This is a genomic window from Achromobacter sp. 77 (assembly GCF_020541125.1).
Lineage (GTDB): Bacteria > Pseudomonadota > Gammaproteobacteria > Burkholderiales > Burkholderiaceae_B > Achromobacter > Achromobacter mucicolens.
Genome location: NZ_CP059848.1, coordinates 4,016,725 through 4,126,362 on the forward strand (window position 1 = coordinate 4,016,725; position 109,638 = coordinate 4,126,362).

The 109,638-nt window shown below is 63.8% G+C and carries 122 protein-coding genes and 1 tRNA gene (2 of these 123 cut by a window edge); 54 read left to right on the forward strand and 69 right to left on the reverse strand.

Going from position 1 to position 109,638, the window contains the following annotated elements; genetic code table 11:
• Positions 1-355: the 3' portion of a hypothetical protein gene (locus H4P35_RS18520; protein ID WP_226846469.1), read on the forward strand. It extends 50 nt beyond the left edge of the window; only the last 355 of its 405 coding nucleotides appear in the window; its start codon lies off the left edge, out of view; its stop codon occupies positions 353-355.
• A gap of 1,807 nt (positions 356-2,162) precedes the next feature.
• Here H4P35_RS18520 and H4P35_RS18525 read toward each other — a convergent pair.
• A complete protein-coding gene (locus H4P35_RS18525; protein WP_226846470.1) occupies positions 2,163-2,438 on the reverse strand; it encodes a hypothetical protein in 276 nt (91 codons plus the stop codon).
• Between the two features lie 148 nt (positions 2,439-2,586).
• Here H4P35_RS18525 and H4P35_RS18530 point away from each other — a divergent pair, with 148 nt between their 5' ends.
• A complete protein-coding gene (locus tag H4P35_RS18530) occupies positions 2,587-2,748 on the forward strand; it encodes a hypothetical protein (protein ID WP_226846471.1) in 162 nt (53 codons plus the stop codon).
• Positions 2,749-3,019: 271 nt separating this feature from the next.
• On the opposite strand, the gene H4P35_RS18535 is transcribed toward H4P35_RS18530, so the two are convergent.
• The 27 genes from H4P35_RS18535 to H4P35_RS18665 all read right to left on the reverse strand — a co-directional run bounded on the left by H4P35_RS18535 (position 3,020) and on the right by H4P35_RS18665 (position 24,990).
• Positions 3,020-3,286 carry a hypothetical protein gene (locus H4P35_RS18535; RefSeq protein WP_226846472.1) on the reverse strand — a complete coding sequence of 89 codons (267 nt, stop codon included), beginning with the start codon at positions 3,284-3,286 and terminating at the stop codon, positions 3,020-3,022.
• Positions 3,270-3,812, reverse strand: coding sequence for a hypothetical protein (locus H4P35_RS18540; RefSeq protein WP_226846473.1), 543 nt, complete (start codon positions 3,810-3,812; stop codon positions 3,270-3,272). The genes H4P35_RS18535 and H4P35_RS18540 overlap by 17 nt, the downstream gene beginning before the upstream one ends.
• Positions 3,809-4,087, reverse strand: coding sequence for a hypothetical protein (locus H4P35_RS18545; RefSeq protein ID WP_226846474.1), 279 nt, complete (start codon positions 4,085-4,087; stop codon positions 3,809-3,811). The genes H4P35_RS18540 and H4P35_RS18545 overlap by 4 nt, the downstream gene beginning before the upstream one ends.
• 1 nt (position 4,088) lies before the next feature.
• Entirely contained in the window at positions 4,089-4,397 is a 309-nt protein-coding gene (locus tag H4P35_RS18550) for a hypothetical protein (protein ID WP_226846475.1), read from the reverse strand.
• A gap of 66 nt (positions 4,398-4,463) precedes the next feature.
• The gene (locus H4P35_RS18555) at positions 4,464-5,132 is read right to left on the reverse strand and encodes a hypothetical protein (RefSeq protein ID WP_226846476.1); all 669 of its coding nucleotides are present in this window, start codon (positions 5,130-5,132) and stop codon (positions 4,464-4,466) included.
• A 288-nt stretch (positions 5,133-5,420) separates the two neighbouring features.
• Positions 5,421-8,612, reverse strand: a complete 3,192-nt coding sequence (locus tag H4P35_RS18560; protein ID WP_226846477.1) for a host specificity protein J — start codon at positions 8,610-8,612, stop codon at positions 5,421-5,423.
• A gap of 5 nt (positions 8,613-8,617) precedes the next feature.
• A complete protein-coding gene (locus H4P35_RS18565) occupies positions 8,618-9,220 on the reverse strand; it encodes a tail assembly protein (protein WP_226846478.1) in 603 nt (200 codons plus the stop codon).
• On the reverse strand, positions 9,213-10,016 hold the full coding sequence (locus H4P35_RS18570; RefSeq protein WP_226846479.1) for a C40 family peptidase: 804 nt from the start codon (positions 10,014-10,016) through the stop codon (positions 9,213-9,215). Before H4P35_RS18570 ends, H4P35_RS18565 begins: the two co-directional genes overlap by 8 nt.
• Before the next feature lies 1 nt (position 10,017).
• Positions 10,018-10,764 (reverse strand): phage minor tail protein L, encoded by a 747-nt coding sequence (locus H4P35_RS18575; RefSeq protein ID WP_226846480.1) that lies wholly within the window; start codon positions 10,762-10,764, stop codon positions 10,018-10,020.
• A gap of 14 nt (positions 10,765-10,778) precedes the next feature.
• A complete protein-coding gene (locus H4P35_RS18580; RefSeq protein WP_226846481.1) occupies positions 10,779-12,227 on the reverse strand; it encodes a pyocin knob domain-containing protein in 1,449 nt (482 codons plus the stop codon).
• A 7-nt stretch (positions 12,228-12,234) separates the two neighbouring features.
• The gene (locus H4P35_RS18585; RefSeq protein WP_226846482.1) at positions 12,235-12,570 is read right to left on the reverse strand and encodes a phage tail protein; all 336 of its coding nucleotides are present in this window, start codon (positions 12,568-12,570) and stop codon (positions 12,235-12,237) included.
• Positions 12,570-15,353, reverse strand: a complete 2,784-nt coding sequence (locus H4P35_RS18590) for a phage tail tape measure protein (protein ID WP_226846483.1) — start codon at positions 15,351-15,353, stop codon at positions 12,570-12,572. Before H4P35_RS18590 ends, H4P35_RS18585 begins: the two co-directional genes overlap by 1 nt.
• Before the next feature lie 2 nt (positions 15,354-15,355).
• Positions 15,356-15,601, reverse strand: coding sequence for a DUF1799 domain-containing protein (locus H4P35_RS18595; RefSeq protein WP_255616075.1), 246 nt, complete (start codon positions 15,599-15,601; stop codon positions 15,356-15,358).
• Between the two features lie 62 nt (positions 15,602-15,663).
• Positions 15,664-15,975: a phage tail assembly chaperone gene (locus H4P35_RS18600; protein ID WP_226846485.1), complete on the reverse strand. Its 312-nt coding sequence runs from the start codon at positions 15,973-15,975 to the stop codon at positions 15,664-15,666.
• A complete protein-coding gene (locus H4P35_RS18605; protein ID WP_226846486.1) occupies positions 15,975-16,628 on the reverse strand; it encodes a phage tail protein in 654 nt (217 codons plus the stop codon). The genes H4P35_RS18600 and H4P35_RS18605 overlap by 1 nt, the downstream gene beginning before the upstream one ends.
• Positions 16,629-16,690: 62 nt before the next feature.
• Complete coding sequence (locus H4P35_RS18610) at positions 16,691-17,050, reverse strand: DUF3168 domain-containing protein (protein ID WP_226846487.1); 360 nt, start codon at positions 17,048-17,050, stop codon at positions 16,691-16,693.
• On the reverse strand, positions 17,040-17,441 hold the full coding sequence (locus H4P35_RS18615; RefSeq protein WP_255616076.1) for an HK97 gp10 family phage protein: 402 nt from the start codon (positions 17,439-17,441) through the stop codon (positions 17,040-17,042). The genes H4P35_RS18610 and H4P35_RS18615 overlap by 11 nt, the downstream gene beginning before the upstream one ends.
• A gap of 88 nt (positions 17,442-17,529) precedes the next feature.
• The gene (locus tag H4P35_RS18620; RefSeq protein ID WP_226846489.1) at positions 17,530-17,883 is read right to left on the reverse strand and encodes a head-tail adaptor protein; all 354 of its coding nucleotides are present in this window, start codon (positions 17,881-17,883) and stop codon (positions 17,530-17,532) included.
• The gene (locus H4P35_RS18625; protein WP_226846490.1) at positions 17,880-18,356 is read right to left on the reverse strand and encodes a hypothetical protein; all 477 of its coding nucleotides are present in this window, start codon (positions 18,354-18,356) and stop codon (positions 17,880-17,882) included. The genes H4P35_RS18620 and H4P35_RS18625 overlap by 4 nt, the downstream gene beginning before the upstream one ends.
• Before the next feature lie 2 nt (positions 18,357-18,358).
• Positions 18,359-18,613 carry a hypothetical protein gene (locus H4P35_RS18630; protein WP_226846491.1) on the reverse strand — a complete coding sequence of 85 codons (255 nt, stop codon included), beginning with the start codon at positions 18,611-18,613 and terminating at the stop codon, positions 18,359-18,361.
• A 54-nt stretch (positions 18,614-18,667) separates the two neighbouring features.
• A complete protein-coding gene (locus tag H4P35_RS18635) occupies positions 18,668-19,915 on the reverse strand; it encodes a phage major capsid protein (RefSeq protein ID WP_226846492.1) in 1,248 nt (415 codons plus the stop codon).
• Between the two features lie 2 nt (positions 19,916-19,917).
• Positions 19,918-20,757 carry a head maturation protease, ClpP-related gene (locus H4P35_RS18640; protein WP_226846493.1) on the reverse strand — a complete coding sequence of 280 codons (840 nt, stop codon included), beginning with the start codon at positions 20,755-20,757 and terminating at the stop codon, positions 19,918-19,920.
• On the reverse strand, positions 20,735-22,021 hold the full coding sequence (locus H4P35_RS18645; RefSeq protein WP_226846494.1) for a phage portal protein: 1,287 nt from the start codon (positions 22,019-22,021) through the stop codon (positions 20,735-20,737). Before H4P35_RS18645 ends, H4P35_RS18640 begins: the two co-directional genes overlap by 23 nt.
• 8 nt (positions 22,022-22,029) lie before the next feature.
• Positions 22,030-23,718: a terminase large subunit gene (locus H4P35_RS18650; protein WP_226846495.1), complete on the reverse strand. Its 1,689-nt coding sequence runs from the start codon at positions 23,716-23,718 to the stop codon at positions 22,030-22,032.
• A 3-nt stretch (positions 23,719-23,721) separates the two neighbouring features.
• Entirely contained in the window at positions 23,722-24,252 is a 531-nt protein-coding gene (locus tag H4P35_RS18655) for a terminase small subunit (protein ID WP_226846496.1), read from the reverse strand.
• A gap of 238 nt (positions 24,253-24,490) precedes the next feature.
• On the reverse strand, positions 24,491-24,658 hold the full coding sequence (locus H4P35_RS18660) for a hypothetical protein (protein WP_226846497.1): 168 nt from the start codon (positions 24,656-24,658) through the stop codon (positions 24,491-24,493).
• Positions 24,658-24,990: an HNH endonuclease signature motif containing protein gene (locus H4P35_RS18665; protein ID WP_226846498.1), complete on the reverse strand. Its 333-nt coding sequence runs from the start codon at positions 24,988-24,990 to the stop codon at positions 24,658-24,660. Before H4P35_RS18665 ends, H4P35_RS18660 begins: the two co-directional genes overlap by 1 nt.
• A gap of 201 nt (positions 24,991-25,191) precedes the next feature.
• Here H4P35_RS18665 and H4P35_RS18670 point away from each other — a divergent pair, with 201 nt between their 5' ends.
• Positions 25,192-25,575: a response regulator gene (locus H4P35_RS18670; RefSeq protein WP_226846499.1), complete on the forward strand. Its 384-nt coding sequence runs from the start codon at positions 25,192-25,194 to the stop codon at positions 25,573-25,575.
• 846 nt (positions 25,576-26,421) lie between these two features.
• The gene (locus H4P35_RS18675; RefSeq protein ID WP_226846500.1) at positions 26,422-26,655 is read left to right on the forward strand and encodes a hypothetical protein; all 234 of its coding nucleotides are present in this window, start codon (positions 26,422-26,424) and stop codon (positions 26,653-26,655) included.
• 525 nt (positions 26,656-27,180) lie between these two features.
• Here H4P35_RS18675 and H4P35_RS18680 read toward each other — a convergent pair.
• Genes H4P35_RS18680 through H4P35_RS18715 form a run of 8 tightly spaced genes read right to left on the reverse strand, consistent with a single transcriptional unit; the run spans position 27,181 to position 31,335 of the window.
• The gene (locus H4P35_RS18680) at positions 27,181-27,828 is read right to left on the reverse strand and encodes a hypothetical protein (protein WP_226846501.1); all 648 of its coding nucleotides are present in this window, start codon (positions 27,826-27,828) and stop codon (positions 27,181-27,183) included.
• Positions 27,828-28,250, reverse strand: a complete 423-nt coding sequence (locus tag H4P35_RS18685; protein ID WP_226846502.1) for a hypothetical protein — start codon at positions 28,248-28,250, stop codon at positions 27,828-27,830. Before H4P35_RS18685 ends, H4P35_RS18680 begins: the two co-directional genes overlap by 1 nt.
• On the reverse strand, positions 28,247-29,005 hold the full coding sequence (locus H4P35_RS18690) for a replication protein P (protein ID WP_226846503.1): 759 nt from the start codon (positions 29,003-29,005) through the stop codon (positions 28,247-28,249). The genes H4P35_RS18685 and H4P35_RS18690 overlap by 4 nt, the downstream gene beginning before the upstream one ends.
• A complete protein-coding gene (locus H4P35_RS18695) occupies positions 28,977-29,828 on the reverse strand; it encodes a helix-turn-helix domain-containing protein (protein WP_226846504.1) in 852 nt (283 codons plus the stop codon). The genes H4P35_RS18690 and H4P35_RS18695 overlap by 29 nt, the downstream gene beginning before the upstream one ends.
• A complete protein-coding gene (locus H4P35_RS18700; RefSeq protein ID WP_226846505.1) occupies positions 29,825-30,301 on the reverse strand; it encodes a nuclease domain-containing protein in 477 nt (158 codons plus the stop codon). The genes H4P35_RS18695 and H4P35_RS18700 overlap by 4 nt, the downstream gene beginning before the upstream one ends.
• On the reverse strand, positions 30,292-30,597 hold the full coding sequence (locus H4P35_RS18705; RefSeq protein ID WP_226846506.1) for a hypothetical protein: 306 nt from the start codon (positions 30,595-30,597) through the stop codon (positions 30,292-30,294). The genes H4P35_RS18700 and H4P35_RS18705 overlap by 10 nt, the downstream gene beginning before the upstream one ends.
• On the reverse strand, positions 30,590-30,895 hold the full coding sequence (locus H4P35_RS18710) for a hypothetical protein (RefSeq protein WP_226846507.1): 306 nt from the start codon (positions 30,893-30,895) through the stop codon (positions 30,590-30,592). The genes H4P35_RS18705 and H4P35_RS18710 overlap by 8 nt, the downstream gene beginning before the upstream one ends.
• Positions 30,892-31,335: a phage regulatory CII family protein gene (locus H4P35_RS18715; RefSeq protein WP_226846508.1), complete on the reverse strand. Its 444-nt coding sequence runs from the start codon at positions 31,333-31,335 to the stop codon at positions 30,892-30,894. The genes H4P35_RS18710 and H4P35_RS18715 overlap by 4 nt, the downstream gene beginning before the upstream one ends.
• 54 nt (positions 31,336-31,389) lie before the next feature.
• On the opposite strand from H4P35_RS18715, the gene H4P35_RS18720 reads away from it, so the two are divergent.
• On the forward strand, positions 31,390-31,548 hold the full coding sequence (locus tag H4P35_RS18720; RefSeq protein WP_226846509.1) for a hypothetical protein: 159 nt from the start codon (positions 31,390-31,392) through the stop codon (positions 31,546-31,548).
• A gap of 2 nt (positions 31,549-31,550) precedes the next feature.
• On the opposite strand, the gene H4P35_RS18725 is transcribed toward H4P35_RS18720, so the two are convergent.
• Positions 31,551-31,790, reverse strand: coding sequence for a YdaS family helix-turn-helix protein (locus H4P35_RS18725; protein ID WP_226846510.1), 240 nt, complete (start codon positions 31,788-31,790; stop codon positions 31,551-31,553).
• Between the two features lie 71 nt (positions 31,791-31,861).
• On the opposite strand from H4P35_RS18725, the gene H4P35_RS18730 reads away from it, so the two are divergent.
• The 5 genes from H4P35_RS18730 to H4P35_RS18745 all read left to right on the forward strand — a co-directional run bounded on the left by H4P35_RS18730 (position 31,862) and on the right by H4P35_RS18745 (position 37,344).
• The gene (locus H4P35_RS18730) at positions 31,862-32,965 is read left to right on the forward strand and encodes a S24 family peptidase (RefSeq protein ID WP_226846511.1); all 1,104 of its coding nucleotides are present in this window, start codon (positions 31,862-31,864) and stop codon (positions 32,963-32,965) included.
• A gap of 69 nt (positions 32,966-33,034) precedes the next feature.
• Positions 33,035-33,349: an outer membrane protein assembly factor BamE gene (gene bamE, locus H4P35_RS18735; RefSeq protein ID WP_226846512.1), complete on the forward strand. Its 315-nt coding sequence runs from the start codon at positions 33,035-33,037 to the stop codon at positions 33,347-33,349.
• A gap of 591 nt (positions 33,350-33,940) precedes the next feature.
• The gene (locus H4P35_RS18740; protein ID WP_226846513.1) at positions 33,941-34,939 is read left to right on the forward strand and encodes a hypothetical protein; all 999 of its coding nucleotides are present in this window, start codon (positions 33,941-33,943) and stop codon (positions 34,937-34,939) included.
• A 719-nt stretch (positions 34,940-35,658) separates the two neighbouring features.
• The gene (locus H4P35_RS27230) at positions 35,659-35,916 is read left to right on the forward strand and encodes a CrpP-related protein (RefSeq protein WP_304518378.1); all 258 of its coding nucleotides are present in this window, start codon (positions 35,659-35,661) and stop codon (positions 35,914-35,916) included.
• A 252-nt stretch (positions 35,917-36,168) separates the two neighbouring features.
• On the forward strand, positions 36,169-37,344 hold the full coding sequence (locus H4P35_RS18745) for a nitrogen regulation protein NR(II) (protein WP_226846514.1): 1,176 nt from the start codon (positions 36,169-36,171) through the stop codon (positions 37,342-37,344).
• Between the two features lie 21 nt (positions 37,345-37,365).
• Here H4P35_RS18745 and H4P35_RS18750 read toward each other — a convergent pair whose 3' ends face one another.
• Positions 37,366-37,752: a response regulator gene (locus H4P35_RS18750; RefSeq protein ID WP_226846515.1), complete on the reverse strand. Its 387-nt coding sequence runs from the start codon at positions 37,750-37,752 to the stop codon at positions 37,366-37,368.
• Between the two features lie 353 nt (positions 37,753-38,105).
• A complete protein-coding gene (locus tag H4P35_RS18755; RefSeq protein WP_062842107.1) occupies positions 38,106-38,315 on the reverse strand; it encodes a cold-shock protein in 210 nt (69 codons plus the stop codon).
• 183 nt (positions 38,316-38,498) lie between these two features.
• On the opposite strand from H4P35_RS18755, the gene H4P35_RS27180 reads away from it, so the two are divergent.
• Positions 38,499-38,624 (forward strand): hypothetical protein, encoded by a 126-nt coding sequence (locus H4P35_RS27180; protein ID WP_255452413.1) that lies wholly within the window; start codon positions 38,499-38,501, stop codon positions 38,622-38,624.
• Positions 38,621-38,854 carry a hypothetical protein gene (locus H4P35_RS18760; RefSeq protein ID WP_226846516.1) on the forward strand — a complete coding sequence of 78 codons (234 nt, stop codon included), beginning with the start codon at positions 38,621-38,623 and terminating at the stop codon, positions 38,852-38,854. Before H4P35_RS27180 ends, H4P35_RS18760 begins: the two co-directional genes overlap by 4 nt.
• A gap of 26 nt (positions 38,855-38,880) precedes the next feature.
• On the opposite strand, the gene H4P35_RS18765 is transcribed toward H4P35_RS18760, so the two are convergent.
• Positions 38,881-39,168 carry a hypothetical protein gene (locus H4P35_RS18765; protein ID WP_226846517.1) on the reverse strand — a complete coding sequence of 96 codons (288 nt, stop codon included), beginning with the start codon at positions 39,166-39,168 and terminating at the stop codon, positions 38,881-38,883.
• A gap of 53 nt (positions 39,169-39,221) precedes the next feature.
• Here H4P35_RS18765 and H4P35_RS18770 point away from each other — a divergent pair, with 53 nt between their 5' ends.
• From H4P35_RS18770 to H4P35_RS18795, 6 genes are all read left to right on the forward strand, one after another.
• A complete protein-coding gene (locus H4P35_RS18770) occupies positions 39,222-40,175 on the forward strand; it encodes a hypothetical protein (protein ID WP_226846518.1) in 954 nt (317 codons plus the stop codon).
• Positions 40,172-40,822, forward strand: a complete 651-nt coding sequence (locus H4P35_RS18775; protein WP_226846519.1) for a hypothetical protein — start codon at positions 40,172-40,174, stop codon at positions 40,820-40,822. The genes H4P35_RS18770 and H4P35_RS18775 overlap by 4 nt, the downstream gene beginning before the upstream one ends.
• Entirely contained in the window at positions 40,822-41,397 is a 576-nt protein-coding gene (locus tag H4P35_RS18780) for a hypothetical protein (RefSeq protein ID WP_226846520.1), read from the forward strand. Before H4P35_RS18775 ends, H4P35_RS18780 begins: the two co-directional genes overlap by 1 nt.
• On the forward strand, positions 41,394-41,723 hold the full coding sequence (locus H4P35_RS18785; RefSeq protein WP_226846521.1) for a hypothetical protein: 330 nt from the start codon (positions 41,394-41,396) through the stop codon (positions 41,721-41,723). The genes H4P35_RS18780 and H4P35_RS18785 overlap by 4 nt, the downstream gene beginning before the upstream one ends.
• Positions 41,724-41,794: 71 nt before the next feature.
• Positions 41,795-42,079, forward strand: a complete 285-nt coding sequence (locus H4P35_RS27280) for a DUF4224 domain-containing protein (RefSeq protein ID WP_226846522.1) — start codon at positions 41,795-41,797, stop codon at positions 42,077-42,079.
• Positions 41,967-43,115 (forward strand): hypothetical protein, encoded by a 1,149-nt coding sequence (locus H4P35_RS18795; protein ID WP_226849546.1) that lies wholly within the window; start codon positions 41,967-41,969, stop codon positions 43,113-43,115. The genes H4P35_RS27280 and H4P35_RS18795 overlap by 113 nt, the downstream gene beginning before the upstream one ends.
• 86 nt (positions 43,116-43,201) lie before the next feature.
• On the opposite strand, the gene H4P35_RS18800 is transcribed toward H4P35_RS18795, so the two are convergent.
• From H4P35_RS18800 to H4P35_RS18830, 7 genes are all read right to left on the reverse strand, one after another.
• Positions 43,202-43,278 (reverse strand) — tRNA-Arg (locus H4P35_RS18800).
• Positions 43,279-43,380: 102 nt separating this feature from the next.
• On the reverse strand, positions 43,381-43,965 hold the full coding sequence (locus H4P35_RS18805; protein WP_056323144.1) for a helix-turn-helix domain-containing protein: 585 nt from the start codon (positions 43,963-43,965) through the stop codon (positions 43,381-43,383).
• 57 nt (positions 43,966-44,022) lie between these two features.
• Positions 44,023-45,315 carry an FAD-binding oxidoreductase gene (locus H4P35_RS18810; RefSeq protein WP_062842198.1) on the reverse strand — a complete coding sequence of 431 codons (1,293 nt, stop codon included), beginning with the start codon at positions 45,313-45,315 and terminating at the stop codon, positions 44,023-44,025.
• Positions 45,316-45,324: 9 nt separating this feature from the next.
• On the reverse strand, positions 45,325-46,014 hold the full coding sequence (locus H4P35_RS18815) for an amino acid ABC transporter permease (protein ID WP_056323142.1): 690 nt from the start codon (positions 46,012-46,014) through the stop codon (positions 45,325-45,327).
• 2 nt (positions 46,015-46,016) lie between these two features.
• On the reverse strand, positions 46,017-46,709 hold the full coding sequence (locus H4P35_RS18820; protein ID WP_056323141.1) for an amino acid ABC transporter permease: 693 nt from the start codon (positions 46,707-46,709) through the stop codon (positions 46,017-46,019).
• A gap of 18 nt (positions 46,710-46,727) precedes the next feature.
• Complete coding sequence (locus H4P35_RS18825; protein ID WP_062842199.1) at positions 46,728-47,519, reverse strand: ABC transporter substrate-binding protein; 792 nt, start codon at positions 47,517-47,519, stop codon at positions 46,728-46,730.
• An 86-nt stretch (positions 47,520-47,605) separates the two neighbouring features.
• Entirely contained in the window at positions 47,606-48,355 is a 750-nt protein-coding gene (locus H4P35_RS18830; RefSeq protein ID WP_056323137.1) for an amino acid ABC transporter ATP-binding protein, read from the reverse strand.
• Positions 48,356-48,500: 145 nt separating this feature from the next.
• Here H4P35_RS18830 and H4P35_RS18835 point away from each other — a divergent pair, with 145 nt between their 5' ends.
• The 8 genes from H4P35_RS18835 (at position 48,501) to cynS (ending at position 57,615) form a co-directional block, all read left to right on the forward strand.
• Positions 48,501-50,003 carry an aldehyde dehydrogenase family protein gene (locus H4P35_RS18835; RefSeq protein WP_062842201.1) on the forward strand — a complete coding sequence of 501 codons (1,503 nt, stop codon included), beginning with the start codon at positions 48,501-48,503 and terminating at the stop codon, positions 50,001-50,003.
• A gap of 202 nt (positions 50,004-50,205) precedes the next feature.
• On the forward strand, positions 50,206-51,492 hold the full coding sequence (locus H4P35_RS18840; RefSeq protein WP_226846523.1) for a phospholipase A: 1,287 nt from the start codon (positions 50,206-50,208) through the stop codon (positions 51,490-51,492).
• A gap of 738 nt (positions 51,493-52,230) precedes the next feature.
• On the forward strand, positions 52,231-53,373 hold the full coding sequence (locus H4P35_RS18845; protein ID WP_175156992.1) for a PAS domain-containing sensor histidine kinase: 1,143 nt from the start codon (positions 52,231-52,233) through the stop codon (positions 53,371-53,373).
• Positions 53,374-53,386: 13 nt separating this feature from the next.
• Positions 53,387-54,025, forward strand: a complete 639-nt coding sequence (locus H4P35_RS18850; RefSeq protein WP_062842204.1) for a response regulator transcription factor — start codon at positions 53,387-53,389, stop codon at positions 54,023-54,025.
• A 133-nt stretch (positions 54,026-54,158) separates the two neighbouring features.
• The gene (locus tag H4P35_RS18855) at positions 54,159-55,520 is read left to right on the forward strand and encodes a CmpA/NrtA family ABC transporter substrate-binding protein (RefSeq protein ID WP_056323124.1); all 1,362 of its coding nucleotides are present in this window, start codon (positions 54,159-54,161) and stop codon (positions 55,518-55,520) included.
• Entirely contained in the window at positions 55,520-56,362 is an 843-nt protein-coding gene (ntrB, locus tag H4P35_RS18860; RefSeq protein WP_056323123.1) for a nitrate ABC transporter permease, read from the forward strand. Before H4P35_RS18855 ends, ntrB begins: the two co-directional genes overlap by 1 nt.
• 5 nt (positions 56,363-56,367) lie before the next feature.
• Positions 56,368-57,162, forward strand: coding sequence for an ABC transporter ATP-binding protein (locus H4P35_RS18865; protein ID WP_226846524.1), 795 nt, complete (start codon positions 56,368-56,370; stop codon positions 57,160-57,162).
• A gap of 9 nt (positions 57,163-57,171) precedes the next feature.
• Complete coding sequence (gene cynS, locus H4P35_RS18870; protein WP_056324548.1) at positions 57,172-57,615, forward strand: cyanase; 444 nt, start codon at positions 57,172-57,174, stop codon at positions 57,613-57,615.
• A gap of 33 nt (positions 57,616-57,648) precedes the next feature.
• Here the strand turns inward: cynS and pdxK are convergent, their stop codons facing one another.
• The 6 genes from pdxK to H4P35_RS18900 all read right to left on the reverse strand — a co-directional run bounded on the left by pdxK (position 57,649) and on the right by H4P35_RS18900 (position 62,030).
• Positions 57,649-58,512 (reverse strand): pyridoxine/pyridoxal/pyridoxamine kinase, encoded by an 864-nt coding sequence (pdxK, locus tag H4P35_RS18875; protein ID WP_226846525.1) that lies wholly within the window; start codon positions 58,510-58,512, stop codon positions 57,649-57,651.
• 41 nt (positions 58,513-58,553) lie between these two features.
• On the reverse strand, positions 58,554-58,919 hold the full coding sequence (locus H4P35_RS18880) for a cupin domain-containing protein (RefSeq protein ID WP_056323113.1): 366 nt from the start codon (positions 58,917-58,919) through the stop codon (positions 58,554-58,556).
• 50 nt (positions 58,920-58,969) lie between these two features.
• Positions 58,970-59,524: a helix-turn-helix domain-containing protein gene (locus tag H4P35_RS18885; protein ID WP_056323110.1), complete on the reverse strand. Its 555-nt coding sequence runs from the start codon at positions 59,522-59,524 to the stop codon at positions 58,970-58,972.
• Between the two features lie 77 nt (positions 59,525-59,601).
• Positions 59,602-60,384 carry an aldolase gene (locus H4P35_RS18890; RefSeq protein WP_056324545.1) on the reverse strand — a complete coding sequence of 261 codons (783 nt, stop codon included), beginning with the start codon at positions 60,382-60,384 and terminating at the stop codon, positions 59,602-59,604.
• 10 nt (positions 60,385-60,394) lie between these two features.
• The gene (locus H4P35_RS18895; RefSeq protein WP_226846527.1) at positions 60,395-61,039 is read right to left on the reverse strand and encodes a glutathione S-transferase family protein; all 645 of its coding nucleotides are present in this window, start codon (positions 61,037-61,039) and stop codon (positions 60,395-60,397) included.
• Positions 61,040-61,067: 28 nt separating this feature from the next.
• Positions 61,068-62,030, reverse strand: coding sequence for a tripartite tricarboxylate transporter substrate binding protein (locus tag H4P35_RS18900; RefSeq protein WP_226846528.1), 963 nt, complete (start codon positions 62,028-62,030; stop codon positions 61,068-61,070).
• Positions 62,031-62,596: 566 nt separating this feature from the next.
• Here H4P35_RS18900 and H4P35_RS18905 point away from each other — a divergent pair.
• The 5 genes from H4P35_RS18905 to H4P35_RS18925 all read left to right on the forward strand — a co-directional run bounded on the left by H4P35_RS18905 (position 62,597) and on the right by H4P35_RS18925 (position 67,518).
• On the forward strand, positions 62,597-63,118 hold the full coding sequence (locus H4P35_RS18905; protein ID WP_226846529.1) for an SMI1/KNR4 family protein: 522 nt from the start codon (positions 62,597-62,599) through the stop codon (positions 63,116-63,118).
• Positions 63,119-63,331: 213 nt separating this feature from the next.
• Positions 63,332-64,480, forward strand: a complete 1,149-nt coding sequence (locus H4P35_RS18910) for a hypothetical protein (RefSeq protein ID WP_226846530.1) — start codon at positions 63,332-63,334, stop codon at positions 64,478-64,480.
• Positions 64,481-64,541: 61 nt separating this feature from the next.
• A complete protein-coding gene (locus tag H4P35_RS18915; RefSeq protein ID WP_226846531.1) occupies positions 64,542-65,162 on the forward strand; it encodes a hypothetical protein in 621 nt (206 codons plus the stop codon).
• A 412-nt stretch (positions 65,163-65,574) separates the two neighbouring features.
• Positions 65,575-66,852, forward strand: coding sequence for a S41 family peptidase (locus H4P35_RS18920; protein WP_226846532.1), 1,278 nt, complete (start codon positions 65,575-65,577; stop codon positions 66,850-66,852).
• A 39-nt stretch (positions 66,853-66,891) separates the two neighbouring features.
• Positions 66,892-67,518, forward strand: a complete 627-nt coding sequence (locus H4P35_RS18925; protein WP_226846533.1) for a hypothetical protein — start codon at positions 66,892-66,894, stop codon at positions 67,516-67,518.
• A gap of 78 nt (positions 67,519-67,596) precedes the next feature.
• On the opposite strand, the gene H4P35_RS18930 is transcribed toward H4P35_RS18925, so the two are convergent.
• On the reverse strand, positions 67,597-67,704 hold the full coding sequence (locus H4P35_RS18930; RefSeq protein ID WP_255616292.1) for a hypothetical protein: 108 nt from the start codon (positions 67,702-67,704) through the stop codon (positions 67,597-67,599).
• 155 nt (positions 67,705-67,859) lie between these two features.
• Positions 67,860-69,632, reverse strand: coding sequence for a tripartite tricarboxylate transporter substrate-binding protein (locus H4P35_RS18935; protein ID WP_226846535.1), 1,773 nt, complete (start codon positions 69,630-69,632; stop codon positions 67,860-67,862).
• A 103-nt stretch (positions 69,633-69,735) separates the two neighbouring features.
• Here H4P35_RS18935 and H4P35_RS18940 point away from each other — a divergent pair, with 103 nt between their 5' ends.
• From H4P35_RS18940 to H4P35_RS18955, 4 genes are all read left to right on the forward strand, one after another.
• Positions 69,736-70,800 (forward strand): ketopantoate reductase family protein, encoded by a 1,065-nt coding sequence (locus tag H4P35_RS18940; protein ID WP_226846536.1) that lies wholly within the window; start codon positions 69,736-69,738, stop codon positions 70,798-70,800.
• On the forward strand, positions 70,784-71,653 hold the full coding sequence (locus tag H4P35_RS18945; RefSeq protein ID WP_226846537.1) for a fumarate hydratase: 870 nt from the start codon (positions 70,784-70,786) through the stop codon (positions 71,651-71,653). The genes H4P35_RS18940 and H4P35_RS18945 overlap by 17 nt, the downstream gene beginning before the upstream one ends.
• Positions 71,650-72,279, forward strand: a complete 630-nt coding sequence (locus H4P35_RS18950) for a fumarate hydratase C-terminal domain-containing protein (protein WP_226846538.1) — start codon at positions 71,650-71,652, stop codon at positions 72,277-72,279. The genes H4P35_RS18945 and H4P35_RS18950 overlap by 4 nt, the downstream gene beginning before the upstream one ends.
• Positions 72,280-72,340: 61 nt before the next feature.
• Positions 72,341-73,348 carry a tripartite tricarboxylate transporter substrate binding protein gene (locus tag H4P35_RS18955; RefSeq protein WP_226846539.1) on the forward strand — a complete coding sequence of 336 codons (1,008 nt, stop codon included), beginning with the start codon at positions 72,341-72,343 and terminating at the stop codon, positions 73,346-73,348.
• 28 nt (positions 73,349-73,376) lie between these two features.
• Here H4P35_RS18955 and H4P35_RS18960 read toward each other — a convergent pair whose 3' ends face one another.
• From H4P35_RS18960 to H4P35_RS18980, 5 genes are read right to left on the reverse strand one after another with little or no spacing between them, the layout of a single operon-like run.
• Positions 73,377-74,579 carry a M20 aminoacylase family protein gene (locus H4P35_RS18960; protein WP_226846540.1) on the reverse strand — a complete coding sequence of 401 codons (1,203 nt, stop codon included), beginning with the start codon at positions 74,577-74,579 and terminating at the stop codon, positions 73,377-73,379.
• Positions 74,525-75,592 (reverse strand): tripartite tricarboxylate transporter substrate binding protein, encoded by a 1,068-nt coding sequence (locus tag H4P35_RS18965; protein WP_226846541.1) that lies wholly within the window; start codon positions 75,590-75,592, stop codon positions 74,525-74,527. The genes H4P35_RS18960 and H4P35_RS18965 overlap by 55 nt, the downstream gene beginning before the upstream one ends.
• 17 nt (positions 75,593-75,609) lie before the next feature.
• Positions 75,610-76,527, reverse strand: coding sequence for a polysaccharide deacetylase family protein (locus H4P35_RS18970; protein WP_226846542.1), 918 nt, complete (start codon positions 76,525-76,527; stop codon positions 75,610-75,612).
• A gap of 32 nt (positions 76,528-76,559) precedes the next feature.
• Complete coding sequence (locus H4P35_RS18975; protein ID WP_226846543.1) at positions 76,560-77,300, reverse strand: SDR family NAD(P)-dependent oxidoreductase; 741 nt, start codon at positions 77,298-77,300, stop codon at positions 76,560-76,562.
• Positions 77,297-78,325, reverse strand: a complete 1,029-nt coding sequence (locus H4P35_RS18980) for a ketopantoate reductase family protein (RefSeq protein ID WP_180100609.1) — start codon at positions 78,323-78,325, stop codon at positions 77,297-77,299. The genes H4P35_RS18975 and H4P35_RS18980 overlap by 4 nt, the downstream gene beginning before the upstream one ends.
• A gap of 142 nt (positions 78,326-78,467) precedes the next feature.
• Here H4P35_RS18980 and H4P35_RS18985 point away from each other — a divergent pair, with 142 nt between their 5' ends.
• The 7 genes from H4P35_RS18985 to H4P35_RS19015 all read left to right on the forward strand — a co-directional run bounded on the left by H4P35_RS18985 (position 78,468) and on the right by H4P35_RS19015 (position 86,746).
• The gene (locus H4P35_RS18985) at positions 78,468-79,385 is read left to right on the forward strand and encodes a LysR family transcriptional regulator (protein WP_226846544.1); all 918 of its coding nucleotides are present in this window, start codon (positions 78,468-78,470) and stop codon (positions 79,383-79,385) included.
• A gap of 140 nt (positions 79,386-79,525) precedes the next feature.
• Positions 79,526-80,032, forward strand: a complete 507-nt coding sequence (locus H4P35_RS18990) for a sigma-70 family RNA polymerase sigma factor (RefSeq protein WP_128827513.1) — start codon at positions 79,526-79,528, stop codon at positions 80,030-80,032.
• Positions 80,029-81,009, forward strand: a complete 981-nt coding sequence (locus H4P35_RS18995; RefSeq protein ID WP_226846545.1) for a FecR domain-containing protein — start codon at positions 80,029-80,031, stop codon at positions 81,007-81,009. The genes H4P35_RS18990 and H4P35_RS18995 overlap by 4 nt, the downstream gene beginning before the upstream one ends.
• Positions 81,010-81,130: 121 nt before the next feature.
• Entirely contained in the window at positions 81,131-83,608 is a 2,478-nt protein-coding gene (locus H4P35_RS19000; protein WP_226846546.1) for a TonB-dependent receptor, read from the forward strand.
• A gap of 2 nt (positions 83,609-83,610) precedes the next feature.
• Positions 83,611-85,491: a PepSY domain-containing protein gene (locus H4P35_RS19005; protein WP_226846547.1), complete on the forward strand. Its 1,881-nt coding sequence runs from the start codon at positions 83,611-83,613 to the stop codon at positions 85,489-85,491.
• A complete protein-coding gene (locus H4P35_RS19010; protein ID WP_226846548.1) occupies positions 85,488-85,829 on the forward strand; it encodes a DUF3325 domain-containing protein in 342 nt (113 codons plus the stop codon). The genes H4P35_RS19005 and H4P35_RS19010 overlap by 4 nt, the downstream gene beginning before the upstream one ends.
• Positions 85,830-85,912: 83 nt before the next feature.
• Positions 85,913-86,746, forward strand: coding sequence for a PhzF family phenazine biosynthesis protein (locus tag H4P35_RS19015; RefSeq protein ID WP_226846549.1), 834 nt, complete (start codon positions 85,913-85,915; stop codon positions 86,744-86,746).
• A 17-nt stretch (positions 86,747-86,763) separates the two neighbouring features.
• Here H4P35_RS19015 and H4P35_RS19020 read toward each other — a convergent pair whose 3' ends face one another.
• From H4P35_RS19020 to H4P35_RS19035, 4 genes are all read right to left on the reverse strand, one after another.
• Positions 86,764-88,218 (reverse strand): amidohydrolase family protein, encoded by a 1,455-nt coding sequence (locus tag H4P35_RS19020; protein WP_226846550.1) that lies wholly within the window; start codon positions 88,216-88,218, stop codon positions 86,764-86,766.
• A 5-nt stretch (positions 88,219-88,223) separates the two neighbouring features.
• Positions 88,224-89,210 (reverse strand): tripartite tricarboxylate transporter substrate binding protein, encoded by a 987-nt coding sequence (locus H4P35_RS19025; protein ID WP_226846551.1) that lies wholly within the window; start codon positions 89,208-89,210, stop codon positions 88,224-88,226.
• A gap of 137 nt (positions 89,211-89,347) precedes the next feature.
• Positions 89,348-90,376, reverse strand: a complete 1,029-nt coding sequence (locus H4P35_RS19030; RefSeq protein ID WP_226846552.1) for a threonine/serine dehydratase — start codon at positions 90,374-90,376, stop codon at positions 89,348-89,350.
• 35 nt (positions 90,377-90,411) lie between these two features.
• Entirely contained in the window at positions 90,412-91,401 is a 990-nt protein-coding gene (locus H4P35_RS19035; protein ID WP_226846553.1) for an N-carbamoyl-D-amino-acid hydrolase, read from the reverse strand.
• Between the two features lie 299 nt (positions 91,402-91,700).
• On the opposite strand from H4P35_RS19035, the gene H4P35_RS19040 reads away from it, so the two are divergent.
• Positions 91,701-92,639: a LysR family transcriptional regulator gene (locus H4P35_RS19040; protein ID WP_056323015.1), complete on the forward strand. Its 939-nt coding sequence runs from the start codon at positions 91,701-91,703 to the stop codon at positions 92,637-92,639.
• On the opposite strand, the gene H4P35_RS19045 is transcribed toward H4P35_RS19040, so the two are convergent.
• Positions 92,633-93,409: a LamB/YcsF family protein gene (locus H4P35_RS19045; RefSeq protein WP_226846554.1), complete on the reverse strand. Its 777-nt coding sequence runs from the start codon at positions 93,407-93,409 to the stop codon at positions 92,633-92,635. The two genes, H4P35_RS19040 and H4P35_RS19045, sit on opposite strands and share 7 nt — an antisense overlap.
• 143 nt (positions 93,410-93,552) lie before the next feature.
• Between H4P35_RS19045 and H4P35_RS19050 the strand changes: the two genes are divergently transcribed.
• From H4P35_RS19050 to H4P35_RS19080, 7 genes are read left to right on the forward strand one after another with little or no spacing between them, the layout of a single operon-like run.
• Positions 93,553-94,602 carry an ABC transporter substrate-binding protein gene (locus tag H4P35_RS19050; RefSeq protein ID WP_226846555.1) on the forward strand — a complete coding sequence of 350 codons (1,050 nt, stop codon included), beginning with the start codon at positions 93,553-93,555 and terminating at the stop codon, positions 94,600-94,602.
• A 52-nt stretch (positions 94,603-94,654) separates the two neighbouring features.
• Positions 94,655-96,361 (forward strand): ABC transporter permease subunit, encoded by a 1,707-nt coding sequence (locus H4P35_RS19055; RefSeq protein ID WP_179689722.1) that lies wholly within the window; start codon positions 94,655-94,657, stop codon positions 96,359-96,361.
• A 1-nt stretch (position 96,362) separates the two neighbouring features.
• Positions 96,363-97,394, forward strand: a complete 1,032-nt coding sequence (locus tag H4P35_RS19060) for an ABC transporter ATP-binding protein (protein ID WP_226846556.1) — start codon at positions 96,363-96,365, stop codon at positions 97,392-97,394.
• The gene (pxpB, locus tag H4P35_RS19065; protein WP_226846557.1) at positions 97,391-98,158 is read left to right on the forward strand and encodes a 5-oxoprolinase subunit PxpB; all 768 of its coding nucleotides are present in this window, start codon (positions 97,391-97,393) and stop codon (positions 98,156-98,158) included. The genes H4P35_RS19060 and pxpB overlap by 4 nt, the downstream gene beginning before the upstream one ends.
• The gene (locus tag H4P35_RS19070; protein ID WP_226846558.1) at positions 98,155-99,156 is read left to right on the forward strand and encodes a biotin-dependent carboxyltransferase family protein; all 1,002 of its coding nucleotides are present in this window, start codon (positions 98,155-98,157) and stop codon (positions 99,154-99,156) included. The genes pxpB and H4P35_RS19070 overlap by 4 nt, the downstream gene beginning before the upstream one ends.
• Positions 99,157-99,161: 5 nt before the next feature.
• A complete protein-coding gene (locus tag H4P35_RS19075; protein ID WP_226846559.1) occupies positions 99,162-99,860 on the forward strand; it encodes a GntR family transcriptional regulator in 699 nt (232 codons plus the stop codon).
• 17 nt (positions 99,861-99,877) lie between these two features.
• The gene (locus tag H4P35_RS19080) at positions 99,878-100,825 is read left to right on the forward strand and encodes a 2-hydroxyacid dehydrogenase (RefSeq protein ID WP_226846560.1); all 948 of its coding nucleotides are present in this window, start codon (positions 99,878-99,880) and stop codon (positions 100,823-100,825) included.
• Between the two features lie 110 nt (positions 100,826-100,935).
• Here the strand turns inward: H4P35_RS19080 and H4P35_RS19085 are convergent, their stop codons facing one another.
• The 4 genes from H4P35_RS19085 to acnA are packed head-to-tail and all read right to left on the reverse strand — an operon-like array spanning position 100,936 to position 106,807.
• A complete protein-coding gene (locus tag H4P35_RS19085) occupies positions 100,936-101,937 on the reverse strand; it encodes a GTP-binding protein (protein ID WP_226846561.1) in 1,002 nt (333 codons plus the stop codon).
• Positions 101,938-101,959: 22 nt separating this feature from the next.
• Positions 101,960-102,688, reverse strand: coding sequence for an isochorismatase family protein (locus H4P35_RS19090; RefSeq protein WP_056322987.1), 729 nt, complete (start codon positions 102,686-102,688; stop codon positions 101,960-101,962).
• 33 nt (positions 102,689-102,721) lie between these two features.
• A complete protein-coding gene (locus H4P35_RS19095; RefSeq protein ID WP_226846562.1) occupies positions 102,722-104,083 on the reverse strand; it encodes a dihydroorotase family protein in 1,362 nt (453 codons plus the stop codon).
• A gap of 30 nt (positions 104,084-104,113) precedes the next feature.
• The gene (gene acnA, locus H4P35_RS19100) at positions 104,114-106,807 is read right to left on the reverse strand and encodes an aconitate hydratase AcnA (protein ID WP_226846563.1); all 2,694 of its coding nucleotides are present in this window, start codon (positions 106,805-106,807) and stop codon (positions 104,114-104,116) included.
• Positions 106,808-107,103: 296 nt separating this feature from the next.
• On the opposite strand from acnA, the gene H4P35_RS19105 reads away from it, so the two are divergent.
• The 4 genes in view from H4P35_RS19105 to H4P35_RS19120 are tightly spaced (at most 21 nt apart) and all read left to right on the forward strand, a layout consistent with a single transcriptional unit that may run on beyond the window.
• Entirely contained in the window at positions 107,104-107,826 is a 723-nt protein-coding gene (locus H4P35_RS19105) for a GntR family transcriptional regulator (RefSeq protein WP_056322981.1), read from the forward strand.
• Between the two features lie 21 nt (positions 107,827-107,847).
• Entirely contained in the window at positions 107,848-108,744 is an 897-nt protein-coding gene (locus H4P35_RS19110) for an oxaloacetate decarboxylase (protein ID WP_226846564.1), read from the forward strand.
• Between the two features lie 12 nt (positions 108,745-108,756).
• A complete protein-coding gene (locus H4P35_RS19115) occupies positions 108,757-109,476 on the forward strand; it encodes an SDR family NAD(P)-dependent oxidoreductase (protein ID WP_226846565.1) in 720 nt (239 codons plus the stop codon).
• Positions 109,473-109,638, forward strand: partial view of an SDR family NAD(P)-dependent oxidoreductase gene (locus tag H4P35_RS19120; RefSeq protein ID WP_226846566.1) — the 5' end (the start) only. 608 nt of this gene lie beyond the right edge of the window; only the first 166 of its 774 coding nucleotides appear in the window; the start codon lies at positions 109,473-109,475; its stop codon lies off the right edge, out of view. The genes H4P35_RS19115 and H4P35_RS19120 overlap by 4 nt, the downstream gene beginning before the upstream one ends.

Below are 109,638 nucleotides of genomic sequence, written 5' to 3' on the forward strand. Positions count from 1 at the left end.
GTTCGGCGTGACCCGGCCGGGCGTGCTTGGCAAGTACGACATGTGGCCGCGCTACCAAGGCATCTTCATCCGCCAGCCGCCCGAGCATGACGCTGGCGACGAGGCGGTACCGAGCATGGAAGTCGTCACCGGCCGTCGGGGCCTGATCTCGGGATCTACCCGACCCGACGCATCGGCCGGCGCCGAGAAGCTGTGGACCTTCAACGCCCGCGACGTCCGCGTCGCAAACGTTTTCACCTTCCGCAACGCCCGGTGCCGTCACAACGCCAGGTTGCCGCCTCAAGCGAACAATCACCCTCTTGTCGCCTTCGCCGAGTGCATCTGCGTCCACCATATCAAGCAGCGAGGCGCGTAGGCGGTTGCGTGAAGTGAGTGTAAGGGGATCGCGACCTCAGACCTTACGCCTGTTTCAATATAGTCGTAGGTCCGTTCAATCATTAGGCGTACCGTGGACTTGTGGCATACAGCCACAACAACCTAAAAGGTATCCACATGTCTTCGACCATACGCATGAACTCTCCTCCTAACCAATCAGGCAGCCTGAACGAGAAAGACTTGCCGGGCAAGCAACCAGAAAAGCAAGCGGAACGACAAAAGGAAGACTCCGCGCACAAGACCGATCCGATAGAACGGAGCGAGAAAAAGGCACCCGAGGTCGGCGGGCATTCTGGACCCCGGAAGTCGTGATCGACCGTAGACTTGTTCTTCGGAGAATCCCTCGGCTTCTATAGGTCAATGCAATTAAAGACACCACCCATTGGAGGAGTGTCTAATATTACCGGAGCTCACCATGAAGAACCTAAGTAGCTCAGACTTCGACATTGATGGGCAGCCAATGCCGTCAAATACTCAGCCTCAAAGCAGCACGCCAGCTAGTGGAGAGAAAACCGCTGGCCAGCCTGGCCTAGTTGGGAACGGAAGCGCGGATAGTGTGCGCTCGGCTAAAAGTCTGCAAAAAAACTCCTCGCCGCCGATTCGTTGGTTTGGCGCCGAAAGCCCTTGGGTAACCGCCGGCTTGTCCGCGGCCACAGGGCTTATCCTGGGAGTCATGTTAGGCCGCAACCGGTAGAGTCTTGCCCCAGTTCGATTGACTTCGCTACGCAAAGCCGCTATCCGTTGAATGAACAACTCAGCCAAGTCTCAGCGCTGTGGTGTTACAGATTGCCGCAGCGTCATCCGGATGTCTGCGATGCCCCTACGTCAACCGAACGCCTGGGCCATCGTGCTAGTCCGCACTTACGCACTTATTTAGGCATCTATCATGAAACGTACACCTCCATCCCACTCTTCGCCCGAAATGCAACCCCAAGGGCAGAACAAGACAGAGAGCGCTGTGGCGCCTGCCCAGGCGCGGCCTACAAAAGAGGAAGGTTCCAACGTGGTGAAAAATGGCCGCGGGCACGGTCCGCGCGCACACACCGACTGGAAGAAATAGTCTGCGTCGAACCTCAATTAGCGGGCGGCGCTGCTCCCGGGAGTGCGGGATGCAATAACGACTTGGTTCTCCGAGAATCGGCAGCGCTTGCCGAATGGCCAAGGGCGTTGATAGCGCAGAGTAGACCGCCTTCCTAACATCGCAATCAGTCAGCAACTAAGCACAGTACTTGGGTGCCCCATAGTTGCGCGGCGGTGGGCTTCGAACTCTCAAGCGAATGGCACCTCCGCCTGACCCCGCTGCACTCCCCCTTCCAGTGTAAGTTACCTTCACCGTATGACGGACTCCCAGCGCGCATATTCGGTACCGACAGGGGCCTGTCGTCGCCAGTAAAAACGAACCAGATATCGACTTCATCCACGCAATCCGCCCAATATTAAAAAGGGGCGCGCGAGGTTGAGCACTTCTGCCCAGAAGTCTTCTTGGGACCTGCGTCACGCTGACTTTCCCTTCCCTCGCAAGAACGCTGCAACCCCTCCTTTCAACGACTTAGCATCGTAGGTCGAATTCCTGACGGCAGCCTGCAATACAACCCTTCGAGCGTCGGTCGACATAGACTGCCAAACGGTCACGACCGCAGCCCCCAGGCACGCAATGACGCGTCGTTCCTGCTCGTCAAGAACCCCAGGGGCCAGCATCTCAACAGCTACGGGCAGTTGCACGCCACCCTCGTTTAGCCACCGCTCAATGTCATGGTCATCTTGATGGTCGTGGTCCATGGCGAATCCTAAAAATGATCACCCTTGGCGAGGCGCGCAATCTTCGCCTTAAGTGCAGACTTAGTAAACGCTGCTTGAGCACTTTGACGATTTAGCACCTGTTGGCGCGCGTCAAGCGGAAGCTCATCCCAAAGGCTCAAAATGGACGCGCCAAGGAAGGCGAGAATTCGACGTTCAGACTCCTCGTACTCCTCCATAGCGAATGATTTGGCCAGCGAAGCTAGCTGCGAGCCCCCTTCATTGTCCCAACGATCCTGAGCGTTTACACCCGGTGACTGTGTCATGGCATCCTCCCGGCGGTTGCTTGAACCTAGTGTAGGCCAGGGACGGTCAGAGGCTTACGCTTGTTTCAAATCAGTCTTAGGACGTACATGCTATTGGGCGTACCGTGAACAGGTGGCATACGTCACGACAACTCAAGAGGTACACATCATGACTTTCCCTACTCGCTTCAGCGCCGCCGGTCCCCCTTCGCAACCCGGTCAGGACAACCAACCGAACAAGCAGCAAGAACAGCAAACCCAGGAGCAAAAAGAAGAAGCCGCGCGCAAACAGGCTCAGGGCGATCCGACCAAGCAGCGCACGCCCCAGTAACCTTGGGCAGCCGCCGCATTTATGTAATTAGACGCGGCACCTGTAGCTAGGCATCCACAGCAAGTTTATAAGCGCTGGCTCATCGCATGGACGCGAGAGCTGGCGAATGCCATTTTTACTAGGCCATGGCGCTTCTTCCTTTCTGCCCTAAGCATCGCAGAGACGTCGCCAGACCTTATTCCCTTCTAGCACCTGGCGCCGAACAGATGCCGGCGTCGCTCCGATTTGGGCCTTCGAGTCGAAGTAGACCGGCCGCGCATGTTCGCAATAATCAACGCCGACCCGCTCCGGAGTCGCGCACCCAGTCCCGCTCAAGCTCAGCAGCAATAGCGTCATCGCCCATACGGGCCGTTTCCAATTGCACATCACGCGCCTCCTTGTGGGCCTGCGCGGCCTGTTCCTTAAGTTCCGCGGCCCGTCGCTCACGTTCCGCCCCCTTGCCAGTGCTGCGCCCCCGTAGATATGCCCCGAGGGCGAGCGCTAAAGCGGCACCGAGCGCCACCAAAAATCCCTTGAATCGCTCAACAAGTTGCAGCATGGCCGACCTCCCTCATTACGGCGGCGTAGTTCCCTGTCCATTTTGAGCGCAGCGCTGCGCGCTCGTCGGCCGTCCCGCGGGTGTACGCCCCAGGCCGCCAACTGCGTAGGTAAAGCGCCCACGCACCTTCCTCGTCGCCCAAGGTGGGCAAAGGCCCCGGATCAGACCAGAGCAGCAATCGGGCGAGGCCGGCGGCCAGCACGTCGTCGAACTCGATTGCATTCCAGATCGCCACGTCGTTGGCCGCAACGCCACGGGCGCGATACAGCTCAGCGGCGGCGGCACGCGTCGCAGCATGAAGGCGCACTCCGCGGACCATGCCGCCCCCCTGCTCCGCTTGCCAGAAACTCTTCGCCGGACCTGTCGGTCGCGGCGGATTGCCGACCAACTGCCTGCGGTGGATGAACCGGCTTTCCTGCAGGCCGATGCCGAGCAGCTCGATGCGCGCGGCCGGCGTGTCCATCTTGCGAGGGAGCAGCGCCAGCGCGGGCTCAATAGCTGTCCTGATGATGTCTGAAAGGCTCATGGCTTGTGGCTCCGTATGTGCTTGGCCGTCACCGCGGCCACGTAGAAGGCAGCGGAAGCCGCGAGCGCCGCGTCTCCAGCGCTGGCCCACCCGGCCACGAAGATGCGGCAGGCCGCGCCCGTCGCCGTCAAGCAGATGGCCGACAGGCCGATCCGTTCCAGCGTGGTGTCCTTGATGGCTCGGGCAAACACGGCCAGGCCGGCGCCACCGGCAACCACCAGCCAGCAGACGAACGCGAGAACGGCCCACAGCGTCAGATAGATGGTGCCGTCCATGTCATGCCCCCTTGCCGCGCACGCGGTCGATGACTGCCTGCCAAAGTGCGGCGATAGGCGCGGCCTGCACCGCTTCCCAAGCGCGCGAGACGATGGCCATGCCGAACATGCCCATCAGGAAGCCCGCCAGACCTTCGGGAATCCCCAACGCGAGGGACAAGTACGGCGCAGCGTAATAGGCCACCAGCGAGCCGCTGACAGCCATGCTGATGCGCGCTGGCCAACTGCCCTGTAGGTAGCGCATGGACACAGCTGCGCCCAGGACGCCGGCGAACTTTGCCGCGAAGGCGTCGAAGTCTTGGATGTTCAATCGCGTCTCCTTGAGACGAAAAAAAGCCCGCTGGTTGCGGGCGACTTATGGAGATGACGGGACGAACTACTGCCAGCCCGTCACATCGATCACGGCAATATCGTTCTCTTCCGCATCGCTTACGAAGCGGGTGTTGCGAAGTGGGGCCCAGCCAAAAAGCGAGGCCACCTGATCCTGGATTTTTGAATAGACGCCGGTGCTGCGCGCGGCGTAGTTCTCGCCCCACCAGATAGAACTCCAGCCACCTCCGGCGACGGGGTAGCATTGGAAGCCACGCCGCTGGAACGAAGGACAGTAGGCCCATTTGCGCGCTGGAAGTCCGCCCACCTCCATCCCGTCTATGTAGCCGCTGCCGGTTCCATCTGAATTCCAGTACCGCGGGATACGCAGATTTCCGTAGACGTTCATCGGCCTGGCCGTACTCATGAAGATGTGCCGACCGTCCTGCGCCCATATATCCATCGGGCCGCCCGTCACCCATGGCCAATCAAAAATGTAGTATTCGACGGCCACACCAGTGAAAGTGACGGTATATGTCCCGTTCCCGTTGTTAACCAGGCTGCGCATGGCGGCAAAGCCGCCGCCGGTCGGTACGAAGAAAACCACGGGGCGGACAGCATTGAAAGTAAATACTCCGCTGGCCGTGCCCATGTATCTCAGGAACATGTTGACGTTGCGACTATCGCACAGCAGGTTTCCGGCCGTATCCCACAGCTCAAACGCTGCATCAGCCATTACTTAACCCCCCATAGAACAAGCATGTTTGCCCGAACCTGATTCGGAACATCGGTATAGGACCAGGAGAGAGTCGAACCATTGCGGCGAATGGTCGGAGCATTGGCTCCGCCGCCGGCGACAGTAGCCAAAAACCAGGAGTTTGCGGTGTCAGCGAGCTGCGGGATCACAACGGTGCCATTGGCCGAGTTGGTGTAGAACTCGGCCAGTTGGCGCGCTATCCGCATCCCTGGGCTGAATAGCAGGACGCCCTGGGGCGACCACAATTCAAGAGGCATCACCGCCATATCAGCCCCCGAATCGTGCGCCGAGTACGCCGTTTGGATAGTAGTAGCGCATTCCCGTGTTTGTGATCTCCGTTCTCGAACCGTCCGCCTGGGCGCCGTTGAACGACATCAGGCCAGACCGCATGTTCAGGTTGAACACCGGCAAGCCGTTTGGATTGATCGCGTCTGAGGTGAGGTTGTCTTTCAGGTTGGCGGAGCCGATGGTGGCGCGGCCTATGATGGCCTCGTTCATGAACACCTGCCCGCCCTGCACCACAAACGGCGCTTTCACGGATCCGGTGGACTCGTCCAGGATGGCCACGCGCCCGGCGGCCAGCAAGATTTGCGACGTAATGACGCCTTGATTGTTCTCGACCCCCACGCCGATCCCGGCCATGTACGGAACGCCGCCCACTGTAAGCTGGGTTTTGATCGTGTACATGGCCGCCAGGGCATTTACGATGGCGTCAATCTGCACCTGGGCGTCTCCGCCGTCGTTGATCTTGTCCAGCAGCGCCTTCGCAAGCTGCGTTTCAGTGATCTGGTTGGTGAGATACGCCAGGATCTCGTCGGCGCTATTGCTCGACGTGCCGATAACGCCAGGATTCCCAATCGGGAAAAAGTCCCCTGGGATGCCCGTGCGATCCACTAGCCTGGCCCAAAAATACAGGCGCTTGCCAGCGGACAACCCCATCATGTCGTGGGTGTTTTGCGGGAATGCGAACTCCCCAAGCTTGATGGCACTTTCCCGCGACTGCGATTCCGAATACCAGAGTTCCGTCCGCTCGATGATGTAGTTGCCGGCAGGGAAACCCCAATTCAGTCGGATCCCAAACACCATACCCTGCGCGGTCAAGTGCGTGACTTGCGGCGGCGGCAGGACACTGCCTTGCAACTCGGTGGACGCGGACAAGCCCCACGCCGACGGGATGTTCGCGGCGTTAATGGCGCGGACCCTCGCAAGGTAGCGCCCGGTGCTAATGCCCCGAATTTCGACGGATGCCGAGCCCGTCCGGCCCGCCTCAATCCAGTCGGAGTTGTTGCGTCGCCACTGGACTTGATACTCCACAGCGTCCTGCACTTTGTCCCAGGTAATGAGCGCGTTGTGGGTGGCTATCGTCTGGTCCAGTGTCGAATACGACGACAATGCCACGTTCTCAGGCGCGGACATCACCATGGGAGGGATAACCGTAATCGGAGGGTTTTCCAGGCGCGTGCCGTAGTCCACGGCGTTGAACTTGCCAGGAACGTGCTGCACGGCGCTGATGATGGCGGTCATCACGTCCTCGCGCACCACGCTGATTACGCGGAATAGCTGCGTCGACAACTCCTCAGATTCCAGCGTCCAGACGGCTTCCGGCTCTGGAAGGTCAGTGAATGGCTGGGTGACAGTGATCTCCAGGGTTCCCCCCTGGATCCCAATCATGTCCGCCGTGATCTCGGTGCTGTCGGCCGTCCAGATCGTCTGGTCGGCGGTGATCATGGTTCCCACCGCACCCTGCACAATGCGCGTTTGCGTCAGGCCGTTGGGCATGTTCAGGATCAAGCGGTCGCCAGCTCGCACCCCGATAGCCAAGTCCACTGTGACGGTTGTGGCGGTGGCAGAACGAATTCGGCCGCCAATACGGCGGCCGGTGCGGTTCTTGTCGGCAATCCGGATCACAGAACCCGGTTTCACCACCGCCTGTTCAAGGCCCACGCCGAAGGTGATCCCTTGTGTCTCCCGCTGAGAGGTGAGCAGCGCCCATTTTGCTACGCGCACGGCCTGCCCGCGCGACGTGCAGCCGAAGGCCGTCAGCTGGTGCATCCGCACGCCGTAGCGGGCGATCGCTTCCCGATCCTCGACCGCCTCCATCTTCGCGATGCCCTGGTTCGTGTTGTCGTTCCACGAAACTTGAACCACGGTATAACGAGTTCGCCGCGGGCTGCCGGTGTAGCCGAACTTTCCATCCAACACGTTCGCATTGGTGAAGTTGTAGACCGGCTCGCTCGGCATATCGGCCGACGCCGCAACGGCCCCATTCATCTCGTAGACGATGCCACGAAAGACGCTGGCAAGATCGGACATGACGCGATATGCGTCCGCTGCCTGCTGAATGTAGACGTTGCACGTAAACCGCGGCTCCATGCCCCCAAACCCGTCCGGGATCATTTCGTCGCAGTACTGCGCGATGGGATAAAGCTGCCACTTCGCCATCGCCAGCCGCGCCGGTTCCAGGAACGCGCCGGCGCCATACCGCTGACTCGTCACCATGTCGTACCAGATCCAAGCGGGATTGTTGGTCCACGCCTGCTTAAACGTCCCATCCCACAAGCCGGTATAGGTCCGCGTTTCGGGATCGTAATTGCTAGGCACTGCGATGATGCGGCCACGGAAACGGTACGCGCGGGTGGGGATGGCAGAAAACTGGCTGGCGTCTACCTGGATTCCCACCACGGCGGACATCGGCATGCGCAGCTTGGCATCCAGCACGTTGGTGATGGACTGGATCCAAGTGGCGTTGGTCAGGGTGTCGGTGGCGGAATCTATGGACAAACGGCGCACACGAACAACCCACCCCGTCTGCGCGCCTTGCGGAAGGTCGATGCGGTGGGTTCGCGCGTAAGTCTGCGTGGTCTTCCCGTCGAACGCTGATACCAGAACCTCCTGGAACGGCCCGCCGTCGGTCTGCAGATCAATGGCGTAATCCACGCGAGTGCCGTCGCGGTCTCCATTGCCGGTGTCGACCTGGATGAGCCCCCGAACCTCTAGCGTTATGCGAACCGCCGACAACGTGCGATCAGTGATCGTCTGGACCCAAGGAACGCCGTATTTCAGCTCGACGCCCAGGCCAATGGTGCTTTCTGCCGCCGGGAACCCCTGGATATAGTCTTGTGACTGCGTGCCGTTGCGGAAATCCACTCGGACGCCCTGAAAGTTGAGCGACCCGCCATCGTTCTCGATGGGCGTTCCGTCCAGGTAGATGCTGCGCAAGATGGAATTCAGCCCGGCCACAGGGCCGACGATAGGCCCCTCACTGATCAGGTCAAGCACCTTGGCATACGAAATGCTGTGCAGGCTATCAGGAGCCTCCACGGGCGAACGAGCACCGCCTCCGTCCTTGCCCCCCTTGCGACCCACAATCGTGATACCGCCTTGACGCGCGATGTTTCGCATGGGCCCATCAAAAGAAAACCCGCCGGCTTCGGCGGGTGAAAGTAGACGTTGCATCATTACCTCTATGCTTGATCTTCGGCATAAATGCCGGCCGACACCACGGCGCTGCCGGCCCAGCCCTCACCGTAATGAACCGGAACGCAATTGCCCTGCGCGGTCGTGTTCACGGCCCCGTTGAAGTTGTAAGACGCACCGTTATCCGGGCTGTCCTTCGTGGAGAGCCCAGTTTGCGTCGGGCTCGCCAACTGAATGACGCCGCCCAGCGCCACGACGGCGCCCATTTTCATAAGCGAAGTTCCGAACGCCGCCATAGAGCCCGCACTGAAGTAGTTGATCGCAGCGCCGACAGCCACCATTGCTGCGCCGAGGATCGTTTGAAATACGCCCCCCCGCTTGGCCCCCTGGATGACCGGCGCAAACCGGATCTCTTCCTCGTCCGAAGCGGCATGCTCAAGCCTGTCTTCTCCGATGTTGCTGCGGCCTAGGAAAACCGCGTAGCGCACGCCGCGATCCCCAGACGTGATCATTTCTCTTTCGAACCCGGGCAGGATGGCGCACAGCGCTTGGATGGCCTCTGCGGCACTTCGCACGGCTAGCCGGTGGACGCGACCAAACCGCGTTCCCAGCACCCCATACAGCCGGATGGTGCGTAACTGGTTATCCATTGGCCACTTCCTTATGTCGCAGCACGACGCGCGTGATCTCTTGCCAGTACCCGCCATACACCTCGCGGGTAGACAGTCGGCCGTACAGGTGATGGAGCATGGTGCCTTGCATGGGGAATAGGTCCGGTCGCTCCGACAGCGTGCCATCGCCGAGGTAGACGGCGCCATGGTTGGTGCGCTTCGCCAGGTGGTTCATGAGGATCACATCCCCGCGCTGGATAGTCTCGCCAGAGGCCAGCGACCGGAAGCCAGCAGCGGCGAAGTTGTCTAGGTAGACCTCTTGCTCGCCTTCCCACCAGCCATCCGCACGGGCAAAGTCGGGAAGGTGAATCCCCATCTCCCTCGCGTGGAAATCCCGGATCACGCTGTAGCAGTCGAGGACACCATGATGGAACGTGCGCCCCAGTAGCGGCGCTTGATACCCCGAGGGGGAAAACGCCTCGATGGCGAGAGCTTGAGGCGCCTCCTGACCAATGTCCTTGCGCACCTCCACGATGTACCAAGGCACCGCCCCTACCCTCTCGGCCATGGCCTCGCAGGCCACCAGATCCGCCTCCGATGGTGAGGCCGTGTTGTCCGGGTGCGAATGGACGAATGCGACCACCGCGCCCATATCCTCGGCCGCAGCCCAGTCCTCCGGACAAGTCACAAACCCGGCCTCCGGTGCATCGGCCACATTCCGGCCGCGCACGTAAATTTCGCGGCCCTCGGAATCGGACACCACGAAACCCACGCTTTCGGTCGGGTACACCTCCTCGGCATGCCGGCGCATGGCTGCAAGTGTTGCTTTCTTCATGCTATCGAACCCGATCAGCGGCAGGGAACCCACCAAAGTTGATGACAGCCGCCACCGGCTCCACGCCCTGCTCAGCACCGAACCGGAGCTGGCAGGAACGCACCAGACCGGCGCAGTTGTCCTGGTCCGGACTGGACACCGGCCGGTCCTGACCGTCGAAATATGCGGACCCTGTGTACTGGCAGTAAGGGCCGCGATAACCACCTATCCATTTCCACGGGCAGATCGTCGCCACGATCTGGCGCCCAGGTAGTTGGCGCCCATCGAACGCCAGTCCCGTTGCAAGCTCGAACTCAACCATCTCCGGTGTTTCGTTCAGCTTCTGTTCGACCAGCCACACCTCAAGCGGCAATTCCTGGTTGGGGTCATAGTTGGGGTTGCCGTCCGGGAAGTTCGCTGGGTCGAGATACTTGGCCAGCGTTTCGCGGACGGTCAACACACAGCCCACCAGATCATCCATGGCGATGCACAGCGAGGAGATCACGCCGGCAACCGGCTCGCCGTTCTCGTCTTTGCCGATGTTGCCCACAGCGAGGGTCGGCGATGGCTGGGACGCTTCGCCCGTGCGTTGGAAATCGCGGGCTTCCAACGCCCAGGGCGTGTACTCCTGGCCCTTCCAGAAGATCGGGCCGCTTTGGTTGTAATTGTGAAAGCGGAGGGTGGGCCCGCCCTGGTTGCTGGTGTCCAGCTCAAACAGGCGCACCGCATCCCCCGGCTCCAGTTTCTGGATGTCGGTGGTGATGCTCATGAGGGAATTTCCTTCTAATTGGCGGGCTCGCCAGCTGCTCGGTCGACAAGAGCGGAGGCCTTCAGGGCGTCAATCTCGGCGCGCAGCAGGTCGATGATTTGCTGCTGCCGCTGGGCCGTCAGAACCAGGTCCGGGACCAGTTTGGAGTAGTCCACGCTCTGCGGCAGGATCATGCCCTCAAACCCCGCCATCTCCATAACCGCGTCTTTCTCGCCGTTCACAGCGCGCGGGTGCGTGTAGGCGAGCTCGTGAGCCAAAACCCCGATATCGTCTTGATCGTTGGCTTTCCAGGCGAAATCTCGGATCTTCACGCCCATGATGCGAACGCGGCCGGCCTCCTTATCGGAATCCCCTTTCAGCCGCTTAAGCCGGTAATCCGAGGAGACGTTGAACGAAGTCCCGGTTGCAGATGTGGTGATCGACCCGACTAGACCGCCGGCCGTGTTTTGGAATGCGATAGCCGCGCCATCGTTCAGCGTTTTTGGGGCCATCAGCATGCCCCACAGGCTTGTCCCGCCCGCGTATGTGCAGGTTATGGCGGTGTTAGCTGCACGCACCGAAGGAGGCGCGCCCAATGTCCACTCTCCCAAACGGGAGACGCTGCCGCATTCTTGATCCGCGCTTTGGAAAATCAGCCGCGAAAGTAGCGACCCGGTTCCGTGACGGCTGAACAGAAGACGAGCCACGTTTGCCGTCGTGTCATTAGCGAGCGTCACAAAACTAGCATTCGTCGTTTCGTTCTCACGGGCAAGAAAGCCGGCGGATCCGCCGGCGGCAACGGGGACCGCCTGGACATACGTCGAAACCGCACCACCTGCCGAAAGGCCCTTGAACCTAACGGCCGTGGCGCTGTGCATGCCGGGGAAATCCCCGGTTATGATCGCTCCCGCACCCGTGCTGCTCAAGTTCAGCGTAGTGCCGTTCCATAGGGCCTGCGTCACCGCAGGAAGCTGCCCGACCGGCAGGCGCACATTCGCATCCAGCTGCGGGATACCATTGGCCACGCCGATGAGCGCGGTTGAAACCGACTCACCCCAGCCGGACCAGGTCCCGCTGGTCATGGCGCGGATAAAACGACGGTTGTTGTCGGCCCCCGGGGATGTGACGGTGTAACGCTGCACTGCAACGACGCCATTCGCGCTCCCCAGCACCTCAAGAATCCCGGGCAAAGCCGCCGGGTAATTTGCGCCCGCCTGCGCTCCAGCAGCCGTAGACTGCCGATAGCTCCCTGGCGAAACGTAATTGTTCAGGTCGTGGATCGTGGTGGGCAGCAAAACCGGTACAGGCAACTGCCCCATCAGGAGGCGTGCATCTGACCCCAGCGTGGCGAGCCCAAAGGCCGCGCCGATAGCGGCAGCGATGGCGTCAACGTTCTGGTTCAGCTTGATGAATGCGTTTCGCAAAGCATCGCCGGTTCCATCGTTTGGGCTGAACCCCACATTTACTTTTACGAGCGGGTCCATGGCTCCCCTATGGTTTGAAAATTTGGTTGAAGGTGGCGGAAACCGTGTAAACGTCCCCTCCAACAGGATTGAGGCTGTACGCCGGCGCCTCGTAGTAGCCCTCCACCCCCAATGGAGGCGTCCAGAGGAAAGACGCACTGCCTGCGTGTCTGTCCAAGAAAGACATGACCGCCTGCATTTCCTGCTTGCTGCCCGAGAAAGTGAGCGGCCAGGACTGCACTTTGTTGTTGATGCCGTCGCCGGCCACCTGGCGATACCCGTCTCCGAACTGCGCTGTCAGGCGCCGGAATGTGACGGTGCCCGTAGGCTGGCCAGAGGCCTTCCACATAAATCGTTCAGCCATCAGGCCCTCCCATTTCGCGCATTCCAGGCGGTTCCGCCCTGGCGATAGGAACGGTCGACAACGCGTTGCGCCACCGCCTCCATCTGCCTCAGCATCTCCCGCCCCATTTCGTCGTCTTGACCCGTCTGTCGGGTTTCGCGGCCCGAGTCGTTGAAAATCACCTGGTTGGTGATCTGGTAACTGGCCCCACTCCCCACGGCTCCACCCGTCACGCTGTTCTTCAGTGGGGTGACATAGCCGCCGTTCTCTCCGCTCATCAGATAGGTTTGGCCCCCCTCCGTGTACAACTCGGGACCCAACTCCCTGACGCGGTAGAGCGAATTTGCTGCCGTGGGACCGCCAGAGGCACGACCACCCGACAGGCTCCAGCCCGTCATGCCGTCTGTGTTGCCTAAGGCCGCCATCCCGGTGCCCTGGTAGCTTGCACCGGCAGATATGCCACTGGTCGCGGCACCAGCAAGCAATCCGGCAAAGTTGCCTACCATCCCGACCATCGCCTGGCGCGCCGCAATCCTGGTCAAGTCAGCAACTACGGAAGTGGCGAAGTCCTTGAACGAGAGTTTCCCGGTCGTCACGAAACGGACGATTGCGTCCTCCATGCCTTGGAATGCGTTGGAAAACAGCGACTTCGTCTGCGCGGCGACGTTGGCCGCCAGATCCTGGTAGTTCTCGAGTGCAGAAGTGGCGCCATTCTTCCAGTTGCCCTGCGCCTCACGCACCTGGTCGAAATACTGCTGCTGCATCGACAGGCGCAGATCCAAGTGTTCCTTGAGGAGTGCTGTCTCGCTCCGGTAGGTCTCCTGCGATACCTGGCCCGACGCCATCGAGCGGTCGAACTGCGCCTGCTGGCGCTGGTAGTCCCGCAAGATCGCCTGACGTGCGCGAAGCTCCTCCTGCGCGCGGTCACCCAGCCCCACGCCGGCCACCTGGTCTGCATACTGCTGCTGCTCCAGATCCCGCGTCGCGGCCAGGCTGGCGCGCAGGGCTTCGACCTTGGCGGTCTCCTGCTTGGTGCGTAGCTCCTTCTCAGCGGCCACATTCAGATCAAGTTGGCGGCGCAGCAGGTCCTGCTGAGCGAGCAGGCTCTTCTGATCCGCCGTCAGGACCTTCTTGTCCTTCAGGTCTGCGATCTGCTGCTCGAACTCGGCACGCTTCTGACCCCAGGTGGCGAGCTTTCCTTCGCTGGTGATCTGAGCCTGAAGAGAGGCCTCCGCCTCGCGATACTGCTGCAAGAGCTTGGTTGCCGCATCGTCGGTGTAGGCCTTTTTGGTGCTTCGGTCCTCGAACTGTCGATCGATGGCAGCGCGCGCCGCCTTGATGTCGGACGCGGCCAGCGTCGTCCCGTCTTTCTGCGCCTTGGCGATGCGGTCGTCTAGGTCTTTCAGTGCCTTGCCGCGCTTCTCCGCCTTTGACGCGCCCTCTTCAATCAGCTTGGAGATTTCCTGCCGTGCCTGGATCGCATCACGGTTGATCTTGAGCTGTTCCGCCTGCGCTTTCGCGGCGTCTTCGGCCTCCTTCTTCTGAGACTTCAGCGAATCAACGAGGGACTGGGCATTTCGCAGGCCCGCCTTCTCCTTGTCGCTGATCGATGCCCCTCCCTCAGCAGCGAGTCGGATGATCTCGGCCCGTTGACGAACCTCGCGTTCAGCGCTCCTGATCTTTTCATCGACCGACTCTTCCCGGCCGATGTCCAACATCTTGCCCCAAGCCCACGACGCAGCTGCGCCCAGCTTGTTCCAAGCCGATTCAAGCGATCCTAGGTTTTCCTTTTGCGCCGATGTACGCCCAGTGAGCTCCACCGCCGCCTGCCGGGCGACCAGTTCCACCGCCTCCTGCGCCCGCCCCTGCTCCTTCAAAGCCAGGACCTGCGCGTATACGGAGCCGGTCAAAATTCCGTAGCGCTCGTTCAGGTCAACAACCGCCGCCACGGGGTCCTTGCCGAGCTTTGCGAAAATCTCGACTGTGCTCTCAATCCCCGTGCCAACCGCGCGCTGCATTTCAGCAGCGATAAGTGCCACGTCCGACAGTGCGGTACCGGAAAGCTTCCCGGAGGCCGCCACGGCGTTCAGGGCTTGAACTGCTCGCGAATGGCTTCCGGTAATCTCGCCCAGGCCACGCGCCATCGCGACGAGATTGCCCGCCGTTACACCCGCGGCATTGCCGGTCAGGATTAAGGAATCGCGGAAGTTCTCCGCTTCGGAAGATCCTTTTACCCAAGCCACTGCCACCGCTGCTGCCGCCCCTGCCGCCAAGGTGTACGGATTGATGAGGCTCAACAGAGCGCCGCCCAACGCCCGCGCCGCCGGCACGATGCCGCCAAACATGTCTTTCAGCTGGCCGCCCTGCTGAAGCAGAACGGTCAGCGGCTGCTGCCCGCCTTGCAGCGAAACAACGATGTCAGTGATCTGGGCAGGCACCCCCCTCAGCGCGGCAGCCTGTTGCGCAGCGCTAATCCCGTACTGGTTAATCTGCTTGGTCGCACCAACCGCAGCGGTGCCGGTCGCGGCAAGCTTGGTCTTGATCTCATCCAGGATCGAGGTCGGAACGCCCCGCAGCGCCGCGTTATAAAGGATCTGCTCCTTGCGGGTCATGCCAATGGTGTTGGCCTGATGGATCAGCGAATCAACGCGCCGTCGCTCCGCAGCCGTCAACTTGGCATAGTCAGCTTGAGCCGACTGCGCCATGTCGGAGGTACTACGCTTGGCCGAAGCAACCGCAGTGTCAAACTGCGAGGTATCGACGACGATGTCTAGGCGCGCGGTGCCAATGCTTTCCTGTGCCATGTTCAACTCTTATGGAAAATTTCCAGGGCCGCCCGCTCGATGATCCGAACGTCGTCCATGATTTCCTGCTGTTCGGCCCTGGAAAGCTCTTGACGGTCCAGGTCGTGAAACAGGACCCCGTAGTCCAGGCCTATCGGCCCTCCCGTCCCTACGCGCCACTGCGTGTAGTTCCGGGTAAACAGGTTGAATGCAGGCACGTGCTCCTGCCACAGCTCGACCGTGGGCCTTTGGAAGTAGCGGGGCTTCAAACCGGCTTTTGCTAAGGTCGCGGCTGATGGCGGCTCCCACAGGAACGCCGCCACAGCCTCAGTCAGTTTTTTTTGCGCTCGACCCGAATCGCATCGTTGAAGGCGCTCGCGATGGCGAGATCGGCACCGGGCTGATGCTCGCAAAGCAAGTCGAATGCCTCCTTGCTAACGGGCATGTCCGCATCCCATTTCTCGATCAGCACGAGCAGCAAGTCGGCGGTCGAAATCTTGTCGGCCGCCAGCTTCTTCATCAACGCGTCATACTCTTTGCCCGTCTTATGGCGAAAAGTCACGTTCAGTTCTTGCTGGCGCCCCTGGCCCACAATCGTCACCTTCGCGTCGATAGTCGGGTTGGCTTTGATCTGGAACGTCATTACGCGCCCTCGTAAGTGACAGGATCAGCAATAAGCGACAGCGTGAACGTGTTCTGCAGGTTCACGTTCTGGCCGCCGGTCGGATTCTTGTTGAAGGACGGATAGCCGTAGTAATAGGTGATGGCGCCATCCGGATACTTCGTTTCCAGCACCACCGGGGCGCGCAAGCGGTCCAGCTTGATGAGCGCCGCATACCACGCCTTATTGAGGTCGTAGTCGAGCGTGTAGGTAAGCACTGTCGGGCTCTTGACCGTCGGCTTCTGCCGTTGCTTTCCGGTCGGATCCTCCACGTACTGGAACTGGTGGTATTGCTGCTCACCACCGGTGATCTGCACGTCCGTGATCTGGTCCAAGCTGAACCAATCGGTGACCGCCTGGTAAGCGCCCGCCCCGCTGCCTGCGGGGTGCAACCGCAGGTCCGTTGTGTCCGCACCCTCCAGCTTGAAGCCGTCCGCAGTGGCGCCAGTGGCGCGGTAAACAGCCTCGGTCAAGGCGGCCCAGCCGGAATCGATGACCAGAATGTCACCGTCCTCCGGCGGGGTGACGGTAGACGCGAGCGGATCGACGCCGTTCGCAATCGAAGAAATCGCCACAGCCAGGGCAATCGTTTTCGAAACCCGGAATTGCGACCCGTTGATGAAGATGGAAGCCATTTGTGTTCCTCAAATGAAAAAACCCGGCGCGCGGCCGGGTTCGATGTAAAAGCGGGGGAAAGTCAGGAGGGAAGGAACCAGATACCGAAGTCCTGGCGGGTGCCGTACTTCTTGATGGCCTCTTCGTAGAGGCTGGTGGGCGAGCCATACGGCTCGACAGCAGGAAAGTCGCTTTCACACAAGGCGGTGCCGACCTGGTCCGCGATGTCACTTGCCTGCGCCCGCGTGGCGGCCCACACGAACAGCTGCACGCGCTGGTGCCGCTTCTCGCGGCGTTTTCGCCCCACGTACCACTGGTCTTGCCCGCCGGAGCCTTGGTAGACGATCAACGGAAACACAGGCTTGTCCGGGGTGACATCTGGATAGGCACGCCCGCCGACCAACGGCCCCAGCACTGCGAGCAATTGGGCTTCAAGTGACATCGCGCACCTCCTGTCCTGCCAAAAGATCCGGTAGCCGTTGCCGGCCGCGCTGAATCATTGCCGCCTGTGCGCGAGCCGAGGCGGCCTCGTAAGCAGGCCGCAAGAACGGATAGGCGGGCACCCATTTCGGGGTCGCAAGCTTGCGGCGCTTGTCGGTCACATAGGTTCCGTCGGGCTTCTTGATCACCGGATAGATCTGCCAGTGCCCAAACTCCACTAGGTGGCCGTGAGGCGCCTTACGCTTGTTCCAGGTGACGGCGTACTGGACTTCTTGATCCGTCGAGTACCGTTCCCGGAAAGCAAGGTAGATGGCGGCGCCCAAAACGCCGTTGTGAGTATTCACCCGCGCTTTGGCCTCATCCCGCAGCACCTCGCCGCCAGCAACGGCCATGGAGCGCGCCAGGCTGACCCGCGCGGGTCCTAACAGCCGTTCCAAGCTCGCAGACCAGCCCGACGTATCAAACGTCGCCTGTAGCCCCTTAGCCATCGCTGCCCCCCTGCTCGCAGATCAAGTCCGTCCACTGCCGTCGCCCAAGGTCCATCCGCACGTTTTTGATTTCAAAGGGTTCGCCCACCGGTTGCCCGTCGTACAGCTCCAGGACGCGCATCCCCTGGTCGATGCCGCGGCGGAACCGGATCCGGAAACTGTATGCGTTGATGGACGCGCCAATGTTTTCCTGATTGCGGGTAATGGCGCCCATACCGTTCTGACCGCGAGGATCTGCCGGTACTGTTGCAACTTCCACCCAGGGTCCGTTCGGCTGCCCCGCGTCGTCCTGCCAATCTTCCCGCCGTTCGATCCGAATCCTGGTGCGCAGCGTCCCGGCCCTCATGGCATCATCTCCCGCCTATCAGCGCGCAGGAGTTCCGGCACCCCTTGGGGAAGCCGAGCGGCGCTTGCACCGACAACCACCTCTTCGCGGTTGGCATACAGGTTGCCGAGCGTCAGCCGCACCGCCGCCCTGACACGAGGTGTCGCCACCATGCCGAACAGCACGCGCTGAAAGCCTATCTTGGCTTCCTTCAACCGCTCCGTCGCAAGTGCAGTTGCCATTTGGCGCGCAGCCGGGTTGCCCAGTTCAGCCGCGGCGGTCATGGCAGCCTCATATGCCTCCTGCGCATCTCCGGCTGCCTGCGGCAGCGCGTCCTGTGCCGCGATGAGGTCGGACTGAGCCGAGAAGAATGCCCTGTTGAGATGGCCAGCGACTGCGCTTTCGGCAGCGGCGAGCAAGTCGGCCAGCAATGGCACGTCCGACGGGTCGGCGTTGCAATGAGCAATGCACTCTTCAGGCGTCAGCAGCGGCATGCTCAGTCCTTCTTGCCTTCGGCCAAGGCGGACGCCAGCTTCTCGACACCCCAGCGCTTGTCATACTTGATTTCTGCCGCGTCCAGCTTTGCAAAGAGGTCGAGTTTTTCCGCGTTCTCGGTCGGCGTTGACTCCACCGCACCCAGCTCCGACGCGCCGGCCACCAGCTCCGGGGGGCACTCGTCACCGGCCTTGTAGTGCGCCGGGTAAATCGCACCATTCGGCACGCCGCGAAAATCTTTGATCAGTTTGACCATTTGAATGCTCCTGTTCGATTGGGACAGGGGCGTGCTGCCCCTGTCCCAACCGCGTTAGGCTGCCGCGGCGATCTTCAGAGCGCGCATCGGTTCCGGGTTGTGAACGCCGCCCCCCACGCGCTTGGTCGTGTAGAACAGCACATACGGCTTCGCCGTGTAGGGATCCCGCAGCACCCGCACTCCCACGCGGTCATAGACGGTATAGGTGCGCTTGAAGTCGCCAAACAACACCGAAATGGCGTTGGCAGCGACGTCCGGCATATCAGGGACCTCGGTGATCGGGAAACCGCTCAGCGTTGCCGGCTGGCCGGCCACATACGACGGCTGCCACAAGTAATTGCCCTGGCCGTCCTTGAGCTTACGGATGGCTCCCTGCGTCTTGCGGTTCATACTGAACCGCGCATTGCCGGTGAACGCCGACGGCAGGTCGTAGATCAGGTCGATCAAACCATCAGAGGTAATCGCCGCCGCCGCCCCGCTGTTAACCGCCTTGATTGCGCCGAACGGATGCTTTGCGGCGTTCGCCCCGCCAGTCACATAGGTCAGGATGCCGAAGGGCTTGTTGGCCCCATCACCCGAGACAAACGCCAAGCCTTCTTGCTTGGCAAACTCGGTTTCGACTTCGCCTGCCAACCACGATTCCAGATTGATCGCCGAATCGTCGAGGATCTGTTGCGTCGCGGCGGGGTTTGCGTAGATTTCTCCCCAGCCGAAGCCCAGCGATGCGAATGTACCCGCGCCAGTTTGCGGCCGTGCCGTGGTTTCGCCAACCCAGCCAGACGCGGTGCCGCCCATGTTGAACAGCTTGGAATGGCCCGCCCCGGACACCGGCTGAACGTGCGCCAACTGGCGCATCGGCGACACCAGCACCAATTTGTCGGTGATGGTGCGATCCCACTCCACGGGGGCCAGATAACCGCCCTCATCTGCGGCGCCCTTGTTCAGCGCGGCCTGCACGTCGCCCTTCTTGAAGTGCGCGTTGAAGGCGTTGCTGTATTCCGAGTCCAGCGGGCGATGGCCGGTGCCGTCGCCCATCTGCGCCGACGCAATCTTCATGTTGGCGTCGTCGATGGCCGATTGAAGCCGGGAGATGTCCGCGTTGATCTTTTCGACCTTGAAGGCCTGGAGCGCATCATGCGTTCCCTTCTTGACCTCGTCGAGCTGCTTGGAGTGTTCGTCCTTGAACGTGGCGAACGCTTGGTTCAGCTGCTCGATGAGGCCCTTCACCTCACCCGGGCTGCCGGCGTCGGCGCGAACGGAGACCAGCCCGCGGGGTACGCGGGCATTCGATTGTTGCTTCATGTTTAACCTCGCAGGGTTGAAAGTGTGGTTTGCAGCAGGGCTGCTACGTCGCCACCAGCGCACGGCATGGTGGTTGTGGCAGCGCTCGGCTTGCCGGAAAAAAGTGCTTTGAAGGTGTCGCGCCTGGACGTCCGGCTGTAGCCGGCACGCGCCATGGCGGCCTCCACTTGTGCCAGCGCACGCCGCTCGACGCTAGCCTGCGGCGCTTGGGTGACGGCGGCGTCGTCCAAGAGGCCAGTGGCGAACCCATCTTCCACAGCCTGGTCAGCGCCGATCCACGTTTCCTTGTCCATCAGGGTCGCCGCCTGCTTCGGAGTCAGTCCGGTTCGGGCGGCGTAGACCTGCGCCATCGCATCGTCGAACGGCTCCAACTTCGCCGCCGCTTCAACCAGGTCATGGCGATTGCCGATTGCGACCGCCCACGCGTTGTGGATCATCAGGAAAGATCCTTGACCCATTAGGATCTCGTCGCCCGCCATGGCGATGACGGACGCTGCAGATGCCGCCAAGCCCAGGACCTTGATGGTGACTTTGGCCTTGTGCTCGCGCAGAGCGTTGTAGATCGCAACCCCCTCGAAGAAGTTGCCGCCAGGTGAATTCACGTTCACCGTCACGTCACGGCCGCCGACGGAGCGCAGCGCGGCTTGAATCCGCTTCACAGTCACGCCGCTGCCGTCCCAGGTGTCCCCGATGGCGTCGTAGATCGAAATGGTGGCGTCTTCGTCCGTGCCGGCGGCGCGCACTTGGGGCGCCCACCGCTCCAGCGCGTCCGGCCGCAGATCGAAGTCGGCGGCACCCAGGCGGGCGTCCGCCTTGATCTCAGGCAGTTGCAGCAGGCTCATTGGATTTTCCTTTTTGGGTAATGGGATCGCGTAGCTTGTTTGCCTGCGGGTCATCGCTCGCGGGTAGGTCTGACAGGTCGCGGATCTCGTTCTGCCACATCCACGGGGCATGGCCGCCAGCGCCGGACGCCTTGGCAAAATAGTCCGCTTGGTCCTTCAATGTGCCGCGCATTAGAGCCCGCTCGTTGAACTTGTAGGCCAGCTCGTCCAGTTCCTCGTCAGTCAGGAAGGTGCGCATCGCCGCCTGTTCCCATGCCGTGAACCAGAACTGCAGCCCGTACTGCACGAAGAAGATGCCCAACTGCTCGATGCCCGACCCCCAACTGGTGTCGTCCATCATCAAGAGGGGCCGCGGCACGCCGAAGGCGCGCGCTACCTCTTCAATCTGGGCGTTGCGGTTCTCGATGTGCTGCGCTTCGGCTGCGGTCACCTTGAACTTGTTTGCCTTGGCGCCTTCTTCCAACAACATCCAGCGCTCGACGTTCTCAGCTCCTGCAAAATCCGTGTCCAGGGAATTGCGCATCCGCTCATAGGCTGTATCCGATAGCGCCTTGGGCACCTCCACGGCTCCCCCCGCCAGGTTGCCCGTCCGGAATACGCGGCCAGCGGCGCGTTCCGCGTCGCGCGCCAGAGCGATGGCATCGCGTGCGAGCTTCATGCGCCCCAGCCCTTCCACCCCATCAATAGTGATGTCCCGCAGGTGGAACACTTCCTTCTGGGATAGCTTCACCTGCTGACCATCCGGCCGGGTGTACGTGTAACGCATCTCCCATCCAACAAGCTCGGCCTTGACGGACCCGAGCGCCATCGGCACCAATGCGATAGGCCTGCCAGCCGACCAGATAACCCTGGCATACGCATTGCCCTGCTGTAAGACATGCAGCTGCATCATGCTTTTGAATTCGAATGGCGTTTGCCACCCGTTCGGCTTGAGCTTCATCAGCCGATACCCAGGGTGGCCCTTCGCGGCCGCCTTGGATGCGTCGTTTCGGATCAAGTTGAGCGGCAGCATGCCAAGTGAAGTGACGATCAGCGACACGCACCGCAGTGCGGCCATGTTCCGCAGCGATTCCACCCGGCTGCTGTAGTCGCCGGTTCGGATGTATTCCAGCAGCGCCGGATCATCCAAGCCTCGGAAAGCCTGCCCCCTGGGCTGCTGCGAAGCCTGCGCGCGTTCGAGCGCTATGGTGGGTTCAAGCCTCGGGCCAGCCTCAGGTGCAGACTCATTGGCCGTGCTGCCCAGAAAGCGGTCCAGTAGTTTCATGGGTTCTCTCAAATAGATCGAATGCCGCGGGATTCGTACACCGAGCGGCCGGAGGCCTCCGGGTTGAGCGACAACAGGAAAACGGCGTCAAAGAGCGCCATGAGCGGGTCGATTTTTGCGGTGCCCGAAACCTGCTTGTTGATGGCGATTGCGTTCCCCTGCGGTACCGTCTTTGCATTGCCGACACACCAAGCCATTAACGGCCGCCCCCCGTGCAGCATCTCTTGCCCGGCAACTTTGCGCTCCGTGGTCTTGATCGCGCCATTCAGGCGCCATCCCTGTGAAATAGCAGTGATTTCCTCCAGGGTGAATCCGCGCCCAGGACTGGTTAGCTCGTCAACAATGTCACCGATGCCTGAACCGTCCACGCCGATGGACAGCTTCTCTGGCAACAGCCCGCGATCACGGACCTGGCAGACGATGTCAGCCACCTCAACCACGTCATCGCCCGGCCGGTCCACAATAGTCAGGTCGCCCTGTTTATCGAAGTCGAGCAAAGCAGGCGCAATTTCTGCCCTGCGTTCCAGGACAATCTTGTGCGCCCAGGCGCGCCCCCAATGCAACCAACGGCGGGTTTCAATCTCCCGCCCCATCAGGGCAAGCCCCAGCAAGTCATCCAGGCCGCCTCCGTCTATGCCGACCACGACCACTTCGCAGCGGTCCAAGAACGCGTCTAGGTCGGCTAACGTTGGATCGCCTTGCGCTTGCCAGAAGTCGGCACCAGCCCAACGGTCTGACCGCAAGTTCAGGCCGATTTGCACGTTCAGGTGCTTCGCCAGAAACTTCTGGCTTGACCCATCGCGCTTGACAATGTGCTTCTTAAGCTCGTCGGCCAGCCATTCCGCGCTGACGGAGCGGCCAAGGTTCGGGTTGGTGATGTAGAAGTTTTCGGGCAGCAGGTAGGCCTTCGCCTCGACCATTTCATCGGGGAATTCGTACAGAATGCCCAGGGTCTTCCCGTCTTCAACCTTGCCGTCGCGCACGTCACGCCAGTAGTCGAGCTTTTCCTTGAACACCCCGGCCGGCGGATCATCGCTCTGCGTGGTCAGGTAGATCACCCATCCCTCATCGCGGGAGACCTGGCCGCCCAAAGCCTCCATGAACATCGCCGCAGCGTTCGCACGCTTGCCGAATAGCCACAGCTCGTCCACCAAGACCCGGCCGGATTTCTTGCCCGATACCGTGTCGGTATCCGCGGCAACAACCTTCAGGCTGTTGCGCGTTACGCGATGGGTAATGGTGCGCACATGATCCTGGACGTGGAACATGTCCGACAGTTCTTCGTCAGCCCGGATCATTGCGGCAGCCGGCTTGAAGCTGTTGTCTGCTACTTCCTTGGTTGGCGCCAGAATCAAGTGCTCCTCTTCTTCGCGCCAGCACATGACCAACGCCGTCAGCATGATGCCGGCGGCAATAGTCGATTTCGTGTTCTTCTTGCTGATCAGCAGCCCGTATTCGCGGATCAACTGCTTCCCCGTGGCCGCCTCATATCCTCCAAAGATGGCACGCACGAAGTCAAATACCCAATCCTCGCTGCACTCCCCGAAATTCGGTTTGCCGGGCAGGTCCACCACACGCAGTTGCTTAAATATCTCCAAGGCGTATTCGGCTTGGTCAGCGAAGATGGGCGGTGGAATAATTGACTGGCGCGCTCGCAGGCGCGCCGCCCAATCCGGGCAGGCGGTAGTCCAAGACATGGCTTAGCCCTTCCCAACAACACGCAGATGGGTCGGAGGCGGTGGCGGAGCGAATCGCCCGCCACTTGCGGCTTTATTGGCTGCTTCTTGCTTTGCGCCTTTCTTGCCCTGCTCGGCAATTTTTCCGTGCGTGAAAGGCATCAGCGCTTTGGCCGCCTCCAGCCGAAGCTTCGGTTCTTCACCCACGTCGTTCATGATGGCCACGAGCACCGCCCGTGGGTCCGAGGTAAGCCCGAGAGCTTTCAGGCCGATCTCGTCCATAGGATCAGAGCCGGTAGCAGGGCCTTGCGATCCGCCATCCGGCGGTGCCGGCTCAGCCTGCGTGGCCGTTTTGTTAACCGCTTTTTTGTTAACCGATTTGTTAACTTGGGCGCTGCGCCCAAGCGCTGCCAGTACATGCTTGTCACGCATCAGTCGGGCGGCTGCTTGGGCCGCCCCGTTTTCGCTGTAACCCGCATGGATAGCGGCTTTCGCACCGGATAGACCCGACAGCAGCGCGTCAACGAATCGGCGCTTTTTGTCGGTTAATGCCATAGGTTTTGGTTAACAAAAAAGGGTTAACAATTTTCCAAAATGGGGAAATTTTCCGCGCGTGAGGGAACAGGTGGTTTCCAGTGTCGAGCCGCCCTAGACTTTCGACCCGCCCCCCCTGCCTGTCGGCCGACCACCGGCCGCCGCCCGTCTGCCGATGGCTCAGGGAGCCGCGCAGACGCCCCACAGGACGTTACGATTGACCAGGCGGGCCTCGGGTCCACCTCGATGCTGAGGCGCGCTACGGCTTCCTGCTGGCGTGGATGGACAGGCCACGCCTGACCCACCGTTCCACCTTGGTCATGTCCGGCGTTGCGCCGGTCAGGCGTGCCGCGATGGCGACGCCCGCCAAGTACCAGCGCACCCACCACGCGACGCGGAGGAAACGCTTGACCGTGATCTGTGCCATTACGTCCGACTCCTGTATCCCATGTCCTGCCGTGTCTTGGCGTCGTGGCATCCGACCTTGCGCCCGTGCGCATCACGCGAGACGCACAGAACTTGCGAGTTCTCGTCTGTGTCCGCGCCTCCATCGTGCAGGCTGACCTCGTGGTCCAGCTCGAACCCTTCCGGGTACGCGGTCACCATTCCGCAGTGGGCACAATGCGGGTCAGCGGACCAGACGCGCAACCGGCGGTCTTGCAGCTTGCGGCCCGTCATGCGCTTGGCGCTGGGCGTCGGCGCAACGGCCAACCTGGAGCCGGCCATTGCAAGGCGCGGCTTGAGTGTCGTGAGCTTCATGCCGATTCCCTGTGTGATCTTGCCGGGTGCTATCCACTGCACACCGCCCGGCGGCGATGCCCCTATCCCCGCACGCCATGCCCAGCGTGCGGCCCTCGATAGCGAGAAGGTGGAGTAGTACGATAAGGAGCCCCCCGGAGCAGCTCGGCGTTCGGGGCTGTCAGCCTTTTGATCGCGGCGCGCGGGCAAGGAGACTAGGCAATGCGCATCCTTATCGTTGACGACGACAGAGCTTCTGCCCAGTTGACAGCTGAGTGTTTGAAGATGGACTCGGAAGTTACAGTCCAGATTGCCTGCGATGGCGCGGGCGCTCTACGCATCGCGCGCGAATTCGCCCCCAACGCAATTCTCTTGGATGTCAAACTATCAGGCGTCTCTGGACTTGACTTGGCCATGCAGTTGAAGGCGGCCTGCCCTGAAATACCCGCCCGCATAATCATCTTTAGCGGAAGCGTCCCGGACGGCGAGCCCGGCTTGCTACCAGAAGGCGTGGATGCTTGGCTTGCGAAACCCGCTCACCTGAGCACTCTATTCGAATGCATTTTTGCAAGCGCGCGGTCGAACAAGGGTGAAGCCCGCGATTGACGGTGGGTTAGTCTGTTTCAATTGAGGCTTAGGTTATCAGCGGTGCTGAGCGTACTGTGAGGGGGTGGCGTTGGTCACAACAACTCGAGGCAGATGCCCACGGTTGGATTGCTGTAAACACTGCCGGACTTCGTCCGCTGCAGACACCGTGGAACCTAAATGCCCTTCCCCTTTATCAATCAGCTCGTCACAAGTCTGCACCAGATTGCCGAGGAACATTTTTCGCGGAACCGCACTGGACTACCGGCGCAGAAGCCAGTCCTCACCGCTCAAGCCTTCGTATCGTCCCAGAAAGCAACCGTTGTGATTGAAGATCCTTGGACCCCAGACAACTATCACTATGCGGGTTAAGTGCGCAGCTCGGCACCACGGATGGTGGGTCCGTAAGCGCACGAGATGAACAATACCGTTCGGATGGAGGCCGCGTCATGCCACTTGACCACACCAAAAGCGCCACTGAACTAGTGGCGGTAGACGCTAACGGGATTACGTATATCATCCAGCGCCGCTACAGGGCAGCGCCCAACCACGACGGAGCTTGGGCGAATTACTACTACTGCTTGCGCGACGGTCAGCCCGTCACGTGGCTTGGAGATAATAGCTACCGATTGCCGGACGGGGCTGTAGTTCTCGCGATCGAATGCCGTTTGCCGGACCTGACACCATTGAACTGAAGCACCTGGAATTGAGCACGGCTTAAGCTCGGGAGCCGGTAGCCCCCCTGTGACCCATGACTATGTCGCCAGAAAAAGATGCGTAGGGTGAACTACCGCGTCTGGCAGGCACACTACTTGCCCAACCTGTGTCGTCGCCCGCGCGAAGGAGGCGAAACCAAGGAGCAAGGTCATGAAGGAACCGTCACAGGGCAAAATCTGCCGCGTAGTTCGTACTCATGTGGGCAAACTTGTCGGCGCATCGGGTGCTGTAGTGATGCGCGTCGAACACTTGCCGTTGGCCGATTTGCCACCGGACGAAAGACCGAACGTGACCATTTTCATTTTGGATCAAGGCCAAGCCTCGATACTAGACGAGCAGCTTATCGATTCCTTCGACGTGACCTCGATCAGTTCCGCCCGCTAGGATGCCTCCGCCCAGGACGGCGCGCGGCCTCCTCGCTCGAATCTTGCAGTAGGGACAAAGCAGAATCCGGGCCTGCGGGGCTTAATCGCCCTCAGATCAGGCACGGAAATAAATGCGAGGGCAACTGACCTCACGCGTGTCAGCGATCCCCATGCGGCTTTAAACCGAGTTGGAGGCAGGTCATCGTGCTCGAAATTCCGGACAACTATCGCGAGTTCTTTGTAATTCACGATCTGCTCACGATTGACGCCTATGGTCGCGAGACGATTGTCGGTCTCGATCACAGCGAATCTGCTGAGCTTATTTTCCTTACGTCGGCCGAAGGGCCTGGGGCTCGGTTGGATTGTGCAACGCACTCCCGACTAAAGACTCTGCTGGTGTTGGCTGATGCCGCGCAGAAGCGAAGGCGGGCATAAAAGAAGCAAAACCCGCCGGCTTTCGCGTGGCGGGTTTCAGCGTACGCACTTATTCAAAGTGACTAAACGGGGAGAACTTTAGCAGAGAAAATTTAACCCTGCAAGAAGTTCAGTCGCACAGCCCCTTTGCAGACAGCAGGTCGGCTGCGTACTCCATCGCCAACGCTTCGACGCCCTTCTGACCCGCGCCCCGCTCGCCCCCCTTCTGCTTCGTTGTCCGCGTGCCATAGAGCCACAGCTTGATCTTGCCGTTGTGATTGGTAGCCGTCGCCGCGCTGACGTTCGCGCGTTCCGCCGCCGCGGACAGCTTTACGTCCTTGCCGAAGTAGCGCGCCACGATAGCGTCCCGAAGGACGCGAGGCGTAGGGTGCGCTGACAACGCATCGCACGCCGCCGCGTCGGAGATCTCACGCACCGCTGCGAGCCAATCATGACGGTCTACTGTGCCCTGGCAGCACTTGCAGCGATCCGACCGGGGCGCGAAGCGCGCAACGAGAATTGCACGGTAGAGGCGGGGCAGCTTTTCCAGCGCACCGAAGATGTATGCCGCCTGCCCCGCGCCGTCGGTGCCGCCTAGCCCCTTACCAGAGGCACCGCTATCGGCCTCGGCCATACGGGCCATCATGGGTTTGTCGTACACCTGATCCGTATGGTTGTAGGCGAAGGTCAGCGCGGCATGCGCAGTTTTGAACAGCCGGCCCGAGTGCTCTTCAACGATAGGCGTGGAAGGCATGCGAGAGAGTGTCAAGGTAGTCATCAGATAATTCCCGGGGAATAAGTCACTTTCGCGGGCAGCATTTCCCGCATCCATTGCATAGCTGCTTCCCATCCCAGGGTGACGGTGTGCCGTCCCCGAACGGGAAAAATCTTGGGGTTCACGTCATGCGCGTCTACCATCACGGCCTCGCCGCGCGCCCCCGTCTGCCTGTAGATCAGCACCGGCACGCCCGCCTCCCCCGCCTGCTCCATGGCCTGACGCCACCAGGCGGGGAGGCAAAGCACGTTTGCGTGCTTGCATTCGACGCTGATACGGGCAAAGGCAGGCTCATCGGCCACCACGTCGCTGTCGCCGGCCTGGTTGCGCACGCGACGGCGCCAGGTCGTGCCGGTCGCCTCCGTCAGCAGGATCGCCACCTTGCGTTCAAAGGCCGCGCCCTTGTTCCGTTGCATCGCACTCATGCCGCGTCCCCGGCGTCCATCGGCACACCCACAGCCGCCTGGGCCATGCCAAGCACCGCCAGGGATGGCACGCGGCCGCCCTTCCGCTGTGCTTCGGCCAGGATGCGTTTTGCCCAGCGTCGCGGATCGCGGCCAGAATCGTTCAGGATCGCGCCCGCCCCCATCGCCTTCAGTGCCTTCGCCGCTTCTTCGGGCGTGGTCTGCGTAGCGCCCGGAGCAGGCAGCGCAACGGACGGCGCGGGGATCGCAGCCCATTCGCTGCGGCTCAGTTCCTCCGAAAGCGCCCGCTCCCAGCGGGACTGCATGACCGAGTAGCCGCAATTCAGAAGGTCATGCGATCCTACGCGGACAGCAGCCCAGTACACCGCCGGATGAGTCCACTGCCCCATTTCGCCACGACGGCGCGCGGTCATCCCAGCAACGGCGTCGTGAAAGGCGTTCTCAGGAATCAGACCCGGGCGGCATGCCCGGATGAACTCGCCCACCGCGGGCGGCCAGTCGGGGAACATGCGGCGGCAGGTGCGCAGCCCTTCGGCCACTTCCTGCGGCGTCACGCGATCATCGTCCAGCGCCTCGGCCCATGCCGTCTTCCAGTTCTCGATGCTCAGCATGTCCGGGAAGTCCTTCAGCCAGCGCCCCCCGTACGTGCCAGAGAGGCGATTCCACAGGTGGTCGATGAGGGAAATGCCTTCCAGCTTCGCCAGCGGCACGGACCAGCCGCAGCGCTCATTCGTCGATTGTGCGACCGTCGTCATAGTCGGGGCCTCCATGGGTGCGATTGCGGTTCACGTAGTCGGTCGGGTTGAACTTGCCGGGGCGCGGTGCGCCGCTGGCTGCGGTGCCGCTGGGAGCGAACAGGCCTTGCCAGCTCTTGCCGATGGCGTGTTCGATGACAGCCTCGGGCTTGTGGCCTTGCTGGCGGAAGTTCGCCAAGTCCCTGACCTGCTGCCGCGCGGCCTCTTCGGTCAGCGGCTTGCGAAGCTGCACACGGTGACGGACCCAGCGCCCCCACAGTTCCGCGTCCAGCCACACGGGAAGTTCCACGGTCAGCGGATCGAATCCCGGCGAGCGCTTGCGCGCGCCTTTGGGTTTATTGATGGTTCCTTGATGGTTCAATGACGGATCGGGTGCAGCACGTTCACCCCGTGACGTCGTCAGATTCACCCCGTCGTGTCGTGAGCTGCACCCCGTCGTGTCGTCAGATTCACCCCGTTCGTTACGGGGTGCAGCAGGTTCGCCCCGTTGTTGATCGGCGGAATGTTCCACGCGGGGTGAAGCAGGTGCGCCCCGTGACAGATCCATGTCGTAGCAAACTGGCCGCTGATCCGCGCGTCGGATGTAGGCCGCCACTAGATCCTGATTGCCGCGCTGGATGATCTGCAAGGCCTCCAATTCGCGCAGCTTGTTCTGCACCGTGCGGCTCGACAGCCCGGTATCCTCGGCCAGCGTCGCCACAGAGGGAAATGCCCCCTCACCTTTCGGCCCGGCGTAGTTCGCCAAGCACAGCAATACGTGGCGCGCGGTGGGATCTTTCACGATCCTCTGCGCAAGCGCCCATGTCATGCCCTGAACGCTCATGACCGTTCTCCATACGAAAGTTGATACCCGCGCTCCGCCTCTTCGGGCCATTTGCCCATGGCGATGATTCGCAAGCGCGTAAGGCGCAAGCCGGGGATGAAATAGGTGAGCTTCTGTTCCAGCGGTGCTGGTGATTGGTCTATGAACCAGTGGCAAGGGCCGCAGCCAAATGCAATGGCCCAGTCGTGCGCCTTGATTCCCTTCCCCTTGCCGTCGCGCAGCAGGTTGGAATGGCAAGCCACCGTGGTATCCGTGCCGCCCTGGCAGTACCTGGGCACGCGCAGCAAGCATTCCTCGCCTTTGGCAAGGTCCAGCAGAGCCTGATTGCGATACACGGTCTTGGGCGGCTTCTTGCCCTTCTTGCGTGCCTTCATGGCGGCACGTGGCGGCGGCATCGGCGTTGCGCGCATCATCGGCGCACCACGCTTCAGCGGCGTCTTTTGCCTCAATGGGGCCTTGCGCGTCAGCGACATACCGCCCCCGTCTGCTTCTTGACCCGATACCATGCCGGGAACTTCCACGCGTTCACGCGACGCTTAACCAGGCCGGCACGTGCTGCGTCGAAAACGATCGAATCGACCGCGCATGCCGCAGCGACTTCCCGGGACGTGCTGGACCACGGGTCCACGGCCTTCATGGCAGGCTGCACGATGGCCCGCAATGCAGCCACGTCAACACGGCCCCGCGTATCAAGAATTGCCTGACGGACCTGCTCCACCGTTTCAGATGGCACCTGGTAGCCGCGAAACATATGTAGGCAGTCAGCCATAGATGCCGCTCCACTTCACGAATGGCTGGCGCACCGCCTCATGGAACAGGGCTGCAGCCTCGGCGTCGTGGTCCAACTGCGCCCGGCTTGTAATCCCGCATGCGCTCCGGACGAACTGCGCCGCGTGCTGACTGGCGCTCACGCCTTCGGGGGCGGCACCCACGCGTGCGACAACCCAACGCTGGAAGTTCGCGCTGTTGCACATCATTGCAGCCGCGCGCGACAGCGCCGCCCCCTTGCGCTCCGTGGACGGCACGCGCAGCCGCACGGGTACACCGGAAGTTCCGCGCTGAATCATTGCTCGGCCATCCCGCTAAGCCGGCGCGCGACGCCTGCGACCGCTTCCATCAGGGCGCGGCCCGCAGCATCCACGCGCTGCATTTCCTGCTGGTCAACACCGCCATCAGCCAGGGCGTCATACACCTCATGACCGAACCTGCCATGCGCGATCATCAACGCCGCGACCTGCTCCAGCACTGACATGTCGCTCTCGCCGCAAGACTCGGGCGCCTTGACCAGCAGATAGCCGTTGCCGTGCGCGAACGCGGCCAGGATGCGCACATCCCCCGTCATCCGCACAATGCGGTCGGCCTCAGCCAGCGTCAGATGATGCGTGGTGTTGTTGGGGTTGACCTTGTTGCGCAGCACGGCCGGCGACATGCCGACAACCGCCCCCAAAGCCTCGCTGCCGCCCTTATAGTCATGCACCGTCAAGTCGGCCGCAGTGGTGATGTTCATATGTGAATTTCCTGAACGTATTTATTGCTGAGCAGCGGTCGTACGATGCGCTGCATGGAAAAACGATTTGCGACCTACACGTCCAGCGGCCCGATCTGGACCTTGTCGGCCGGCTTTGCCGGTGCCGTCGGCTGCGGTGCCGGCTGGGTCGGCGTCGTCGCGCTATCCATGCGCTCTCTCCTGAAAATGGGTACGCGAGATGCAATGCATTGATGTCATGCCGCGCTCGCCTCTTCGGCCAACTCGGGCCAGATTCGGTTGCAGTCGATGGGGCGAAGGTCTCGCCTCGTGACGGCACCTTCAGTGGCTTGCTCAATGGACGCGCAGTGCTCGACCGGCACAGGCCGGCGTCCTGTGCGCCACTGATAAACGAGCGCTGGGGATACGCCCACGCATCGAGCTAGCGCCGCTGCGCTGATCGACCCATCCCGACTGAGGTAATTGTTCAGATCCATGGCTTCAACTATAGCGTTGCTACAGATTGCTCGCAAGCCATGCTATAGATTTATTTGAATAGCATCGCTATATGAAATTTTGGACGATTGAAGAGGAAGCCTCTGCCCTGCGCGCGCGCTTTGATGGCGTGAATCGCGCGGCTTTCGCTCGCGATCACCAAGTGAAGGGTGGTCAGGCGATGATCTACCAGCACATCACGGGTAGGCGTCCACTCAACTTAGAGGCGGCCATGGCGTACGCCGAGGGTTTTGGCTGCTCGCTGGCAGACATCAGTCCGCGGCTTGCGGCGGAAGCACAAAAGGCCGCAGCACTGGCCTCTGAGTCCGTCCCACCTGAACCGGTGCCAGCCGCACCATGGCCCTTCCGTACGATCCCCGAGGACCAGTTGCGGGCACTACCCGAGTCGCAGCTCAATGCGCTCGAGGGAGCCATTGCGCTCGCAATCGCCCAGATGAAGCTAGGGATTCAGGTGTCGCCACCGCCCGCGGCCCCGGCGAATAACGTCATTCCTATGGGGGCTCACAAGCCTGGCGGCCTGGTCGACATGGACCATGCCGATGACCCCTTCCCTATGCGAATAGCAGGCTTGCCGCCGGCTCCCTGGGAAGGCGGGAATACGACCTACGAGGCCGAGCGCAACCCGAAGATCCGAATCAGCACGCAGGCGGGTGTCATCGCGAATGCCGGCCCGGGCGAGCCGCACGCGGCAAATGACAGGTTCGAGAAAGTACCCGAGCTTGCCGAGGTGCGCCTGGCCGCCGGCGACGGCATCGAGAACCACAGCGAAGACCAAACCGGCATGATCCAGTTCCGCCGCTCATTCCTCAAGGCGGTAGGTGCCGACAACGGAAAAGCGCGAGTGGTGTATGCGAAAGGCGACAGCATGGAGCCGGTAATTCGTGACGGCGCCGCCCTGCTTGTCGTTCCGAACGAGAACCTGACGCTGCAAGATGTGGCGAGCGGTGGGGTGTACGCCATCAACTATGACGGGAAGATGCTCGTCAAGACTGTGAGCCGGGACAAACTCACTGGGCGTTGGGTCGCGCGCTCGTTCAACCCAGCCTACGTTGACATCCCGCTGGAGAATGGCCATCCCGTGCGAGTGCTTGGACAGGTCGTATGGGCTGGCGCGAAGCTGCGGGACGATGAGGCCGGACAGTGGGTACGGTCATGATGAACCGCAGCTTTATCTAAGTTCAGCCGCGATGTCGCGGCACTCACTTCTTAAGGTAACGAGATGAGAATGTCATTGCTGTTTGTCGCCGCCATAGTGACCGGATGCGCCAGCTCGGGATCGAAGATAGACCAAGCAAAGGTGCAGGCCATTCAGCCAGGTGTCACCACCTACAACGACATGGTGCGCGATTTTGGGTCGCCCTTGAGTCAAGCCTTCAACCAAGACGGGCTTCTCACCGCTCAGTGGTTCTACTTCTACACTGCGGCTTTCGGCATGAACCAGGAGCAACAACACCTGACTGTACTGTTCAACAAGGACAAGACCGTCAAAGACATCGTCAGTTCGGCTGGTGGTGGCAACGGCGCTCGTCTCGGCAGATAGGCGATAGCCTTGTGTGCGGAACAGCCGGACAAGGGTGCGGCATTAGCGAGTTAATACTGGTGTGATGAAGTGGTCCTACAAAACGCCACTGGAGACTTGGGCATGTTCAAACAGATGAGAGCCGGACGTGATTCCTCCGTTAGATGATCGTGGTCTGCTCCCGGCAGGCGTTCATGAATGCGCGCTTGATGAGGCGGAAAGGTGGGCGCAGGAAGACCTCCATCGGCAGGGAATCTGGGCCGGGTTACGAAGTGTGCTTCCTACTATCCGTTCGCCCTTCACGCATCGAGGGTTGCCACCGCCTCCGCTGACCCTCGCCGGGAGCTATTTCTCTGACAAGCCGGCCCCTGGCGATATTGAAGCAGTACTCGCTCTACCACCTGACGTTTCAGCAGCAGTGATTGGCGAGTGTTACGTGTGCTTCCAAGCAAACCGTCACAGATGGCATGTGGAGCAGCGCGTAGACTACTATGTAATGGTTGCGGGAATGGGCAATGATTTTCGGGATTTTTTCCAGTACGTCGGCATCAAAACCGGCGCTGCGAAAGGCTTGCCAGCTAAGGAGCGGCGCGGCATTGTACAGGTGACGACATGGTGAATGACACGCGCAATCTGGTGCATGGTGAGGCTCTTACTTGGATGAGCCAAGCGAACGCCATGTGGGATGCCATCAAAGACACGGGCCTGGTCACCAAAGAAGAATTCTGGGCCAACAACCCGTACCTGACCAAGGTAACTCAGCTCTACGAAGAGGATTTTCAGCTTGCCAAGCTGACAGATGAATCTGATCTTCTGTTCCATGCGGAAGGCCCTGGAGCCGGCCATGAAAGCCCGCGGCTGGACACTGTAAATTGGCTCGGCGTCCGAATGGAGCGCCGCCTTCGTGAGTTGGCCCAATCGTTGACTCCGCTGGTTGAAGCTGACGCTCGTGTCGCCGCCCGCAAACTTGATCTTCGCCTCACGGGAATTGCTCCTGGCAGCCTTTACATGGGCATCGCTCTGGCCGAGATCGGGGTGTCGCTCCCAGGCATGGAGGCGTCCGATATATCGCTTGTACAGTCTATTCGGTCCGCGTTACAGAGCATCCAAGTCATTCCTCAATTTGTGACCGACGTGGATGTTAGCTCTGAGATCATGGATGCATTTCCGGACCCGGCCTTGAGAGACGCTTTGATGGTGGCTGCATTCGAGATCGCTCCCACGGGGCGGAAGGGAATCCACACGCTGGAGATCTCCGCGCCGCGCACCAGTATTCGAACGGGAACGCTCGGCCAGCGTGAACGAGTAGTTCTTCGCGAGGCAACCCATCGACCCTTTATGAAGGAGCGCAGGCGAGGCTCGTTTGTGGGCCAAGTGCGAGAAATAGACCTAGACTCCAGCAGATTTCAGCTGAGAGGCGTAGAGGGCGTAGGCACACTACGCTGCGTAAGCAAGTTCGACGAGAACCTGAGCAAGCGCGTGCTGGGCCGTACTATTAGTGTCTCGGGTTGGTACGATGTGGATAAGGATGGGCGTCCGCGATTGATGGAGGTATCTGAATACAACATTCATCCCGCGCAGATTCAACGCCGTCTTCCGAAAGGAATTTGATAACCAAGGCCACCTCCGGGTGGCTTTTTTTGTTGCCTGACTATCTCTAATTGATCATGACTATCCATGTACTAGGTCAGCCCAAAACCTAGGCACCGGAGCAGTTCATGATTCGCTTTCTGATCACGCTCTTAGTGGTGCTACTAGCCCTCTGGGCCACACCGGCCTACTAAGCCCTCCCATCAACGGCCCGCCCCCGCGCGGGCTTTTTTTCGTCCGTTACAAATTATCCATAGCATTGCTATTGCCTTTAAACTGTAGCGTTGCTATAGTTGCCCACCGAAGCACGAGTCGCACCGCTTAGAGCCAAAGGCCGGCCCGCGATGCTGCTGCAGTACCGCTCTTTAACAACCGAGGCCGCCCGCCCCCGCAAGGGAGGACGGGCGAAACAGGACAACCAACCAGGCGCTAGCGCGCCCCCGGACCCTGTGTGCTTGGGCTTCCACAGCCAAGCAACGCCCAGCCGGGCGTGGCGAGGATAACCCCGGCATCCCCACCCCGCTGAAAGCGGGCTTCGATCAGCGTTGCGCGCCGGCGTTTACCGAAACGAGGCGGTGCAAGCAGTCGAGGACGGCGCCGCTGGAGCGGAGGGTGCGCATGCACCTTGCCCTTGGTGTCCGGAGACTATTGCCGACATGTCATCCTCCGACGCATACTGGTTTCTCCAACCGTTGGTGGAGGTGCCCACCATGTATGACGACATTCGTAGACGCGGCGCTATGGCGGCGCGAGACGGAAAAACCCTTCTCGACTGTCCTTACTTCACCGCCGACCAAATGCCACACCACACGGGTGAGCCTATCGAAAAATGGCACGCACGAGTGGACGCTTGGGAGTCTGGATGGAGAGAGGCAACTTGGGAACGAACCGCTAGGCGCCCAATGCCGAACCATCAGTCGGTCAGGGCGTCCTCAGTGGACCAAGTCCAACCAGGCTCGCACTGCAGGTTGTTTGCCAAGCCGCGCGCCCCAACTTGAGCGCTGCACAGAGGCATCCCGTCATGCCCGCGGGGTGGAGGTCGGACTGGCGCTCGCGATCGCGCCGGATTTATAAGCGACAGATGTTAAGCGCGACCGGAATTCGATGCTAGATGGGGCGGCCGAAGGCGGTGCCCCGCCGGCAGCAACTGGCTAAACCGCAACTGGGAGCAGATTCGGCCCGCGCCTCTTTACGATGGCACATCGGTCACCCCATAATTGGCCCTCCCAGCACTGCGCATTGGAGTCGCGATGAGCATCGTTGAGCCCCCGGATTGTGGGAAGGCTGTCCACCCCGAGAGCGTAGCGCTCTTAGATGAACAATACCGCTACAAACTCTTAGTAGAGGCCGTCCTCGACTACGCAATTTTCCTTCTTGACGCTGATGGTTTCGTGGCAACTTGGAATGCCGGAGCGCAACGCTTTAAGGGTTACGAAGCGTCCGAAATCGTCGGGCAGCATTTCTCGCGCTTCTACACTAAGGAAGATCGGGATCTCGGCATACCGCAGCGGGCATTAGCGACTGCCTCGCGCGATGGCAGATTTGAAGCCGAGGGTTGGAGAGTTCGCAAGGACGGCTCCAGATTTTGGGCCAGCGTCGTAATCGATCCGATAAGGGATCGCTCAGGTCGGCTGATCGGGTTTGCGAAGGTCACGCGCGACATAACGGACAAGCACCGCAGCCAAGCCGAATTGCACGCGACCCAGCTGGCGTTATACCGCGCTCAACGGCTCGAGGCTCTCGGACGCGTTACCGGAGGCCTGGCCCATGACCTCAACAACTTTATTTCGATCATCAACGGGGCCGCTGAACTGCTACGAAGTCCTGACCTGGCGGCCGATAAGCGCCTTAAATATCTCGATGCGATTAAAGATACCGCAGAGCGCGCCTCCCACCTGACCAAGCAGATGCTCGCATACGCCCGCCGCCAGCCTCTCGAGGCGTCAAACATGGACGCAGCCGCTTGCGTGGCGGGGATGAAGTCGATTTTCCAGACCGCGTTGGGCTCTTCTGTGCTGCTGGAATATGAGCTTCCAAAAGAGCCCTGCATCATATCTGCAGACGTGAGCCAGCTAGAAAGCGCATTGCTAAACTTAGTGGTCAATGCGCGAGACGCCTTGCCTGCCGGAGGAGCGGTAAAAGTCGCTGTAAGAACCGTAGAGGGGTACCAAGATGGCCAGAAGCGGGTGGTTCAAGGGCCCTTTGTGGCAGTCAGCGTGTCGGACAATGGCGTGGGCATTCCCACGGAGATACAAGACTATATTTTTGAACCGTTCTTCACGACGAAGCCGGTTGGAAAAGGCACCGGTTTGGGACTGAGCCAAGTGTTCGGATACGTCACGCAAGTGGGAGGCCACGTAGATGTGGTGAGCACTCCTCAAGTTGGCACGACTTTCACACTCTACTTTCCCAAGACAGCTTCCTGAGGACCGACTCCATGCCGGCCCTCATTTTAATGACAGGAGCGTCGCCAATTCTCTGATTATCTCTCGGGGCGCCCAGGGTTTGAGCAGGAACTTTGCGCTTCCAGCCAACTCGTCTACCGATGGATGGTATCGCCCAGAGGTAAGAAGCATGACCATATTGGGCGATTCCTGCAGTATCAGCGCAGCCATCTCAACGCCGTTCATGGATCCGGGCATTTCTATGTCCGAAACTATCGCGCTAATGTCTGCATCCTCTGCTAGGCGCAGCAGAGCCTGATCGGCGCTTCCCGCCTCAACGATGGCGTAGCCTTCGGTCTTTAAAATCTCGGCGAGGATCCAGCGGGCAGTTTCATTGTCGTCAACAATAAGAACGCGCTTCGGATCGCCCGGATTATCAGCGTGAGTCATAAGGTCGACTTGAATGATGGCTGAAAGGAGCGTGCGAACTACCACAACAGGTGAGCACGACATACTTCATGGCGCATGCGATTAAGACATGCAGAGACGCTTCCTTGCGCCCGTCCCAAGGCCGCAGCAATCGCCGTTCCTACAAACCACCGTTGTATCAACTACCGGAGCCAAAATGCTCATGCTACTCGTCCGCTTCATCGAAGAACTAATCGACGTCCTCAATTTCGGCAATTCGATTAACAGGTAGTTCGTCGTCGTTCAACGTCAAAGGGCCGAACCCCTTGCTTCAAAGGATTCGGCCCCACTTGCTAGGTTCCAGCCCGCTTGCCTTAAGGCAAGCCAGCCAGTTCTTAAATCGGTTTAATCATTGTCGCCTGAGGACCTTTCTGTCCTTGGCCGGCGACGAACGTCACGCGCTGGTTCTCTTCAAGAGATTTGTGCCCGCTGCCCTGAATCTCAGAGTAGTGAGCGAAGAGGTCCTTACCGCCCAGCTCCGGCATGATAAAGCCGAAGCCCTTGTCGTTGTTGAACCACTTCACAATACCAGTTTCAATCTTCAATGTAAGTCCTAGATTTTCCAGGGAAAAGTATCCCTGCACTCACTATGGGTCATTAACGGCCACAAAGATACGACCGTTTCTAAATGACACATGTGCCGGCGATGCTCTGGACCGCAATCTGAAAACGCTCCGTGGCCGGTCCCGCCCATTAAGTGACCACCGCGCAGCTCTGCGCAGATTCCCATGACCTTGACTGAAACCCTCGCCTGGGGCCTGGGCCTGCTCGCGTTCGCGCGGCTGGTGCTGGCGCCCCTCGGTGATTACCTCTCCCGCCGCCACGCCGCGGCCGATCCCTGGAACCCGACATGAACACTATGAGCGCAAGCGCGCCTCCAGTACGCCACCGTCCCCCCATCACGATCAAGCGGGCAGCTCGCAAGCTGGGCGCCCTGATCGCTCCCCGCGACCACGCCGGCAAGGGCCACTGGAGCGACGACGCGGAGATTCCGCTGTGGGCCTGGCCCGCCAGCCTGGCGCTGGCCGCGTTCTTCCTCTACGGCCCACAGTTCCTGGGCTGGCTACTCGGATACCGCTGCTAGACGCCACGCGGACCACGCCTCTTCACCTATTTACGTTGTGTTGGCGGCATCGCCAGCGACTCAAGCAGTTCCCCGTCTGCATCACAGCCGAGTCCCAAAAGAAGCGTGTGGACATCCACACCTTGGCGGGCGGCTTCCTCTTGTGCAACTCGCCAGCACTCCACGAGGCGCGCCTCCTCAACACCAACTTTCATTTCGTGAATCGGCTGAGCGGGCCGATCCGCAGCGGTTTCCCCGCACAACCGGCTTTCATAGCAGAACCGCTCCAATCCCCTGCGGATAGCCGCGCCAAACCGGCTATTCGAGTCTTCCATTCTGACCTCCTTCCAACGGAAGAATCTTAGCTCAATCACAAAGTGGCCAAACCATGAACGCTCCCCCCGCATCGTTCAAGACGATGATCAAGGACGGCACGATCAAACGCGCCGACGCAATGAAAGTCCGCTATTCCGATATCCGCGTGAAAGAGGGTTTCAACCTCCGCGACCTGGATGACGAATACGAAACCGGTATCGAAGCCCTGGCCTCCTACATTTTGGCTGGCGGCACGTTTCCCGCACTCGAGGTCATCGCCCTGCCGGACGGCTCCGGCGTAGAAGTGGTGGACGGCCATCGTCGCTATGACGCCATTGGGCGGGCAATCCAGCGCGGCGCCCCTATCGAGTGGGTTGCCGTCGTCGGGTTCCAGGGCAACGAGATAGAACGCCGTGCGCGCATCTATACCAGCAACGAGGGGGTGAAGCTGCGCCCTCTGGAGGCCGCTCGCGGCTTTAAGCGGTTCCGTGGCATGGGATTGGATACGGAAGAAATCGCCGCCCTGGTCCACCGCAGCCGGCCCCATGTCGAAAACTACCTCGTTCTGGCCGACGCCGAACCAGACGTACAAACGCTGGTGCGCAGCGGCGCAGTTTCTGCCGAGGTGGCGATAGACGCGGTTCGCCGATACGGTGCCCAGGCGGGTCAATTCCTGAGCGGCAAGGTGGTCCAGGCCAAGGCCGCAGGCAAGTCCAAGGTCACCGCCAGCACCATCCACGGCCGCGCCCTGCCCCGCAAGGTCGTCTCCCCGCTCATCAGCGGCGTGGACACGTTCATGCAGGGACTAGACGCCAACCAGCGCGCGACCCTCTTGGACATCCAGGAAGGCCGCGTAGCCGCCGAAACGATCACCATCCCGGCCGCCGCCCTGCTCGATCTGTTCCAGGCCCACGGCGCCGTTGAAACGGCCCGGGCCAAACAGGCGGAGAAGCAGCGCCGCCAAGCAGAGGCCGCGGCTTCCGCCAGCCAGGCCGAAATCCCCACCGCAGAGGTTGCCCACGCATGAGCGCCCCCCAAAACCTCGACGACCTGGACGACGTTGACCTGGCCGCGCTGTCCACCCGTGTTTTGCACGACATGGTCGCAAAGATGGCCCCCGAAGAACGCCAGCGCTATCGCGAAGCCCTCGACGCCGCAGACGCACCCCTCCGCAGTTTCCTGGGCGCCGCCCTGGGCACTCCCGAAACGTCGACCTCCGCCCCCGGAAAGAACTGCACTATCTGCCGCGGCGCATTCTCCGGCATGTCCTGGGACACGCTTTGCCCTTCCTGCTGGGAAGAAGATCTCCGGAACGATTCGGCGGACCGGCGTGGCCGCGCTCTCGCGGCTGGTCGCGCACCGACAGCAGCTGTGCGCGACGTGATAGCTGAGCGCCAGCGGCAAATTACCGCAGAGGGCTGGACGCCTGGGCATGACGACCTCTACCACGAGACGGGACAGCTGGAGTCGGCCGCAGGTTGCTACGCGATGTTCACGCTGGCCTATCCGCCCGGAGATCCCGTCAGCTTCTGTCCCTGGTCGCCCAGTTTGTGGAAGCCGAGCGCCGACCCTCGCCGCAACCTCATCAAGGCCGCCGCCCTGCTCCTGGCCGAAATCGAACGCCTGGACCGCGCCGCCCTCGCCGCCCAGGTCCCGCAGCAGGGAGAGGCGTGATGGACGTTGCCGTGTTGTTCGCTCGCCAGGACAGCACCTACAAGGCGTTGCCCGACGTGGACGTTTACGACATCGACCGGGACGCCAGGACGTTCCAGGGCGGCATGCCCGTGGTAGCGCACCCGCCCTGCCGGGCTTGGGGCCGGCTTCGGGCCTTCGCCAACCCCCGCCCGGATGAAATGAACCTTGCCCGCCTGGCCGTGGCCCTGGTGCGGGAATTCGGCGGCGTTTTGGAACACCCGGCCGGCAGCACGCTATGGGCCGCCCAGATGCTGCCGCGTCCTGGTGGCGCCCGCGATCAGTACGGCGGCTGGACCTTCGCCGCCCCACAGATGTGGTGGGGCCACAAGGCCGAGAAAGCGACGTGGTTCTACATCGTAGGCGTGGCGCCCGCAGACATGCCGCCCGTGCCGCTGGTGCTGGGCGATGCAACCCACGTTGTCCAGTCCCGCAAACGCCAAGACTACCGCCCGCATATCACCAAGGCAGAGCGCGAGCATACCCCCCCCGAGCTGGCCGCGTGGCTGGTCGAGGTTGCGCGGCGCTGCCGCAATGAGAAAAGGATTGCAGCATGACCGACGAAAACAAAACCGCCCTGCTGTCCAAGCTGCGCGCCCCTGTAGCCGATGACCTGATCCATCGACTGCGCTGCACATACGCGATGGGACCGATGATCGACGGCGAGCCTGAGTTTGGATGGCGGGATTGCAGTGGTCCAGCACCAGAAGGATTGCGTCTTCCATCCCCGATCATGCTGGAAGCTGCGGCAGCAATCGAGCGCCTGGCCGCCCAGCTCCGCGAGTGCGCCGACACCCTCGGGGCCGACCAGATCGACGAGCAGCGCGCCATGCGGGCCTACGCCGATTCGATGGCGCTGCTGAAGGAGAAGCCTCATTTATGACGCATTTGAAGCGCCAATGTCTCATTAGTGGATTTAGCCCGCCAAGCGCGGGCTTAGTTTTGGAGGATCAGATGAACGAATATCTCTCGGCGTCTGACCTGGCCGAACTGGTCGGGTGCAAGCCAAACCAGAGGGCGATGATGGCGCGCTGGCTCAATCGCCACGGCTGGCGCTATGTCGTGGACAAAAATGGCGTCCCGCGAGTGTTGCGGGCTTATCGAGATAAGAAACTGGGAGCAGTAGATGGCCAGCAAAAAGCCGGTCTCACGTCAGGCCCGAATCGCCAAGCCTTCACCCGCGTGGGAGAAGACCGGCGTGGCCAGACTGTACAAACGCGTCGGCAAGCAGCGCATTAGTTGGATCTACAAGCATGTGGACGGACGGAGCCAAACGCTGGCCTCGTGCGCCCTCGGGGACCGATCTGCGCGCTATGACGCCGAGCGCCTCGCGACGAAGCTAGCAGTGGAGATTCAGCAGGGCGTCGTAGTGGCCGGCGCGGTGTCCGAGATGATCGAGCGGTTCGAACTCAAGGAAGACCCCACGTACTATCAGGACCAGTCGAAGGACGGCAAGAAGATTCGCAAGGGCATGTACACCAACCTGACGAAGTTCTTTGGCAGGATGGTGCCCTCCGAAATGACCGCTCAGCATGGCTACCAATACCTAGAGGACCGGGCAGCCGCGGGAGCCCCAATCAAAGCGAACAAGGAGCTTAGCCAGTTCTCCGTCATCTGCCACTTCGGCGTACGCTGGGGTCTGTTGGCCGCGAATCCCTTCGTTAACATGATGAAGAATCGTTCGACGACCGAAGCGAAGATCATTGATCGTCGGCAGGTCCTGCGCTTCTACCTCTGGTCCGTGAAACAGCGCGAGAACTACAGGACGATGGGCTGCGCAGCGATGTTCACCTATTTGACCGGGTTTCGTTCGTCGGAGGCTCGTCCATTCCTGAAGACTGGCCTGACGCACGAAGGCGTGACGGTACTGTCCACGAAGCGCAAGAAAGGCCAGATCGAAGTTGTGAAGGTGCGCGAGTGGTCGCTGCGGCTGCGCGTGGTGGTGGCCCGAGCGCTGGATCGCAAGAACACCAGCAGCCCTTACCTATTCGCGCCCACGAAGCGATCGGATTCGTACACTCGGCATGGCTGGGCGTCCAGCTGGAAGGACGCGCAACTGGCCTGGATCCGGTCTTTCGATGAGTCCGTGACGGAGAAGAAGCTGACCAAGCATCCGCTGTACTTCAATTTGCAGGATGTGCGCCCTGCTGCGATCACGACGAAAATCCAAAACCGTGACCACGACGCGTACGATTTCGCAGCGCATGCGAACCCGGCGACGACGCACAAACACTATGACAGACGGATCGTGAAGAAGGCCTCGGCGACGGAGTAAAGTTCTAACGCAGGCTTTTTTATTCTAATGATTGCCTAGTTAACGAACTTCAATGCCACGCAATAGCTTGATTTCATTAGCAGTTCTGGCGCGGCAGGAGGGGCTCGAACCCCCGACCTCAGGCTTAGAAGGCCCGTGCTCTATCCAGCTGAGCTACTGCCGCGCGGTGTGAAGACGCCCGGAACCTGTCCGGGCCGCGCATTTTACCCTGTTGCGGAAAAAAGTTCGTCGCCCCTTAGCCGGGCGCGTCCTAGCGGGTCCCGCCCTACTCCTCGCCAATGTCCGTATGCGTGGACACCCACAGCACGATCGCATCCTCCGGGCTCAGGCTGATCACCCGGTGCCCCATGCGGCTGTCTATATAGAAGCTCTCCCCCGCCTTCAACCGCGCCGGTTCATAGAACTCGGTATAGAGCTGCACCTCTCCCTCCAGCACATAGACAAATTCCTCTCCCCCATGGCGGCTCCAGTCCTGGAATTCGTCGAAGGAGCGGGCCTTGACGCGCGTGTGGAACGGCATCATGCGCTTGTGGGACAGCGCGGTGCACAGCAGGCGGTGGTCGTAGTACGGGGTTTCGTATTGGCGGCCTTCGCCCTGGCGGCTGAGGCTGCGGCGGCCGGTGCCCATGTGGGCGTCGGACGCGGTGAAGAGTTCGGCGACGTCCAGGTCCAGGCCGGCGGCGATCTTGATCAGGTTGTCATAGGTGGGGGACAGCAGGCTGTTCTCGATCTTTGACAGGGTCGACGCGGACACGCCGGTGGCCTCGGCCGCCTGCTTCAGGGTCCACGCGCGCGCCTGGCGCAAGGCTCGCAGCCGTTGTGCCAATGCGCTCTGTTTGTTGCCTTGCATTCTCTACACCCTGTCATGCCCGCAGTAGTCGGGCCTGAATAATCAGGCCCGCAATAATCAGCCCCGCGATTGACGTTCACGCCACCAATCGCGCGCCTGGTAAGACCAATAAGTCAGCTGAACCGCCGCCGTGCCCAGGCTCCCGCCATTCCAGGCCAACCCGAACGGTTCGAAGAGCTTGTAGCGCTGCGTGTCGCCGGTGATCCCCTCGGCCACGACGCGTCCGCCTATGGAGGTGGTGTTCATGCCGTGGCCGCCGAACGCCGTGCAATACCAGACGCCGGGTCCCAGCAGCCCGATCTGCGGCATCAGGTGCCGCGCGTAGGCCATGCGTCCCGACCACGCCGCCTCAACGCGCACCCCCTGCAATTGGGGGTAGACGCCAAGCAATTCGCGGCGCAGGGACTCGGCCAGATCGGGCGGGTCGTCGACACGGGTGGTGATTCTACTGCCCCAGCCGATGCGGCCGCCATCGAGGACGCGGTAATAGTTGCCGGCGCGCCGGTCGTCGCCGATGGCGGCGGTGCTGCGGATGGCTTCGCGGACCCGGTCGCCCAGCGGTTCGGTCAGCATGATGTAGGTGGCGATGGGCAGCATGGCGCGCCGCAAGGCGGGCACGACGTCGCCGGTGTAGCCGCCGGTGGCCAGCACGACGGTGGCGGCGTCGATCTGCCCTTGCTCGGTCTTCAGGTGCTTGACCGCGCCGTCGAGCGTGGCGTGCACGACCGGCGAGTCTTCATGGATGCGCACGCCCAGCCGGACGCACTCGCGGGCCAGCGCGCGGGCGTAGTTCAGCGGGTGGAAGTGAAAGGACGACGGGTCTTCGATGCCCTGGAAATAGACATCGGACACGAGACGCTCCCGGACTTCGCTGCGCGACAGCAGCCGCACGTCGCGCCCGAAGTCGCGCTGCTGGCTGTCGCACCACTGGCGCAACGCGTCGGTCGCCTCGTAGCGCACGACGCGCAGGCGACCGTCCACCTTGTGGGCGTCGGCGATGCGCAGATCGCGGATGTTGTTGCGGATGATCTCGACGCCTTCCATCGACAGCCGGTAAAGCTGGCGGTAGTGGTCTTCGTCGACGTGCTTGCGGATGGCATCGGCGCCGGCCGAAAAGGCCGGCGACACCGAGCCGCCGTTTCTGCCCGACGCCCCCCAGGCAATGCGCCGCGCCTCCAGCAAGGTGACGTTGCGGCCGCGCCGGGCCAGTTCCAGCGCGGTGGACAGGCCTGCCAGGCCCGCGCCGATCACGCAGACGTCGGCGCTGGCCGCGCCCGCCAGCGGCGGATAGTAGGTTTCGCTGTCGGCGAGCGTGCGCTTGTAATACGTGTCGATGTACTCGGAGACCATGGTGTCCGCTCAGTGCAGGCCCGCGCCTTGCAGGCCCCCGGTCAGGCGCTTTTCCAGCCAGTTGGCCAGGCGCAGGAGCGGGTAGCAGTAGATGAAGTAGATGGCGGCGATCATGCCGTAGATGAACAGGGATTTCGCCGGGAAGGTGATGATGAAGACTTCGCCCTGGCGGGTCAGCTCGGTGATGCCGACGACCGACAGGATGGCGGTGCTTTTGATCAGCATGACGTAGACGCCGCTCATGGGCTGCACGATCAGGCGCATGGCCTGCGGCAGGATGACCAGCCACAGGATCTGCAGCGGTCGCAGTCCCAGCGTCATCGCGCCCTCGGTCTGGCCGCGCGGCACGGCCTGGATGGCGCCCATGACAATTTCCGCCACGTAGCAGGACGTGTAGACCGACAGCGCCACGAAGGCCGCCGTGCCGGAATCCCAGTGCAGCATTTCAATGCCGGAGCTGGGCAGCACGAAGTAGAAGATGTAGAGCTGCACCAGGAACGGCGTGCCGCGCAGGATGTGGATGTACAGGCCCAGGATCTGGTGCACCCCGCGAATGCGGTAGCTGCGGATCACGCCGATGACAAAGCCCAGCAGCGACCCCGCGATGATGGCCACGAAGGAGATCTTCAGCGTCTCCCAAAAACCCTTGAGCAGAAAGGGCAGGACGACGCCGGCGGTGGAGAGATAGGATTCCAGCATGGTTACCTCGCGTTCCAGGCCGGGCCGGCCAGCCACAGGCTTACGCCCTTGGACAGCAGCAGCATGACGCAGTAGATCAGCAGATAGCCTGCGGCGATGGTCAGGAAGGCTTCGTTGGGCACGATGCGTTCGCTGTTCATCTGCACGCCGGCGGCCACCAGTTCAAACACCGTGATCAGCGACAGCAGCGAGGTGTCCTTGATCAGCACGGCGGTCTGGCCCAGCAGCGGCGGCAGCGTATTGGCGAAGGCTTGCGGCAGCACCACATAACGCAGACGCTGGTGGTAGTTCATGCCGCAGGCCTTGGCCCCTTCGATCTGGCCGCGCGGCACGGACTCGATGCCGACGCGGATGATTTCGCTCATGTAGGCCGCGTGGTGCACGGTCATGGCGATGATGCCCAGCACCATCTCGCTCCAGCCCTTGGCGCCGGGCACCAGGTACGGCACCGCGTAATAGACCAGGTAGATCTGCACGAGCAGCGGCGTGGAGCGCACGAATTGCACATAGGCCGCCACCGGGCGCCACACCGCGCCGCGGGACGACATATGGGCAAGCGCCAGCGGCACCCCGGCCAGCACGGACAGCACCAGGCTTGCGCCCGCCGCGATCAGCGTATTGGCCAGGCCTTCGGCGAATTGGCCCGTGTACTGGCTGACGATGCGCCAGTTATAGAAATCGATCAGCCAGTCCATGGGAGGTCCCGTCTCCGATCAGTGGTCTTTCTTCCAATCGGTCGAGTACCAGTACTGCACCAGCTCCGGCAGCGAGTTGTCGGCGGTCTTCAGCGTCTGCCAGTTGTCCAGCCAGAACTTCAGACGGAAGGCGTTGGGGCCGACGGCGAACGCCAGCGGCTCGCGCACCATGACGCCTTCCAGCACGCGCAGGTTGCCGAAGTCCACGAGGAACTGGTTGGCGGTGGACAGCGACATGATCCCCGCGTCCAGCCGGCCGCTGGACAGCGCCTGGCCGACCGGAGCGCTGCCGCCCGAGAACTCCTTCAGCGTGGCCGAGGGCAGCATCTTCTTGCCGACTTCGGCATAGGTGCTGGCGCCCAGCGCGCCGACGGTGACGCCGGACTTGTTCAGTTCGGCAAAGTTCTTGTACGGGGAATCCTTGGGCACCACGGCGACGGTGTCGGCGTAGAACATGGGCAGCGAGAACAGCACCTGCGCAGCGCGCTGCGGCGTGGGCGTCATGTCCGCGGCCACCATGTCGGCCTTGCCAGACAGCAGCGCGGGCAGCAGGCCCTTCCATTCATAATCCTGCAGCACCAGCTTCACGCCCAGGTCGTCCGCCATGCGCTTGGCCACTTCCACCGCCAGCCCCGTGCGCTTGCCCGACTTGTCCATGAAGCTCATCAGCGGCCCGGATGTCTGCACCGCCACGCGCAGTTCGCCGCGCTTGATGATGTCGGAAAGTTCGTCCGCCTGTGCCGGCAGGGCCACGGTGGCGGCCGCCAGGGCGACGCTGGCCACGCCCAGCCATTGTTTGATCTTCAGCATTTCTAACCCCTTTGGTGATTGGACCCATATCGTTCCGGGCAAGGCACATCGCGCCGGCAGCGCCCGGATAAGCCGGACCGGCGGGACTACAGAATCTTTTCCAGGAAAGCGCGGGTGCGCGCCTCTTTGGGGTGGCCGAACACTTCGTCGGGCGTGCCCATCTCCACGATGCGGCCGGCATCCATGAAGAGCGCGCGGTCGCCCACGTCGCGGGCAAACCCCATTTCGTGCGTCACAACCGCCATCGTCATGCCGTCGCGCGCCAGTGCGCGCATCAATTCAAGAATGCCGCCCACCGTCTCGGGATCGAGCGCCGACGTGGCTTCGTCGAACAGCATCAGTTGCGGATCCATCGCCAGCGCGCGTGCAATGGCCACACGCTGCTGCTGACCGCCAGACAACTGGCTGGGATAGCGATCGCCAAATTCCGCCATGCCGACGCGGCCCAGCAGCTCGCGGGCGTAGCGCTCGGCGTCGGCGCGGCTGCGCCCGCGCACGACGCGCTGGGGTAGCGCCACGTTGTCGAGCGCAGTACGGTGCTGGAACAGGTTGAAGTGCTGGAACACCATGCCCACGTCGGTGCGCCAGCGGTTGACGTCGGTGGCCGGGTCCGTGAGCGACACGCCGTTCACGCGGATGCTGCCGCTGTCGATGCTTTCCAGGCCATTCAAGGTGCGCAGCAAGGTGCTCTTGCCCGAGCCGGACGGCCCCACCACCACCATCACCTCGCCACGTTCGAGCTGGCAATCGATGCCATCCAGCGCCAGATGCGGGGGATGCCCGTCGCGCTGATAGGTCTTTCTGACTGCCTGAACTACGAGCAAGGGTTCGGCCACGAATTCACCTTCAGGTGCAGGGCACCTCAAAAATATTTCGCATTTCACGTCATAGTTTCGTATAGTAAATTTTTTTCCAGAATCGCCACTTAGGCATAACCCTTAAGCGAAGACGCTGACTTCGCAAGGCATCGAAGGAACCGGCATGGACACTCCTCAAGACATCCTGCGCAATCTCGGACTCAATTCCAGCGCGCTCACCGGCGGCACCCTGATCGCCCGCAGCCCGATCGACGGCGCCGAGCTGGCGCAGGTGCATGAGCACACGGTGGCCCAGGCCCACGCCGCCATCACCCGCGCCCGCCAAGCCAGCCTGGCATGGCGCGACGTCCCCGCCCCCCGCCGCGGCGAGCTGATCCGCCTGTTCGGTGAGACCCTGCGCCAGCACAAGCAGGAACTCGGCCGCCTGGTCAGCCTGGAAGCCGGCAAGATCGTCGCCGAGGGCGAAGGCGAAGTGCAGGAAATGATCGACATCTGCGACTTCGCCGTCGGCCTGTCGCGCCAGCTCTACGGCCTGACCATCGCGTCCGAGCGTCCCGGCCACCGCATGATGGAAACCTGGCATCCGCTGGGCGTCGTCGGCGTCATCAGCGCCTTTAACTTCCCCGTCGCCGTCTGGTCCTGGAACGCCGCGCTGGCGATGGTTTGCGGCAACGCTGTCGTCTGGAAGCCGTCGGAAAAGACGCCGCTCACGGCCCTCGCCTGCCAGGCCCTCTTCGCGCAAGCCGTGCAACGCTTTGGCGACGCCCCCGCCGGCCTGTCCGAAGTCCTGATCGGCGGCCGCGAAGTCGGCGAAGCCTTGGTCGACTCGCACACGGTCGCACTGGTGTCCGCCACCGGCTCCACCCGCATGGGCCGCCAGGTCGGGCCGCGCGTCGCGCAGCGCTTCGGCCGCGTCCTGCTGGAACTGGGCGGCAACAACGCCATCATCGTCGGCCCCACCGCCGACCTGGACATGGCCGCGCGCGGCATCGTCTTCGGCGCCATCGGCACCGCTGGCCAGCGCTGCACCACCACCCGCCGCCTCATCGTTCACGAAAGCATTGCCGACGAACTGGTCCAGCGCCTGCACAAGGCCTATGCCAGCGCCCCCATCGGCAACCCGCTCGACAGCGGCAACCTGGTCGGCCCCCTGATCGACCGCGCCTCCTTCGACGCCATGCAGGCTGCCCTGACCGCCGCACGCGAACAAGGCGGCAAGGTCACCGGCGGTGAGCGCGTGCTGGCCGACCAATACCCCGACGCCTGGTACGTGCGCCCTGCCATCGCCGAAATGCCCGGCCAGACCGACGTCGTCTGCCATGAAACCTTCGCGCCCATCCTCTACGTGATGCGCTACAAGGACTTCAACGACGCGCTCGCCATGCAGAACGGCGTGCCGCAAGGCCTGTCGTCCGCCATCTTCACCAACGACCTGCGCGAAGCCGAAACCTTCCTGTCGGCCGCCGGCTCCGACTGCGGCATCGCCAACGTCAACATCGGCACCTCCGGCGCCGAAATCGGCGGCGCCTTCGGCGGCGAAAAAGAAACCGGCGGCGGCCGCGAGTCCGGCTCGGACGCTTGGCGCAACTACATGCGCCGCGCCACCAACACCATCAACTACTCGCGCAACCTGCCGCTGGCCCAAGGCATCAAATTCGGCGAATAACCGCCGATCTCCCTGCCGCAAGGCCTGCCGGATCCGCCGCGCAGCGCCTTCGCGCAACACCTTTCTCCAAGCCCCGCGCATTGTCGACAATGCGCGGGGTTTTCGCATTGCTTACAGCCCATACAACCAATTAGCCTGACTTACAAACTGTTGCCGGGGACGGTGCTACATTGCCTCATCACAAAAACCATACACGTCCTCAATGACCTCCAGCCGTCCCTTTCATCGCTCTCCCACTACCCGCCTCGTCGCCGCCATCCTGGCCCTGGGCGCGGCCGGCTCCGCCGCGGCAGGCGTGTCTTACCGGCTGGACCGCCCCTCTGCGGCGCCCGGCGAAACCGTCACCATCGAGGCCGTGTTCTTCAACGAAGGGGGCTCGCGCGTGGACTGGCAGGCCCCGCCTGAACTCGTCCTCCAGTGGCGCAGCCCCAACGGCCAGATCGTGCGCAGCCTGGCCAAACTGAAAAGCGGCCGCGACAACTACAGCGTGCCCGTCAACAACTTCGCCCGCATGTCCTGGACCGCCGAAGTGCCCGCCACCGCGCGCGGCCTGCAAGCCGTCTCCATCGAAGGCCAACCGTCCATGATGGCGCTGGACGCCACCGGCCGCGATAGCGGCACCCTGGCCACCACGCCCGCCCAAACCCCCGTCGTCGACGCCCGCAGCGGCCAACCCGTCCCGCCCGCCGCCGTCGCCGCGGCAGGCGCCTCGCCCGAAGCCGGCCCCGCCCCCGCCGCCGCCGTCGAACAGACCGTCGAACAGGCCGCCTTCGACAAATTCCGCAGCGCCTTCTCGGCCTACAAACCCGTCTACTTCGCCGTCGGCACCCGCGGCCTGACCACCGCCCGCTTCCAGATCAGCGCCAAATACCGCCTCATCAGCCCGCGCGGCAGCGCAGACACCTGGCACGACGACTTCTACCTGGGCTACACCCAGACCTCGCTCTGGGACCTGGAAAGCGACTCCAAGCCCTTCATCGACACCACCTTCAACCCCAGCGTCTTCTGGCTCTCCGACGACGTCTGGAAATCCGAAAACCAGAACTGGCGCATCGGCATGAACGTCGGCGTCGAACATGCCTCCAACGGCAAGGACGGCGACGACTCGCGCTCCCTGAACGACGGCTACATCGAACCGCGCTTCCATTACCGCTTCGACGGCGGCAGCACCCTCACCTTCGCCCCCAAGGTCAAGGCCTACTTCGCCGTCGCCAACGAAAACAGCGACTACTCCGCCTACGCCGGCCACGTTGACTGGCAACTGCGCTGGGCCCAGGACAATGGCGCGGTCGTCACCGCCATGTACCGCCAGGGCGACCAGCGCCGCCGCACCACCCAGCTGGACTTCGCCTGGCCGCTGCAGCGCACGTTCCTGAACTGGAACGGCTACCTGCACCTGCAGTACTTCAACGGCTACGGCGAAACGCTGCTTGGCTACAACCAGCGCAACGAAAGCCAGTTCCGCGTGGGCCTGTCGCTGATTCCGTAAGGCCTTAACGCGGCACGGAATCGTTGAATGAAAATCGCCGGCTTGAAATGCCGGCGATTTGCTTTGCGCGCGCGATTGGGGGGGCTACCTCTATTGGCGGGACGGTGTCAGACACCCGGGAGAGCGGGGCGTCAGCCCGTGACGGCAATTCAACGGGTGTCAGACACCTTGGTATAGAACGCCGACGCAAGACACCCGAACGCCAGATAAGGCCGCCCGCGCGGCCGACATCTGGCAGCCCCGCAAGATCTTCCGAACCCGAACAGACCGGTAGAAAAAGGTCAAGCAAGCCACCCTCCCCAACGGCCGTCCGACCTTTTACGACGCAGCCCGGCGCGGCGGCGGCCTGGGTGCGCGGGGCGTGTAGATGCGCCCGAGGGAATCGGAAGGCAGTCGCCGAAGGCGACAACGACGATGACGACGGGGAAGTCCGGAGCGAAGGCTCCGGACCGCAATCGTAGCCCCGCGCACCCAGGCCGCCGCCGTGCCGGGCGTCTCAAGAACCCGCACCAAACCCGCCCCAGCCGCCGCAAGAACACCGAAACAACCACCGAAACAACCACCGAAAGAAACCACCAAAGAAACCAACAAAGAATCCAACAAAGGGATTTCCCTCAATCCCCCCGAAACTCCAACCCCGTCCCGTAAACTCCGCCCCAAAGCGCACCCAAAAACACCGCGCACCAAGGGGATCCGGGCCGCTAGTCCCGGACAGATAAAGCACAAGCAAAGCCATTCATGTTCGCCGACCTGAAGCACCTCTCGCACCACGCCGCCTGGCGCCGCCAGCTTGAAATGCTGCTCGAATCCGCCGGCGAAGGCATCTACGGCATCGACCTGCGCGGCCGCTGCATCTTCATCAACAGCGCCGGCGCCGACATGCTCGGCTACACCCCCGATGAACTGGTAGGCCGCAACATGCACTACCTCATTCATCACTCCCACGCCAACCGCACCCTGATGCCCGTCCACGACTGCCGCATCTTCAAAGCCTTCCGCGACGGCCGCGGCGAACGCGCCGACGACGAAGTGCTCTGGCGCCGCGACGGTACCTGCTTTGACGCTCAGTACGCCTCATACCCCATCCGCAACGACCAGGAAGTCGTCGGCGCCGTCGTCACTTTCTCAGACATCACCGCTCGCAAACAGATCGAACGCGAACTCCAAAGCACCCAGGCCTTGCTCGAACGCCGCGTCGGCGAACGCACCGCCGAACTCAGCGCCGCCCACGAATCCCTGCGCCGCCTGTCCTCGCACCTGAGCACCCTGCGCGAAGAAGAACGCGCCCACATCGCCCGCAACATCCACGACGATCTCGGCGCCTCATTCACCGCCTTGCAGCTCGACCTGAACTGGCTGCGCCGCCAGCTCAGCGCCGCGCCCGACCTCCAGGCGCACCTTGACCGCATGCTCGAAGTCACCCAGACCGCCATGGGCGCCACCCGCCGCATCCTCAACGACCTGCGCCCCGTCGTCCTCGACCACCTGGGCCTCTGGGCCGCCCTTGAAGCCCTGCTGCAGGACCTGCAGACCCGCAGCGGCCTGCAGTGCCGCTACCTTTGCCCGCCCGACACCGAAAGCCTGCGCCTTGACCGCAACGCCGAAATCGCCATCTACCGCATCGTCCAGGAACTGCTCACCAACGTGCAGCGGCATGCCCGCGCCCGCAGCGTCAGCGTCAGCGCCGTCTGGGGCGCCGACGGCCTTATGCTCACCGTCGAAGACGACGGCGTCGGCATGCAATTGCCCGAAGACCGCCACACCTTCGGCATCCTTGGCATGCGCGAGCGTGCCCGCGCCATTGGCGGCGATCTTGCACTGGACAGCGCCCCCGGCGCCGGCATGCGCGCCCGCCTGCGCCTGAACCCGCTGGCTGCTTGAAGGAAACCGCGCCATGCCCCTGAACCTGCTTATCGTCGACGACCACCTCATCATCCGCCGCGGCCTCGCCCGCATCCTGGAAGAAGACCCGCGCGTCGCCCTTGTCCACGAAGCCGCCGACGGCCCCGCCGCGCTGCGCGCCCTGCGCCAGGCCCACTACGACGCCATCGTCCTGGACGTCGCCCTTGGCGAGCGCGACGGGCTGGATGTACTGAAAAGCGTGCGCGCCGATCATCCGGGATTGGGCGTCGTCATGCTCTCCGTCTACCCCGAATCCCAGTTCGCCGTCCGCGCCCTGCGCGCCGGCGCCCATGCGTATCTGAATAAGGGCTGCGAGCCCGAAGAACTGCTTGCCGCCCTGACCAACGCCGCCGCCGGCAAGATGTACGTCACGCCCACTGTTGCCGAACTGCTCGCCCACACCGTGCGCCAGGACAGCTCCCGCCCGCCCCACGAATTGCTGTCCAACCGCGAATTCCAGGTGTTGCAGCTGCTGGTGGCCGGCCGCTCCGTCTCGGCCATTGGCGAACAGCTTGCCCTGTCCGTCAACACCATCTCCACCTATCGCAGCCGCATCTTCGAAAAGCTCAACGTCCGCACGCTGGTGGAATTGGTCGCCTACGCCAACACGCACCAGTTGGGTGCGATCTAAGCGCCTGCCGCACTATCCCGGCGCAGCCCGCGCACCACGTAGTAAGGCCCCTACACGCGTATCGTTGAACCGGCGATACCGGCCGCCGCCGGCCAGCCCCATGATGGCTCCATTCCCGACCGAAGGAGCCACCATGTCGCTTTTCAGCAACCCGTTTGACGCCAACAGCCGCCTGGCATGCGGCTGCGGACGCCACGCCTCGCAGGCCGAACACGAGCGCGCCACGCAAGCCGTCTTGCAGGGCGACGCCGCCGGCAGCGCCGTCGAACAGGCCGTCATGCGCGCCCTGTTCCCGCAGGATGCGCTGCGCCGCCGCTTCCTGCGTGCCGTCGGCAGCGGCACCGCCATGGCCGCCATCGCGTCGATCTTCCCGTTGGCCGCCGCCAAGGAAGCCTTCGCGCAGACCGCCGGCCCGCTGGAAAAACAGAAGCTCAAGGTCGGCTTCATCCCCATCACCTGCGCCACGCCCATCATCATGGCGCACCCCATGGGCTTTTACGGCAAACAGGGCCTGGACGTCGAAGTCGTCAAGACCGCCGGCTGGGCGCTCATTCGCGACAAGGCCATGTCCGGCGAGTATGACGCTGCCCACATGCTGTCGCCCATGCCGCTCGCCATCTCGATGGGCGTCGGCGCCAGCCGAGCCGTGCCGTGGACCATGCCCGCCGTCGAAAACATCAACGGCCAGGCCATCACGCTGTCCATGAAGCACAAGGACCGCCGCGACCCGAAGGACTGGAAGGGCTTCAAGTTCGCCGTCCCCTTCGACTACTCCATGCACAACTATCTGTTGCGCTACTACCTGGCCGAACACGGCCTGGATCCCGACACCGACGTGCAGATCCGCTCCGTGCCGCCGCCCGAGATGGTGGCCAACCTGCGCGCCGACAACATCGACGGCTTCCTGGCGCCCGATCCCGTCAACCAGCGCGCCGTGTACGACGGCGTGGGCTTCATCCACACCTTGTCCAAGGCCATCTGGGACGGCCACCCCTGCTGCGCGTTCTCCGCCAGCAAGGAGTTCGTCACCACCATGCCCAACACCTATCAGGCTCTGCTGAAAGCCATCATCGAAGCCACCGCCTACGCCCGCAATCCTGCCAACCGCAAGGAAATCGCCACCGCCATCGCCGCGCCCAACTATCTGAACCAGCCCGTCACCGTGGTCGAGCAGGTGCTGACCGGCACCTACGCCGACGGCCTGGGCAAGGTGCTCACCGATCCCAACCGCATCGACTTCGACCCCATGCCCTGGCAGTCGTTTGCCGTGTGGATCCTGACGCAGATGAAGCGCTGGGGCCAGGTCAAGGGCGACGTCGATTATCAGAAGGTCGCGAGCGACGTGTTCCTGGCCACCGACGCCGTGCGCCTGATGCGCGAAGCCGGCCTCACCCCGCCCGCCGAAACCGGCAAGACCTTCAGCGTCATGGGCAAGCCGTTTGACCCCAGCCAGCCCGAGGCTTACCTCGCCAGCTTCAAGATCCGGAGGACCTGATGGGGTCGGTGCAACACTGGCGGGCCACGTTCCTGTCCATCGCCCTGTTCCTGGCGTTCCTGCTGCTCTGGCACGCCGCCACCCGCCCCGATGCGGGCGAGGCGACGGTGGACCCGGCCTACGCCGCGCTGGTCGGCAATGCCGCGGCCAGCGGGTCCAAGACGCCGTTCCCCGGTCCCGCCGAAGTCGGCGCGCAGCTGTGGCAGCACCTGAAGGATCCCTTCTACGACCGCGGACCGAACGACAAAGGCATCGGGATCCAGCTGGGCTACTCCGTGGCGCGGGTGCTGACGGGCTTCGGCCTGGCTGCGTTGGTGGCCATCCCGCTCGGGTTCCTGATCGGCATGTCGCGCACCGTTTACCGCGCGTTCGACCCCTTCATCCAGGTGCTCAAGCCGATCTCGCCCTTGGCGTGGATGCCGCTGGCCCTCTACACCATCAAGGACGCCAACACTTCCGCCGTCTTCGTGATCTTCATCTGCTCGCTGTGGCCCATGCTGGTGAACACCGCGTTCGGCGTGGGCGCCGTGCGGCAGGACTGGTTGAACGTGGCGCGCACGCTGGAAGTGTCGCGGCTGCGCACCGCGCTGCAGGTCATCCTGCCCGCCGCCGCGCCCACCATCATGACCGGCATGCGCATCTCGGTCGGCATCGCGTGGCTGGTGATCGTGGCCGCCGAAATGCTGATCGGCGGCACGGGCATCGGCTACTTCGTCTGGAACGAATGGAACAACCTGTCCATCTCCAACATCATCTGCGCCATCGTCTTCATTGGCCTGATCGGCATGCTGCTGGACAACCTGCTGGCGCGCGCCGCGCGGCTGGTGAGCTATCGGGAGTAACGCGCATGAGCGAATCTTTCCTGCAGGTCCAAGGGCTGGGCAAGCGCTACCCGGGGCGCGATGGCCGTCCGCAGCCGCCCGTTTTCGAGAACATCGATTTCCAGATCGACAAGGGCCAGTTCGTCTGCGTCATCGGCCACTCCGGCTGCGGCAAGACCACCATCCTGAACGTGCTGGCCGGCATCGACGATAGCAACGAAGGCATCGTCATCATGGACGGCCGCCAGATTTCGGGGCCGTCGCTGGAACGCGGCGTCGTCTTCCAGGCGCACGCGCTCTTGCCGTGGCTGACGGCGCTGCAAAATGTGGAATTCGGCGTGCGTTCGCGCTGGCCCGCCTACAGCCGCGAACAGGTGCGCGCGCACAGCCAGCGTTACCTCGACATGGTCGGGCTGGGCCACGCCGCCGGCAAGAAGCCCTGCGAACTGTCCGGCGGCATGAAGCAGCGCGTGGGCATCGCCCGCGCCTTTGCGATTCAGCCCAAGATGCTGCTGCTGGACGAGCCCTTTGGCGCGCTGGACGCGCTGACCCGCGGCGCCATCCAGGACGAGCTGCGCGCCATCGTCCAGGAAACCCGCCAGACCGTCTTCATGATCACGCACGACGTCGACGAGGCCATCCTGCTGTCGGACCGCATCCTGCTCATGAGCGCCGGTCCGTACGCCCGCATCGCCGAATCCGTCACCGTGGACCTGCCGCGCGACCGCACGCGCGCCAGCCTGCATCACGAACCCCGCTATTACGACATCCGAAACCATCTCGTCGACTTCCTGGTCGACAAGGCCATCCACAAGGAGTGAACCACCATGATGTCCCGCGCTGAAGTCACTGAACTCGTCGTCACCCGCAAGCTGGAAAAAAAACTCTCGTGGGGCGCCATCGCCGAAGCCGTCGGCCAGAGCAAGGAATGGACCACCGCCGCGCTGCTGGGCCAGATGACCATGACCGAGGAACAGGCGCAGGCCGCCGCCCGCGTGCTGGATCTGCCCGCTGACGCCGTCGTGCAGCTGCAGGTCGTGCCCTACAAGGGCTCGCTGCCCAGCACCGTGCCCACCGATCCGCTGATCTACCGCTTCTATGAACTGATCAACGTCTATGGCACCACGTTCAAGGCGCTGATCAATGAAGAGTTTGGCGACGGCATCATGAGCGCCATCGACTTCAAGATGGATCTGTCGCGCGAGGCCGACCCCAAGGGCGACCGCGTGCAGATCGTGATGAGCGGCAAGTTCCTGCCGTACAAGACGTACTGAAGACACGCCAGGCGGGGCGGGCCCCGCCTGCGGTTAGCCCTCGGCGGCCAGTTCTTCCCAGCCCAGTTCGCGGGTGCGCTGCAGCGTCACCGTGACCTGGGCCGCCGCTTCGCGTACCGCCTGAACCAGCGTCAGGCCGTTCAGCAATCGCGACGACACGCCCGCCATGAACACGTCGCCCGTGCCATGCACCGACGGCGGAATGGCGATCTCGGGGTGAGTCACCACCGTGACGTCGTCCCGCGTGACCACCACCAATTGCAACGTGCCCGGCGCGGCCGTCATCGGCGCGGCGCTGGTCGCGACGATCCACTGCGGCCCGCGCGCGATCAACTCGCGGGCGGCGGTCACCACTTCGTCGACCGACGACAGCGCGCGGCCCACCAGCAATTCCAGCTCGAAATGATTGGGCGTCATGCCCTCGGCCAGCGGCACCAGCAGATCGCGATACTGCGCGACGAGCCCCTCGTCCACGTAGAGCCCGTCATTGCGATCGCCCATTACCGGGTCGATGAACACCCGCAGCTCAGGACGCGAGGCCCGCACGGCCGACAGCCATCGCGCCAGCAATCCGGCCTGCCCCGGCTGCCCCAGATATCCGCAGACCACCGCGCGCGCCACCTGGCTCACGCGCCGCTCGTCCAACCCTTTCAGCAAGCCCTCGAACCAGTCCAGCGGCACCGCGCCGCCGTGCAGCGTGGGATAGTGCGGCGTATTGCTGAGGATGACGGTGGGCAGCGCAATCGCGCGCAGTCCCGCCTTGCGGAACACCGGCATGGCGGCGTTGTTGCCGACATAGCCGTAGACGACCTGGGACTGGATCGAGACGACATCCACCTGCGCGGTGCGGGCGGGCAGCGCTGCGCCCGGCATGGGGGCAGCGGGAATTGCGGTCATGAGGATTGCTCCGGGGTGTGGACGGGGGGTAGACGAGCGGGTCAGCCCATGCGGGTGATGAAATAGATCTTCTTGACGAAGTGGTCGACTTCCCAGCGGCCCGTATAGCCTTCGGGCATGACAAAGGCTTCGCCCACGGTCAGCTCGTGCACCGTGCCGTCCGGGTCCACCAGACGCGCGGCGCCTTCGACGATATAGCCGAATTCGATGTAGCCGGTGGTGTTGGACTGGAACGAGCCCGCCGTGCTTTCCCACACGCCGGCCTCGGCTTTGCCCGCGTTGCCTTCAAAGGCGGTCACGGTACGAAACGCGGCATCGCCCGAAATCGGGCGGCGCGGCTTGCCGGGCACCGGGTTCTTCATCGGGCCGGCATCGATGCGGACAAGCCGCGATTGATCGTTTTTCATGGTTGATCCTGTGTCTTCCAATAGCGAGTGAGTGCGCCAGCGGCGGGCGCTCAGTGCGCCGCCACCACCAGCACCTCGGCCATGGCCCGGCTGACCGTGCGCATGCGGTGCGGCAATTCAGAGTCGAAATAGACGGAATCGCCGGTTTCCAGGCGGAACTGGCGTTCGCCCACGTGGACCTCTATGGCGCCCTTGAGCACCAGCAGGAATTCCTCGCCCGGATGCGGAAACACCGCGGCGGCGTCCGGAAATTCACGCGGCGGATGCACCACGAAAGGCTCCATCGCCTTGACCTTGCGCCGCCCCGCCAGCGACTCGTAATGGTACTCGCTGCCCAGGCCGCGCCGCTGCAGGGCCTCCCGGTCGGCCACGCGCACCACGCTGACCACTTCATCTTGCGCGGCGCCGTCGTCCCCGACCAGTTGGGACACGCCCACGCCATAGGCCTCGGCCAGGCGCAGCACGGTGGAAATCGACGGCTCGCTCAGGCCCCGCTCCAGCTTGGAGAGATAGCTTTTGGTCAATCCCGTGCGCTGCGCCAGCTGTTCCAGGGACAGGGTTTGCTGGCGGCGCAGGGTGCGTAGGCGGTGCGGCAGGTCGATCATGGGCGGGGAAGGCGCAAATACAACCGGCAAGAATGCCCCAAAAGCCCGCCGCCGTCGAGCCGCCCGCCCTGCTTCGCCTAGCTCAGCACATCAGGATGCGCCCGCAGGGCGCGGCGCGCGTAGTACGAGAACCCCACCTGCGACCGCTTGGGCGTCAGAATCCAGTCGTGCGCCTCGCGGCCCAGTTCCGGCGGAATCGGCTGGATCTTGCCCGCGGCCATCGCCAGCAGCTGCATGCGGGCGGCACGCTCGAACTGCAGCGCCAGCACGCAGGCTTCTTCCACCGACCCGGCCGCAATCAGCATGCCGTGATGCGACAACAGGATGGCGCGCTTGGAGCCCAGCGCCTTGGAAATGATCTCGCCTTCCTCGTTGCCCACCGGCACGCCCGGCCAGTCCTTCAGGAACGCCACGTCGCCGTAGAGCGGGCAGTTGTCCATGTGCGAGACCTCAAGCGGAACCTCCAGCATGGACAGCGACGCCACATGAAGTGGATGCGTGTGGATGATGCAGTTCACGTCGGGCCGTGCGCGGTAAATCCACGAGTGAAAGCGGTTTGCCGGATTGGGCATGCCGCCGCCTTCCTGAACACGCAGGTCTTCGTCCACCAGCAGCAGGTTGCTGGCCGTGATCTCGTCGAAGCCCAACCCCAAACGCTGCGTGAAGTAGCGGTCGGGCGCGTCCGCGCGTGCCGTGATCTGTCCCGCCAGCCCCGAATCATGCCCGCCGTCAAAAAGGATGCGGCAGGTCAGCGCCAGCCGCTCGCGCAAGGTCCATTGCGGGGTGTCGAACTGCCGCTGCATCTCGGCCTGCGCGCGCGCAATCAGTTCGTCCTTTCCCAGGTGCATCGTATCGGCCATCATGTCTCCGTCATGCCGTTTCCATCAACGGCGTAAATCCCGGCAAGGCACGCATGCGGGCCAGCCAGGCAGTGATGTTCGCAAAGCCGGACAGGTCGTAACCGCCCTCGCCCGCCATGCTCGTGTAGGGGTACAGCGCGATGTCCGCGATGGTGGGCGAGGCGCCCACCAGAAACTCGCGACCTGCCAGGTGAGCGTCCATCAGCGCGGCGGCCTTCATGCCCGCCGCGCGCCACGCCACCATGTCAGGATCGTCCGTCTTGGCGGTCTGGCGCAGGTGAATCAAGAGGCGCGGCTGCGCAAACGCGTGCATGTGCTGGGTCTGCTCAAAACTCAACCAGCTCGACACCTGCGCCTGCGCCAGCCGGTCCTCGGGCAGCCACGACGTGCCCATGCCCAGATACCACAGGATCGCCTGCGACTCCGCCAGCCACTGCCCTTCCGGCGTCAACAGCGCCGGCACCTGCCGCCACGGATTGATGCGCGCGAACGCCTCGGTCTCCAGGTCGCCCTGAACGATGTCGAACGTGCGCCGCTTGACCGGCAAGCCCATCAGCCCGCAGGCCAGCCGGATCTTCCACGCGTTGCCCGACCGCAGCGTATCGGCCAGTTCCAGCGGCTTGCCCGCCAGCGGGTGGGACGCCCCGGTATTCATGCGTAGCTCCTTTCCATATGCGTGTCTCCTATTCCATCTTGATATTGGCGCGCTTCACGATCTCGGCCCACTTGGTCTTTTCGCCGCCAATGAAGCGCTGATATTCGTCGGGCGTACCCGTGTAAAGCTGCGTGCCCTGCGCCGCCAGCCGTTCCTTCAAGTCGGACGAGGCCAGCGTCTTCTGCAAGGCCGCACTCAACGCCGCCACCACGTCCGGCGGCGTGCCGGCGGGCGCGAAGAACGCATTCCACGAACTGATCTGCAGGCCCGCATCGCCCGCCTCGACGCTGGTTGGCACCGCGGGCGCAGACGGCAATCGCTTGTCCGACGCCACCGCCAGCGCCCGCAACTTGCCCGATGCGACGTGCGGCATGATGACCGGACTGGCGTCCATCACCACATCCACCTGCTCGCCGATCGCCGCATTCACGGCCTCGCTGCCGCTCTTGAAGGGCACATGCACGATGTCCACGCCCGCCGTCAGTTTCAAGAGCTCCAAGCCCAGGTGCGGCGAGCTGGCGTTGCCGGCCGAGCCGAAATTCAGCTTGGCGGGATTGGCCTTGGCATACTTGACGAATTCGGCGAACGACGCGCCGGGCAAACCCGAACGCACGGCCAGCAGATAGGGCGACCCGGACACCATGCCCACCGGCACAAACTTGTCCGCGTCATAGCTGAGCTTGGCGTAGATCAACGGGTTCACCACCTGCGTGCCCACCGTCCCCATGAATATTGTGTATCCATCGGCCGGCGCCGTCGCCGCCACCTGCGCCGCGATCACGCCCCCCGCACCCGGCCGGTTCTCGATCACGATCCCCTGCCCCAACACGTCCCCCATTCCCTTGCCCACCTGCCGCGCCACGATATCCGTGATGCCGCCAGCGCCAAACGGCACCACCAGCCGGATCGGCCGCTCCGGAAACGCCGCCTGCGCTTGCCCCGCCAATCCTGCCGTCATCGCCAATGCTGCCACCATGCCCAAGACCTTCATGCCATTCCCCTTGTATGCGCCGTCGCGGCGCTATGACACAAAGTGTCCTATAGAGCATTGATTTTCCGCAAGGGGAATTTGATTAGGGGAAACCTGGGGCGAGGGGAATGGAGTTCGGTTTTTGGCTTTGCCTGGCAACACCCGCCATTGCGTGGGCATGTTCTCGTTCTGTGCGAACGGACAGCCTGCAGTTGTAAAAGGCCAACTTCGCGATAGGCGCGATTAATTTGCGCAACGGTCTAAGCCCGCGGATTCGGGGCATGCGCATACGGGCATTGCGGAGGGCGCACGGGCATCTCTAGGCACTCGGCTGTAACTTGGGAGCTGTACGGGAGGAAGGCTGTGCCTTGCATGGAAGGCCCCGGTGCCCCCGTGGTCAGTGGCCGCTTTCGGCCATGAGCAGGCATTGCAGCCTCCGAGACATTGTCCCGCCACCACCAACACGTCGAGTTCAATTGATCAGGATGCAGATAGCATCTAACGTGGGCGTAGAATTCGTGCCTAAAGCTACTAAGATTTCCGCTAGCTTCTAAATCAACGCTCGCGATCTACCAAGGGGATTGGAATTGGACTGGAAACGGCAGTTGGTGATTGCTCACCTCGTAAAACAGAAAGTCGCTGAGGTGGACATCAATCAAGTGTTCGAGAATACGTTGCCCGAAGTCGCAGCTAGCGAGAGGCAACTGCAGTCCATCGAGGCAAAACTGGACTTCCCACTCGATCCTCAGTATCGAGATTTCCTTTCAAACGCCAACGGCTGGCGCGCTTTTTGGCACAGTGTTGATATTTTTGGCGTTGATGACTTTTTTGGGGGCCCACGAGCTCAACGAGCAAGCGATCTGGTCGAATCGCTAGAAGACTTGCAGCCGCTCTGCGGCTTCGACAAGCGGGATTTATTGCCGATCGCGGTGGCATCTGAAGATATAGATGTCATGCTGATGACTCGGCCCCACACTGCCACACCTGGTCAGGTATTCTGGTTCGCAGGAGGACTGATCGAAAGATTCGTCGGATTCGAAGAATGGTTCCTGGCGATGGCCGACTACATTCGTGCTGACTATCAATATCTATCCAAGGATCATCACTAGTCGGTGTCGACTTTAGCGGTTAAGAACAACAAATCAGTGACCGCTCAGGGTCGAAAGCAGACGGCCACCAAGGTCTGCAACCGGCCAGAAGCATACGGTGCGAAAAAGCAGCTCAGCGCCTTCGGTGATAGCCCCGCCAGCGGTCGGAGATAAGCGACGGTACCAACTGGATCATCACCGCCCAATCGAGAAACGCGAGCGAGCAGCAAGAAAATGAACTTTCGCCTTGCCAACACGATCTTCACGGTGCCAATTTTGGCACTGACTGCCATGGGATCGGCTTTCGCTCAAGGTAGTGACACATCACCTGCTGGCGGACCACGGGTAACCCGGCAATTCGATTTTTCAGCACCTGCCTTAAATTTCGAAAGCACCGTTCCACGAGATGCGCACGTGCAGACCGCGCCCATGGAGCCCAATCCGCCGGACACCATCGGCAACGTGAAGGTGATTGGAAAAATCACGTCGGATAGAAATAATCCGGAGATCGAGACCAGCATTTTGGGCTACAACCTGCCGGCGCCCGCCACGGCATGGCGACTCTGCACTTTCGAAGTGGAAGCACTTGGGTATGTACCGCGAATATCCAAAAGTTCGGACGACCTGACAGAAGTGGGACTTCTCGCCCAGAAAGCCGACAACGGGAAGCCAAAGAGTGCCGCTATCAGTTATTGCTTTGTCCGCGAAAAACAGGCCGTGGGCGTTTTCTTCATCGTCGACGTGAGCCATGCCGCCAGCATGGATGCCGCGAACAACCTGGTGCATAAAGCCGATCGATACGCCACTGCGCTCATTGACAGCCTTTCATGGGCCAATGGGCAGCAATCGAGCTTCGGCCGGGAAATGCAGGAGATCCCGCTTCGTATCGGCAGCGTGGAACACCGGATTCGCATCCCGAATGGATGGGACATTCCCATCAACGATTTTCACGGACCACTTCCTGCCGAGCTGCACATGGTCAGGCGTAAGAACGGAAAGGATGTCGGATTGGTCTGGCTCTTCGTTCAAAACATGAAGGAGAAGCCCGACCTTGAAACAGCCGGTGCCGCGCTCGTGAAAGATTACTTCGTCAAGCAGACATCCGACGCGCGGTCGCCCGTGATGCTGTCGAGCGAAGAGGATAGTGCGTTGGCGGACCAGGGGTTTTCCGCGCGCACCTTCCGGTTTTCCGTCGAAGACAAGAACGGCCGCGACGCGGGCGATATCGAGGCGCTCGTCGCATGGAAGCATGGTCAGCTTTCCGTGCTGACGCTGTGGTCTGCGTGGACAGCTTCCGCCGATAGGAACACGTTCTTCTCGCGGCTTCCGGGCCTGTCGGTTTACGACATCCTGCGGCAGGCCGTGCTGAAGACGCAACCGTAGAATTTGCAGCGCCATTTTGATAAAAGCAAAGTTGCTGAGCACCTGAGGATCGATAGCTGCCATGTCCGAACCCTATTCCGCCTTTCTCAAATTCCAGATGCCCCGCGAGAATCTAGCCAGATGGCTCGCTGCCCCTGTGCCGGCGGCATCAAGATGGCCGGATTGGCGCACCATTGGCGGGCAGTGGTATCTGTCGGGAGGCAAGGATCTGGCTGCCTCCAGCGATCAGGATTTGGGCAAGCTTGTTTCGGAATGCGACGCCATGCTGGCTCGCCATTCGGACAATCGCGCGGCGCTGCGGGCCATTCTGCAATCCGCCGAGGCCGACAACATCAAGGTTGCAGCCTACGATTCTTCGGAAACGCACTTCGTTGCAGGGTCGCTGACCTATTCCGAAAATCTCTACGACCTCATCGTTTTTTTGACGGTAGCGCGTGGCGCGGCCGATTTTTTCGAGGCGGATGGTCGAGGCCTTGCGGTGGTTCACGATTACATCTGGGGCGAGGAAGGCGAACGGGAAACCGTTGCTGCGCTTGGACTGGACGGAATAGGCAGATCCGAGTTTCTGGCTTCCGATGCGTTCGGTAATGCCGCTGGCGCATTCGAGCGCATGGTGGACGCGATGCTGGACGGCAAAGACGACCCGGAGTTTCACCCGCGAGATCAACTCGACCGTCTTTGAGACCAGGCCTGCGGCAACGCGCAGCAGTGGTTGTCATACTGTCTGCCTGCGCGATCCCCAGGCGCAGGCAGCCCGGACCCGACACTCGCACCGCAAATTGGCGATGTTTTCATGGCTGCTAACATCGGCGCACTCAGAAATTCGACGCGCACGCGGCGCATTCCGCAGGATGACGAAACTTTTCTTTGCCTTTTGGGCCGCAGCGCTGCGTACCGCCCTCGTCTGCGCACCCTTACGGTCGCAGCCTTCCTGCCTGGCGGAGCCGGCACACGCGAAAAGGCGGGCATCGATCGCCGGACGCGGGTGCGCGCTGCGACAATCGCTTTGCGCCCTGCTGTGGGCGTGCACCACCGCGCACGCGTCTGCCGCCGCCATGACGCGCGAGGAGATCGAAGCCACGCTCGCGGCTGCCATGACCCAGGTTGTAAACCAGTACGTCGATCCCCTCGACTCACGCGTACTCGTGGTGAACGGCCTGAGCGCGCTCAAGGCGCTGCCAGGCGCTGAAGATCCATCGCGCAAGGCCGCGATCGAACAGGCCGTCCTGACCGGCCATCAGACGGAAGGCATGACACCCCAGATCCGCATCTTGACCGGCGAGATCCTGCGTTTTGCCGACGGCACGCCGCGCGAGATGGCGTTGGACGCGGCCCTGCGCGGCATGATGGCGGGTCTGGACCCCTACAGCCGCGTCGCGACGCGCGCTGAACTGGCAGCCCCGCCGGCATCCGTCGGCCTGGAGCTGTCGATCCGGGACGGTGCCCTGACCGTCGTGCGGCCCCTGCCCGGCAGCCCGGGCGAACGCGCCGGCGTACAGGCCGGCGACATCGTGACCCACGTGGACGGCCGTGCCACCGCAGGCCTGCCCTTGCCAGAAGCCGTCGCATTGCTGCGCGGCACGGCAGGCACCCGCCCCACGCTCACCCTGCGTCGGCCGGGTTCGGTCAGCGCAATCACGGCGCAGCCCGTGCGCGGCCCCGTACAGGCGCCTCCCACGGTGCGTTGGGATCTGGATGGCGCGATTGCGGTGATCCGGATCTCCGCTTTCGACAGCCGAACGGGCCGCCAGTTGAAAGATGCGCTCGACGCAGCGTCCGCGCATGCCGGAGCGCCGCTGGCGGGACTGGTGCTGGACCTGCGCGGCAACGCCGGCGGGCTGCTCGACGCAGCCGAACAAGTCGCCGGCATGGTGTTGCCCGAAGGGTCCGAGATCGGCAGCTTGCGCGGTCGCACGCCGGACAATGCGCGCACCTTGCGCGCCCGCGCCCCCCTCGTGCCGCAGGGGGTTCCGGTGGTGGTGCTCGTCGATCACCGCACGGGCGCCGGCGCGGAGATCGTGGCGGCCGCGCTGCAGGACCACGGCCGTGCCTTGCTGGTCGGCACGGCAACCCTGGGCGCTGGCACGATCCAGACCGTGCGGTCCCTGCCCGGCAACCAGGGCGCGTTGGTGATCACCACCGCCCGCGTCCACCGCGCCGATGGCGCCCGATTGGACTTGGTAGGGGTAGCGCCGGACATGCTTCTGGACGGGACCGGCCGGCGGGTCACACTGCGCGCCGAGATTGCGGCCGATTTCAACAGCGCTTTGGCGCAACGGGTGCGCGCGGCGGTGACAGCTGCGCCTGACGGTGCCGACACGGCGTTACTGGCGGCGCTGACTGCGCTGGCGGCAGCTACCACCGGCGATTGAGGCTGGCGTCGCCTCGACAAAGATTCAAGGAGCGATTCAATGAATACCGGCCAGATTCCATCAGACTATGTGCCGCTTTCGGTAGCGGGACTGCCCACGCTCTATGGGCCGAAAAGCGCGTGGTGCGTCTGGATCACCGCGTTGCCACTGCCCGCAACGTCGCGATTGCGCGGCGCCGATGCCCTTCCCGCTTCAAAGGGCTACGCGCGCGACGACGCGATCGCACAAGCCGGGGAAGTCATCGCTTACCTTGAAAATGACGATGGCTCCGGCGAAGCGCCGGCGTCAACGATGATCGAAGCGGCGCGCTGGCTGCTGGACCATGACGAGGCGTTCTACCAGGCGGTAATGAAGGCGATGCTGGCGGATCTGCCGCGCCTGCGCGCCGAGCAGGATGGCATCGTTCTGGACGATGACGCCTTCCGCCTGCCGCAGCACTGGGATGGCCAAGCCTTGCGGAAACTGATCCGTCTGAACAGCATCACGCTCCACCCTGTCGAAGGCGGGCCTTATATCGGCCTGGACTTCCGCTGCGCCTGGGAGGAGGAGCACGGTTACGGATTGATGATGGCCGGCACCACCGTCATCGAGTCTGGAGGGGCCGACGTCGGCACCTTGTCATGGATTGCGGCGCGGCACGCGAAGTCCCAGGGCTCGGAACCATAGCGCCGTGCAAAGAATGATCTATTGAGTCGGCAGCAAATCGCCAACCGATGCCGCCACCCGCAATGCGGGGTGCGAGCATCATGCGACATCCGCCACGATTTTCCCCCTCGCGGTTGCGGTCGAGATAGCTTCGTAGGCAACTTCCGCGGATCGCAGGTCGAACCGCCGGGGAGCGAGATACGGCATGAGCTTGCCCGCTTCGACCAGCCATGTGGCCTCGCGGAACGACTGCGGCGCCAACGCATGCTTGCCCCACCCCAACGCGCTGAAGCTTCATGTGAGGGAGCAGCTTGCACACTATGCGGCTGATCTGGGCATCGCGGCTAAGGAGTTGACTTGAATCAATCTCTCTCGAGAAATGCTTGCCAACGAGACTGCTCTCCCCTGACGAAATTCTCGTAGTATGGGCCGCTTCGAAAATCGGGCCGAACACCCAGCGCGGCGAAAGTCCGATTCAGTTCGTCGGACTGCAGAACTTCCGCGATCGCGCCTGACAGCCGCTCAAGGACGCTGGCCGGCAATGATGGCGGCGCCACCAGGCAGTATCCCCCGTCAGTCGCAAGATCCGGCAAGCCGGCCTCAGCCGCGCTCGGCACTTCGTTCAACAACGAGCAACGCTCATCACCGGTCGTGAGCAGGGCAAATGCCTTTCCGGCTCGCACCAGCGGAAGCACGCCGGCCGGCTCCCCGAAGACCATGTCAAGTTTGCCTTTGGCGAGGTCGTCCAGCGCCGGTGCCAGCCCGTCATAGGATTTATGGGTCAGCTCGATGCCGGTCAAGCGCCCCAGAAGTTCGGCAAGCATCCGGCTCGAACCCGTTCCCGCCGCGCCAATAACGAAACGCTTAGGATGCAGTCGGGCAAGGGCACACAACTGCGCAAAATCGCGGGCGGCGGTATGTGCCCCTACCACCAGCACGGCAGCCACACGCACCAGACCGCTGAGAAACGTGAGGTCCTCGAAGACGTCGAACAACGGTTGCCGCCCACTGGCTGGCGTAAATACGGTCGCACCATTGCCCGCGATACCGATGGTGTAGCCGTCCGCCCGCGAGCGCGTGACGGCGTGAACGCCTTGCGCGCCACCCAAGCCGACCGTGTTGGTCACCACCACATCCTTGCCCAGGCGCGCAGCCAGCAGCTTGGCGAACGCTCTGCCGTAGCTATCCACTGGTCCTCGCTTCGGAAACGGAACGAGGACAGTGAGCGGCCGCGGCACGCCTCGCGTTCCGCCTTGCGCCCGAGCAAGAATGATGTCGTGTACCGCGCGTGCATCCTCGGACAAGTCCTCATGCCGGCGACTGAACAGTGACACGTCACGCAAGACGTCCGGCTCCAGGCTGACCGAGCGCAATTGCTTCATTGAGAACGTCGGCACACAACTGGCCGGAAGCAGTGCCACGCCCAACCGCTCCTTCACCATCTCGAACGCGGTCGAGGCCGACGTTACCTCCTGCAATACGTCGACCGAGACACCGTGCGCGACCAGCACACGGTCCAGCCCCCGGCGTCCGCCGTTCGCCGCGTCAAGCACGATCAGACGCTCCAGAGCAAGATGTCCAATCGAGACCTTGTCGCGACGGGCAAATGGATGATCGCCGCGGCAGACCAGCACGAAGCGATCCTTTAGCAACGAGGTGCGCTGCAACTCACACGGCCCAAAATCACCGACTGCCAACGCAAAATCCACCGTCCCTTGCCTGACGGATGCCAGCGCGGCGTCTTGCGCCTGCTCTTTCAATTGCACCGCAACGCCAGGGAATTGCCGTGCGACGTCTGCCAGACAGCGCGGCAATAGCCTGCCGGACAGCGAAGGCGTGGCGGCCACACGCACCACGTGCAGCATGCGCTCTCCCGCCTGCTGCGCTTGTGTCAGGACGTCTTCCAGCGTCTTCAGCGCGACCCGCAACTGCGAGACCAGTTGTTCGCCAGCCTGCGTCAGCACGACATGGCGCGTGGTTCGCTGCAGCAGAGAAACCCCAAGCGCCTGCTCCACGGACCGGATGCTCTGGCTGACCGCCGGCTGAGACAACCCCACTACCCGCGCCGCAGCGCTGAAACTGCCCGTCTCGGCTACGGCGAGTAAGACTCGCAACTGACGCAAAGTGACATGCATGGCGCGATATTTATAAGTTGAACTTATGAGTCTAGCCGAAGAATTCATTTATCTCGGGCCGGAGCAACGGATTCAATTCAGTACTTTCCCGAAGGATCGAAGCATGGAAAAGCGTTCTATTGACCTGCGACCCAACCCGCCAACGCGGGTCTGCGTCATCGGCGCGGGCGCCATCGGCGGCTTTCTTGGCGTTCAGTTGGCGTGCTCCGGTGTGGATGTCCGCGTCTTCGCACGTGGCCAGACCCTGGCCGCCATCAGGCAGCACGGCTGGCGGCTCGATATCGGTGGCCAGCGTATTCGCGCAAGCGTTCTCGCCTTCGACACCGAGATCGGCAGCGGCTTCGAGCAGGGTGATCCATGGATGCCGGACGTCGTCCTGTTGGCCGTCAAAGCCCATTCCCTGCCATCGCTGGCCCCTCTGCTCGCGCGCCTGGTCGGCCCGGGAACCATCGTCGTGCCAGCGATAAATGGTGTTCCGTGGTGGTTTGGTGCGGGCAAATCTTCGCTGGCAGCGCCGCTGACCAGCACGGATCCGCATGGCGAACTCGGACGCGCGGTTCCGCCAGATCGGATCATCGGCGCAGTCGTGTACCCGTCCTGTTCCAGTCCCGAGCCCGGCATCACCCGGCACGGCGCGGGTTCGCGGCTGGTTTTCGGCAATGTCGTTCAAGATGCCGACAAAGAACGGCTATCGCAGTGGGTAACGCTGCTGCGCCATTGCGGGCTCGACGCCCATACGACGGAAGACATCCGCACGGAAGTCTGGAGCAAGCTGCTCGGCAACGCATGCTTTAACCCCGTCAGCATACTGACCGATTCCGCTACCGACGTCATGATCGACGATACAGGCGTACGTGGCGTTTTCACGCAGATGATGTGCGAGTTACTGGCGCTTGGAAAGAGCCTGGGTATCGCGCCGACGGTGTCGCCCGCGGAACGTATCGCAACGACGAGGCGCCTTGGCCACGTCAAAACGTCCATGCTTCAGGACGCCGAGGCAGGACGTCCAGTCGAACTGGCTGCCATCCTGGGCGCGGCGATCGAGTTGGCCGCGCAGACTGGCGTGGACATGCCCCACTGCAGCACGGTTCACGCATTGGCGGCGCTTCGAGCCCGGTCGCTGGCCGCGGCATCCAACACGGAGACGCCCCATGGCAATTTCCGCTGAACTGATCGCCGCCGTGTGCGCGCAACTGTATGACCGATCCCTGCGCGGCATTCCTGATGACACCCGCCTGGCGCTCGCGCAAGCGGAACAACGCGAATCAGATCAAACCGCCAGGCACACGTTGCGGATCATGCTGCAGAGCGCCGATGCAGCCAAACAATCCAATCATTTCGTCTGCTCCGACGCAGGGATACCCGTCTACTTCGTGCGCGTGGGTACGCAGGCAAAGTTGGATGGCGACCTGCGCCGGGCGATCGTCGACGGTTACGAAGCGCTGGTGGACACCATCAACCCGCCACTGCTTCCCCATGTCACCCATCCGCTCACACTGCAGCGCGGCCACACCGGGCCGGGCATGCCCATCATTACGTTCGACGTCGTCGACGGCAGCGATTGCCTGGACATCACCTGCAGTCCCAAGGCACTCGGCTCCGGGCGGTGGGCAGCGCTAAAGATATTCAGTTTTCCCGACCTGGCGACCATCGAAGCCTTCATCATGGAGGCCGTGATGGAAGCCGGTACTCAGCCCTGCCCGCCAGTGGTTGTGGGCGTTGGGATTGGGGGAACCTTTGACTATGCCGCCAAATTGGCCAAGGAAGCCACGCTGCGTCCGATCGGACAGGTTCATCCCGAGCCATTCGTGGCGGACATGGAGCGCCGGCTGGCAGCGGCAGTGAACCAGACCGGGTTTGGCGCCATGGGTACGGGCGGAACGAGCACAGCCTATGCCGTGCACGTCAGCTACGCTGCCGGGCACGGTTTTATCCCAGTCGCGGTCGCCTTCAATTGCTGGATAAACCGCCGCACCCGAGCTCGCCTGCATAACGACGGTCGCGTTGAGGTGATCGAATGACGCCGACCCTGCACCGATTGCGCTTCCCGCTTTCCGCCGAGGCCGCGCTCAAGCTGCGCGCGGGCGACCTTGTGGTGCTGGACGGAGAAATTCTGGTAACGGCTGGGCTGCCCACTCATCAACGGCTACTGCGCGCGCTCGAGGGGCATGAACCGCTGCCGCTGGCGATGAAGGATCAAAGCCTGTTCCATATCGGCAGTTACAGCGAACAACGCGGCCACCATTTCGACGTGCGCTACATCAACCCGACGACCAGCACCCGCTTCAACCCCTACATGCCCACACTGATCCGGGAATTGGGCCTGCACGCCGTCGGCGGCAAGGGCGGCCTCGATTCGGCGAGCGTCCAGGCGCTGCGGCGAACGGGCGGCGTCTACCTGTCATTCCTCGGCGGCGGGTGCACGCCGCTCACCCAGGCCGTGAAGGAAGTGCTTGAAGTGGGATGGCCCGACATGCTGACCCATTACCGCATCGTGCGCCTGCGCGTCGAAGGGCTGGGGCCGACCACGGTGGGAATCGACGCCCACGGCAACAGTCTGTACGAGGATGTCCGCCGCAGCGCTCGGCAGAGACTTCCCGACATCCTGGCGGAGCTGGCGCGCACGCGCAAGCCGCCCGAAAGCTAAATCAGCAAGGACCTGGCTGCCGGCGTCACGGCGGCCAAATAGATCAATAACAGGAGACAACATGACAAATCCCCGGATTCCAGCTCGGCGCCGCGCCGTCTCGGCCATATTGGCCAGTTTGATCGCCTGCGGCGGACTGCTGCTCTCTTCGCCTGCTCAAGCCCAACCGGCATCTTGGCCAAGACAACCGATTCGTTTGATCGTCCCGTTCGCGCCGGGAGGCCCCGCCGACGCGCTGGCCCGCTTTATCGCCGCGCGCCTGGGCCCCGAGCTGGGACAGACGGTGATCGTGGAGAATCGCGCCGGCGCGGGCGGCACACTTGGAGCCGCCGAAGTGGCCAAGGCCTCCGACGGCCACACCATCCTCTTCTCGTCGACGGGCGCACTGGTGATCATTCCCGCCATCACGAAGAACGTGAGCTACAACCCAGACCGGGATCTCGTCGCCATCGGCTTGGCGGTGAACACGCCGCAGGTCGTGGTGGTGGCCTCCAAAAGCCCCTACACATCGCTTTCAAGCCTCCTCGGGGCAGCCAAGGCAAAGCCCGATACGCTGAACTTCGCGTCGGCGGGCAATGGCACCACCACGCAACTCGGCGCGGAATTGCTTAAGCGTTCCGCGGGCGTGTCCATCACACATATCCCCTACCGTGGCGCCGCGCCCGCCATTGCCGACGTAATCGGCGGCACCGTGGACATGATGGTCGCGGACGCGCCCGCCGTGTCCGCCTTCATTGCCGACGACCGGCTACGCGCTCTGGCGGTCACATCCTCCAATCGCATCTCCACTCTGCCTCAGGTACCCACTACGGCCGAGGAAAGCCTGCCAGATGTGATCAGTGGGACTTGGTACGGCATCATGGGGCCCGCCAAGCTGCCCCGAGATGTGGTGGAGAAGATCAACGCCGCGCTGGGCCGCGTGTTGCGCACACCCGAGGTCGACGCGTTTATCAAAGGACAAGGCGCCGATCCGATGGGAGGCACGCCCGAGGAGTTCGCCATCTTCATTCGGAACGAGAGCCAGAAATGGGGCAAGCTGGCGCAGCAGGCCGGCGTGCGGATGGACTAAAAACCGGGCAAGACGCGACGGGAGAAACTCAGCACGCACCTCGCAAGTAAGTCTCCGCGAGCCGGCTCCAGAAGGCCGCACCCACGCACAGGTTGTCGTCGTTGAAGTCGTAATTGGCGTTATGCAACGCGCGCCCACCGATGGCGGGCCCGTTTCCAAGCCGCACCAGTGCGCCCGGGACGGCCTGCTGCATATAGGCGAAGTCTTCACTTCCCATCAACGGCGGCATATCTCCCGTCACCCGATCTTGTCCCACCAGCTCGCGGGCTACGGCCAGCGCCAGCGCCGTGGGTGCGTCGGCATTGTCGACGACCGGATAGCCCTCCACGTAGTCGATCTTCACGCTGGCCTCGTGGCTTTCCGCGGTGGATGTGCAAATCTGCACGATGCGCTCGCGCAGCCGCGCCCGCACCTGCGGGCTGAACGAGCGCACCGAGATGCCGATCTCGGCCTCGCCCGGAATCACGTTCAGCGCATCACCGGCACGCAGCCGGCCCACGGACACCACGGCGGCCTGCGACGGATCGATATTGCGCGACACGACCGTCTGCAAGGCCATCACGATGGCTGCGGCCGCGACCACCGGATCGGTCGCCAGATGCGGCCGCGCGGCATGTCCGCCGTTGCCGATGACCTTCACGAACACCCGGTCGCCCGCGGCCATGAACGGCCCGATGCGTGACAGGAAATGTCCCACGGGCGCGCCCGGATGGTTATGCATGGCCAGCACCATATCGCATGGAAAGCGCTTGAATAGCCCCTCCTCGACCATGCGCTTGGCGCCGCTGTCAAACCCACGCTCTTCGGCGGGCTGAAAAATAAGATGCAGCACGCCCGAGAAATTCCGCGTGCGTGCCAGATGACGAGCCGCGCCCAGCAGCATGGCCATGTGGCCATCGTGCCCGCACGCATGCATGCGCCCTTCGGTCTGGCTGGCATAGGCAAGCCCCGTCTTCTCGGCGATGGGCAGCGCATCCATGTCGGCGCGCAGACCCAATCGACGGGCCCCTGAGCCCGCGCGCAGCGTGGCCACCAGCCCTGTGCCCGCCAGGCCCGTGACGACCTCGTAGCCCCATTGCGCCAGCAGCCCGGCCACGCGGGCCGACGTGGCGTGCTCCTGGAACGCCAGCTCGGGCTGCTGGTGCAGCGCGCGGCGCAGCGCCGTAAGCTCGGTCTTCAGGTCCTGCAGGTCGGCGAGCGTGGTGCGCGTGTCGGCGTCACGGGTGGCCATCGCGCGATCCCGGTGGCGCCGACCAGCTTCACCAGCGCGCCCCACTTCTCGTACTCACGCTTGAAGAACGCGTCCAGCTCTGCCTGGGACATGGGCGCGTAAGGCGGCACGCCTTCGTTTTCCAGGCGGGAACGGATCGCGGGGTCCTCCATCGTGCCTTGCACCGCTTCGCGTAGCTTCGCGACGATCTCAGGCGGCACGCCGCTGGGCAGGCAGAACGCGTTCCAGGTCACGATGTCGTAGTCCGTCTCCAGGACCTCGGCGACCGTCGGGATCTCGGGCGCGGCCTTGAGCCGCTCCGTGCCCGACACGGCCAGCGCGACCAGCCGTCCCGCCTTGACCTGCGGACCCAGCACCGACCATGCGTCGAAGGCGAACGTGAGCTGGCCGCCGGTCAGGTCGGTGAGCACCTGGGGACCCTGCTTGTACGGCACGTGCAGCAGATTGGGCACGCCCATCTTCTGCGCCAGCACGTGGCACGCGATGTGGCTCGACGTGCCGTTACCGTTGGAGCCGTAGCTGGCCTTGTCGGGATTGGCCTTGACGTGCGCCATCAGCTCCTTGAGCGACTTGATCCCCGAGCTGGCCGATACGACGAGCACCACGGGCACCTGGATGGTGACGGCCAGCGGCTCGAACGCCTTGACCGGGTCAAAGGGCAGGTTCGCGTAGATGTGCGGGTTGATCGCGTAGGTGCTGGCCGTGCTGTAGAGCACCGTGTAGCCGTCGGGCTTGGCCCGCGCCACGGTCGCCGCGCCGATGTTGCCGCCAGCGCCCGCCTTGTTCTCCACCACGATGTTGGCGTCTAGCCGCTTGGCCAGCCCGGTACCGATCATGCGCGCCACGATGTCGGTGTTCCCGCCGGGCGCGAACGGCACCACGACGGACACCGGCTTGTCCGGATAGCCGGGCGCGGCCTGCGCGCTTCGCCAGGGCAAGGCGCCCGCCCCCGCCAGCGACAGCAGCGGCAGCCCGGCCAGATGTGCGCACAGGGCGCGACGTTTTTCGTTCATGATTTCCCCTTGTCGATTTATTTGTTGGAATCCGGCGCAAACCGGCCCACGTGCGCACTGACCTCGAACCGGCCGGCGTTGGCCGACGCGCGGTGATAGTCGTGCAATTGCATCGGCGTCGCCCACCACACGCCCTCGGCGTTGGCGATATGGCTGAAAAACTTGTCCAGCAGGCGCAGGCGCTGAGCCCGGCCCGAGATCCAGTCATGGACGGTGATCATGCACAGTCCGCCCCATTCGCGCACGCCCTCGAATTCCTCGATCCAGCTTTCGAGCACGGCGTTCGGATTGGCCGGGTGCGTCTTGTCGCGCGGCCCGTTGGTGTAGCGAAAGTACAGCGCGTCGTCGATGGTCCAGGTCACCGGCACCTGCACCAGCCCGTCGATCGAATACGGATGGTCGAAGCCCATCAGCGAGCTGTCGTAGGCCACGCCCGCGCGGCGCAGCGCCGCCAGGCTGGCTTGCGAATGCTCGAACGACGGCGCGCGGTAGCCGCGGCAGGCCGTCCCCGTCTGCTGCTGGAAGACTTCGATGCTGCGTCCCAGGTAATCGTCCAGCGTGGCGTCGTCCAGCGTGTCCAGCCGCTCGTGGAAATAGCCGTGATAGCCCACCTCATGCCCTGCCTTCAGCAGCATGGGAAGCAGATCGGGATAGGTGGCGGCCACCACGCCCGGCACGTAGAACGCGCCCTTGATTCCCCACTTATCCAGCAGGGCAAGGATCCGCGCCACGCCTTGCCGCGGGCCATACCGGCGCTGCTCCAGCTCGCCCAGCGCCACGGGCTGCTTGTCGCGCGCGGTCCAGAAATACGGGGACTCGGCGTCCAGGTCCAGCGTGAACGCCACCGCGCAACGCTTGCCCTCGGGCCACGCGTACGCCGGAAACGATATGCGGTTGTCTTCATGCATCTTGATTGCGCGCATGGAGGTGTCCATGTGATTTCTCCTTGATGATTTGCCTTCGTGGTTCAGGTCGGGGCACGCCGGTTGATGCCGCCCCCGCCATCCACCGACAGCACCTGGCCCGTCGTGAACGACGCCGCGTCGCTGGCCAGAAACAGCACCGCCTGCGAAAGTTCGCCGGGCTGGATCATGCGTCCCAGCGGGATCGCGGCCGCGATGCTCTCCAGATGGGCGGGCGGCAGCACGGGGCTGTTTTCGCCCTGCGCCAGCCCCGGACGGACGGCGTTGACGCGGATACCGTGCGGGGCAAGCCGCACCGCAAGGATGCGCGTCGTCTGCTCCAGCGCGGCCTTGGACGGCCCGTAGATCGCGCCATTGCCTCGGGCCACCTCGGCCGACGCCGAGCTCACATTGACCACCGACCCGCGAATGCCCGCGGCGATCCAGCGCCGCGCCAGCGCCTGGATCAGCTGCAACGGGCCCAGCAGATTCACGTCCAGGATTGCGCGGCACAGTTCCGGTGGCGCATCCAGGATGTCCGCGAACGGAAAGATCGCCGCGTTGTTCACCAGCACATGGGGCAGGGACTGATCGTTCCAGCCCGCGACCAAGCGCTCGATGGCTACGCAGTCGGTGACGTCCAATTCAATGTGACGCGTTTCTCCGGCGCGACCGTCGTCCCCGGCGCGGTCGGCACCGGTCACCCTGGCGCCCGCCAGTGCAAAAGCCTGCACCAGCTCGCGCCCGAAGTGACCGTTGCTGCCTGTCACCAGCACGTGGCGGTCCGAGAAATCGGCCGCGCTCATGCCGCGGTCTCCATCAGCGCATCCAGGTTGGCGTTGCCGAAGTCGCGCGTGCCCGCCTCCATCTCGCGGATCATCGCGATCAGGCGCGACACCGTCGGCGTGTCGATGCCGGCGGCTCGGCCATGGGCCACGATATCCGTGATCTGCGGATCCACCTCGGTCGGGCGCTTGCGCACCGCCAGGTCGCGCCACACGCCGCTGCGCGGCTTGCCCACCCAGCGGCGGCAGTGATCCGTGATCTGCTGCATCTGCGCCCAGGCGTCGTCCACGCTGGCCGACGCAGTGAAGGCATCCGGTGCAAAGCCATCAAACGGCGCCGGGTCCACGCCGCTGGCGCGGGCCACCGTCACCACCTCGCGGCAAAGCGCGCGCCACAGCGGCAGATAACGCCGGTTGCCCAGCTGCTCCACGATCGTGTCGTTGGACATCGCGGTCGTGAACAGCAGCGACCCGATGGCGACCTTGCTCCACTTGTAGCCCATCAGACGGTCCGTCCACCCCGACTGCGGATCCACCTGGCGCAGCAGCGCTTCCACCTGTCGCGAACGGACCGTGTCGCCGCCGTCGATCTCACCGACCCGCAGGCTGCCCAGGCCGCCGAACTGGATGCGGCCCGGCCCCACGTAGTCCGATGCAAAATTCACCAGCGCGCCCAGCGTGCGCGCCTGCCCGACCACGCTGGCGATCGTCGCCTCGGTCAGGCCGTTCTGCAGCGCCAGCACCCACCCGTCAGCAGCCAGTCGCGGCGCGATCGACGCCATCGCCGGGCGCGTGTGCTGTCCTTTCACTGACAGCATGATCCGGGCATACGTCCCGTCCACCTCGGACGCCAGGCAGGCCTTCATCCGCGAAAAAGTGCTCTTGCCGTCCGGACCGACGATCTCCAGCCCTCGCGTGCGCACCGCTTCCACATGCTCGGGCACCACATCCACCAGCAGCACATCCTGCCCTGCATCCGCCAGCTTTGCTGCCACCACGCCGCCAATCGCGCCGCCCCCCCACACAACAATCGGATCCTGACTCACCGCCTATCACTCCCTTGTTACCCGCGCGCCTTCAACGACGGCCTCAGGGAGAAATTCTGAAAGCAGCAGACATATAATTCAATTTCGAAATTTGATCGAATGCTTGCACTAAACGCATGTATTTCTGCAAAGGGAAGTCTGCATGAACTACCGCGCCTACGAAGCGCTGCACGCGTTCGTCGAAGGCGGCAGCGTCGCCCAGGCCGCGCTGCGCCTGCATCGCACCCAGCCCCAGGTCAGCCGCCTGCTGGCGCAGCTGGAAGAAGAAGCCGGCTTCGAAATCTTGCGCAAGACCGGCCGCCGCCTGGAACTTACCGACGACGGCCATGAGTTCTACAAGCGCGTCTACGGCCTGCTGCGCGCCCAGGACGCCGTGGCCGACTACGCCGAAGACATGCGCCAGGGCCGCCGTGATCGCGTACGGGTCCTGGCCGCCAACCACATCATCGACGGGCTGGCCATCGAGGCCGTGGGCCGCTGCCGCCTGAAGAATCCGGCGTTCACCGCAGCGCTCAACGCGCGCATGCCCGCGGAACTGCAATGGTGGCTGGCGCAGCAGCAATTCGACCTGGCCTTGGTCCAGCTTCCGCTGGAGCATCCCGCCATCGAAACCGAGCTGTTGTGTCAAAGCGAAATCGTCGCTGTCATGCACCCGGATCACCCGTACGCCAGGCGCTCGCAGATCGGCCCCGAAGACCTACAGACCGAGCCCTACATCAGCCTGGGCCGCCGCAGCATTCTTGAACAGCGTTGCCTGGCCGCCTTCGAAGCCACCAACGCCGCCGCGCACAGCGAGCTCGAAGTCTCCTTCAGCACCATGGCCATCCAGCTGGCGGCCATGAACTGCGGCATTGCACTGGCCGATCCCATGGCCACGCTCGCGCAGCGGCACCTGCACATTGCCGTCAGAAAATTCCGCCCCACGGTCAAACTGCACTACGGACTCGTCTTTCCCAAAGGCAAACGCCGAAGCCCCGCAACGGAGCAACTGGTCGATGAACTGCGCAACGTCGCGAAGGAAAGGGTTCCCGAACTGCGGCGGCTTTTGAGCATGAAATGAGCTTTTGAGACGGCGTCCATTGTTTGGCCGGCGGGTTGCGGACGGTCGTCTGCCCTCGATTTGATGTGTGACTTCGCGCCTTGCCTGCGCCTCGGCAGTTCTCTACAATAAAGAATAATTATCATTTGCAAACGTATGCGATGTCCCCTACCAAGCAGGCCCAAGTCGAGACGCTCTATGCGGACCACCACGGATGGCTGCGGGGCTGGATACGCAAGCAATTAGGTAATTCCTCCGACGCCGCCGACCTGGCTCACGACGTTTTCCTGCGCTTGCTGGGCCGGCCGGCGGTGATCGAGACGCGCGAGCCGCGCGCCTATCTCAGTACGATCGCGCGCGGGCTGCTGGTGGACCACTGGCGCCGCAGCGAGCTCGAGCGGACCTGGCTCGCGGTGCTGGCGCGCACGCCCGAAGAACTGGCGCCGTCGCCAGAGAACCGGATGCTGGTGCTTGAGGCGCTCATCAAGATCGATCAAATGCTGGATTCCCTCAAGCCGAAGGTGCGCCAGGCGTTTCTGTGGGCGCAACTGGAGGGCATGCGCTGCCCACAGATCGCCGAACGTCTGGGCGTCTCCCTTGCCACCGCCGAGCGCTACGTGGCGGCGGGCTTGCGCCAATGCTATGCCTACCGGTTTGGTGACGCGTGAGCGAGGCTGCCGCGATTCCTGCCGCCGTGGTCGATGAGGCCATCGCCTGGTCGGTCAAGCTGAACTTCGGCTCACCGGATCCTGACACCTGTGCCGCCTTCGAGCGCTGGCGCCGCGCGGCGCCCTTGCATGAGCGGGCCTGGTTGCGCATGCAGGCGCTGAATGCCGACTTCACCGCCGTGCCGCAGGGGCTGGCGCTGGACACGCTCATCGCCATGGGAACGGCGCACGACGCGCGGCGGCAGCAGCGCCGTGCCCTGGTCAAGGGCATGCTGCTGCTGGGCGGGCTGACGGGCACGGGCTGGGCCGTGCGCGAGCACACCCCATGGCAGCGCATGCTGGCGGACGTGAGCACCGGCGTGGGCGTGCGCGACCGCCTGACACTGGAGGACGGCACCTTCCTGGCGCTGAACACCGACAGCGCGGTGAGTGTCCGGATGGAAGGCGACAAACGCGTGCTTGTGCTCTATCGCGGCGAGATATCGATCCAGACCGGCGCCGATGCGCTGTCACCCATCAAGCGGCCGTTCCTCGTGCAGACGCCGTACGGCGCGGTCCAGGCGCTGGGCACACGATTCGTGGTGCGCCTGGATGACGATTGCGCCCGGGTCAGCGTGCAGCAGCATGCGGTTGCGCTGCGGCCCGCCGACGGCGCCACCCCGGTGATCGCCGAGACAGGCCAGACCGCCCAGCTGGACCGCCTGGGCGCACGGCTGATGAACAAGCCAGCAATGGTGGCCGATGCCTGGCTGGACGGCGCGATCGAGGGCACGGACATGAGGCTGTCGGATCTGCTGGCCGAATTGTCGCGATACCGCCATGGCCGCATCAGTTGCGCGCCGGAGGTCGCGGATCTGCGCGTATCGGGCACCTATCATGTGAACGACACCGACCGGACGCTTGCGTTCCTGGCCCAGACATTGCCGATCCGGCTGCGCTACAGGACCCGCTACTGGGTTGCCGTCGGGCCCGCGTGAAGCCCTGGCCCGCCCGGTTTTGCGGCTGCCACGATTTTTTTGATGAAAAGTGAGGGGATTTGCGTTTTCGACCGGCCTACAGGGAAAGACATCTTTCAACCTGGCCTATCAAGATTTCGCAATGACCCTCGCTCGTACCTCCAGGACGGCGCGCCTGACGCCCGTCCCGACCGTGTTGTCCACCGTTCTTTCCGGCCTGCTATGCGGCGCCGCCCTAGGCTTCATTGCCCCCGCTGTCCAGGCGCAGGCCGGTGTTGCCGCGCAGGAAACGGAATACACCTTCGCCATCGACGCCGGGCCGCTGGAGCCGGCGCTGAACCAGTTTGCCCGCGCCGCCGGCGTGAATGTGTCGTTCGATGCCGCGCAGGTGAGCGGACTGCGAACCGAGGGCCTGCAAGGACGCTGGAGCGCCGGGCGCGGCTTGAGCGCATTGCTGTCCCGTACCGGATTCGAGGGGGTCAGGCTTTCCAGCGGCGGCTATGCCGTGCGGCGCCTGCCCGGCGGCGGCGCGACCATGCTCGAACCGGTCACCGTGACGGGGCAGGAGTACCGCCTCATGACCGAAGGCACCGGCTCCTACACCACGTCGGCGGTCACCATCGGCAAGGGCGAGCAGCAGCTGCGCGACATTCCGCAATCGGTCAGCGTGGTGACCCGCCAGCGCCTGGACGAGCAAAACCTGACCTCGGTGTATGACGCGCTGGAAAACACCACTGGCGTGACCTTGCAACAGAGCCCGCAGGGCGGCAAATACATCTATTCCCGCGGCTTTAACAACAGCGTGATCCAGTACGACGGCGTGCCGCTGGAACGCAGCATGTATGGTCGAGCCAGCAACTATTCGGGCGGCACCGCGTTTTATGACCGCGTCGAAGTGCTGCGCGGCGCGGCCGGCCTGCTGCAAGGTTCTGGTTCGCCTGGCGGCGCGGTGAACCTGGTGCGCAAACGGCCGTTGCAGGAAGACCGTTTCATGGTCGAGACCCAGGCCGGAAGCTGGGACCGCTACGGCATGCAGCTCGACGGCAGCGCTTTGCTGAACGAAGACGGCAGCCTGCGTGGCCGCGCCCTGATCGACCGCCAGGACGAACACTCATTCGTGGACCGGGTGAACCTGAAGAACACCACCGTCTACGCCACGGTCGAGTACGACTTCTCGCCGCGCACGCAGGTGAATCTGGGCTACAGCTACGAAGACCTGCGAGGCCGCCCTTCGATGTCGGGCCTGCCGCGCTACAGCAACGGTGAAGAGGTCGGGTTCAAGCGGTCCACCAGCTTCGGCGCAAACTGGAACCGCCAGAAGACCTCGAACCAGGGCTTCTACGCCGACTTCACGCATGCGTTCAACGACGACTGGCGCTTCAAGATGACCGGCGCCTACGTGAAGGAAAGTCAGCAGCTGAAGTACACCACGTCGAGCCGAGCGGTGAATCCCGTAACGCAGATGGCGACCGTCAGCGTGGCCAGGACGGTGGCCGACATCGACACCTCGGGCGTGGACGCGAATCTGACCGGCAAGTTCCGTGCGTTCGGCCGCACCCACGAGGTAGTGGTGGGCGCCAACTACGGACACACCAAGATCGACACGTCCTACGCGTATCTGGTCAACTACGCGACCTTCAACGCGTTCAACTTCAATCCGGACCTGCCCGAGCCCACCACGGCCGAGATACGCGCAGGCACTGACGAGGCGCGCATCGGCTCGAACCGCGAACTGGGCTTTTACGGCACCACGCGCCTGCAACTGGCCGATCCCCTGAAGCTGGTGCTGGGCGGCCGGTTCAGCCGTTCCAACCGGGTCTGGACGACCGACACGACGACCGCCGGCGAGCTCGTCAACGGTCAGACCAAGCAGGCCAACACCCACTTCACGCCTTATGCCGGCCTGATGCTGGACCTGTCGCCGCAATGGACGACGTATGTGAGCTACACCGACATCTTCCAGCCGCAAAGCGAGGTGAATGCCGCGGGTGAGTCCCTTAAGCCGATCGTAGGAGAAAGCTACGAACTGGGCTTGAAGGGCGAGTTGCTGGACGGCCGCGTCAATACCGCGTTCGCGCTCTTTCGGATCAACCAGAACAACCGCGCCCAGGTCGATTTCAACACCAGCCCGACCTGCGCTGCCGGGTATTTCTGCTACACCGATGCGGGCAAGGTGCGCAGCCAGGGCTTTGACGCGGAGATCAGCGGCGAACTGACCCCAGGCTGGAACCTCTTTGCCGGCTATACCTTCAACACGACCAAGTACCTGAAGGACCAGGACAGCGAAGGCCAGGCGTTCGCGTGGTATACGCCCAAGCACATCTTCCGGCTCTGGACCACATATCAATTGCCTGGCGACTTGAACGCCTTCACGGTGGGCGGCGGCGTCAATGTGCAGAGCGGGCAGTCGCGCCAGATCGGCGCCACCACCGTGCACGCCAGCGGACGCGCCGTATGGAGCGCCTACGCGAAGTATCAGATCAACCGCAATTGGGCCGCCACGGTCAACCTCAACAACATCTTCGACAAGACGTACTACAGCGCCGTCGGCAACCTGGTCAACGGCGTGCATTACGGCGATCCCCGCAATGCCATGCTGACGCTGCGAGGCACGTTCTGACAATGAAGACCGGTCTGCGCCAGCGCATGAGCTGGCTGCACACCTGGTGCGGACTGGTGTGCGCCTGGCTGCTGTGCCTGATCTTCCTGGCGGGCACCATCAGCGTGTTCCGGGAACCGATTACGCGCTGGATGACGGCCGAACCCGTCTTGCCGCCCGCGACGCAGGTGCTGCCGCAGGAGGCCGTGCTGGCGGCGGCCTCGCGCTTTCTGGCTGACCAGGAAGGCGACGCGCGCTTCTGGCGCATCGAGCTGCCCGAAGCGGCGACGCAGGCGATGCGGCTGGTTTGGCGCACCAACGCGGGCGTCACGCACGAGGCCGCGATGGATCCGCGTGACGGCTCCCTGCTGCCCCAGCCCTGGGGACGCAAGAGCGAAGGCGGTCGCCATTTCATGACGCTGCACTACAGCCTGCATGCCGACACGTTCGGCTTCTGGCTGGTGGGCTGGCTGACGATAGGGATGCTGGCCGCACTGCTGTCGGGCATCGTTGTCCACAAACGCATCTTCAAGGACTTTTTCACCTTTCGTCCGGGGCGCGGCCAGCGCGCCTGGCTTGACGGCCACAATGCATCGGCCGTACTCACGCTGCCGTTCCAGGTGATGATCGCCTATACCGGGCTGGCGATCTTCTACACCAGCTACATGCCAGGCCCGCTCCGCGCGGTCTATGGCGAGCAAGGGGCGGCGCGCTGGCAGGCAGCGCTTGCCCAGCGGGCCCCGCAAGCTGGGGCCGCTACATTGCCCGCACGCCCTCAGCTGGACGGCGGTCTGCCGGCGCGCCAGCAATTGGGTGCGCTGCTGCAAGCGGCGCAGACGGCACTGGCAAGCCCCGCCCGCATGATCATGGTGGAGCGTCCGGGTCAGCCGCGGGAGCGCATCAGCGTGTATGGCCGGCCGGAGTCCGCGGCCACGATACGCGATCTCACCAGCCCGGCGGGACGCGCCGTGTTCGACGGCGCCAGCGGCGCGTTCTCCGCCCTGCATCCCGCCGCGGGCCGGCAAGCGGGCGACGCCGCACATGAAGTGATGGAGCGCCTGCATGTGGCCTCGTATGGCGGCTGGACGATCAAGTGGCTGTACTTCGTCTGCGGACTGGCGGGCACGCTGATGATGGCGACGGGAGCGGTCCTCTACACCATCAAGCGGCGCAACAAGGGCCAAAGCGAGTTCGGCGCCGCCACGCCAGCGTTCTACCGCACTGCCGAAGCACTCAACGTGGCGGCGATTGCGGGGGCCAGTCTGGCCTGCATCGCCTACTTCCACGCCAACCGCCTGCTCCCGGCAGCGCTGCCCGGCCGCGACGCCTGGGAGATCAGAGGCTTCTTCCTGGTTTGGCTGTTGAGCCTGGCGCATGCCTGCGTGCGGCCGGTGCGGCGCGCCTGGGTCGAGCAGGTAGCCTGCACCGCGCTGCTGTGCCTATTGCTGCCCGTGACCAACGTGCTGACCACCGGGCAACATGCGCTGGCCTATGCGCGCCGCGGCGATTGGCAGGCGGCAATGGTGGAATCCACCATCGTGGTGCTTGGCGGCCTGTTCACCCTGCTGGCGTGGCGCCTGCGGGCGGGGGACTGGACCTCCCCCCGGCAGGCGCGCGTGACGGCCGCGCCGCGCGGCCATCGCTGGCGTGTGCTGGCGCGCGTGCTCTGCGCGGTGTTGGGCGGCTACGCGCTGGCGACGGTGGGCGCGATCGTCCTGGCTCAAATCCTGCCGCTGGGCGGCCTTGTCAGCCCCGCGATCGGGGTGGTCGTGGCCAGCCTGCTGAGCTTTCTGATCTACACGGTGGCGGCGCTGTGGGTGTTCGCGGCGCAGGATGCGTGGCGTTGGCTGCTGACCGGCATTGCCGTGCTGGCAGCGCTGGCATGGGCGATGGGGATTGCATGAGCACCACGATCGCAGCCCTGGCCGCGCTGGCGCTGGCCTTTGCCACCTTTGCCTGCCTGGCGCTGGCAATGGACCGGCACCATGAACAGGCAACCGGTCACGAAACCACAACCTTCGGGATCAAGTGCGGCTTGCGTCTGAGCGCCGCGCTGCTGGCGCTTGCCGCGATGGCCGCCTGCCTGCAGGCCTGGGGCATCGCGGTGGCGGCGCTGGTCTGGCTGGGCATGCTGTCGTGCGGCGCGATCCTGACCACCCTCACGCTCAGCTATGCGCCGCGTCGGCTCCGGATGCTGGCCGCGATGGCGGCCTTTCTGGGCTTGGGCCTGGCCTGCGCCTGAAACCGCCCGGCGGAACATCGACACATTGCCTTATTCTTACCCCCCATAACCCATTGCCACCTCAGGACAAAAGAGAAATCCTCATGCACATTAACCGGATCGCTGCATTCACCAGCCACGGTCAAGGCGGAAATCCCGCCGGCGTCGTTCTTGCGGATCAACTGCCCTCGCCCGAGGAAATGCAAAGGGTGGCGGCCGAGGTCGGCTATTCGGAAACGGTCTTCTCCTGTCCAAACGGCGATGGCTCGTGGCGCACCCGGTACTACTCGCCTGAAGCCGAAGTTGCCTTTTGCGGGCATGCGACCATCGCGCTAGGCGCGGTGCTCGGTCAGACCTTTGGGCCGGCCAGGTATCCGCTGGCCCTGGCAAAAGCCCAAATTGAAGTGTCGGCTGAAATCCAGGACGGCGAATGGGTAAGCGTGCTGCGCTCGCCGCCGACGCGCAGCGCCCTCGCCAGCCCCGGGTTGTTGACCGAGGCGCTAGACCTTTTCGGCTACTCGGCCGACGACCTGGATCCCACGCTATCCCCCTGCATGGCCAACGCGGGGATCGACCACTTGATCGTGCCGCTCATTTCACGCGCCGCGCTGGCGCGCATGAACTACGACCTTGATCAAGGACGCCGCTTCATGCAAACCCATCGCATCGGAACCATCGCGTTCGTGTTCAGCGAGAGCGATACCCTGTTCCACGCGCGCAACGCGTTTGCCATTGGCGGCGTCCTGGAAGACCCGGCAACCGGCGCGGCCGCAGCGGCCTTTGCCGGCATGCTGCGCGACCTGGGCCGCAAAGCGCATGGCGAAATCGTCATCCTGCAAGGCGAGGACATGGGCATGCCCTGCCGAATCGAAGTGGAATTCACCGGGGAGCCGGGATCCCCCGTGAATGTACGCGGCAAGTCGTCTGTCATCGGCTAGGCGCGCGGGCCGTTCCGTCACGCCTTCGGGCGTATGACACTGCCAGCGTGCGTACCCGTGCTGGCGCCAAAGCTCCACGCCAAGCGCCCGTTGACCAACACGTAATCGATACCCTGCGCCTGGCGGGTGGGCGCGGCCCAGGTAGCGGTGTCCGCAATGGCATCCGCGTCGAAGACCACGATGTCGGCCGCGAAACCCTCGGCGATGCGCCCTCGCGCGGGAAGCCGGAAATACGCGGCCGGCTTGCCGGTCATTTTGTGCACCGCCTGTTCCAGCGTGAACAGCCCGACGTCGCGGCAATAGTGGCCCAGCACCCGCGGAAAGGTGCCCCACAGGCGCGGGTGCGGCGCGGGATCGTGAGGCATGCCGTCCGAACCGATCATCGTGCCCGGGTACGCGAGGATGCGCTCGACGTCGGCCTCGTCCATGATGAAGTAGATGGCGCCCGCCGGCTGCAGCGCATCGACCGCATCTTCCGGACTCAGCCCCATGTCGCGGGCAATACCGTCCAGATCCCGCCCCGCGTACTGCGGATACGGCACGGACTTGGTCACGATGACCCGGCTGGATACCGCAAGGCGGTCCTTGCGCAGGATCGTGGATCCGGCCACGTAGGGATAGCAATCCAGCGCCACCTTCTGACGCTGGCTGGCCTGACCGATGTGCGCCAGCGTCTGCACCGAACGCCCATGGTTGCGTGGACCGATCAGCTTGTGGTGCGAAATCAGCACGGGCGCGCCGCCCGCTGCCCCCACCGCAAAGGCTTCATCCAGCGCCGCGAAGATGCGATCGCCTTCATCGCGGATATGGCTGGCATACAGCCCGCCATACTCGCGCAGCACGCTGGCCACCGCCATCAGTTCATCCAGCGTCGCCGGCATGGCGGCCGGATACGCGGTGCCGGTGGACAGCCCGATGGCGCCGCTCTGCATGGCCTCGTGCAACAACTCCTGCATGTGCTCGATCTCGGCGGCGGTTGCCGGCCGGTCCAGGTCGTCCATCGCGGCGGCGCGCAGCGAGGTGTGTCCCACCAGGCAGGCCGCGTTCACGGCGGGTGGGTGGCGATCCAGGTTTTCCAGATAGGCGCGGAATGTCTCGTATGGAAAATCGCCGGCGTCGTTGCCCAGCAGATTGACAGGCGCAGGCACCTCGCTGCGCCAGCCCGAACGCCACGGCGCCTGGCTGATGCCGCAGTTGCCGGTCACCACCGTGGTGACGCCCTGGCTCAGCTTGGCGGGCATGCCGGGATCGATCGACAGGTACCGGTCGTCGTGGGTGTGCGTATCGATGAAGCCGGGCGACACGATGCGGCCGTCCGCCGCCAGCACCTGGTCGGCCACGGCGCCCGCCAGGTCGCCGACGGCCGCAATGCGGCCATCGCGCACGCCCACGTCGGCCCGGACGCGGTCGGCGCCCGTCCCGTCGATCACCGTGCCTCCACGGATCAGCAGATCGTAGCGTTCGTGATTCATAAGGCTCAGTCGATCTTGACGTTGGCTTGCTTGATCACCTGCGCCCAGACCGGACGCTCGGCGTGTGCGCGGTCAAACAGCTGCTGGCGCGGGCCGATGTTAGGCACATAGGACAGCGTCTTGAGCTTTTCCTGAACGTCAGGCGACTGCAGCGCCTTGTTGATTGCGCCGTTCAGGTAGTCCAGCACCTTGGGGTCGGTACCGGCGGGCGCGACATAGCCCGTCCAGGCCACGGCGCGATAGCCCTTCAACCCCTGCTCGTCCAGCGTCGCCAGATTGGGCATGGACGGATCGCGCTGCAGGTCGGTCACGGCCAGCGGCACGACCTTGCCCTGGTCCACGAACGCGGCGATGGAAGAAATATTGTCGAACACCAGGTCGGCTTCGCCGCGCAGCACGGCCAGGTCCGCCTCAACGCCGCCCTTGTAAGGCACGTGCATGAACTCCACGCCCGCCATCGCGCCGAACATCGCCGCGCTCAGATGGCCCGTCGTGCCGTTGCCGCCCGACGACACCACCAGCTTGCCCGGTTCCTTCTTGGCCAGGGCGATCAGCTCGGCGACGCTTTTGACGTTCAGGCCCGGACGCACGGCCAGCAGGTTCTGCACGGAACCGGTCAGCGCGACCGGCGCCAATTGCTTGTCGGCGTCGTACTGCAGCTTGGCGTAAAGACTCTGGTTGATCGCCAGCGTGGCCACATTGGCAAAGCCGATGGTGTAGCCGTCGGGCGCGGCATTGGCCACGGCCTGCGTGCCGATGATGCCGGATGCGCCGGTGCGGTTCTGAACGACAAAGTTGCCGCCGGTCTGCTTGGCCATTTCGGCGGCCAGCAGGCGCGATACAAGGTCGGGCGTGGTGCCGGTATTGAACGGCACGACGATCGTGACGGGATGCTCGGGATAGGCGGCCTGCGCGGCGGACACCGCGGTCAGACTCATCACTGCGCTCGCCGCCGCGAGCCAGCGCCTGGCGCTGCTTTGGAACGTGGACATGGTTTTCTTCCTTGGACTGTTATAGGTGTAGCCGCGCGGGCTCTGCGTCCCCCGCGGGTCTTGCACGGCGCCTGAACGACGCCGGTACTACGCGGCGGGGCTTGCGGCCCCGCCGGCCTGGACGGTCGCGCGAACGCTCAGTCCAGTGCGATCTGACGCAACAGCGGCAGATCGATGTTCCCGCCCGACAGCACGATGACCGCGTCGCGGCCTTCGGCAGACAGCTTTCCCGCCAGCAGCGCGGCCAGCGCCACCGCGCCGCCCGGCTCGACCACCAGGCGCAATTCATCCAGCGCAAAGCGGATGGCGGTGGCGACTTCGTCATCGCTCACCGACACGGCCGCGCTCAGGCAGCGGCTGTTGATCGCGTAAGGCAATTCCGCCGGCGTCGCTGCCTGCAGCGCATCGCACAAGGTCTTGGCGCCTGCGGGGTTGGTTTCGCGCTTGCCGGAGGCCAGCGACCTCACCGTGTCGTCGAATTCGCGTGGTTCCACCGCCACCATCCGCGCCTGCGGCGCCAGTTCGCGCAGCACCAGCGAGCAACCCGCCGCCATGCCGCCGCCGCCGCAAGGCGTGGCAAAGAGCCCAAGGTTGGCCCGCGCCGCGGCCGGCAGATCCTGCAACGCCTCCAAGGCCAGCGTGCCCTGTGCCGCCAGCACGTCAGGATGATCGCCAGGCGGCAGCAGCGTGGCGCCGGTCTCGGCCAGCAGGCGCATCCCGATCTCTTCGCGGCTTTCGCGCGTGCGGTCGTAGCGCACCACCTTGGCGCCGTGGCGCAGCGCCTTCTCGACCTTGTTTTCCGGCGCATCCACCGGCATCACGATGGTGGCCGGCACGCGCAGGCAGCGGCTGGCCCAGGCAACGGCCTGGCCATGATTGCCGGTGGAATAGGCCACCACGCCGCGCTCGCGCTGCGCCGGGTCCATGTTCAACAGTGCGTTGAATGCGCCCCGGGCCTTGAAGGAGCCCGTCACCTGCAGGTTTTCCAGCTTCAGCCAGATGGGCGCCTGCGCCCGTTCGTCCAGCGCCGGCGAGCGCAACAGCATGGTGCGCCGCACGTAGGGCGCCAGGCGCTCGGCGGCGGCGGTCACGTCGGCGTATTGCGGCACGCGCAGGGTGCCGAGCATTTCGTGTTCGATGGTCGGAGGCAAAAGCATCGCGGTCATGAGGCTATCCAGCAAGGTAGGGAAAGTCGGACGGGTCAAGCCGAAGGCGTCCAGACGGCGGGCGCGACGCTGCCGGTCTGCTCGACCAGGCGGCCGTAGGCTTCGGGACGGCGATGCTTGGCGAAATTGAAGACGGTGCTGCGGCCCAATTCGCACAGGTCCAGGTCGCAGTCGGCAACGATCAGCTCATCGTCCCAGGTCGCGGCCATGGCGATGATTTCGCCCTGGGGGTTGACGATGATGGAGTGGCCCAACAGTTCATGGCCGTCCTCAGTGCCGGCCTTGGCAACGGCCGCGGCAAAGGTGGCGTTCTGGTAGCAGCCCGCCTGGATGGACAGGTGCGAGTGCAGCACGCGCAGGTGGTGCGCCTCGAAGCCGCGGTTGTCCTGGTTGCGGCTGGGCGTGTTGTAGCCCAGCATGACGAGTTCGACTTGCTGCAGGCCCAGCACGCGCCAGGCCTCGGGCCAGCGCCTGTCGTTGCAGATGAGCATGCCCAGGTTCGCGTCCACGCCGGGCGCAATGGGCGCGCGCACCACCGGGAATCCCAGGTTGCCCACTTCGAAGTAGCGCTTCTCCAGATGCTGGACCTGGCGATGCTCGGCGAACTCGGCGTGCCCCGGCAGATGAACCTTGCGGTACTTCAGCACGATCTCGCCGTTGGGCGCGATGACAACCGACGTATTGAACCGGCGCTTGCGCACGATGCCCTGTTCGTCCGGTTCCCAGGCCAGTTCCGCGTATCCCAGGTACACCATCAGGCCGTAGCGCTTGATGGCGTCTAACAGCGGCTGCGTGGCGGGCGACGGCAGGCTGGGCTCAAACCAGGCATCCGCCTCGTCAAGATCCTCGCAGTACCAGCGCGGAAAGAAGGTCGTCAGCGCAAGTTCCGGAAACACCACGACCTGGGCGCCGCGTTGATGCGCGCGCTCCATCAGCCGGACCATGCGGCCGATCGCCACGTCGCGCCCTTCGGAACGTTGAATCGGACCCAATTGGGCGGCAGCGACGGTGACGATGCGGGACATGAGGTAATCCTGGGTTGTGTGAGCGATATCCGCCGCCAGCATGACGTGGGCGCCCGGCTGCGGGAAGACCGTCCGCCGGGCGGGACGCGGATCGCGGCGAGCCGTAAAACGGGCCCGCTACCCTTGAAAACAAAGGGTTTGCCGCCGCCGGACAAGGCTCCAGCCGGCCGCGGGACTGTGCATTTAGTAATGGGCTGCGCGCAAAACGTCATGGCGCCCGTGTGGCGCGCACGCCGCGCCGGCCTACAGGCCATAAAATGGCTGGCGCTGACATCCCTTCCACTTACGCCCCCTTCCCTATGGCCGGCCCCCTTCCCTCTGCGCCCGGAGCGCTGACGCTTCGCCAGATCGAGGTCTTCCACGCCGTGATGCTGACCGGCTCGCTCAGCGAGGCGGGCCGCATGCTGTCCGTGACGCAGCCTGCCGTGAGCCGCGTGCTGGCCTCGGCCGAGAACCGGCTGCGCTATCGGCTGTTCGAACGCGTCAAGGGGCGGCTGCACCCCACCCCGGAGGCCCGGCGCCTGTTTGTCGAGGCCGAAGAGATCTTCGGCCGCGTCAACCGGTTCAATGCCCTGGCGGGCGCGTTGGGCGCAGGCTCGGCAGGCACGGTCAGTCTGGTGTCCAGCCCCAGCTTCAGCGAATGGCTCATCCCGCACGCCATCCAGAAGTTTCGCGAGCGGCATCCCGACACGCCAATCCGCTACCGGCCGCTGGCATTTGACGCGCTGCTGCCGCATCTGCTGCTGGGACAGGCCGATTTCGGCATCGCGTCGATGCCGCCACCGGTCAACGCCAATATCGTCAGCGAAGAGATCGGGCAGGGCTGGCTGGGCTGCGCGGTGCCGCGCGGCCATCCGCTGGCGGTGCGCAGGCGCGTTCGCGCCGAAGACCTGCAAGGCCATCTGCTGATCGGCTATGGCGCCGACACGCCCTTCGGGCGGCTTGCCAGCCGCTTTCTGAACTCCGGCCCCGCGCCGGTGCAGCCGCAGATCGAAATCCGCTCGACGCCCGAGGCGCTGGCGCTCGTGCGCCAAGGCGTGGGCGTGGCGCTGATCGAATCGTTCGGCTATCACCCCAGCTTCGGCAAGGACTTCGTGCTGCTTCCCACCGAACCCGCCCTGAGCCACGCCATCCATCTGCTGCACTCGGCCAGCAGCCCGCTATCGAGCACCGCCAAGCGCTTTGCGACCGTGCTGAAGACGTTGATCCGGCAGGCGCAAAAAGACGCACCTTACTGAAAATCCATCTGCGAGATCGGCCGCAGGCGCACGCCCTCTTCCTGCAGCGCCTGACGCACAGCCCGCGCGATGTCGACGCCCTGCGGATTGTCGCCATGCACGCAGATCGTGTGCACCGGCATGGCGACCACCTTGCCGCCCACCGTGCGGATCGCCTGTTCGCGCACCATGCGCACCGCCTGCGCGGCGGCCGAGGCCGGATCGTGGATCACCGCGCCGGGCTCGCTGCGCGGCAGCGTCAGGCCATTGTCGCCGTAGAGCCTGTCGGCAAACACCTCGCAGGCCACGCGGATGCCGGCCCGGCGCGCGGCGCGCTCGGTCTCGTTGTGCGGCGTGCAGACCAGCACCAACTCCGGATCGAGCGTGCGCATGGCCCAGGTCAGCGCCTCTGACAGCGCCCGGTCTTCGAAGGCCAGCGTGGCCAGCGCGCCGTGCACCTTCACATGCGTCACGCGATGGCCCGCGGCGCGGGCCATGCCCTGCATCGCGGCGATCTGGTACGCGAGCATGTCGCCGATGGCCTGAGGGCTGTCGCCGACGATCTTGCGCCGGCCGAATCCCCACAGGTCGTTGAACCCCGGATGGGCGCCCACATCGATGCCCCGCTTTAGCGCGGATGCCGCAGTTTGGTGCATGACCGATGCATCACCACCGTGAAAACCGCAAGCCACGTTGGCCGACGTGATGAGGTCCAGCATGGCCTCGTCCGCACCAATCTTGTAGTGGCCAAAGCTCTCTCCCAGGTCGGAATTGAGGTCTACGTCGCGCATCTGAAGGACTCCGAAAAAAGCGAATTTCAATGTTTGGCATACCGTTGGCATGCAATTTGCATGCCAAGGACTTGCTGAGGCGATATGCCCAGGATCGGGGCAGGTCTGCCCACCGCGTTTTTTTAATGAACGGAGTCCAAGCAATGAATTTCAAATGGAAGAACGCCACATGCGCCGTGGCCGCAGCATTGGCGATGGCGACTGGCGTGGCGCAAGCGGCAGAACTCAATTTCGCCAGCTGGGGCGGCAACTACCAGGGCGCGATCCGCGACGCCTGGCTCAAGCCCTTCTCCAAGGAAACCGGCATTACCGTCCACGAAGACACCGATCCGCAGGTCGCCAAGATCCGCGCCATGATCGACACCAAGTCGGTCACATGGGACGTGGTGACCGAGAACAGCGCCCGCCTGACGCGCGGCATCAAGCTGGGCGTCTTCGAGAAGATCACGCCGCAGATGGTCAACCAGGACCACGTCATCCCCAGTGCCCGCAACGACTATGGCGTGCCGTCGGAAATCTTCTCGACCAACATCGGCTTCTCGACCCAGGCCTTCCCCGCCGGCAAGCCGCAACCCAGCACCTTCGCCGACTTCTGGGACGTGAAGAAATTCCCCGGCAAGCGGACCCTCCAGGACGATCCGGCCACGGTGATCGAAGCGGCGCTCATCGCCGACGGCGTCCCGCCTGCCGATGTGTACAAGGTGCTGGCCACGCCCGAGGGCCTTGACCGCGCGTTCAAGAAGATCGAAGAGATCAAGCCCCACGTCGCCCGCTGGTGGAAGAGCGGCGCCGAACCCGTCAACGCGCTGGGAACCGGCGAAGTCGTGATGGCGCTGGGCTGGAACGGCCGCTTCCAGGCCGGCATCGACTCGGGCCTGCCCATCGCCATGGGCTGGGGCGACAGCATCGCTCAGGTCGGCTACTTCGCCATCGTGAAGGGCTCGCCCAACCGCGACGCGGCCATCAAGCTGCTGAACTACATGATCCAGCCCAAGCACCAGGCCGAATTCAGCAAGTACATCGCCTACGGCCCGACCACCGAGCAGGCCCTGCCCCTGATCGACGCCAAGCGGCTTGAGCGCCTGCCTTCGACCACCGAGCGCCTGAAGAAAAGCATCTTCCTGAACTCGGAGTTCTGGGACACCCACGGCCCCGCCATCACCGAGCGCTACAACCAGGTCCGCGCCCGCTGATCCTTCTGCTTCCTTACTCAGACGCCGGCGCGTGCGCCGGCGCCCCAATGCCATGACCACGAGCACCGACGCCCTTACCCTGCCCGTCGCCAGCGTGCGCCCGGCCGCCGCTTCCCGGCGCGGCCGCGTCGCGGCCCTTGCTGCGTTGCCGCTGCTGCTGTTTCTTCTGCTGTTTTTCGCCGGCCCGATCGCGGGTTTGCTGGGCAACGGCTTCAAGGGCGAGGACGGCGGCCTGACGCTGGACCATTACCGCCACCTGCTGGACACGCCGATCTACCGGATCGTGCTGGTCAACACGTTCACCATTGCCGCAGCCGTCACGGTGGCATGCGTGGTGTTGAGCTATCCGCTCGCCTACCTGATGGCGACCGTATCGCCGACCGTGGCGCGCGTGGTGTTCTTCGCGGTGCTCCTTCCCTTCTGGTCCAGCGCGCTGGTGCGCACATCGGCCTGGATCGCGCTGCTGGGCAAGAACGGGCCGTTGAACACTTTGCTGACGACCGTGGGCATTCTCGACCAGCCCATGGCGTTCCTGTACAACTTTACCGGCGTGATGGTGGGCATGACGCACGTGCTGATGCCCTTCGTGGTGCTGCCGCTGTATGCGTCGTTCCGGTCCCTGGACGGCAGCCTGGTGCAGGCCGCGCAAGGCCTGGGCGCGGGATCCGCGGGCATTTTCAGCCGGGTCATCCTGCCGCTCACCAGTCCGGGCGCGGTCGCCGGCGGCATCATTGTCTTCATGAACGCCGTGGGCTACTACATCACCCCGTCGCTGATGGGCGGTCCCGCCCAGCGCATGGCCGCCGAACTCATTTCGCACAACATCACCGAAGAGCTGAACTGGGGATTGGCCTCGGCGCTGGCAGGCGTGCTGCTGGCCACCGTGCTGCTGTCGCTGTGGCTGTTCAACCGGCTGTTCGGCCTGAACAGCCTGATCAGCGCCAGTTCCGGCAAAGGCAGCAACACCAGCGGGTATCGCCGCACGCCGGGCGGCCGGATGTCGGCCATGCTGGGCGTGGCGTGCGCGGTGTTCCTGCTGCTGCCCATCGTCGTTGTCATTCCGATGAGCTTCGGCACCACCGACTTCCCCATCTTCCCGCCGCCCAGCTACGGGCTGCGCTGGTACGAGAACTTCTTCACGGACGGCAAATGGCTGGCCGCGCTGGCCTCCAGTACGCGGATCGCCGTGGTGGTGACGCTGCTGGCCACGGTCCTGGGCACCGCCGCCGCGCTGGGCGTCAGCCGGCTGGCAAAGCGCCATCAAGGCTGGCTGGATGCCTTCTTCATCGTCCCGATGTCGGTGCCGGCCATCGTCACGGCGGTCGCGCTGTACTACCTGTTCGCGCCCATCGGCTGGGTCGCCAATTCCATGGCGGTCATTCTGGGCCACACCGTGCTGGCCGCGCCCTACGTCTACATCACCATGCGGGCGGCGCTGCGCAGCCTGGACCCCAGCCTGGAGCTGGCCGCGCTGAGCATGGGCGCTTCCTGGCCGACGATGTTCCGGCTGGTGATGCTGCCGGCCCTGATCCCCAGCCTGATCGGCGGCGCCGTCTTTGCCTTCGTCAGCTCGTTCGACGACGTGGTCATGGCGCTGTTCCTGACCACCATCCGCAACCGCACCCTGCCCAAGCTGATGTTCGAGGGCCTGGCCAACGACTTCGATCCCACCGTGATCTCCGCCTCCTGCCTGCTGGTCGGGGCGACGGCGCTGATCCTGCTTGCAAACCTGCTGATCAGCAGGAAGAAGGAACACTGACATGCATATCGCCAACGACATCCTCCCGCAACGCCCGCCGGAACGCCAGGGCAAGGAACTGACGCTTGCCGGCATCCACAAGCGATACGGCGATTCGATTGCGCTGCCCGACGTCGACCTGACCGTGGCGCGCGGCGAGTTCTGCACGCTGCTGGGCGCGTCCGGCTCCGGCAAGACCACGCTGCTCAAGATCATCGCCGGCTTCGAATCGCCGGACGCCGGCGTGGTGAAGATCGGCGGGCGCGACGTCACGCATACGCCGATCGCGGACCGCAACATCGGCATGGTGTTCCAGAACTACGCCCTGTTCCCGCACATGAGCGTGTTCGAGAATGTCGCGTTCGCGCTGCGCATGCGGCGCCTGAACGAAGAGGACATCCGCCGCCGCGTATTTGAGGCGCTGGACCTGGTGAGCCTGGCGCCGCTGAAGGACCGCAAGCCCGGCGCGCTGTCCGGCGGCCAGCAGCAGCGCGTCGCGCTGGCGCGCGCCCTGGTGTTTACGCCCGACATCCTGCTGATGGACGAGCCGCTGGGCGCGCTGGACAAGAACCTGCGGCAAGCCATTCAGCTGCAGTTGCGCCGGCTGCACCAGGAACTGGGGCTGACCGTGGTCTTCGTCACGCATGACCAGGAAGAGGCCATGAACCTGTCGGACCGCATCGTCATCCTGGAACAGGGCAACATCGTCGAGGCCGGCTCGCCGGAAAGCCTGTACCGCAAGCCCGCCAGCGCTTTCGTCGCCGGCTTCCTGGGCGAATGCAATTTCCTGCCCGCCAACGACGGCGTGCTGGGCGTGCGCCCCGAGCACCTGCGCCTGGCCAGCCGCCTGGCCGGCGCGGATCAGCGCCACCCGGGCAAGGTCGTGGCGTCGACGTTCTGCGGCGTGCACTGGAAAGTCTTCATCGAAGCCTTCGGCAAGGTGGTCCTGGCCTACGCGCCGCTGGATGTGGACGCAGCACAGCGCACGCCCGGACAGGCGGTCACGTGGGGCTTTCATCCGGACGACGCCATGGAATTCGCCAACGCAGCATGACGACCGCCGCGCCAACCTCTTGCGGAACTGCCGCGCCGCGCATCGTGGCGGCGGGCGATCGCACGCTGCTGGTCGAGTTTCCCGACCGCATCGACGCCGAGACCAATGCGCGCGTGCTCGCGCTGTCAAAGGCGTTGCGAGGCAGCCTGCGCAAGGTCCGCGGACTCCAGAGCGTGGTGCCGGCATACCGTTCGCTCGCGGTGAACTTCGATCCGCTACTGATCGGGCACGACGCCATTGGCGAGCTGATCGGCCGCAGCCTGCAAGCCAGCGCCTTCGCGCCTGTCTCCGCACCGCGCCGCTGGGAAGTCCCGGTCTGCTATGGCGGCGCCCACGGCATGGATCTGCAGGCGCTGGCGGATCAGCATCGGCTTGATCCCGCGCGGGTCATCGCCCGGCACACCGCGCCCGTCTACCGGATCTACATGGTGGGATTCCTGCCGGGCTTCGCGTATCTGGGCGGCCTGGATCCTGCGCTGCACACGCCCCGCCGCGCCATGCCACGCGCGCACACGCCCGCCGGCAGCATCAACATCGGCGGCCAGCAGACGGCCATCGCCTCGGTGTCCGGACCCAGCGGCTGGCACCTGATCGGCCGCACGCCGTGGCGCAGCTTCGATCTGCGCCACGAGAATCCATTTCTGTTCGAGGCCGGCGACGAGATCGTGTTCACCCCCATCGATGAAGACGAGTTCGAACGCCTTGCCGCCTTGCAGGACGACCCCGCCCGGCGGCCGCGACCGCTGCCAGGAGACGGCCCATGAGCGCGCGCCTTCGCGTCGAAAAGGCCGGCTTGCTGACCACGGTGCAGGACCTGGGCCGCCCTGTCTATGAACACATGGGCGTGCCGCCGTCGGGCGCCATGGATCCCGGCGCGCTGCGCATCGCCAATGGACTCGTCGGCAACGCCCCCGGCCTGGCCGCACTGGAATTCACCCTGCTGGGCGGCGCGTTGCAGGTGCTGGATGCGGATTGCACTGTCGCCTTCGCCGGCGACGCCTTGCTGCACGCCAGCGCCACGGCCGCCTCGCCCGCGCGGTCCCTGAGCCCGTGGCAATCCCACCGCTTGCCGGCGGGCGCCACTTTGACGATTGGGCCGCTGGAACGCGGCGTACGCGGATATCTGGCCGTCGGTGGCGGCATCGCCGTGACGCCCGTGCTGGGCAGCGCGTCCACCCTGACGCGTGCCGGGCTGGGCGGCCTGGACGGCCGTGCGCTGGCGCGCGGCGACGTGCTTGCCACCGGCGACGCCCGGCGCCGTTCGCCGCGTCGCTGGCTGGCCGCCCGCGACACCGGCTGGTTCTATCGGGATGCGCCCATCGGTGTCGTCCTCGGGCCGCAGCAGGATCACTTCGCGCCCGCCGAGATCGACCGCTTTCTCGGCGCCACCTATCGCCTGGCGCCGCAGTCCGACCGCATGGGCCTGCGTCTGGATGGGCCGGTCATCGCGCACGCCCGCGGCGCCGACATCATCACCGACCCCATCGCCGCGGGCAGCATCCAGATCCCGGGCGCGGGCCAGCCGCTCATTGCCATGAACGACCGCCAGACCACCGGCGGTTACCCCAAGATCGCCACCGTCATCTCGGCCGACCTGCCTCGTCTTGCGCAGATCCGCCCGGGCCAGCCGCTGCGGTTCGAAGCCCTGGACCTGGCGCAGGCCGTGCAGCGCTGGCGCGACTACACGGAATGGGTGCGCGCCCGCGAAGACGACTTGCGCGCAGACCCGAACTTTCCCATCTTCCCCTTACTGTTTCCATGATTCCTATGTCCATCATTCATGCCATGGAAAGCCCCTTGCTCAACGCCACGGCCGCAGCCCCGGCCGCCGACGACGCGCGCGACCTGGTCGACGAGGCCTACTCGACCATGCTGGACATGATCCAGCTAGGCCAGTTGCCCATCAACCAACCGCTGCAGGAACGCAACCTGGCCAGCGCGCTGGGCGTGTCGCGCACCCCGCTGCGCGAGGCGATGAGCCGCCTGATCGGCGCCGGATTCGCCGTGCGCACGGCGCGCGGGCAGCTCATCGTTCCTGAACCCTCGTTGCGGCAATACCTGGAGATCTTCCAGATCCGCGTGCTGCTGGAAGGCGACGCCGCCGCGGCCGCCGCCACCCGCATGGCGCCGGAGGAGGCCGCAGCCCTTTTGGAGCAAGTCAGCGAGATCCGGCGCCGCAACGAGACCACCCACGAGGAGAACCATCGGGTCGACAACCTGCTGCACGACAGCATCGCCCGGGCCAGCGGCAACCGGCTGATGGCACAGACCATCCACGACCTGCGCATCAAGGCCCGCTGCTTCGACCAGAACGGCGCGCCCGAACGGCTGATTCCCGGCTGCGACGAGCACATTGCCGTTCTGCAGGCCATCCTGAATCGAGACCCCGACGCCGCGCGCGCCGCGATGCAGGCGCACCTCTGCAACGTGCGCGTTGGCCTGGTCGCCCGCCACACCCAGATTTAACTGCCTCCTTTATCCGCATGTCATTCCCTACCCCCAAGCCTCTGCTCATCATCATGAACCCGGTCACGCAGGCCGACCGGGATCAGATCGCCCGCCACTTCGAAGTCGTCTTCGCCCCGACGCCGGAGCAGTTTGCGCAAGCCCTCGCCGAGCACGCGCCACGCGTCGATGTGGTCATGACCATCGGCGCGATTGGCCTGACTGCAGGCCAGATCGACGCGCTGCCCAACCTGAAGCTGATCTACTCGATGGGAGCCGGCTACGAAAAGATCGACCTGGACCACGCCAGGCGGCGCGGCGTCAAGGTCGCCAACGGCGCGGGCACCAACGACAGCTGCGTCGCTGACCACGCCATGGGCCTGATGATCGCCGTCATCCGCGGCATTCCCCGCCTGGATCAGCTCACGCGGCAAGGCGTCTGGCGCACGCAGCTGCCTCTGCCGCCCAACGTCTCCGGGAAAAAGCTGGGCATCATCGGCCTGGGCGGTATCGGCGAAAAAGTGGCGCTGCGCGCACAGGCGTTCGAGATGCAGATCGGCTACCACAACCGCCGCCCGCGCCCGGGGTCGCCGCACCGCTACTTTCCTTCCGTGAGCGAACTGGCCGGGTGGTCCGACGTGCTGCTCGTCGCCATCCCGGGCGGCGATTCAACGCACCATCTGATCGATGGCGCCATCCTGGACCAGCTCGGCCCCAACGGCTACCTGATCAACATCGCGCGCGGCAGTGTCGTGGACACCGTTGCCTTGGAACGTGCCCTGCGCCAGCGGACCATCGCTGGCGCGGCACTGGACGTTTATGAGGGCGAACCCGAGTTGCCTGCGGCTTTGGCCGACTTGACCAACTTGGTGCTCACCCCTCACATTGCCGGCTGGTCGCCCGAAGCCATGCAATTGATGGTGGATAAGTTCCTGGAAAATGCGCGCCGGCTGTATGCGGGCGAGCCGCTGTTGACGCCGCTGTGAGGCGGGACGTTCATTCAGCCTGGGCAGAAATTCCCTGCTTGCCTGGCGCTGCTGCCAGCCGAACCCGTGCCTGGTATCAGACACGCATCCGGGGAAGCACTTCCCGGACCTCACATGCCTAGCGGCTGCATTGCTTGCTCAACTTCATCTGCGGAAAGGTCTTGCACGATCACGACCATGGCGCCCGTCGCCCGTGCAGCGCCTTCCGGCTCGGCAATCGGCTCGGGCGTGGCGAATACGAGCCGCACGCCATGCGCGGCGCGCAGACTGCCGTCTTCCCAACGCAGCACGCCCTTGGCCCTTAACAGGCGCTCTCCGACATGGCGTTGCATGTGCCGGGTCCAGTTCGCATAGGCTTCCCAGGTTACGGGCGTATGCTGCCGGAATGCATAGGACACAATGCCGTAGCGCAACACATGTGCCACCGGCTTGAAGGCGGCTGGCGCTGCCTCCTTTAACACAGCCGCGTCCAGATGTTCTGGACGCAGGCCGTCAAACAGCGCGGGCGCGCCCTCGTCCACCGTGCCAGGCGACACAGCGCGGATTGGCGCATTGGCGTTGTATCCCCTTAGCGCTGCCTTTACCGCCTGAATCGCGCCATCCCCGGCCAGATCCACCTTGGTCAGCGCAATGCGGTCGGCGATGGCGACCTGGGTGCTGGCTTCGCGATAGGCGTCCAGCGTCGCCATCCCGTGCAGCGCATCCGCCGTCGCCACCACGCCGCCGAAGCGGTAATGGCGGGCGATCAGGGGGTCGGCAGATAGCGTGTTGATGACCGGACACGGGTCGGCCAGCCCCGAGGTCTCTACCACCACCCGCTCAAATTGCGGAATTTCACCGCGCTGGCGACGGTAGTACAGCGACTCAAGCGTGTCTTGCAGCGAGCTTGTCGCCGCGCAGCAGAGACAGCCGGAATCCAGCAGCACGACATCGGTGTCATCCGCCTTGCCGACCAGCATATGATCCAGGCCGATCTCGCCGAACTCGTTGATGACCACCGCCGTATCGGCAAAGCGCGGGCTGCGCACCAGACGCGACAACAGTGTGGTCTTGCCGCTTCCCAGGAAGCCGGTCAACAGGTAGACGGGAATCGGTCCGGCATTGATGGCCATGGCGTCGGCATCCTTCTGCGGATCACTCACGGGCCGCGTCGGCGGGCGCGGGCAGGCCGCGCAGATAGTCCTGCACCTCGCGAGAGGGAATCACGTCCGCATACTTGCAATTCAGATCGAACAAGCTCATGGCGTGGCTGGCCTGGAAGCGGTCGAACGCCGCCTCTTCGGGAATGATTACCTTGAAATTGTAGGAGTAGGCGTCAACCGTGGTGGCGCGCAGGCATCCTGACGACGTGCATCCCACCAGGATCAGCGTGTCCACGTCGAGAAAATTCAGGTGGCTCATGAAGATCGTGCCGAAGAAGCAGGACGGCTTCTGCTTGGTGATGCGGATGTCTTGCGGACGCGGCGCCAGCGGCTCCACGGTTTGCGTCGCATGGGTGTTTGCCAGCACGGTCTTTTCACCGCCGCGGTGGTTCTTGCCTACCTGCACGCCACTATCCAACAGGTCGGCGCGCCGGCCGCTTTCGGTATAGAAGACGGGGATATTCTTGTCGCGCGCCAGTTCCAGCAGCGGCACAATATGCGCGACCGCGTCCCAGGCCTCGCGGCCGCAATGGGTGCGATATTGCTTCAGGCCTTCCAGGATGTCTTGAGGCGTGTCGCCGCAAAAGTTGTATTGCACGTCGATGATGAACAGCGCGGGGCGCTTGCCGAAGCCACCGCGCTTGCCGTAGCCGGCCTGAGCCAGCACTTGCTTGTCGCGTTCGGTAAGGAAGTCGTCCCAGATTCGCTTGGTGTCGCTCATAATGATTTCCGTCAGAAAGGAGATGGATTCAGTTCAAAGACGCTTGAGATAGCGGCCGCCAGGATTGGCGCGGGCCGCGTCCGTGATGCGGCCGTCCTGCGCCACGGTGCGCCCGCGCACCAGCGTGCGTATGGGCCAGCCTTTCAGGGTCATGCCCTCGTAAGGCGAATAGTCGGAGTTCGATTCCAGGGTGGCCGGATCGACCGTGCGTTGCAGGTCGGGGTCGACGATCACCAGGTCCGCGTCCTTGCCGATCTCGATGCTGCCCTTGCCCGGCATGCGATAGATGCGTGCCGCGCTCTCGGCACTGACCTTCATCAGTGTTTCCAGCGGGACGCCACGGCGGTGGTAGCCTTCGTGCAGCAAGATCGGCAACATCAGGCCGGTGCCCGGGAACCCATTGCTGGCCGCCCAGATGTCGGTGTCCTTGGTGGCCCGCTTGCGGGGCACGTGGTCGGTGCCTATCGTGGTGATGGAGCCGTCCAGCACGCCTTCCCACATGGCTTCCACATCGCTCTGGCCTCGCACCGGCGGATTGACCTTCGCATAAGTCCCGGCGGGCGATTCGTCGTTCAGGAAGAGGTAGTGCGGGCAGGTCTCGACGTAAATGGGCGGTGCGCCAGGCGTGCGGCGATGGCGCCGCGCCTCGTCCAGCGCTTCGCGGCTGCTCAGGTGCACAATATTGACCGCAGCGCCCGTCTTCGCCGCGAAATAGCACACGCGATGTACGTTCTCGGCTTCCAGGAAGTCCGGGCTCTGCTCGTTCCAGGCCTTCAAGTCGTCACGGCCTGCCGCGCGCAGGGGGTCTCTCAGGACAGGGATGACCTCGACGTTTTCGCAGTGCACGCCCATGATTGCGCCGGGGATGGCGGCCGTGGCGCGCAACGCCGAATACAGCAGGCCGTCGTCGATGTCGGTAAATCCCTTGGACAGTCCGGCCGCCCCTTTGTACATCATGTAGAGCTTGTAGGATGACACGCCGAATCGGCGAGAGGTTTCCTCGAGCGTATCCACATGCAGATTGCTGGTGATGCCGAAATGGAAGCCGAAGTCGACACAGCTTTGCGACAGCGCGCGGTCGCGCACCTTTTCAAAGGATTCACGGATGTCGGCGGAACGATGGAACGACAGCACTGTCGTGGTGCCACCAAGCGCGGCGAAGCGCGACTCGGTCTCGAAGTCGGTCTCCGGAGAGCCGAAGCCGAAGTGAACGTGAGGATCGATCAGGCCTGGCAGCACCCACAGTCCCTGGCAATCGATCGTTTCACGAGCCTCGAGCGGCGCGCCTGGTTCGGCGATTATGGCGATGCGGCCGTCAATGACGCCCAGCACGCCCTCGGTCAGGCCTTGCTGCGGCAGCAGCAGCCTTGCATTGGTCAGTAAGAGATCCAGCATGATATCGAGTTTCCTGAGTGATGCGCGTTGTCAGCAATGGGCCGTATCGGCGGCCGCCGTGTCGGTCAAGAATGCGTTGAGGACGCTGGCGGGGATCCCGCCTTCCGTGATGAGCTTGCGTTCGGCGTCCGTGAGCACCTGGGCGTAGGCCTGGAAGCGCACGCGGCGGTCCCCGTCCTCGGCGATCACGTCGATGGGCTCCCCCTTCAACACGCCATCCGCCACATTCTCCAGGCGCAGCGTCTCCGCGCCGGTCAGCCCCAACGCACGCCAGCCATGGCCTTGGGCGAACGCCAGCGGCAGCACCCCCATGCCCACCAGATTGGCGCGATGGATGCGTTCAAACGACTCCGCGATCACCGCGCGCACGCCCAACAGCGCCGAGCCCTTCGCAGCCCAATCCCGGCTGCTGCCCATGCCGTAGTCTTTGCCGCCCAGGATGACGCAGGCCTCGCCGGCATCGCGGTAGGCCGTCGCGGCATCGACAATCGGCATGAGCTTGCCGCTGGGATAGTGGCGGGTGACGCCGCCTTCCACGCCCGGCGTCAGCGCGTTCTTGATGCGGATGTTGGCGAAGGTGCCTCGTGTCATGACGTGATGATTGCAGCGGCGCGCCACATAGGTGTTGAAATCGCGCGGCGCCACGCCCTTGCCGATCAAGTACATGCCCGCGGGCGTGTCGGCGGGAATTTCACCGCTGGGCGAAATATGGTCGGTGGTCAACGAATCGCCGAACGCCGCCAGCACCCGTCCGCGCGCCAAGGCGCACGCCAAGTCGTCCAGCGCGTCGCGGCCGGGTTCGGTTTTGAAGAATGGAGGCTCGACCAGGTATTGCGAGTCCGGGTCCCAGGGAAAACGTAAGCCGGCCGGCGCGGACAAGTCTTGCCAGATCGCGCTGTCCAGGCTGGCGGGATCATAGACTTCGGCAAACAGCGAAGGGGCCGAAGCAAATGGCATCAAGGCCGCGATCTCGTCCTGGCTGGGCCAGACATCGCGCAGATAGACCGGTGCACCGTCCGCGCCCGGCCCCAGCGGCTCGCGCTCGAAATCCAGGTCGATGCGGCCCGCCAGCGCGTACAGCACCACCATCGCCGGCGACCCGATGTAGTTGGCGCGAAGCAGCTTGTGGATGCGACCTTCGAAATTCCGATTTCCGGACAGCACGGCGGCGGCGACCAGGCCGCGTTCGACAATGGCGTCTGCCACCGCGGAATCCAGGGGGCCTGACTTGCCGCCGCAAGTCGTGCAGCCGTAGCCGATCACATGAAAGCCTTGGGCTTGCAGCGCCGTCAGCAACCCTGCGGCTTCCAGATAGCGGGTAACCGCACGCGAGCCGGGCGCCAGCGACCGCTTGACCCAGGCGGGCGGCGTGAGGCCAAGCGCCAGCGCCTTCTGTGCGATCAGGCCGGCCGCCAGCATCACACTGGGGTTGGAGGTATTGGTGCAAGAGGTAATCGCCGCCAGCGCCACCGAGCCATGGCCGACGACGTCCCGGCTCGCCGGACGCGCAGCGTCCATATTCACATCGAACCCGCCTTCTGACTGCGGTACGCTCAGACGGCTGAGGAAGTCTGCGGCGACGTCCGACACATCCATGCGGTCCTGCGGGCGGCGCGGACCAGCCAGGCTTGGGCGGGCCGCCGACAAGTCGATGTCGATCACCCGGCTATAGGCGGGTACCGCTTGCGACGCGTCGCCCCACAGCAGGTTGACGCGTGCATAGGCTTCGATCAGCGCAAGTTGCTCTTCATTGCGCCCGGTCATGCGCGCGTATTCCAGCGTGCGCGCGTCGATCGGAAAATAGCCACAGGTGGCGCCATACTCGGGCGCCATGTTGGCGATCGTGGCTCGCTCGGGCACACTGAGCGCCGCCACCGCCGGGCCGAAGAATTCGACCATGCTGCCCACGACGCCTGCGGCGCGAAGTCGCTGTGTCACCAGCAGCGCGGCATCCGTCGTGAGGGCTGGCGCCTCAATGGCGCCGTGCAGCCGCACCCCAACCACCTCCGGAATGGGGAAGGTGTAGGCGTGGCCCAACAGGGCCGCTTCGGCGTCGATGCCGCCCACGCCCCAGCCCAACACGCCCAGCGCATTGACCATCGGCGTATGGGAATCGCCGCCGATCACGAAATCCGGATAGACCCACTCGCCGTCCTGTCGTGACTGCTGCGCAACCACCGGCGCCAAATATTCGAGGTTGACCTGATGAATAATCCCAATGCCAGGTGTGATGACGCGGAGTCCCTTGAAGGCCTGCTGCGCCCACTTCAGGAACCGGTAGCGCTCGTCGTTGCGTTCGAATTCGCGGCGCAGATTGCGCTGCATCGCCCCTGACTCGCCCCAATAGTCGACCTGAAGCGAATGATCCACGATCAGATCCACCGGAATTCGCGTGTCGACCTGCGAGGCATCTCCGCCAGCCTGGGCGACCGCGTCGCGCAGCGCCGCCAAGTCTTGCAATACCGGCAGCCCGCTGGAGTCCGGCAGGATCACGCGGGCCACATGCAGCGGCAAATCCGCCCCAGGGTGCGTTCCCCAATCCCACAGCCTGCGGATTTCCGCGTCCGATACGGCCGCGCCCCAGGCTCGGTGCCGCAGAAGATTCTCCAGCAGCACGCGGATGACATAAGGATACGTCCGGATGTCGCGCCCTTCCGATAGGGCGGCAACGGACAGATCCGCGTAGCGCAGCACCCTGCCGCTGCAGGGGAAAGACTGGATCATGGCAATCGTAATCGCGAGAATATCAATTGAAGCCATCTTACGGCCTCGAAAACAATAGTGTCAACACTATCACCAAGAATACGCAGAGCATCATCAACCTAAATAGTGCGACGACCACCTGCGCCGAAAGTGCCAACATCCGATGTGTTGGTTTCCACCTAGGGAAGACCCTGATAAATAAGCGTAAAATCCTCTGGCTGCTGTAGAAATACCCCGCCAACCCGGAATTTGATCAACCGATTGTTCATTCCAAAGAGTTGACACTTTTATAACTCCCTTGATAGGCTGTTAACACTATGACCATCTCCACGGCCCCCATCACTCCCAAGGAAGACGCCTCCGGCCCGTTGGCCGACGTGGTGTTTGACCGAGTGCTGGAAGCGATCTACCAAGGCCGGCTTGCGCCGGGCAGCGTCATCAACGAGGTGGCGCTGGCGCAGGAGTTCGGCGTCAGCCGCGGCCCGGTTCGTGAAGCGGTGCGGCGCCTGCAAGGCATTCAACTCGTCACGCGCGAGCCCTACATCAAGGCGCGCGTGGTGACCTTGTCCGCGGAATCCGCGCTGGAACTGTTTCAAATGCGGATGGCGCTGGAAGGCGTAGCCTGCAACTTGGCCACTCGCCGAATGAGCGACGAGGAAATCGCGCAGTTGCTAGCCGAACTGGAGCAGGACCGGCAGCGCCGCCTGGCCGCGGCCAGCGGCGGCGCGCCCGCTCCGCGTGTCTTCGACTTTCACGAGCGCATCGTGCTGGCCAGCGGAAACAACCGCATCATCAATGCCCTGTGCGGCGACCTCTATCACCTGTTGCGCGTCTATCGCCGGCACTCGGGCACCGTGCTCGAACGCAAGGACGACGCCTACGCCGAACACTGGCAGATCTTGCGCGCCATCCGCGCGCGCGATCCCGAGCTGGCTGAGTCGCTCATGCGCTCTCACATCGAACGCGCAGCACAACACCTCTTTGAACACCTGGCAGAAGGGGCATCCGGCATCGCCGGACATCCCGTCTCGGCCGCATAACGCCCTTTGGAGCAGCACGACATGAACAACCCGCGCCACCAGTTCCGGCAATTGCTGAAGAACGAACCTTTTCTCGTGTCCCCCGGTGTCTACGATGGATACAGCGTTCGCCTGGTTGAAGCTGCGGGCTTCAAGACCGCCTGCACCAGCGGCGCGGCCGTGTCGAATGCGCTGCTGGGCATCGCCGATATCGGCGTAATGGGCCTGGCCGAAAACGTTACCCACTGCCGCCACCTGGCAAGGTCCGTCTCCATCCCCCTTACCGCCGACGCGGATACCGGCTATGGCAACCCGGTCAATGTCTACCACACGGTGCAGATGTTCGAGGAAGCCGGCGTTGCAGGCATCAACCTCGAGGACCAGGTCAGCCCCAAGCGCTGCGGTCACATGCCCGGCAAAGACGTCGTCAGCCAGGCCGAGATGGTCAAGAAGATCGAGGCTGCCTGCCTCGCACGACGTGACGACGATTTCGTCATCATCGCCCGCACGGACTCGCTCGCCATCGAGGGCATTGAAGGCGCGGTCAAGCGTGCCCGCGCATACGCCCAGGCGGGCGCGGACATGTTGTTCCCCGATGCGGTCCGCACCGAAGACGACATCAAGCGGCTTGTCGACGCCGCAGGCATCCCCGTCAGCATCAACATGGGCTTCGGCATCCGCAACCGCCCAACCACGCCGCTGATTCCGCTGCCGCGCCTCAAGGAGATCGGCGTCAAGCGCATCAGCCTTCCGCGCATGCTGCCCGCTGCCGCCATCCACGGCATGCGCCAGGCCCTGCAGGTCATGCAAGGTGTGATCACCACGGGTGAACCCGCAGATCGCCCCGATTTGCTGGTGGGCATCGAAGACATCATGCAACTGATGGGCTACGAGCAGATGCGCGCGATGGAAAAGCGCCTGACGACGCTGGACAACTAATCGGGCACTGACATGATCGAGCGTAGCGCGTCGGCGCATTGCGTCCTGACAGGCGCGGCATCCGGCATCGGTCTTGCGTTGACCGAGCGGCTTCTGGCGGCGGGCTGGCGGGTGACCGGCGTGGACATTGCGCCCGCCGCCGTCCACGACAACGCCCAGTACTGCCACCACGTTTGCGACCTGTCCGACCCGGCCGAGCTGCACGCCCTGTGCGCGGGTCTGGGCGATTGCGCCCCGACCGCGCTGGTGCACTGCGCCGGCCTGGTGCGCACGGGCGGCGCGCTGGACACGCGACCGGAGGACGCAGCGCTGCTCTGGCGCCTGCATGGCGCAGCGCCGATGGCGCTGGTCCAGGCCTTGGCCCCGCAACTCCCAGACCGCCGCGGCCGCGTCGTGCTGGTGTCCAGCCGCGCCGTGCTGGGTCGCGCGCACCGCTTGGCGTATGCCGCCACCAAATCCGCACAGATTGGCATGGCCCGAAGCTTGGCAGCGGAGCTCGTCGGGCGCGGCATTACGGTCAATGTCGTCGCGCCCGGCGCGGTGGACACCCCCATGCTGAATGATCCCAAGCGCGGGGCCGCGCCGAGTGTGGACCTGCCGCTGGGCCGCCTGATTGACGCGCGCGAAGTTGCCGCGACCATCGCCTTCTTTCTGAGCGATGAGGCGGGCGCCATCACAGGGCAGACGCTCTACGTCTGCGGCGGCGCCTCGTTGGGGGCAATGACGTCATGACAACAGCGAACGCACCCGTGCTGGACGGAAAAGTCGTGATTGTGACCGGCGCTGCCGGCGGGCTGGGCCAGGCTATCGCCAAGCATTGTCTGGATGCCGGCGCCCGTGTGGCCTTGCTGGATCGGGACGAGGACATGCTGGCGCAATGCTGCCGGACGTTGG

Excerpts from the sequence above, each read along its gene's own strand:
- H4P35_RS18900 (WP_226846528.1), bottom strand. The coding sequence starts at position 62,030 with ATGAAGGTCTTGGGCATGGTGGCAGCATTGGCGATGACGGCAGGATTG.
- H4P35_RS18680 (WP_226846501.1), bottom strand. The coding sequence starts at position 27,828 with ATGACTACCTTGACACTCTCTCGCATGCCTTCCACGCCTATCGTTGAA.
- H4P35_RS27280 (WP_226846522.1), top strand. The coding sequence starts at position 41,795 with ATGAACGAATATCTCTCGGCGTCTGACCTGGCCGAACTGGTCGGGTGC.
- H4P35_RS18605 (WP_226846486.1), bottom strand. The coding sequence starts at position 16,628 with ATGGCTTCCATCTTCATCAACGGGTCGCAATTCCGGGTTTCGAAAACG.
- H4P35_RS18810 (WP_062842198.1), bottom strand. The coding sequence starts at position 45,315 with ATGGTCTCCGAGTACATCGACACGTATTACAAGCGCACGCTCGCCGAC.
- H4P35_RS18770 (WP_226846518.1), top strand. The coding sequence starts at position 39,222 with ATGAACGCTCCCCCCGCATCGTTCAAGACGATGATCAAGGACGGCACG.
- H4P35_RS18695 (WP_226846504.1), bottom strand. The coding sequence starts at position 29,828 with ATGAGCGTTCAGGGCATGACATGGGCGCTTGCGCAGAGGATCGTGAAA.
- H4P35_RS18720 (WP_226846509.1), top strand. The coding sequence starts at position 31,390 with ATGGAAAAACGATTTGCGACCTACACGTCCAGCGGCCCGATCTGGACC.
- H4P35_RS18920 (WP_226846532.1), top strand. The coding sequence starts at position 65,575 with ATGACCCAGGTTGTAAACCAGTACGTCGATCCCCTCGACTCACGCGTA.
- H4P35_RS18845 (WP_175156992.1), top strand. The coding sequence starts at position 52,231 with ATGTTCGCCGACCTGAAGCACCTCTCGCACCACGCCGCCTGGCGCCGC.
- H4P35_RS18685 (WP_226846502.1), bottom strand. The coding sequence starts at position 28,250 with ATGAGTGCGATGCAACGGAACAAGGGCGCGGCCTTTGAACGCAAGGTG.
- H4P35_RS19000 (WP_226846546.1), top strand. The coding sequence starts at position 81,131 with ATGACCCTCGCTCGTACCTCCAGGACGGCGCGCCTGACGCCCGTCCCG.
- H4P35_RS18610 (WP_226846487.1), bottom strand. The coding sequence starts at position 17,050 with ATGTCACTTGAAGCCCAATTGCTCGCAGTGCTGGGGCCGTTGGTCGGC.
- H4P35_RS18930 (WP_255616292.1), bottom strand. The coding sequence starts at position 67,704 with ATGCCGTATCTCGCTCCCCGGCGGTTCGACCTGCGATCCGCGGAAGTT.
- H4P35_RS18690 (WP_226846503.1), bottom strand. The coding sequence starts at position 29,005 with ATGACGACGGTCGCACAATCGACGAATGAGCGCTGCGGCTGGTCCGTG.
- H4P35_RS18655 (WP_226846496.1), bottom strand. The coding sequence starts at position 24,252 with ATGGCATTAACCGACAAAAAGCGCCGATTCGTTGACGCGCTGCTGTCG.
- H4P35_RS18620 (WP_226846489.1), bottom strand. The coding sequence starts at position 17,883 with ATGAGGGCCGGGACGCTGCGCACCAGGATTCGGATCGAACGGCGGGAA.
- H4P35_RS18705 (WP_226846506.1), bottom strand. The coding sequence starts at position 30,597 with ATGGCTGACTGCCTACATATGTTTCGCGGCTACCAGGTGCCATCTGAA.
- H4P35_RS19055 (WP_179689722.1), top strand. The coding sequence starts at position 94,655 with ATGACCACGAGCACCGACGCCCTTACCCTGCCCGTCGCCAGCGTGCGC.
- H4P35_RS18565 (WP_226846478.1), bottom strand. The coding sequence starts at position 9,220 with ATGGATAACCAGTTACGCACCATCCGGCTGTATGGGGTGCTGGGAACG.
- H4P35_RS18575 (WP_226846480.1), bottom strand. The coding sequence starts at position 10,764 with ATGAGCATCACCACCGACATCCAGAAACTGGAGCCGGGGGATGCGGTG.
- H4P35_RS18915 (WP_226846531.1), top strand. The coding sequence starts at position 64,542 with ATGTCCGAACCCTATTCCGCCTTTCTCAAATTCCAGATGCCCCGCGAG.
- H4P35_RS18535 (WP_226846472.1), bottom strand. The coding sequence starts at position 3,286 with ATGCTGCAACTTGTTGAGCGATTCAAGGGATTTTTGGTGGCGCTCGGT.
- H4P35_RS18580 (WP_226846481.1), bottom strand. The coding sequence starts at position 12,227 with ATGGACCCGCTCGTAAAAGTAAATGTGGGGTTCAGCCCAAACGATGGA.
- H4P35_RS19115 (WP_226846565.1), top strand. The coding sequence starts at position 108,757 with ATGATCGAGCGTAGCGCGTCGGCGCATTGCGTCCTGACAGGCGCGGCA.
- acnA (WP_226846563.1), bottom strand. The coding sequence starts at position 106,807 with ATGATCCAGTCTTTCCCCTGCAGCGGCAGGGTGCTGCGCTACGCGGAT.
- H4P35_RS19020 (WP_226846550.1), bottom strand. The coding sequence starts at position 88,218 with ATGAATCACGAACGCTACGATCTGCTGATCCGTGGAGGCACGGTGATC.
- H4P35_RS18650 (WP_226846495.1), bottom strand. The coding sequence starts at position 23,718 with ATGTCTTGGACTACCGCCTGCCCGGATTGGGCGGCGCGCCTGCGAGCG.
- H4P35_RS19030 (WP_226846552.1), bottom strand. The coding sequence starts at position 90,376 with ATGACCGCGATGCTTTTGCCTCCGACCATCGAACACGAAATGCTCGGC.
- H4P35_RS18670 (WP_226846499.1), top strand. The coding sequence starts at position 25,192 with ATGCGCATCCTTATCGTTGACGACGACAGAGCTTCTGCCCAGTTGACA.
- H4P35_RS19110 (WP_226846564.1), top strand. The coding sequence starts at position 107,848 with ATGAACAACCCGCGCCACCAGTTCCGGCAATTGCTGAAGAACGAACCT.
- H4P35_RS19040 (WP_056323015.1), top strand. The coding sequence starts at position 91,701 with ATGGCCGGCCCCCTTCCCTCTGCGCCCGGAGCGCTGACGCTTCGCCAG.
- H4P35_RS19090 (WP_056322987.1), bottom strand. The coding sequence starts at position 102,688 with ATGAGCGACACCAAGCGAATCTGGGACGACTTCCTTACCGAACGCGAC.
- H4P35_RS27230 (WP_304518378.1), top strand. The coding sequence starts at position 35,659 with ATGGCGGCGCGAGACGGAAAAACCCTTCTCGACTGTCCTTACTTCACC.
- H4P35_RS18540 (WP_226846473.1), bottom strand. The coding sequence starts at position 3,812 with ATGAGCCTTTCAGACATCATCAGGACAGCTATTGAGCCCGCGCTGGCG.
- H4P35_RS18795 (WP_226849546.1), top strand. The coding sequence starts at position 41,967 with ATGGCCAGCAAAAAGCCGGTCTCACGTCAGGCCCGAATCGCCAAGCCT.
- H4P35_RS18865 (WP_226846524.1), top strand. The coding sequence starts at position 56,368 with ATGAGCGAATCTTTCCTGCAGGTCCAAGGGCTGGGCAAGCGCTACCCG.
- H4P35_RS18555 (WP_226846476.1), bottom strand. The coding sequence starts at position 5,132 with ATGGCTGATGCAGCGTTTGAGCTGTGGGATACGGCCGGAAACCTGCTG.
- H4P35_RS18815 (WP_056323142.1), bottom strand. The coding sequence starts at position 46,014 with ATGCTGGAATCCTATCTCTCCACCGCCGGCGTCGTCCTGCCCTTTCTG.
- H4P35_RS18725 (WP_226846510.1), bottom strand. The coding sequence starts at position 31,790 with ATGGATCTGAACAATTACCTCAGTCGGGATGGGTCGATCAGCGCAGCG.
- H4P35_RS19105 (WP_056322981.1), top strand. The coding sequence starts at position 107,104 with ATGACCATCTCCACGGCCCCCATCACTCCCAAGGAAGACGCCTCCGGC.
- H4P35_RS18850 (WP_062842204.1), top strand. The coding sequence starts at position 53,387 with ATGCCCCTGAACCTGCTTATCGTCGACGACCACCTCATCATCCGCCGC.
- H4P35_RS18745 (WP_226846514.1), top strand. The coding sequence starts at position 36,169 with ATGAGCATCGTTGAGCCCCCGGATTGTGGGAAGGCTGTCCACCCCGAG.
- H4P35_RS18730 (WP_226846511.1), top strand. The coding sequence starts at position 31,862 with ATGAAATTTTGGACGATTGAAGAGGAAGCCTCTGCCCTGCGCGCGCGC.
- H4P35_RS18825 (WP_062842199.1), bottom strand. The coding sequence starts at position 47,519 with ATGCTGAAGATCAAACAATGGCTGGGCGTGGCCAGCGTCGCCCTGGCG.
- H4P35_RS18545 (WP_226846474.1), bottom strand. The coding sequence starts at position 4,087 with ATGGACGGCACCATCTATCTGACGCTGTGGGCCGTTCTCGCGTTCGTC.
- H4P35_RS18970 (WP_226846542.1), bottom strand. The coding sequence starts at position 76,527 with ATGGACACCTCCATGCGCGCAATCAAGATGCATGAAGACAACCGCATA.
- H4P35_RS18675 (WP_226846500.1), top strand. The coding sequence starts at position 26,422 with ATGAAGGAACCGTCACAGGGCAAAATCTGCCGCGTAGTTCGTACTCAT.
- H4P35_RS18975 (WP_226846543.1), bottom strand. The coding sequence starts at position 77,300 with ATGAGCGCGGCCGATTTCTCGGACCGCCACGTGCTGGTGACAGGCAGC.
- H4P35_RS18660 (WP_226846497.1), bottom strand. The coding sequence starts at position 24,658 with ATGGCACAGATCACGGTCAAGCGTTTCCTCCGCGTCGCGTGGTGGGTG.
- H4P35_RS19075 (WP_226846559.1), top strand. The coding sequence starts at position 99,162 with ATGTCCATCATTCATGCCATGGAAAGCCCCTTGCTCAACGCCACGGCC.
- H4P35_RS18750 (WP_226846515.1), bottom strand. The coding sequence starts at position 37,752 with ATGACTCACGCTGATAATCCGGGCGATCCGAAGCGCGTTCTTATTGTT.
- H4P35_RS18700 (WP_226846505.1), bottom strand. The coding sequence starts at position 30,301 with ATGTCGCTGACGCGCAAGGCCCCATTGAGGCAAAAGACGCCGCTGAAG.
- H4P35_RS19050 (WP_226846555.1), top strand. The coding sequence starts at position 93,553 with ATGAATTTCAAATGGAAGAACGCCACATGCGCCGTGGCCGCAGCATTG.
- H4P35_RS18635 (WP_226846492.1), bottom strand. The coding sequence starts at position 19,915 with ATGAAGCAACAATCGAATGCCCGCGTACCCCGCGGGCTGGTCTCCGTT.
- H4P35_RS18590 (WP_226846483.1), bottom strand. The coding sequence starts at position 15,353 with ATGGCACAGGAAAGCATTGGCACCGCGCGCCTAGACATCGTCGTCGAT.
- ntrB (WP_056323123.1), top strand. The coding sequence starts at position 55,520 with ATGGGGTCGGTGCAACACTGGCGGGCCACGTTCCTGTCCATCGCCCTG.
- H4P35_RS19025 (WP_226846551.1), bottom strand. The coding sequence starts at position 89,210 with ATGTCCACGTTCCAAAGCAGCGCCAGGCGCTGGCTCGCGGCGGCGAGC.
- H4P35_RS18630 (WP_226846491.1), bottom strand. The coding sequence starts at position 18,613 with ATGGTCAAACTGATCAAAGATTTTCGCGGCGTGCCGAATGGTGCGATT.
- H4P35_RS18740 (WP_226846513.1), top strand. The coding sequence starts at position 33,941 with ATGGTGAATGACACGCGCAATCTGGTGCATGGTGAGGCTCTTACTTGG.
- H4P35_RS18785 (WP_226846521.1), top strand. The coding sequence starts at position 41,394 with ATGACCGACGAAAACAAAACCGCCCTGCTGTCCAAGCTGCGCGCCCCT.
- H4P35_RS18885 (WP_056323110.1), bottom strand. The coding sequence starts at position 59,524 with ATGATCGACCTGCCGCACCGCCTACGCACCCTGCGCCGCCAGCAAACC.
- H4P35_RS18940 (WP_226846536.1), top strand. The coding sequence starts at position 69,736 with ATGGAAAAGCGTTCTATTGACCTGCGACCCAACCCGCCAACGCGGGTC.
- cynS (WP_056324548.1), top strand. The coding sequence starts at position 57,172 with ATGTCCCGCGCTGAAGTCACTGAACTCGTCGTCACCCGCAAGCTGGAA.
- H4P35_RS18985 (WP_226846544.1), top strand. The coding sequence starts at position 78,468 with ATGAACTACCGCGCCTACGAAGCGCTGCACGCGTTCGTCGAAGGCGGC.
- H4P35_RS18780 (WP_226846520.1), top strand. The coding sequence starts at position 40,822 with ATGGACGTTGCCGTGTTGTTCGCTCGCCAGGACAGCACCTACAAGGCG.
- H4P35_RS18625 (WP_226846490.1), bottom strand. The coding sequence starts at position 18,356 with ATGCCGCTGCTGACGCCTGAAGAGTGCATTGCTCATTGCAACGCCGAC.
- H4P35_RS18615 (WP_255616076.1), bottom strand. The coding sequence starts at position 17,441 with ATGGCCGTTGCTGGCGGCGAGGTGCTGCGGGATGAGGCCAAAGCGCGG.
- H4P35_RS19005 (WP_226846547.1), top strand. The coding sequence starts at position 83,611 with ATGAAGACCGGTCTGCGCCAGCGCATGAGCTGGCTGCACACCTGGTGC.
- H4P35_RS18765 (WP_226846517.1), bottom strand. The coding sequence starts at position 39,168 with ATGGAAGACTCGAATAGCCGGTTTGGCGCGGCTATCCGCAGGGGATTG.
- H4P35_RS19070 (WP_226846558.1), top strand. The coding sequence starts at position 98,155 with ATGAGCGCGCGCCTTCGCGTCGAAAAGGCCGGCTTGCTGACCACGGTG.
- H4P35_RS18585 (WP_226846482.1), bottom strand. The coding sequence starts at position 12,570 with ATGGCTGAACGATTTATGTGGAAGGCCTCTGGCCAGCCTACGGGCACC.
- H4P35_RS19010 (WP_226846548.1), top strand. The coding sequence starts at position 85,488 with ATGAGCACCACGATCGCAGCCCTGGCCGCGCTGGCGCTGGCCTTTGCC.
- H4P35_RS19060 (WP_226846556.1), top strand. The coding sequence starts at position 96,363 with ATGCATATCGCCAACGACATCCTCCCGCAACGCCCGCCGGAACGCCAG.
- H4P35_RS18990 (WP_128827513.1), top strand. The coding sequence starts at position 79,526 with ATGTCCCCTACCAAGCAGGCCCAAGTCGAGACGCTCTATGCGGACCAC.
- H4P35_RS18665 (WP_226846498.1), bottom strand. The coding sequence starts at position 24,990 with ATGAAGCTCACGACACTCAAGCCGCGCCTTGCAATGGCCGGCTCCAGG.
- H4P35_RS19015 (WP_226846549.1), top strand. The coding sequence starts at position 85,913 with ATGCACATTAACCGGATCGCTGCATTCACCAGCCACGGTCAAGGCGGA.
- H4P35_RS18890 (WP_056324545.1), bottom strand. The coding sequence starts at position 60,384 with ATGGCCGATACGATGCACCTGGGAAAGGACGAACTGATTGCGCGCGCG.
- H4P35_RS18910 (WP_226846530.1), top strand. The coding sequence starts at position 63,332 with ATGAACTTTCGCCTTGCCAACACGATCTTCACGGTGCCAATTTTGGCA.
- H4P35_RS18640 (WP_226846493.1), bottom strand. The coding sequence starts at position 20,757 with ATGAGCCTGCTGCAACTGCCTGAGATCAAGGCGGACGCCCGCCTGGGT.
- H4P35_RS18805 (WP_056323144.1), bottom strand. The coding sequence starts at position 43,965 with ATGCAAGGCAACAAACAGAGCGCATTGGCACAACGGCTGCGAGCCTTG.
- bamE (WP_226846512.1), top strand. The coding sequence starts at position 33,035 with ATGTCATTGCTGTTTGTCGCCGCCATAGTGACCGGATGCGCCAGCTCG.
- H4P35_RS18760 (WP_226846516.1), top strand. The coding sequence starts at position 38,621 with ATGAACACTATGAGCGCAAGCGCGCCTCCAGTACGCCACCGTCCCCCC.
- H4P35_RS18835 (WP_062842201.1), top strand. The coding sequence starts at position 48,501 with ATGGACACTCCTCAAGACATCCTGCGCAATCTCGGACTCAATTCCAGC.
- H4P35_RS18715 (WP_226846508.1), bottom strand. The coding sequence starts at position 31,335 with ATGAACATCACCACTGCGGCCGACTTGACGGTGCATGACTATAAGGGC.
- pxpB (WP_226846557.1), top strand. The coding sequence starts at position 97,391 with ATGACGACCGCCGCGCCAACCTCTTGCGGAACTGCCGCGCCGCGCATC.
- H4P35_RS18935 (WP_226846535.1), bottom strand. The coding sequence starts at position 69,632 with ATGCATGTCACTTTGCGTCAGTTGCGAGTCTTACTCGCCGTAGCCGAG.
- H4P35_RS18855 (WP_056323124.1), top strand. The coding sequence starts at position 54,159 with ATGTCGCTTTTCAGCAACCCGTTTGACGCCAACAGCCGCCTGGCATGC.
- H4P35_RS18965 (WP_226846541.1), bottom strand. The coding sequence starts at position 75,592 with ATGAACGAAAAACGTCGCGCCCTGTGCGCACATCTGGCCGGGCTGCCG.
- pdxK (WP_226846525.1), bottom strand. The coding sequence starts at position 58,512 with ATGACCGCAATTCCCGCTGCCCCCATGCCGGGCGCAGCGCTGCCCGCC.
- H4P35_RS19045 (WP_226846554.1), bottom strand. The coding sequence starts at position 93,409 with ATGCGCGACGTAGACCTCAATTCCGACCTGGGAGAGAGCTTTGGCCAC.
- H4P35_RS18820 (WP_056323141.1), bottom strand. The coding sequence starts at position 46,709 with ATGGACTGGCTGATCGATTTCTATAACTGGCGCATCGTCAGCCAGTAC.
- H4P35_RS27180 (WP_255452413.1), top strand. The coding sequence starts at position 38,499 with ATGACCTTGACTGAAACCCTCGCCTGGGGCCTGGGCCTGCTCGCGTTC.
- H4P35_RS18950 (WP_226846538.1), top strand. The coding sequence starts at position 71,650 with ATGACGCCGACCCTGCACCGATTGCGCTTCCCGCTTTCCGCCGAGGCC.
- H4P35_RS18945 (WP_226846537.1), top strand. The coding sequence starts at position 70,784 with ATGGCAATTTCCGCTGAACTGATCGCCGCCGTGTGCGCGCAACTGTAT.
- H4P35_RS18895 (WP_226846527.1), bottom strand. The coding sequence starts at position 61,039 with ATGAATACCGGGGCGTCCCACCCGCTGGCGGGCAAGCCGCTGGAACTG.
- H4P35_RS18955 (WP_226846539.1), top strand. The coding sequence starts at position 72,341 with ATGACAAATCCCCGGATTCCAGCTCGGCGCCGCGCCGTCTCGGCCATA.
- H4P35_RS19095 (WP_226846562.1), bottom strand. The coding sequence starts at position 104,083 with ATGCTGGATCTCTTACTGACCAATGCAAGGCTGCTGCTGCCGCAGCAA.
- H4P35_RS18525 (WP_226846470.1), bottom strand. The coding sequence starts at position 2,438 with ATGACACAGTCACCGGGTGTAAACGCTCAGGATCGTTGGGACAATGAA.
- H4P35_RS18560 (WP_226846477.1), bottom strand. The coding sequence starts at position 8,612 with ATGATGCAACGTCTACTTTCACCCGCCGAAGCCGGCGGGTTTTCTTTT.
- H4P35_RS19080 (WP_226846560.1), top strand. The coding sequence starts at position 99,878 with ATGTCATTCCCTACCCCCAAGCCTCTGCTCATCATCATGAACCCGGTC.
- H4P35_RS18925 (WP_226846533.1), top strand. The coding sequence starts at position 66,892 with ATGAATACCGGCCAGATTCCATCAGACTATGTGCCGCTTTCGGTAGCG.
- H4P35_RS18775 (WP_226846519.1), top strand. The coding sequence starts at position 40,172 with ATGAGCGCCCCCCAAAACCTCGACGACCTGGACGACGTTGACCTGGCC.
- H4P35_RS18960 (WP_226846540.1), bottom strand. The coding sequence starts at position 74,579 with ATGGCCACCCGTGACGCCGACACGCGCACCACGCTCGCCGACCTGCAG.
- H4P35_RS18880 (WP_056323113.1), bottom strand. The coding sequence starts at position 58,919 with ATGAAAAACGATCAATCGCGGCTTGTCCGCATCGATGCCGGCCCGATG.
- H4P35_RS19035 (WP_226846553.1), bottom strand. The coding sequence starts at position 91,401 with ATGTCCCGCATCGTCACCGTCGCTGCCGCCCAATTGGGTCCGATTCAA.
- H4P35_RS18840 (WP_226846523.1), top strand. The coding sequence starts at position 50,206 with ATGACCTCCAGCCGTCCCTTTCATCGCTCTCCCACTACCCGCCTCGTC.
- H4P35_RS18710 (WP_226846507.1), bottom strand. The coding sequence starts at position 30,895 with ATGATTCAGCGCGGAACTTCCGGTGTACCCGTGCGGCTGCGCGTGCCG.
- H4P35_RS18645 (WP_226846494.1), bottom strand. The coding sequence starts at position 22,021 with ATGAAACTACTGGACCGCTTTCTGGGCAGCACGGCCAATGAGTCTGCA.
- H4P35_RS18600 (WP_226846485.1), bottom strand. The coding sequence starts at position 15,975 with ATGACGTTCCAGATCAAAGCCAACCCGACTATCGACGCGAAGGTGACG.
- H4P35_RS19085 (WP_226846561.1), bottom strand. The coding sequence starts at position 101,937 with ATGGCCATCAATGCCGGACCGATTCCCGTCTACCTGTTGACCGGCTTC.
- H4P35_RS18570 (WP_226846479.1), bottom strand. The coding sequence starts at position 10,016 with ATGAAGAAAGCAACACTTGCAGCCATGCGCCGGCATGCCGAGGAGGTG.
- H4P35_RS18530 (WP_226846471.1), top strand. The coding sequence starts at position 2,587 with ATGACTTTCCCTACTCGCTTCAGCGCCGCCGGTCCCCCTTCGCAACCC.